We start from the raw sequence: 115,343 nt of genomic DNA, 5'->3' as shown, positions 1-115,343 counted from the left end.
TTCGAAAGCGACAGCCGCGCGCGTGCTCGGCGGATACGGCGTCGTCAGCAACATGATCCGCGCGGAAGTCATGGCCGCGGCCAAGGCCTTGGACTATCGTGCGAACGAGCTCGCCCGCAGCATGACGACCGGCCGCTCCGGCATCATCGGCGTGGTTGTCGGCGACATCGAGAACCCGTTCTTCAGCCTCGCGGTACGCGGCATCAGCGACGCGGCAAAGGCAGCCGGGTTCAACGTCATCCTGGCCAATTCCGGCGAGAAGATCGAGGCGGAAAAGGCGGCCGTGAAACTGCTCATCGGCAAGCGCGTCGACGGGCTGATCGTCACGCCGTCGGAATCGCGCGACATCGCGCACCTGCGCGATATCCACCGCTCGGGCCGACCGCTTGCCCTGCTGGATAGGGCGCTGGCAGATCTGGATGTCGATACGGTCACGACCGACGATCGCGGCATCGCCATGCTGGCGACCCGCTTTCTAGCCGATGCCGGCCACCGCAACATCGCCTATGTGACCGCGGTCGACGCCGAAGGGCACGAGTACCGCGATCTCGGGCAGATCTACACCTCGTCGGTCCGTGAGCGCATCGACGGTTTCCTCACCGTGTGCCGAGAGGCCGGACTTGATCGGCCAGAACGCTTTGTTCGCCTTGGCGCGACAAGCCCCACCGAAACGCGCAGGGTTGCCGGCGAGATGCTGTCGGCGCCGGATCGGCCGACGGCGATCCTCGCCTCCGACAGCGTCATTGCGCTGGAGATCTTCAAGGTGACCCGCGAGCGCGGCCTGCGGGTTCCCGACGACATTTCGCTCATCACTTTCCATGATGCGGACTGGACGAGCGTCACCACGCCGCCCATCACCGTTATCGACCAGCCCGTCTACGCGCTTGGCAAGAGCGTCGCGGAATTGCTCATCCGGCGATTGAAGGGAGATTCCCGCCCGGCGGAAAAGCTCGTTTTGCCGACCGCCATCATTGCACGCGGATCCGTTGGCCCGCCCTCGAATGGAAAGCCGCAAGTGCGCCAAGCATAGGTGTGACGGCGATACGGCCCACATGAATACGTTAGAACAAGGTCGACGCACTCCGCTTTAAGAATGTACGTCGATCAACCCAGCAAGCACCTGATCGCAATGCCGCGTCCACCGTCATCGGGACGGCACGTGCCGGCTCATGGTTTGAAGAGCGTGACGATGAGCCAGATGCCCGGCTACTTCTTGCGCCTGCCTGGCTTCAGGGCCGCCAGAAGATTGGTGATCCTGCCCGCCTTTCGGTTGCGGATCTCGGCCTCGTTCTTGCGGCGCACCGCGGCGCGGACAAGCTTGGCGCCGAGATAACGCAAAGGCTCGGGCGGCAGCGACATGCGCCGCTCGATGCCGACCAGACCACTTTCGCTCCAGCGATCCTTTCGCTCGAGCACCAGGCTCGCCAGAATGCGTCCGGCTATCGGCGTCTGCGCGATGCCGGTGCCGTTAAATCCCATGCCGTAGAAGATATTGGGATGATCGCGCAGGTGGTCGAAGACAGGAACGTGTTCAGGCACGCAGTCGATCGGCCCCGACCAGTCATATTCGATCGCCACACCGCGCAGCGAGGGGTAGACCCGATGCAGCTCTCGCATATTGTCGCGACCGTGCTCCGGGCTGCGGTTGAAGCTGGCGCCGAAATTTCCACTGAAGGCGACGTTGCCGCTGCCACGACCGAAGACCACCCTGCCCCCGATGGTGCGCTGGTAGTAGAGCACCTGGGCCTGGGAATCGCAGATCGAGGCACCGTCGCGCCAACCGATGCTGTCGAGCAGTTCGGGAACGGCGGCAGTGGCAATCACCTCGCTGCCGACGACATAAAGATGTCGCCGCAGTTCCGGCAGCGCGGAAAGCCAGGCGTTGGCGGCAAGCACGATTTTGTCAGCCCGTACCGCGCCATGCGCCGTGCGCACCGTGCATGTCATGCCGGGTTCGATGGCGAGGACCGGGCTGCGCTCATGGATGATGACGCCGCGTGCCAGTGCCAGCTTGCGCAATCCGATGGCAAGTTTGGCGGGATGGACCGTGCCGGCAGTGGTCTCGACGACGCCGACATAGGAGGCCGATGAACCGGTGCGGCGTTGAATGTCCTCGGCTGTCAGCGGGCTGAAACGGTTTTCTCCAACAGCTGCCGTCAAGGCCACGGCGGTCTCCCAGGCGCCTTCCTGCGCAATGGAGCTTGCTGTCCACAACCATCCGTCCAGCCTCAGGTCCATGTCTATGGTGCCGTTTTGCTGCAGCGTCTTCAGCTCCGCGATCGATGCCACCGTGTCGGCGCACAGCAGGCGCGCTTCCTCGAGACCGACGACCGCACTGATCTGGTCGATTTCGGCGAACCATGAATGGACCTGACCGCCGTTGCGCCCCGAGGCCCCCGATCCGCACAGATCGGCTTCAAGGATCACCACCCGCGTTTGCGGCGCAAGTTCAAGGATCCGCAGCGCCGTCCACAGACCGGTATAGCCGCCACCGACGATCACCACGTCGGCGCGCTCGTCGCCTCGCAATGGCTCGGTCGCAGGGGCGGCGGCAATGTCCTGCAGCCAAAACGACCGGTCAGATGCAAGCGCGACCGCAGGCTGCCGCAAACGAATTGTACTCACGCTTGGGCTCCCTGCGCATCGACAATGAAGCTGGCATATTTGGCTGGCAGCCAATCGGGTATCGGACGCGATTTCTGGGGAAACCCGCCAAGATGGGTGCAGGTCTGCGCCGCCGCGATCGACGCCCTGTGCAATGCCTCCAGGGCGCCGAGGCCGCCGAAATGGAAGCCGGCGAGGAAAGTGGCAATGAAACTGTCGCCGGCGCCACACGTATCCACGACATCGACAAGCGTCGCCGGCGCATGCACGACATTCGTGCCATCGTCGAAGTAGGAGCCGCGTCGACCACAGGTCAAAACTACCTGCCTTGCGCCGGCCGCCCTGAGCGCGCCCAGCGATGGCTCGATGGGAACATCGACATCGTCCGGTCCGGACGCAAACAAAAGCGGGACACCGTCGAGCGGCAGCGCCATATGGGCGGTCGATAGATCGATGCTGAACGGCACATGGTCCGCCACCAATCGTTGAACAAGGTGCTTGTTGGCGTTGGTGCCGAGATGCACCCAGTCGGCCGCGGCGATGACCGCATAATGCGCGGGCGCCGGCATGTAGTTTTCGCCCACACCGAAGGATTCGTGCAGGAACTTCCGGTCGCCGGATTCATCGCGCAGCAAGGTGACGGCCGTATCGCCGGGACGCCGTTCGACGTCGTCCGGAGATAGGCCGGCACCTTGCAGTTCGGCAAGCACCACGTCGCCTTCGGGATCGTTCCCGACGGCGCCGAAATAGCGCGCGGACCAGCCGTTGCGCCGCCATTGCGCCGCGACATTCAAGGCATTGCCGCCCACCGTCATCAAGTTGTTGGTCAAATAGGCATCAAGGCAATTGTCCCCGACCGCGATAAGCTTTTTCGACCTCATGCCGGCACCGTTGCGCGATCGATATACGGCGCGATGGCGCCAAGGCAGCGTGTCCAGGCTTTTACCGGATCGAGCGCGTAGGAGCCGTTGCCGAACGGCTCGAAGGTGAACTTACCGGCATAGCCGAGGCGCGCGAGTTCGCTGACATAGTGGTCGAGCGGCAGCGTGCCCTCCCCCCACACCAGATGCCCGCCTGGCGTGCCGTCGACCAGATGAACATGCGCCAGCCGCGAGCCGAACAGGTCGACATAGCCGGCCACGGTGTCGCCGGCCGTGGCCATGGCGACAGTGTCGAGCACGATATCGATATTGCCGGCGCCCACCTCATCCAGCATTTGGCGCAGGCCTGCCGCATTATTGACGAGGTTGCTCTCGAACCGCTGCAACGGCTCGAGCAGGCAGCGCACCCCGTTTGCGGCGGCGCGCCGGGCGATCTCGCCGATCGAACCGACCGCGCGGTCCCATGCCGGTTGCCGGGGTTCGCTCTCGTAGCCCCGGCCGGGCGTCAGGAAGAGATAGCGGGCGCCAAGCGCCGCGCAGATGTCGGCTGCACGCCAAAACCGCTCGATGCTGTCCTGGCGCAGTGCGGCGTCGCCGGAGGCAATGTTGATTGGATACAACACCTGCTCAGGCGTAAAGCACCAGGCCGACAGCTCGTTGTCGGCGAGTACCCGGCGAACGGATTCGACACGTGCGTCCGTGGCGTGGAACAGGTCCAGATGCTGGGCAATCCCCCACAGCTCGATCTCGCGCAGGCCAAAGCCTCGGATCGTCCTGGCGACCTCATCGAAGGGGAAGTGCTGGAAGCTGAAATTGGCTCCGATCAGCTGATGAGCAGCGAGCTGCGGCATGAAGGCTCCTTTCGGGAATTGTTATTTGCCGATGCCTTCGGCCAAGCCACGGATGAAGTAGCGTTGCGCGCCAAAGAACACGATCACGATAGGCAGCGCCGAGATCGTCATGGCCGCGAACACCACGGCATAGTTGGTCCCGTGGGTTGCCATGATCGACGTCAGTCCGACCGGCAGCGTCTGCACATCCGAGCCGCTCGTGAAGATCATGGCGAAGAGATATTCGTTCCAGGCGAACAGGACGTGCAGGATGACGCAGGAAATGATGATCGGCCGGCACAGCGGCAAGGTGATGCGCCAGAAGATCTGACCCTCGCTGGCGCCATCCATCGTCGCCGCCTCGTCGATGTCTTCAGGCAGATCCAGCATGTAGGCGCGGATGAGGAAGGTGGTGAACGGCACACGGAACGCCGTGTAGAGAATGATCAGCGCCCAGTAGGTGTTGTAGAGACCGAGCGCCTGCAACATCTTCACCAGTGGAATGATCGCCACCGTGGGGCTCAGCATCAAGCCGCCCAGAACGATGGCGATAACCAGCGGCTTTGCCGGCATCTTGGTGCGGGTCAGGCCGAAAGCCGTCCAGGCGCTGATCAGCACGGTGCATATGGCCGAAGCGACGGTCACCAGCACCGAGACTGTCACGTAGCCACGCACGCCCTGGTTCCACGCTTGCACGTAATTGTTCCACGACCAATGGGTGGGCAGGGCGAAGGGATCGCCGAAGATCTGCGCATTGTCCTTGAAGCCGCTCAGCGCCATCCAGATCAGCGGATAGATGACGACGACACCAAGGCAGACCAGGAATGAATAGAGCAACGTCCTGGCGATGACCGACCACACATTGACGTGCCGGCTGCGACCGGCTGCGACCATCGCACTCATAGCTGCACCCGGCGGCGCTTGGTGTACCAGAGCTGTGCCGCACCTGTGAGCATGGTCAACATGAAGATGACGGCGGCGATCGCCGCGCCATAGCCGAAATTGTCCTCGATGAAGGCCTTCTGGTAGAGCCACGTGCCCAGCACCTGGCTGCTGTTGTTGGGCCCGCCTGCGGTCATCACCATGACCTCGTTGAACACCTGGAACGCGCCCGTGATGGTGACGATGATCATCAACCCCGTCATTTCCCGGGTCAGCGGAAAGGTGATGCTCCACAGGCGGCGAAGAGGACCCGCGCCGTCGATCGTTGCGGCATCGTAGAGGTCGCGCGGGATCTTCTGGATGGCGATGGCGAACAGCAGCGTCGAATAGCCAAAACCCTGCCATTGGCTCATGGCGATGATGGCATAGATGGCGGTGTGCTCATTGCCGAGCCAAGGCATGACGAGCTGGCTCAGTCCAACACGGCTGAGCGCGGCATCCAGCAAGCCGATCTGCGGCTGGTAGATGAAATAAAACAGCAGGCCGGTCACCGTGATCGAGATTGCCGACGGCACGAAATAGACGGCGCGCCACAGCCGGCGCCAGCTTTCGCTTTTCAGGTCCTCGATAATGGCCGCCAGCAGGAACGCGCCGAAGACCTGGAAGATGACGGAGATGAGAGCGTAGAGGCAGTTGTTCCACAGCGCCAGCAGCACGACCGGGTCATGCAGCAGCCGGTCGTAGTTGGCGAGGCCGACATTGGTGACCTCGCCGGTGTAGATGTCCTGGTCGGTGGTGCTGACGATGAAATTGTCGACGATCGGATAATAGACGAACCAGCCGATGAGGATGAGCGCGATCGCCGCCCATCGCAACGACAACAGGTTGGCGAAGCAGGCCCGCCGGCTCTTTGGCCGTTGCGGCCTGGCGACGCCGATGTCGGCGCCGCTGTCCACTGTGTCCGAGGCCCTTGCCATGCTCGCCTGCTTTATTTGGCCGCGGATGCGGCTTTGCGCACCTCGTCCATCACTTGCTCGGGCGTCATCGAGCCGCCCGCCAGCGCCTGCAGGCTGGACAGCCAGACGGCGGCGACGCGCGGTGGGTTGGCCGTATCCAGCCAGGGCATGAGGTATGAGGCGGCGTTGATATCCTTGAGGCCATCGACCACAGCCGCGCTCATGTTCGATTCCGAGGCGCCGCCGATGGTGGCGCTCGGCTGGCCATAGGGTGGCGCAGACAAGACCTGCGCATTTTCCTTCGAGGTCACGAACTTCATGAAATCGATCGCCAGCGGGATGTTCTTCGATGCCGCATTGATCATGTAGCCCTCCGGCGCGCCCTCGATCGACTTGGCGTCACCCTTGGCGCCGGCGGGCACCGGCAGCCGGAAGAATCCGAAATCGGCGGGCTTTAACGCCGACTCCGGCGTGGCGGCCTGATCGAACTCGATGATTTCCTGGTAGTACATGGCCGACTGGGCGTTGGTGAAGGCCTGGAGAGCCGAGGCATAGGATGTGCCGTTGACGCCGGCGCCATCGGTGCAGCGCTCGACAAGCTGGCTGAACTGCTTGAGTGCTGCGACATAGCCTGGATCGCTGTATTGGGCGGTGGCCGGATCGAAGTCGCGTTCCAGCGTTCCCTGCGGCACGTTGTAGGCGAGCAGCTGGCCTGCAAAGTGGATCGCCGGCCAAGCCTCCTTGTTGCCGAAGGAGATCGGTGTCACGCCGGATTTGCGGATGGCGTCGCAGCTGGTCAGCAAGTCCTCGAAAGTGGCGGGTGCCTTGAGGCTGAGCTTGGCGAAGATCTGCTTGTTGTAGCCCATGAACTTGGCATCCTGGTAAAGCGGAATGCCATAGAACTTGCCGTTGTACTGGAACGCCTTGACGGCGGCTGGAGACAGCGACTTGCCCCACTCGGTATCGGCAGCAATGACGGGCGTGAGATCAACGGCGCGATTGCCGCGCACGAAATTGCCACCCCAGCTGCCTGTCCAGGAGAAATAGATATCGGGCAGCGAGTTGGAAGCGACCAGCGTCTTGGTCTTGCCCTTCACGCTGTCGTCGCTCTCCTGGATAAGTTCGACCTTCACATCCGGATGGAGCTTCTCATAGGCCTGTGCCAGGTTGACGAAATAGGGCGACAGCTGTTGCAGCCCGAACTTGGTCAGGACCGAAAGCGTGCCGGTGTATTCCACCTTGGCGTTTGGGTCGGCCGTGACAGCCGGCGAAGCGGCGGAACTGCCGCTTATCGACAACCCCAATGATGATACCGCGGCCACCGTGACCGCCACGACTTGCAGCGAACGTTTCATGGATAGCTCCTTCAGAGGTAAGAGGGGATCAATATTCCACGCGTTTGTAGTAGCGACGGGTGGTCAGCGGGTGGTTGCGCAGCACCTCGAGATGGGCGCTCAGCCGCTCGAGCAAGGTGGCGAGCAGAACCGGCGAGATCATGCCGCGGACCTTTGCGGAGATGCCCGGCAACTTGACCGAGGCCGCGTCCAGCGTGCGAACGCGGTCCGTGTAGCGCCTGGCGAAGTTCTCGACCCGGTCGGCCAGGGGCCGAAGGGCATCTTCGCCCTTGAACACGAAAACGCTGACGCCCGGCTCGACCAACTCGAGCGTACCGTGGAAGAAGTCGGCGGCGTGCACCGGGCGGGTGCGAATCCACTGCATCTCTTCGAGGATGCACATGCCGTAATAGTGTGCCTCCGGCCACACCGAGCCGGCGCCGGTGAAGATGTGATAGGTATCGTCCTTGATTGTATGGGCCAGTTCGGCCGCCCTATCCTCAAAGGCAGCCTTGGCGTCGGCAAGCAGATCCGGCAGCAGTTTGAGTTCGGCGACAGTGCCATCAAAATCATCATATTCGCCGCGCTCTTCCAGCAGGGCCAGGACGATCAGCAGCGTCTGCAGGTAGAAGGATTCCGACGAGGTGTCGTCTTCGGCGAAGTTCGTGAAATTGTGGTCAGCCTCCCGTGCGATTGGCGTATCCGAATGGCCGGTGAGCGAAATCGTGCGCACACCACGTTTTTTCAGAAAGGCCATGAGCTCGACGCCTTCCTTGGTCGTGCCCGACAAGGACGGGATGACCACCACGTCCTTGCTGTCGAGACCGGCGGGCGGATCGATCACGACCTGCGCCGGATAGGCACCGCTCACCGGGAAGGTAGAACAGCGCTGCGCCAACTCGATCGCGGGCAAGGTTAGAAGCTGCACGCCGCCGGTGCCCATGAAAAACAGCCGCTCGACGCCATCTGCCAGCAGTGTGCGCATGAGTGAGCGAACCTCACCTGCGACGGCGACGGCCCCGCTTTGGATCTTCACGAAGCGGTCCCTATCGAAGTTCAGCATGACGTTTTCCTTGTATTTCGCATGTGACAGGCCTCTAGCCCGCCTTAGGCGTCGGTGGGCCGTCTAGCTCGTTTTTCCGATGTGAGATCGATCTCACAAGCAATAATGGGCACGCAATTTCGCCAATGGCAAGTCCTTTAGACGAAATTCTCCGAAATCGAGGGGTTTGCTCTTTAGCGCACAGCGCGCCGGGCAACCGATCCGCGTACGATCAAGCGGGTCTGAAATCGGGTACGGCGCGGTGCAACCTTTTTGCCGGCAAGCCGCTCCAGCAGGTATCTGGCGGCGAGCGGTCCGATCTCGGAGATGGGTTGCGCCACGACCGTTATCTGCGGATCGGTGAACGTGGCGAGGTTGAAGTCATCGAAGCCAACCACCGACACATCATGCGGAATCGAGAGCCCCATTGAACGCAGGCCAAGAAGCGCGCCTTGCGTCATGAGGCTGTCCACCGTGAACAGTGCGGTCGGGCGATTGCGCCGGCTGAACAGGCGGATCGTGGCTTCGATGGCGTGCTCGACGGTCGAGCGCGATACGCCGATGAGCGCTTCATCGATTGCGATCCCATGCGAGTGGAGCGAGTTTTGGTAGCCAGCCAAGCGTTCCTGTGCCGTAAAGATGCGTGACTCGTCGCGCAAAAGACCGATCCGGTGGTGACCGTTGCCAACCAGATAGTCCACTGCCTCGCGTGCCCCGCCCTCGTTGTCGACGACGACGCTGTCGCATTGCAGGTCCTTTACCACGCGGTCGATGAGCACGATCGGCGCGCCTTCGCGGGCCAGTTGCACGATATGCTGGCTGTCGGTTGCAGACGTTGGGGCAAGGATGAAGCCGCGAATGCTGAGCGAGCGAAGGCTCTCAAGCAGTTCTTTCTCCTGTTCTACATTCTCCTCGCTGCTGGCAATCAGAAGATTGTGGCGGTGCTTGCGCAGTTCCACCTCTATGTCGTGCGCGATTCGGGCGAAGAACGGATTCTGGATATCGCCGGGCACGAAGCCTATGATCGGCAATTGTCCGCTGCGCAGCGCCTGCGCGACGAGGTTGGCCCGATAGCCCAGCCTTTCGGCTGCCTCAACCACGCGGAGCGCCGTCTCGTCGCCAACGTAACCATAGCTGTTGAGCGCCCGGGCGGCCGTGGCGCGCGACACCTTAGCCGCTGCGGCAACGTCCTTTAGTGTGATTCCTTTCTGGGTCACAGGTAACCGTCCTTCTTGGATCTGAACATTGCGTCAGATCATTCTCGGCTCGTCTTGCCGGCATCGTTGTGCGGCATATCGGACGATTCTCAAACTGCGAACATAGCTTTCGCAACTCCTTGTCACCTAATCGAGATACGCGCGCTGTTTGGCCATCTGGAAATTTGATCCACGAATGCACCTACATGTTGTGCAGTCAGTTCATTGCCTTGCACTGCCAGCATACGGCAATGAGTTCACGCCATGGTCCAGGCGGCCTCCCTGGCATCGATCATAACACCGATGGAGACGACTAGCCTTGCCGCCAAACTCGTCCAGCGATTGGAGGCGAGCTTTCAAAAAGGTCGAGCCAGACGCTCAAGGCCCGCTGCACGGAGAGCCACAGGCCGGGGGACTCTGTGCAAATCGGGAATCTGAGTCGCTTGCTCTGAACCGTCGGCATCATGCTGCTAACCGGTTTTGATCCTCCGGGGCTCCGCATTGGCAATAGCGACGAAAATGCTGTCGAGCAGACCCTTGTCGCGGAAGGAACTTGCCAAGCAAGGGCACCTCGGCCAAGTACGCAAACAACGCCCGGAGACGAAGGCGCATCCGGCAGCACCCTTTTGGGGCCAGATAGAGACTCAGAAACCCAAAGCTTTCATCTTCCCGCTATTGAAACGGAGGACTCGATCGTGACGCGTGCGCCCGACCATCGCCAACGGTAGGCTCCAAACTGATCGAAACTTCTCGTCGACCTTTGCAAGGTGATTGATCATCGGGGAGACCAAAGCCGAAACGCTGGGGTTGGTGTCTCCAGCGACGCTGAACGAAGCTTCAGGGAAAATCCCAAATCTGCCGATTTCCCTGGCGCTGTCATTGCAACGATCGAGACAATCAGGGAGACCGGACCGGAGGCACGAGAGGCCGCGTCCTTTCCGTGGGATCGCTCCTCCAAACCGTTTGTCGCAATTTAGAGATGTTGCCTTGACCCCGCACTAGCGTCTACTGCATCTGCTAGTGGGAGCGTCACGAATGGCGAGAAAGTCTGTCCGACGCAAGTCAACGATTTATGATATCGCGGTGGCGGCAAAGTTGTCCCCGACAGCGGTCAGTCTCGTCCTCAATGGCTCGTGGCAACAGCACCGGATCAAGGCGGAAACCGCAGCGACCATCCTCGATTGGGCTGAGCGGCTTGGCTATGCTGTCAACCTCAAGGCACGAGGATTGCGGCTTTCCCGATCCGGACTCGCTGGAATGATCTTGCCACATTACCGCAATCGCTTCTTCGCCGGATTGGCCGAAGCCTTTGAAGCGGAATCCCGCGTCCACCGCTTGTGCCCGATCGTCGTCAGCACCCATCGTAATCCTGATATCGAGTTGAGTGTGACGGAAACCCTGCTGGCTCAGCAGGTGGAATTTCTCTTCCTTGCAGGCGTTCGTGACCCCGATCCGCTGAATGATCTGTGCCGGGCAGCGGGCGTCCGGTGCATCAACATCGATCTGCCAGGCCGTCGGGCTCCCTCAGTTGTTTCTGACAACTTCGGAGGCGCCAAGGCGCTCACGGAGATCATTGTTCAGAAATTGAAAGAACGAGGGGGCTCCACCGAAGATCTCTTCTTCTTTGGCGGAGTCAGCGATGATGACGCAACACGTAGCCGTTTGCTGGGTTTTCACGATGCGCTGGCAGCGCATGGGATTGTTGCGGGCCCGGGCACGATTGACTGCTGCGGATACGCACCGACCAACGCTGCTCGGTCTCTCGCTGCACGATACGCTCAGCTTGGGCATCTGCCCTCAGGTATGTTCGTCAACGGCGTGACCGCTCTTGAAGGAACATTGCGGTTCACTTCGACACTAGCCTCAAGTGAGCTTGGACGGGTTGTTGTCGGAAGCTTCGACTGGGATCCATTCGCGGCGCATTTGCCCTTCGATGTGACCATGGTCCGACAGAATGTCGAGGTGATGATTGCTGAAGGATTTTCGCTTCTGGAGAATTATTCGATAGACCACTTTCCGCTGGTGACCGTACCGACCAGCTTTGGGCGAACCGGAGAGCATGACGGCGCCCAAGAAGATTGGGATTCGGCATCCAAATCGAGCATCGACCACTAGCAATTCTTTGTCACGAGACATCGTTGCAGAAGTTCAACTCCGTTCATCAGCACCTCGGATCTGGGTAGCACCGCCTCCACCCAAGGCTCGCGGGGGATCGCATGTCGTTTCTACGGGTGCAGCCTGAGTGCGAAAGAGCGGATCGTTTACATCAATCGAGAAATGTTTTTAGACGCTGGTGGCGTGACCGCCTTGCTAAATCTATTTAGCACCTTGACCGGCCGGCATTCAAAGTCTTTTATGGCGCGTTCTGGGAGGAATGCGGCGCCGAGTGCGTCAATGCCGTCGGGCACAAAGGGGTGGGCCAAACAAAGCCGACATGGGCAATAGGCAACTCAAAAACTCGTCAATCAGGGAGGAATTAAATGTTAGCAAAAACTATACTCGCGGCAGCGTTCGGCGCAGCCCTTTCGGTCGCCACAACGAATGCTGCGCTGGCAAAGGACGTCAAGGTTGGAGTCGTCGTGAAGATCGGCGGCATTCCCTGGTTCAATGCCATGGAAACGGGAATAAAGGAAAAGTCGAAAGAGCTTGGCGACGACGGCTTCATGGTCGGGCCGACCAGCGCCGACCCGGCACTTCAGGTCCGCGCGATCGAAGACCTGATAGCTCAGGGCGTCAGCGTAATTGGCGTCGTGCCGAATGATGCAAACGTTCTCGAGCCGGTTCTAAAAAAGGCGCGCGACACGGGCATCAAGGTCATAACCCATGAATCGCCAGACCAGGTGAACGCTGATTGGGACTTCGAAATGGTCTCGGCCGTTGGTTTCGGTGAGGCCCATGCCAAGCTATTTGCCGAGAAAATGGGCGGTAAAGGCAAGTACGTGGTGTACGTAGGTTCTCTTACTGTGCCCGCACACAATGCCTGGGCCGATGCTGCAATCGCCTACCTGAAGAAGAACTTTCCCGACATGCAGATGGTTGGCGACAGATATGGCGTCGCCGAGAGCGCCGATGACAGCCGAAAGACGGCTCTGGATGTGCTTGCCGCCAATCCTGACCTCGGCGGCTTCCTGACGTTCGGCAGTCAGGGACCGATCGGCGCCGGACGCGCGATCGAGGAGCAGAAGCTTGGTGACAAGGTGGTTCTTGTCGGTTCATTCTCGCCTAGCCAAGGCAGCGCAATGCTCAAATCCGGCATTATTGACGGCGGCTATATGTGGAATCCTCTGGAAGCGGGCAAAGTATTCGTAACTATGGCCGATTTTCTGGCGGGCGGCGGTGAAATCACCGACGGCATGACGATCGAAGGTCTGGGTGTCGTTCACCCTGACTTCAAAACCGGCACCATCATCGTGGACGCTGTGCAGCCTATCACGGTCGAAACGGTCGATGGTCTTGCAGCCCTAGGGCTTTAGATGGCGGACCATGGCTGGCGTGCCGGGGTGGCAAATCAATCCCGGCACGCCCCATCCTTGTCATTTCAGAAGGGCCCGCCGTGAACCTCGTCGCGTCTACGACGCAGGACCTCCCATCGGTTCTGTCGTTTAGCAACATAAGCGTCACATTTGGTGGCGTTAGAGCCCTCCAGGATGTCGCCTTCGAGGTTCTCCCGGGTGAAGTGCAATGCATCGCCGGTGAGAACGGCAGCGGCAAGAGCACCCTGATCAAGGTAATCACCGGCGTTTGTCAGCCGCTAGCCGGCGCAAACATGTCGATCGCCGGAAAGTCTGTCGACATCATGTCGCCGGCTGCGGCGCGCAGCGCCGGGGTGGAAGTCATCTGGCAGGACCTCGCACTGTTTCCTGAAATGACAGTCGCGGAAAATATCGGGATCAGAACTGTCCTCGGCAACATGCCTCGGCTCGTCGATCATTCGCGCATTCGCGAGGTGGCGCGAGGGCTGTTGGCGCGGCTTGGCGCCGACCTCGATGTCGACGCGCCTCTGCGTAGCTTTGCAATCGCCCAACGTCAGATCGTCGCCATCGCCCGGGCGCTCGCCGGCGATGCGAAGGTTATTTTCATGGACGAGCCCACATCGTCGCTTACTCACTCGGAAACAGACCGGTTGCTCGCGATCGTTCGAACACTCTCGAATGAAGGCATGGCCATCGTCTTCGTCAGCCATCGCCTTGCGGAAGTTCTGGAGATCTCAAGTCGCGTCACCGTTCTGCGCGACGGTAAGGTGGTTGGGGTGTTCCCGACCGCCGGAATGACCCAATCACGCCTCACCGAACTAATGACCGGCAAGACGTTCGACCAAACCGTGAGCACGAGAAACCTTAGTGGATCACCCGTCGTGTTGAAGATCGACCGATTGACCCGCGCAGGCGACTATGACGACGTTTCGCTGACAATACGGCGCGGTGAAACGCTTGGCCTGACCGGGCTACTCGGCGCCGGTCGCACAGAACTCGCGCTTTCGATTTTCGGCATGCTGCGCCCAGACCGCGGCAGCATCTCACTTAACGGGACGGTTCTTCATCTGAACTCCAACCGCGACGCAATCCGGGCAGGTATTGGCTACCTCTCCGAAGACCGCTTGTCCCTTGGTCTCATACAAGCTCAGTCCATCGCCGACAACGCCGTTATCCCGGTGCTCGACAAGATCCTTGATCGAGGGCTGATCTCCTCGGAGAAGAAGGACGCGCTCGTCAATCATTGGATCGAGGAATTGGCGATAAAAGTCGGGCGGCAGACCGATGCGATTTCCACGCTCTCAGGCGGCAACCAGCAAAGGGTGGCCATCGCCAAATGGCTGGCGGTCGGACTGAAACTGATCATTCTTGATTCGCCGACCGTGGGGGTGGACGTTGGCGCGCGGGCCGGCATCTTCGAGATTGTCGCCAAGCTCGCTGCCGAAGGCCTGGCGATTCTGCTGATATCCGATGAAGTGCCGGAGGTCTATTTCAACGCCGATCGCATCCTCCATATGGCCGCGGGCAAGATAGTCGCCGAATACGACCCGCACGCCATCCCGCTCGGCGACCTGGAAGCTGCCGTCTATGCATAACCGCGGCAAACTCTTCCGGGCTCATCCCACCGAGACATGGCTCGTTGTGGTTCTTCTCATCATGAGCGCAGGTCTCTCCATTGCGAGCGACAAATTCTTCACCATTGCCAATCTCTTCAATCTGCTCAACACAAGCTCGACAAATCTGATCTTCGCGGTTGGGCTGCTGGTGGTGTTGATCGCTGGGGGCATCGACATCTCCTTCGCTGTGGCCGCGTCAGTGGTTCAATACGTTGTGGCGCTGGCTCTAGCCCAAATGGGAGGTGGTGATTGGTTCATCGGCCTCGCCTTGGCGGCAATTGTCGGGATCGCCCTGGGTGCGGTGAACGCCGGCCTCATCTACTATTTCCAGATCATTTCAATCGTTGTCACCATCGCCACCTTCAATATTTTTTTCGGCCTGCTGATGTTCTTCACGCACGGTGTATCGATCTACAATCTGCCTGCATGGTGGACGCATCGCACTGTGCTTTTCGAGTTCCAACAGGCGAATGGCAATTGGGCCGAGCTAACACTGCCGGTTGCGATCATGGCGGTCTGCGTCGCCGCCACCTGGGGGCTTATCCGGTATACCACCACGGGACGGCAGCTATACGCTTTTGGCGACAACCCGGAGGGCGCCCGCCGCCTCGGTATCAACATTGCGGCGATGCACTTCATTGCCTTCGGCTGGCTTGGTTTGATGGCCGGGATCGCGGGACTTGTGCAGGTGCACTATTCCCAGGAAGTCGTGCCCAACGCATTGGTGGGGCGCGAGCTGGACGTGCTGGCAGCTGTTGTCCTTGGCGGTGCCAGGCTGGGTGGCGGGCGCGGCACCGTGCTCGGTTGCATCCTTGGCGTGTTTCTTGTGTCGGTGACGCAAAACGGGCTGAACCTCCTCGGCATCTCTCCCTATGCTTTCAAGATGATCGTCGGGGCGATCATCTTGATTGCCATCACGCTGTCCAACGCGCCGCTCGGGCATATCCTCGCGGGCTTGCGGCAGAGGATGGGTACATGACCCAGCGCGTGCTCGAAACTGGAGCGCTACGGCACGGATTCTTGCGCCGTCTTGCCGGCACGTTGGGCGCCGAGAATATCGGGATTTTGCTGGCATTGATTTTGGTGATTGCATTCTTCGGGTCCCTCTCGCCGCGGTTCCTGTCCAAAGCTACCTTTGAATCGGTGGCCTTCCAGTTGCCTGAACTTGGACTGCTTACGCTCGCGATGTTGATGCCGATCATCTCGGGCGGCATCAATCTCGCCGTGACGTTCACGGCCAATCTCTGTGGCCTCACGCTCGCCTGGGTTCTTCAGGCCAACGGAGGACCGGACGCAAGCATCTATGCCTTTCTACTCGGTTCCGTTCTTGCGGTCGGCGTTGGCACGGCAAGCGGCTTGGTCATGGGCCCGGTGATAGCCTATACCGGCGCGCACCCCATCCTCGTTTCGCTATCGGTGATGATTTTCCTGCGCGGCCTTGGCGAGTTTCTGACCCGCGGCGCCGACATTTCGGGCTTTCCCGAATTCATCCAGCCCCTGGGTCACGGCAGCATCGTCGGCATTCCTGTCCCGCTGCTGATACTGCTCGGCGCAGTCATCGTCTGGCATGTCTTGATGACCCGAACCAGGCTTGGCTTTTCAAACTATATGGTCGGCTCCAACATCGAGGCGACGCGCTATTCCGGCATCTCGACGCGACGCGTGATCATTCTGATCTACGCGCTGTCTGGCGCCATGTGTGCGTTGGCCGGCATTATCATGATGGCACGATTCAATTCCGTCCGTGTCGGCCATGGCGAGTCCTATGTGCTGATTACGGTGCTTGCCTGCTTCTTGGGCGGGGTGAATCCGTTTGGCGGCTTCGGCAGGGTCGTTTCGGTCTTCCTAGCCCTCATCGTTTTGCAGTTGCTTTCTTCGGGACTGAATCTCTTGGGCGCCAGCCAGCACCTGGCCACAGCCATTTGGGGCATCATGCTGATCGGCGTCATGATCTTGCGGTGGGCTGCCGGGCAGCTCAATTTCATGAGGATAACACGATGAAGGGTTTTGGCGTTCATACGAGCATGTGGACGAGTGGTTGGTCCGTAGAGGGCGCCGAGCACACTGTAGCGGCGGTGAAAAAATACGATCTCGATTTCATTGAAATTTCGCTGGCCGATCCATTTTCTTGCGATGCCGATCACACCCGCAAGCTGCTGGCGGCAAATGGCATGCAGGCGGTGTGCTCGCTAGGGTTGCCCGAATATGCGTGGGCATCGCGCCACCCACAGGAGGCGATTGACTTTCTCAAGGTGGCTATCGACAAGACGGCCGACATCGGAGCCCAGGCGCTATGCGGCGTAATCTATGGCGGCATCGGCGAGCGTACTGGCGTGCCACCTACGCAGGACGAACTTGATAACATTGCGAAAGTGATGACGTCCGCCGCCGCGCAAGCCAAGTCTCGCGGCATCGAACTCGGTGTTGAAGCCGTGAACCGCTACGAGAACCACATCATCAACACCGCGGCTCAGGCGGTGGCACTAATCGAGAGAGTCGGCGCCGACAATATGTTCGTGCACCTTGATACCTATCACATGAACATAGAGGAGAAAGGTATGGGCAACGGTATTATCGTCGCCCGCGATTACCTCAAATATATCCACCTCTCCGAGTCTGATCGCGGCACCCCAGGCGAGGGCAATTGCAATTGGGATGAGACGTTCGCAACGCTGGCCGCGATCCGCTTCAAGGGCGGGCTCGCGATGGAGAGCTTCATCAACATGGATCCGCGTCTGGCGTTTGGCCTCAGCGTGTGGCGTCCGGTGGCCGAGAGTGAAGCGGTTGTGATGGGCAACGGTCTGCCGTTCTTGCGCAACAAGGCACGGCAGTACGGGCTGATCGCATAAGTTACATCGCCATGCGAGATCGAAACTCGGCACATCATGAGCCGACTGCATCGACATTGCGGCGACTGCCTTCGAAGCAGGAGCCGCTTGAGAGGCAATATTGCGGCGTTTTAGATCCCGGCCTTCGGCTGCCCCCCGGGCGCAAGCAGCCAACCGGTCGGCGATCGCAACTGCCGTGAACAATCTATTTCACCGGCTCGGGCATCACAGCCTACCTTCGGCGGTTGCGAGCCGGCCCCGCATCAATTCGCGGCGCTTTCGAAACTCTGTGTATTCCTGGTCGGCCAGTACCCCGATCAGGATCACCGATCCACTCACGGCAAAGTTGAGTGAGGAGGGAATGCCTAGAAGATTGACAAGGTTCTGAAGCACCTGCAGCAAGATCGTTCCAAGCACCACACCAATGATTGAGCCTTCCCCGCCCCGCAACGAGAACCCTCCAAGGACGGCGGCGGCGATCGCGTAGAGCTCGTAGAAATTGCCGTGCGAGCTTGGCAGGATCGAGCGTGTGAGAAAGATGGATGACAGCGCCGTCAGCCCGGCGCAGATCACATAGGCGCAGATGATAACCCGGCCGGTACGGATTCCCGAAAACCGCGCGGCCTCTTCATTTTTGCCGACGGCGTAGAGGTATAGTCCGAAGGCGGTACGGTGCAGAACGACCAACATCACCGCCGCCAGGACAAGCAGGAAGACAAAAGAATGAGGAATGGGAATGGAGGTAGGCATTGTTGGTAAGAACCGAAACCAGATCGGTGCGACCGGTGGTGAGATATTCCAGATCCTCGAAGCGGGTTTCGTAGGGAAAGCCTGCCGTCGCATCTTGGTGTTGCCCTGCTGCTCGCCGGCATGAAGATCGCCCGCACCATCCTGCGTCAGCCGGCCCTGCAGGCGGTGATCGCCGAGGAGCTGTCGCTGGGCGGGGCCGCCGACCTTTCCGATCAGTCCATAACAGACCACATCCTCGAACACGCCAAAACGGTCTATCACCCCTGCGGCACCTGCCGGATGGGCAGCGATGACCAGGCGGTGGTCGACCCGCAATTGCGCGTGCGCGGCGTGCCGCGCCTACGCATCTGCGACGCCTCGATCATGCCGCGTCTCATCAGCGGCAAAACCAACGCGCCGGTGATCATGATCGCCGACCGCTGCGCCGATTTCATCCTCGGCAGCGCTTAGCGAAAAACGGGCAGCCGAGAGAAATCCAGGCTGTTTTGAGACGGTGTATCTGTCCAGCGCATGCAGCGACTTGTCGCGACCGAAACCGGACAGCTTGACTCCGCCGGGCGGCACGGTGATGTCGGCGCCGCCATACATTGCATAGGTCCTATCAAATCGAGACTGGGACAGCGATGCCAACGCGCTGCTGTTGGCCGCCAGAAAGCTGGTGCGGATACGCCTGGAGAAATTCAGGCGATGCAGGCAGCTTCACCAGACGCAGCAGTTCCAGCAGCATCCATGACGGCGCCGAAGTCGCGCCCGGCTTCCAGATCATCGCTGCGCCGGCCACACGCCCGGCCACTCGGTCTACCTCGCAAACTACGGCAAGGAACAGCGCATGATTTCGGCCGACACGATGTATGTGCCAGCGCTGCTGGCGCCGCATCCGGAGTGGCAAGGCAGCTACGACCAGGACGGGCCGATGGCGATCACCACGCGGCACAAGCTGATCGATCGCGTGATTGCCGACAACATCCGGATCTCGGGCGGGGGCTCTCAGAGAGGTTCCTGCTATTGCTGCTGCAGGCCGGTGATCATGGCAATGATCTCGTTCTTATCGGTCTTCGCGGTCTCGCGAATTCCAATCTGCTTGCCACGCCTGAGAACACAGATGCGGTCGGAGAGCTTGAAGACCTGGTCGAGGCTGTGGCTGATGATCAGGATGCCGACATTGCGCTGCTTCAGCGACTGGACGATAGCCTCCACCCGGGCGGTTTCGGCAACGCCCAGCGCCGCCGTCGGCTCATCCAGCAGGATCAGCTTGCTTGCCCAATGCGTGGCGCGCGCGATCGCAACGCCCTGGCGCTGGCCGCCGGAGAGATCGCGGATAGTGGCGTGGGCGGAGGGGATGCGCACGTCCAGTTCCTTCACCAGTTTCTCGGTCTCGTCGATCATGCGGCGGCGGTCGAGCAAACCGAGGCGGTTCAGCGGCTCGCGGCCGAGGAACATGTTCATGTAGACCGTCTGCTGGTCGGCCAGCGCCAGGTCCTGGTAGACGACCTCGATGCCGTGCGCGCGCCCCATGGTGGCATTCGACATCGTCACCGGTTTTCCTTCGATGACGATGGTGCCGGACGAGGGCGGGTGGACCCCCGAGACGATCTTGACCAGCGTCGACTTTCCGGCGCCGTTGTCGCCGACGAGTGCAACGATCTCGCCCGGGAAAACCTCGAGCGAAAAACTCTCGATCGCGGTGATGCCGCCGAAATTCTTGCGAATGTCGTGCAGCTGAAGGATGGGCGCGCTCACCGTCATGTGTTTCTCCTAGACTGGCCAGGCATAGGGTTCACCGAAGCCGTTCTCGATGGTTTCCACTTTCGGATTGTCCGTCGAAATGCCCGACACGCCGACAATATGGGCGCGGGTGACGAAGGCCTGGCCACGGAAGCCGAACACGGCGCTGTCGCCAGGCTTCGGCGCGTTCGCGCCGGCGGCATCGATCATGGCGTAATAGTCGATCGCCGAGGGCGGCGGCACCTCGACGCTGCGCAGTGCCGAGCCTGCCGTTGTCGGTTCAGCCGAGACGATCGCCTTGACGTCGTAGTCGGGGAAGATCGGATCGATGTAGAAGCCGCCGCCAAGGCAATAGGCCTTGCCGCCGGAGAGATGCGAGACCTCGGCGAGATAGAGCACCGCCGGCAGCTCCGGCAAATCTTCCATGACATGCAGCGCGGTGGTGCCATGTATTCCATTGCCGGGCTCGCACTGCGTCGCGCCGGCCTCGGCGAGTGCCGCCAGCATAACGCTCGACGTGGTGCCCGGCGCGTTGATCTCAATGTCCTTGCGGCCTGCCTTAGCCAGCGCTTCCGCAGCTTTCGCGAGCGTCGCCAGATTGGGGGTCGGCAGCACTTTTCGCGAAGCATGGTCGAACAGCAGAGCAGGGAAAGTGGTGATGCCGGCGAAACGGCCGCCTTCGACGGCATCCAGCCGGTCGGCGACATCGATAATGTCGGCGGCATTGAAACCGCCTTCATGGCCGCGATAGAAGATATCGCCTTCGGCGGCGATGCGGGCCAGCAGATGCTGCACATAGCCGGCCGCCTTGGCGCCTGTTGCCGCTTCCCCAGCCTTGGTATCATTGAACACGGTCCAGTAGTCCGGCTTGAAGGTTTTCGCCGCAGCCGCCGCTTCGAATTTTGCGACCTGCTGGAGATGGCCGAGATGGCCAAGCTTCATGCCTGCCTTGTGGGTGGCGCGGGCGCAACCCATGTCGACGGCGACCGCGCGGTCAATGCCGCCGCGCATCACAGCCCGGCAGAACGACGAGGAGCGGCCGACCTGCTTGGTCATGGCGAAGATCTTCAGGCCGTTGCGGTTGGCCTCGCTCTTGAGAACCCGCGCATTGGCCTCAACCATGTCGAGATCGAGCACATAAGCATTGGCCGGCAGCTTACCTTGCTGGTGCAACCGGATAGCTGATTCGATGAAGGCGGGGTTGCGGCGGCGCAAAATGTCGAGAAACATGGATGGCTTCCTTCAGCGGTTCTTTTCGCGCAGCGACACGGCGACTGCGGTCAGGATGATGAGGCCACGCACGATCATCTGGTCGGAGACCGACAGGCCCATCAGGATCAGGCCGTTGTTGAGCATGCCCATCATCAACGAGCCGACCAGCGCGCCGACCACGGAGCCCTTGCCGCCATTGAGCAGCGTGCCGCCGACGATGACGGCGGCGATGACCGTCATCAAGTCGGTTTCGCCGAGAGTATATTTCGCCGCCTGCAGGCGACCGGCATAGAGCAAGCCGGCAAGACCGGCGAGCCCGCCGCTGATGGTCAGCACGGCGAGCCTGATCCTGGGCACGCTGATGCCCGATACGCTTGCGGCGCGGGCATTGTCGCCGGTCGCCAGCACATGCGCGCCGAAACGGGTCTCGCGGAACACCAGGTGGCCGATGGCCACGGCAATCACCGACCACCAGACGAGTGAGGGGACACCGAGCAGCGAGCCGGAACCGAAGAAGCCGGTGAACGCTTCGTTGGTCACCGAGATCGAGCGAAGGTCTGTCATCGAACGCGAAACGCCGGCGAACAGGCCGAGCGTCGCCAGCGTCACCAGGAAGGAGGGCAGCCTGACATACGCCACCAGCACGCCGTTGATGACGCCGATCAGCAGGCCGGCGCCGAGGCCGGCGACTATCCCTGCCGGCATGCCGTACGCGTTGATGGTGACGGCGGCTGCAAGGGCCGCCACCGCCACGATCGAGCCGATCGACAAATCGATTTCTCCGGCCGACATGACGAAGACCAGGCCGATGGCCATGATCGTCACCGGCGTCGTCTGCAACACGATGTTCGATAAGTTTCGGACGGTGAGGAAGCCGCTGTCCCTCAGCACAATGGCGAAGAACAGGAAGATCGCCAGGAAACCGAGGTAGACGACGTATTGCTGCAGGTTGGAGCGGCTGGCGAAGCTGCCACCGGCACTGGTGTTGGCACTGGACATTTATCCCTCCGGTGGTGAGCGCTTCGCCTCGAGCCTATTTCATCGCGTCCGCGATGGCCGCCGGTACGTCCCTGTTGAGGGACTTCTTCCAACCGTCCTTCACCGTGTCCTTGGTGACGGCGATGGAATCTACGGCATAGAATGGTTCGGCCTTTTTGCCGACCAGCGAACCTGCCGAGGCGCGCGCCAGCGTCACGCCGATGCTGTAGGCCTCGTCGGCGACGAGGGCCGCGATGTTGCCGCCCTTGACCATGTCGAGCGCGGCAGGCTCGTTGAGGTCGAGCGTGACAATCTTGGTGTGCGTGTTGCCGGCGCCGCGCAAGGCCGAAAGCACGCTCAGCGCCGGTTCGGCCCAGGTGACATAGATGCCGTCCAGGTCCGGATGCTGGGTGATCATCGCCTGGGCGATGTCTTCGCTGCGCGCCGGGTCGGCCATGCCGGCGTCGTCCTCGATCTTCATATCGGGATAGTCCTGCTCGATGGTCTTCTTGAAGGCCTGGTCGCGCTGGTTGGTGACGTAGAAGTCGGCATCGTGGAAGATGTAGCCGACCTTGCCTTTCTTGCCGAGCGCCTCGGCCATGGCGATGCCGGCCTTGTTGCCCATCTGAAAGAGATCGTCGGAGACGATGGTGACATAGTCCCTGCCCTGCTTGTAGCCGGCCGGGGAATTGTCGACGAAGCCGAGCTTGACGCCGGCCTGGCGTGCCGGATCGTAGACCGAAGCTGCAGTCGCCGGATCGACGGGAAGCGACAGGATGATCGACGGCTTTTTGGCCATCACCGTCTCGATATCGGCCTTCTGTCGCGCGGCGTCGAAACCGGCATCGGTCTGCGCCACCACCTCGATGCCGAGGCGCTTGAATTCGTCATGGGCGCCGGCGTTGACGGCGTTGGTGTATTCGCTCATCTCGTGCCAGACGAGGGCGGCGGTGAACTTGCCGTCCTTGATCTGCTGCTCTTCGGCTGGCGTCAGCGTAAGACTGCTCGCCGGCACCGGCTTTTCACCATTCGGTCCTGTGGTGACGCCTTCAGCGGCGAAGGCGTGCATGGCTAGCAGGCTCGCCACTGTCGTTATGATTAAAGATGCTTTGCGCATGTCCCGGGTTCCCTTTTTGTTGTGTCGAAGAAAAGCTCCGGTGCGGCGGGCCGCGCCGGAGCGAGAGCCTACTTGGCCGCGTCGAGCACCGGCTGCGGCGCGTCGCGGTTGAGCGAGTCCTTCCAGCCCTGCGCGACGTTCTCCTTGGTGACGGTCAGGGCCGGGGCGACGACGAAGGCTGGTGTCGGCTGGCCAAGCAGCGACTTCATGCCGGAAGCAGCCATGGCGCGGCCGAGTTCATAGGCCTTGTCGGCGACGAGGGCTGCGACATTGCCGCCCTTGACCATGTCGAGCGCGACCGGCTCGGCGAGGTCGAGCGTGACGATCTTGGTCCTGGCGTTGCCGGCGCCGCGTAGCGCCGACAGCACGCCGTCGGCCGGCTCGGCCCAGGTCACGTAGATGCCGTCGAGATCGGGATGCTGCAAAAGCATCGCGTTGGCCAGTTCCTCGGCGCGGGCCGGGTCGGATATGCCCTGTTCGGCGACGATCTTGATGTCGGGATAGACCTTCTCGATGGTGGTCTTGAAGGCTTGGTCGCGCTGGTTGGTGACATAGTAGGCAGCGTCGTGGAAAATGTAGCCGACCTTGCCCTTGCCGCCGATCGCCTTGGCCATCGCGTCCGCAGCCTGCTTGCCCATCTGGAATAGATCGTCAGTCACGATCGAAGCGTAATCGGTGCCCTGCTTGTAGCCCTTGGGCAAGTTGGACAAGAACACCAGCTTGGTGCCGTCCTTGACCGCCTGGCGGAAGGCTTCTGCCGAGGTGACCGGGTCGAGCGGCAGCGCCAAGATGACGTTGGGCTTGGCGGCCAACGCCGTCTCGATGTCGCTGCGCTGGCGGGCGGAGTCGAACTGGGCATCCGTTTTGACCGCAATGGTGATGCCGGCGCGGGCGAATTCGTCGGTGGCGCCGGCGGTTACCGCATTGGTGAAATCGGACGAGGTGTGCCAGAGCAACGCTGCCTTGTAGCTCTTTTCCTTGAGGGCGGCGATGTCGGCATCGCTTAGGATCACGTCGGCGCTCGGCGTGGCGCTCTCGCCCTGCGGGCCGACCGTCTGTGCGGAAGCTGGGTTGGCGGCAAGCATCAATCCGCCGGCAAAGGCGGCGGCGATCAGTGTCTTCATCGGCATGTCAGTTCTCCCATTTTGCTTCGTTGGTGGTTCAGTCGGCCACGCCGCAGTAGCGGGCCATGAAGGCGGCGAAGCCGACTATGCCGGCGAAATATTCCTCGACATCGACGTGCTCCTCGAATGTGTGGCAATTCCTGATGTCGCCGGGCGCGCAATAGACGGCAGGAATACCGAGCTGATTGATGATGAAGGGGGACTCCGACCAGAACGGTGCGCCCTCGATGACGCCGCGTCCGCTCATTGCGCCGGCCATCGCGTCGGACAGCATGGCGACTTCCGCCCGCGTTTCGCCGATCTCGGCAGCGGTGCCGCCCAGCCTGTGGTCGCGGCCGGCGGGGTAGGCGAACTCTACCGAAATATCCGGATCGGTGATCGCGCCGCGCACGGCAGCCTCGATCTCGGCGGCGGCGGTGTCGAGGTCTTCGCCAGGCAACAGCTTACGGATCAGCGAGAGCGTGCAGCGCTCGGGAACGGCAATGTAGCCGCCGCCGGCAAGCCCGGTGATAAGCAGGAAGCCGCGCCCGACCAGTTTGTGCTCGGCGCGCGCGGCGACCTCATCCGAATGCTTCCAAAGCGCCGTCATCGCGGCATGGCTTGTACGGAGCGCATCCTTGCCGAGTTCTGGCACACCGAAATAGGCGGATTTGCCGGTAATCGAGATATCGGTGATGAAGAAGCCGATCTGCGCCGCATAAACGGCCAGGCGGGTCGGCTCGACATAGACGCTGAAATCGGGTGCTGTGACCTCGCCGGTCTCGATGCGTCCGACGAAGTGCTTGATCCCGGCGGAAATGCCGGTGCCGGGCTGGCCGCTCTCCTCGTCGCCGATGAAAGCGAAGGCGACGTCGCCCTTGAGGCGAACGCCTGCCTTGTCGAGCAGCGCGAGTGCCGCAAGCGAAGCAGTGATGCCGGCCTTGAGGTCGCCGGAGCCTCGGCCCCAGACAGCACCATCAATGATCGGGGCGGCGAACGGATCCTCACGCTCGGTGCCTGCCCAATGCTCGCGCCAGCCGTCGACATGGACGGTGTCGGTATGGCCGATGAACAGCAGGCGCTTTCCCTGGTCGGCCCCCTTGCGCTCGCCCCAGATGTTGGGCCGCCCAGGAAGGAATTCCGTCCTGGTCAGGCCGCTGAGGTCAAGGTCGCGCATCCTGGCTTCGAGGAAGTCGACGAAGTTGGCTTCGTTGCCGGTGATGCTCTCTCGGCCGATGGCGCGGCGAAACAGCGTTAGTGCGTCGTCACGGTCGAGCGCTGCCTGCAGGCGGGCGGTAATATTGCGAGTCATATCGCGGCCTCCTTCAGCGCGGCGGCCTGGGCAGGCGGCAGCGAAATCCGGCCATCAGGCGCGTCGACGCCGAACAGCGTGTTGTGCAACTGGCCAAGGCCGATTGCCGCCGCGCCGATGAGGGCTGCGCGTGCGCCGAGTTCGCTCGCCTCGACCCTGACCGGATAGGGGAAGCATAGCGGCAGAAGCGCCTGCACCCTGGACAGGATTTCGGGCCGCAACCCAATCGAGCCGCCGAGGATAAACTTTTCTGGATTGGCGATTGCCGCGATTGCCGCAACGCCTTGCGCCAGATGGCGGGCAGTTTCGTCGAGCACGGTGAGCGCGTCCTTGTCGCCAAGCGCGGCATTCTCGAATATTGCCGGCACCGAGACCTGCCTGCCGGTGAGAGCGTGGTAGCGATCGGTCATGGCGTGGGTGGCCACCGCGCGTTCGAATGCGCCGGTGCGCAGTGATTCCTCGGTGAAGGGATCGGCCCCGATCGGCATGAAACCGATCTCGCCGGCGGCGTGCCCAGCACCCCGCACCAGATGGCCGCCCAGCATCAGCCCGCTGCCGATGCCGGTGCCGAGCGCGATGTAGGCGAGATTGTCGATGCCCTGGCCTTGGCCGAGCCAGTTCTCGCCAAGCACCGCGAGATTGACGTCGTTCTCGATCATCACCGCGACGCCGAGCGCTTCTTCGAAGGCATCCAGCACATTCATTGTGTCGAAGCCGGCAATGTTCGGCGCCATTAAAATGCGGCCGGTGGCCGGGTCAGGAGCGCCAGGCGCGCCGATGACGGCCAGGCGTATCTTCTTGCGCGCGACGTGCTGTCTGGCCGCGGCATCGAAGGCCAGCGCTGCAATCTGATCGACGACGAACTGGCCGCCGCGCGGGTCGGTCGGTGTGGCGGCTTCGGCAAAGATCTGGCAGGCAAGGTCCGTCAGCGCGACCCGCACCTTGGTGCCGCCAAGGTCGACGGCGATGATATAGGCTGCGTCGTGGACCAGTTCGTAGGTGACGGCGGTGCGCCCGACATGGCCGCTGGTGCGGCCGGTTTCCTGGACCCAGCCCTCCTGCTCGAGCCCGCGCATGATTTCGGAGATGGTCTGCTTCGACAGGCCCGTCAGCTTGGCGATCGAGGCGCGGGAGATCGGCCCGCCCTGGACGATCGCTTCCATCACGGAGCGCTGTGAGAACTGACGGGATATGCGCGGCAGGTCAGTCACATTGAACTCCCGTTAATTCGTTCTATGACCGAACTTATTATTCGGAACTGGACCTGTCAATGTATGTTCGCGAGCGGCCGTTTTTGCACGCGAACATTGATCCGGAGGCAGGATTCAGGCGCGGTGCTGCCGTTCGGCAGAAGATAAATGCGGTCAGGGAGTGGCTGGATCAGCTTCTTGAATCAATTGGGCGAACAGCTTCGCAGCGCATTGACAAATAACGATCATGCTAGTCTCTGAGGGGCACTGTTTTCTACAGGAGATCAATACAGCGGATGGTTCGCCGGTCCATATCTCTCGTATTCTCTCGTATGGGTCTGTCGAACCATGGGACGATGAACGAGACCAACTATTGGCTTCGAGAATATCGGTGATGTACCGCGGGTCTGCGTCCCAGTGAATGGCTCAAATGGGGCCGGCAGCGGAACGTCCGTTTGCAGTTTGCAAACGTGGATAACTACCATACCGCCTTAACTCGCAAAGACCCGTTTGACGCCAACTGGGCTGGCCCGAAGCCGACCTCTCCGTCCAGCATAGTCCGATCATATTCGGCGCAAGCTGCTCGCTTGAACCGTGGGATAGAATTCCGCCAATCTCGACCCGCCTATGCCTGGGTGGCCCCTGCTCACAATCACGAGCGTAGCGCCATCTTTCCGAATGGCCGGGTGAGGCTGGAGAAATCGCCGCTGAACCTTCTCGACCAGCCATTCTCCGGCTTTGGCAAAAAGCCGGTTCGAAGGCTTTTCCGCCATGTGCCGTTGCCTTTCGCAACGAACGGTCAACCGACTGTGAATAGCACTTGCAGGCACGTGGTTGTCAGGCGCCCACCGAACTTGACAAGCAGTCTTGCAGGAACTGCGTCGAGCACTGAACGTTTGACCAAGCGCGGGCATCTCCGCCTTGGCTAAGGACCATCAATGTTCACGTTCATGTTTGCCACCGGCATCGAGAACAGCACCCCCACCATTCGACAAGGCCGGGAGCGCGTCGACGAAATGGAAAAATGCCGCTTCTACGAACGATGGCGCACCGACTTCGAACTGGTCCAGGATCTCGGGGTGCATTTCCTCCGCTACGGACCTCCCATCCACAAAACATGGCTGGGTGACGGACGTTATGATTGGGCATTCGCCGATGAGACCTTCGCGGACCTGAAGGCGAAAGACATTCTTCCGATCGTCGACCTTTGCCATTTTGGCGTGCCGGACTGGATTGGCAACTTCCAGAACCCGGACTTTCCGACACTATTCGAGCACTACGCCAGGGATTTCGCGATGCGCTATCCGTGGATCCAGCTCTTCACCCCAATAAATGAGATGTTCATCTGCGCCACCTTTTCGGCCCGCTGGGGATGGTGGAACGAACAACTGAGCAGCGACACTGCTTTCGTCACCGCCCTCAAGCACATCGTGAAGGCGAACGTGCTTGCCATGCGGGCGATTCTCGAGGTGCGGCCGGACGCCATCTTCATTCAGAGCGAATCCTCGGAATACTTCCACGCCGATTCTCCCGAGGCGGTCGGCAGAGCGGAACGGTTCAACAGCGAGCGTTTCCTGTCGCTTGACCTCAACTACGGTCATGACGTCGACGCGCACACCTATCGCTATCTTCTCGAAAACGGGATGACGGCCGAAGAATACAGTTTCTTCCTGGAAAGCCATCTGCGCAGGCATTGCGTGATGGGCACCGACTATTACCAGACCAACGAACATCGGGTTTGGGCAGACGGAACGACGTCCGGGTCCGGCGAGGTGTTTGGCTATGACGAGATCACGCGGCAGTACTTCAACCGCTACCGGCTTCCCGTAATGCATACGGAGACCAACATCAGCGAAGGCCCCAATGGAGACGAGGCCGTCTATTGGCTGTGGAAAGAGTGGGCCAACGTGCTGCGGATCCGCAACGATGGCATCCCCATCGTAGGCTTCACCTGGTACTCGCTGACGGATCAGGTGGACTGGGACAGTGCGCTTCGGGAGAACAACGGACGGATCAATCCGCTCGGCCTCTATGACCTCGACCGAAATCCGAGGGCGGTGGGGCGCGCTTTCAAGGCGCTGATCGCGAACTGGAACAAGCTGTTGGCCACACAAAGTGTCTGCCTTGCTTTGCCGGTCTTTCTTCCCTCACAGCAAGACGATGCCATTGTTCGCGCGCAACAGGATTATGCGCGCAGCCTGCTGAGCGTGGATCGGGTCGCTGAAGGCTGGACTGAACCACTTGCTGCTCCCCAGAAAGAGGTCGAACCCGATGCGCCTGGATAACAAGACTGCATTGTAACCGGTGCTGCAAGCGGCATTGGACTGGCCATCGCCATGCGGTTGGGCACCGAAGGTGCACGGGTGAGCCGACGTGGGTGGAGGCAAGGTCGAGAAGGCGCGCATCGGTTCGACAAGGGGCGCGCCGGGGAGGCCGCTATCACGGTGCTGTCGACTTGCGCTCACGCGTTCGGCAGGTTGGTAATAATCGTCAACAACGCGCCGGCCTGATAATCTTTAACCATTGAGGCATTCACTAGCGCGGTCTGGCTGAAGGTGCTGAGCGTCGACCTGCTGGGCGCAATTTATTTCGCCCGAAAGGCATTCGCTCATATGACATCTGGCGGCGTCATCGTAAACGTATTGAGTGTGCGCGGTCGAGACGAGCTCCGCATGTCAAGCTATACGCTGCGGCAAAGGCCACCCTCCTGTCTCTAACCGAGACGCGACGGATATTGCACCTTGGCCGACTGGGCATGACTCCGGACGATTACCGAACCAAATGGAACCTGCCTCGCAATTACCCGATGGTGGCACCCAACCATTCGGGAAGCGCTCTGCATATCGCCTATAACACCCCAGTGGGCGGACAGCTCTCGCCTGAGGCGTCAGTCGTCCTTGAGGCGCTCCGGCATCGCATTGGAGACCCAAGGCTGGTGCACAAGGATCATGACATTGAATTCCACTCTTTACAGGAACAAGTGCCTTTCCTCGGGATTAGGATTCGACGCCGCAACGGCGTCGAACCCCAAAGGAGACTCACATGAAACGTAAGATTTTGACAGCTACAGCGATCTCTCTCTGTCTCGCCACCGCGGCCTTGGCGCAGTCGTCGGGAACATCCAGCGGCACGAACGGAACGTCCGGCTCATCGGCCGGGTCGGGTATGAGCTCTACGTCCGGCTCCGGCCAAAGCGGTATCCCGAGCGGCTGGGACAGCAAGCTCTCCGGCTCATTCTTCAGCGACGCCAATTCGGGAAGACTTCTGTCGCAGGATGAGATCCGCAAGAACTGGTCGTCCCTGAGCTCTGAACAGCAGGCACAGGTTCGCTCCGACTGCTCGAGGATGACGGCCAGTAACGGCACTGGCTCTGGCACAATGACCGGCACGTCAGGTAGCTCGGCTTCGACCGGCAGTGATACAACGGCGAGTATCGGCACCGGCTCTGGCACAGCCACCGGCACTTCAGGCAGCTCTGGTTCGACCGGCAGTAACACCACGGCCAGCAACAGCACTGGTTCGGGTACAACCACCGGCACGTCGGGATCCTCGAATACAGCTGGCGATACGACCGCCAGCACCAGCACGGGTTCGGGCGCGAACTCGGCTGCTCAAATGGCTTCGATGCGGCAACTCTGCACTCAGGTTCAAGGGATGTGAGTGAATGCGGCGCTCCGGGCCGGCTTGGCCGGAATAAGAAGAGGCCTTGAAGGCCCGGGCATCGCTTTGGTTTGGTAGCCATTTCGGCGCTGAAGTCGGCCGGAGACCGGGGTGACAACTCGGCGCTTGTCGCGCTGCTTTTCTATCGCCGGCGACCGTCACTCGCCAATAGCGCGCTTCGCGTCGAGACACTTCTCCCGGCTGAGGCAAGCGAGATTCCGTCCCGTCCATACCTGCCAAGATAGACCGTCTCGCGGCCTGTAATCCAGCCGAAAGGAGATCGCGCCACTAGGCATGACGCGAACATACATGCCGTCACGGTCCGCAATCTTGTAGATTTCTCTTTTGGTTCAGGGCTTTAAGGGCGACGTCCGTCAGCATTCCCCGGTACCTCCTGAAAAGTACCGTCAGTACAATTTCGAGGCTCTTCGGCAGAACATTCGTTTTATCTCCAGTGCCTTAAGGCATCAAAAAACACCGTCAGAGCCTCATTGGATCTGACGGTACTTCGAAAAATCTGAGCTAGCAATTTGCGGAAGGTCCGTCAGCCGGTCCGTCAAATCCAATCTCCGCACCGATTGTCGCTGATTGTCTCCGAATGGATTTATACGTGTTATCAAATGGTTGTGGCGTACAATGGCGTGTTTTCGGCGGCGTTTGAGTGGGCCTGAATCACTCCCACTCGATGGTGCCTGGCGGCTTTGACGTCACGTCGTAGACGACGCGGTTGATGCCGCGGACTTCGTTGATGATGCGGGTGGCCGCCGCGCCGAGGAAAGCCATGTCGTAGTGGTAGAAGTCGGCGGTCATGCCGTCGACGGACGTCACGGCGCGCAGGGCGCAGACGAATTCGTAGGTGCGGCCGTCGCCCATCACACCGACGGTCTGCACCGGAAGCAGCACGGCGAAAGCCTGCCAGATGGCGTCGTAGAGGCCGGCCTTGCGGATCTCGTCGAGATAGATGGCGTCGGCCTCGCGCAGGATTTCGAGCTTTTCGCGGGTGATACCGCCGGGGCAGCGGATGGCAAGGCCTGGTCCGGGGAACGGATGGCGGCCAATAAAACTTTCGGGCAGGCCGAGTTCCTTGCCCAGTGCCCTCACCTCGTCCTTGAACAGTTCGCGCAGCGGCTCGACCAGTTGCATGTTCATGCGCGCAGGCAGGCCGCCGACATTGTGGTGCGACTTGATGGTCACCGACGGGCCGCCGGTGAAGGAGACGCTTTCGATGACGTCGGGATAGAGCGTACCCTGGGCCAGGAAATCGGCGCCGCCGAGTTTCTTGGCCTCTTCCTCGAACACCTCGATGAACAGCCGGCCGATGGTCTTGCGCTTCGTCTCGGGGTCGGACTCGCCTTCCAGCGCGGAGATGAATTTTTCCGACGCGTCGACAAGGACCAGCGGCAGATTATAGTGCTGGCGGAACATCGCCACCACGCCGGCGGCCTCGTCCTTGCGCATAAGGCCATGGTCGACAAGAATGCAGGTCAGCTGGTCGCCTACCGCTTCGTGGATCAGCAAGGCAGCGACCGATGAATCCACGCCGCCCGACAGCGCGCAGATCACCTTGCCCTTGCCGACCTGTTTGCGAATTGTCTCGACCGCATGCTCGCGATAGGCGCGCATCGTCCAGTCGCCTTCGAGGCCGGCGATGTTGTGCACGAAGTTTCTCAGCAGCCTGGCGCCATCCGGCGTATGCACAACTTCCGGGTGGAACATGATGCCGTACATCTTGCGCGCGACGTTGCCGAAGATGGCGAAAGGCGAGCCTTCCGACTTGCCGAAGACTTCGAACCCCTTGGGCAGCGAGATGACGCGGTCGCCATGGCTCATCCACACCTGGTGACGCTGGCCGGGCGCCCACAGGCCTTCGAACAGCGGGCTGTCCTTTTGGATCTCGACGAAGGCGCGGCCGAATTCGCGATGGTTAGAGCTTTCGGCGACGCCGCCCATCTGCACGCACATGGCCATCTGGCCGTAGCAGATACCGAGCACCGGCACGCCGGCATCGAAGACGATCTGCGGCGCGCGCGGGCTGCCGATGTCCGATGTCGAGGCGGGACCGCCCGACAGGATCACGGCTTTCGGATTGATGCGCTTGAAGGCAGCTTCGGCCGATTGGAACGGCACGATCTCGGAAAACACGCCGGCCTCGCGGATGCGGCGGGCGATGAGCTGCGTAAACTGGCTGCCGAAATCGATGATGAGAACGGTGTCGGCCAGGACTGTATCGGGATGATTGGCTGTCGTCATGGCGAGCCTTTAGAGAAAGAAACGAGTCGGCGCAATGGGGTGCGTAGCCCGACTTTCAGAGCGCTGCCGGCTCTTGCCCAGGCTGCTCCTTGTGTAGCGTGCCGGAGCCGATGGCCTGTTCGAGGCGCATGACCGCATCGGCCAGCTTCTCGTCGATGACATGGAGGTATTCGGTCCAGTCGCCGACATGCCTGAGGTCGGCAGCGCCGTCGGATATGCCGCGCAGGCCGATCAGAGGGACGGCGAACAGTTGGCAGGCGCGCAGGCAGGCGAAGGTTTCCATGTCGACCATATCGGCGGCGATGGCGTCGTAGGCGGCGCCGGTGATGATGGCGCCGCCGGTCGACAGGCTGGCTTCTTTAATGCCCGGTATCCTGAATGATAGCGGGACGGTCACCGGCAGGTCGAGGAACGGCGTCGCGCCTTTTTCGAAGCCTAGTGGCGAAGCGTCGATGTCGCGATAGCTGACCGAGACCGCCTGGTAGATTTCCGTCTGCTCCAGTGTGCGGCTGCCGGCGGAGCCAAGCGAGACGACGAGATCGGGCAACGCCTTCTCGGATTTCAGCCATGACAGTTCGGCGCCGAGCCGCACACCTGCCTCTACCGGGCCGACGCCCGTCATCAGCGGCGTGAACAGTTTTTGCAGATGCGGACCGTACTCGGCCTGCGCCGCCATGACGAAGAGGACGTCCTTGCCACCAATTCGCGTAATTTTGGCCATCAGCCTGCTATCCCGTCACGGCCAACCACCGTCATCATCGTGCCGGTCATGGTCGCGATCAGCTTGGCCTCGCCATCGGCGGCAAAGGCGTAGGCCTGGCCGTCGGCGACGATGATGGTGCGGCCGGGCTTGGTCACCGAGCCGCGGAACAGGAAGCGTTCGCCCCGGCCGGGCGCCAGGAGGTTGACCTTGAACTCAATGGTCAGCACACCGGAATTTTTCGGCATCAGCGAAAATGCGGCATAGCCGCAGGCCGAATCCAGCGCCGTCGAAATCACCCCGGCATGAAGGAAACCGTGCTGCTGGGTCAGTGCCTGGGAATAGGGCATTTCGATCTCGATGATGCCCGGCGTCACAAGGGTCAGCTCGGCGCCAATGGTCGCCATCGCCTGCTGGCGCGCGAACGACGCCCTGACGCGGTCCTCATAATCGGGTGCGGGTACGATCTTTGCTGCCATGGCCATCGCCCTGATTTATCTGCAAAGCTTATCGCAGACGCCTGAACGCCACGCAAATGCTTTTGCTGCACTGCAGCAAAGCACTCAGTTCAACAGGAGCAGCGACGCGTTGAGCAAGGTGGCGAAGGCTACCCACGCGGCATAGGGCGCAAACAGCCAGCCGGAAACCCGGTCGCGGTTCCACACCGTGGCTATGAACAGCGCAATGCTGGCGAGAAGAGCCAGGATCACTACCAGTGCCGGCCCCATCTGTTTGGCGCCGAAGAAAGTCGGCGACCACGCGAAGTTCAGAACAAGCTGGAGGGCCCAGATCTTCATCGCGGCGCCTGCTCGTTCCCGCTCCCATGTCCGCCAGCCGGCTACGGCGATCAGGACATAAAGGAGCGTCCAGGCCGGCGCGAAGACCCAGTTGGGCGGGTTGAAGGGCGGCTTGGCGAGCGAGGCATACCATTCACCCGGCAACGTCGCATAGCCGATCAACAGGCCGCCGCCGAGCACCAGAAGGAGGAAAAGCAGAAGCGACACATATCTTTGCAAGAATTCTACCCCGTCTGGCGGGCGACGCCGCGCATCTGCAACTGGAGCGCTATGTCAGTCTGTCAATCGCAGCGTCAATTCGCCCGACGCAGCGCACAGAAATAGAAGCCGTCGGTGCCGCTCAGAGCCGGCGACAGCGAGATATCGCTTGTCTTGCCGATCCGGGCGGCCGCTGCGTGACCGGGGAAGCTGGCATCCCAAAGCGCGCGATGATCGACCGGAACGAAGCCCTTGTGCCGTTCGCGAAAGGCGGCGACCTGCTCGCCATTCTCCTCGTCGAACACCGAACAGGTGATGTAAACTAGCAGGCCGCCCGGTTTGACATAGGCCTTCGCCGCATCGAGGATCGCCGACTGCTCGCCCTTGCGGGCATCGAGCTGTCTTTGCATCAGCCGCCATTTGGCGTCTGGACGGCGCCGCCAGGTGCCGCTGCCGGTGCAGGGCGCATCGACCAGCACGATGTCCATGTGGCCTGCGAGGGGGCTGAGCTCAGCCGGCTTGGTGACAACCTGGACGTTGCGGTTTTCCGAACGGCGGAGGCGGTCGAAGATCGGCGCCAGCCGTGCTTTTTCGGCATCATGGGCGAAGACCTGGCCTTTGTTGGCCATCGCCGCCGACAACGCCAGCGTCTTGCCGCCGGCGCCGGCGCAGAAATCGAGCACCTGCATCCCGGCTTGCGCGCCGGCAAGGGCGGCAACGATCTGCGAGCCTTCGTCCTGGACCTCGAACCAGCCTTTCTGGAAGGCCGGCTCGGCCTGTACGTTCGGGTGCCTGCCGTCGCCGTCGATGGGCGGGATGCGAATGCCTTGTGGCGCGATAGCGGCTGCCTTGGCGCCGGTTTCGGCGAGTTCCGCCAGCACTTTGGCGCGGTCGGACTGCAGCGTATTGACCCTGATGTCGAGCGGCGGGCGGGTCGCCAAAGCCGCCCCTTCCGCAACCCAGTCTGCGCCAAAGGATCGTTCGAAGAGCGGCGCGCACCAGTCGGGTATGTCCGCCCGCACCGCCTCCGGCGCGTCTTCAGGCCGGCGCTCGGCCAGCGCCTGCAACTCGGCGGCGCTGAGCAGCGGCGGCGCGAACTTGTCACCCTGGAGCGCATCGTTAAGCGATTGCGGCGTCTGGCCCCATTCGATGAGCAGCGCGCCGAAGCCGATGGCGCGGGGCGTGTCTTCACCCAAAAGCCAGCCGGCGGAACGTTTGTGGCGCAGCGCGTCGTAGACGATGTTGCCGATCGCCGCGCGGTCGCCGCCGCCCGCAAAGCGATGCGACAGGCCCCAATCTTTCAGCGCATCGGCCACCGGCCGGTGGCGCCGGCCAATGTCGTCCAGCACTTCAATGGCTGCCGCCAGCCGTCCGCCCAGTCGCATTCGTCATTCCATCTATCGAGCACAGTATCTTTCGGCCTGCTCTTAGAGCGTTTCGCGTCGAGATTGAACCCCGCTTGAATTTCGCGGCGACGAGGCCTTCCGCTCGCGGCCGACGATTTTCCCCGCAGGCAAATGTCCGCCCGCCGGCGATAACAAATCTCAAATATATGCAAGGTCTCTAATGTTGGTAACTGGCCGCCGTAAGCACGATCTGTGGCGCAATTGCTCAGCTTTCCAAGCTTTTGCGTTGGGAATACTCTTTGCGCCATGATTCGCGGCGCGGAAAAGCGGACCGACGGATCGATACGAGGAGAGGGCAATGAAAACGTATCTTGCGGAAGTTCTAGGGACATTTCTATTGGTGTTTATCGGCACGGCGTCGGTGGCGACGGGTGGCTTTCTCGCCGACTTGCCGCTGGGCCAGGAAGCCATCGGCCTGGCGTTCGGCATCGGCCTGATTGCGGCGGCTTACGCGGTGGGTCCCATCTCAGGCGCACATCTCAACCCAGCCGTCACGCTCGGCGTCTTCCTTGCCGGCCGGCTGCCGGCCAAGGATGTCATTCCTTACTGGATCGCGCACATCATCGGCGCCATTCTGGCCTCGCTGGCGCTGTGGATCATCGTCTCCGGCCAGACCGGCGGGCACACCACCGGTTTCGGCGCCAATGGCTGGGACGTGGCGAAATGGGGGACGAGTTCGGCCTTCCTGTGGGAGCTGATCGGCACCTTCACCTTCGTCACCGTCATCCTCGGCGTCACCGCCGAGAAGCACTCGACGGCGTTCGCCGGCCTGGTCATCGGCCTGACGCTGGCCGGACTGCACTTCGCAATGATCCCGGTGACCGGCACCTCGCTCAATCCGGCGCGTTCGATCGGCCCGGCGCTGTTTACCGGCGGCGCAGCCCTCAGCCAGCTCTGGCTGTTCATCGTTGCGCCGCTGATCGGCGGCGCAATCGCTGGCGTCGTCGCCAAGGCACGCATCTTCGAAAAGGACTGATTTCGAAGCCTGCGAAAACGAAGGGCGCGGGCCTCGGCCCGCGCCCTTCGTTTGGGAGGTTGTATCAGGCAGCGATGTCGAAACGGTCGGCGTTCATCACCTTGGTCCACGCCTTGACGAAATCGCCAACGAATTTCTGCCCGGCATCCGCCGACCCGTAGACCTCGGCCAGCGCGCGCAGCTGCGCATGCGAGCCGAAGATCAGGTCGGCGCGTGTGGCGGTCCACCTGACTGCCCTGGTCTTGCGGTCGCGTGCTTCATAGACCTCATGCGAGCCCGGCTCGGAGGCCGGATCCCAGATGGTGCTCATCGAGAGCAGGTTGACGAAGAAGTCGTTCGTCAGCGTGCCCGGCCTGTCGGTCAACACACCATGCTTCGAGCCGCCGGTGTTGGCGCCGAGCACGCGCAGGCCACCAACCAGCACCGTCATCTCCGGCGCCGTCAGGTTGAGCAGTTGCGCCCGGTCGACCAGCATGGCTTCGACCGACATCGGCGGTTTGCCCCTGACAAAGTTGCGGAAGCCGTCAATTTTCGGCTCGAGCGCCGCAAAGGAATGGACGTCGGTCTGCGCCTGCGAGGCGTCGGTGCGGCCGGGCGTGAAGGGAACCTTCACCGCATTGCCGCCATCCGTTGCGGCTTTCTCGACCGCGGCGACGCCGCCGAGCACGATGAGGTCGGCCAGCGAGACCTTCTTGCCGCTTGCGTTGAACTCGTTCTGGATGGCTTCGAGCTTCGCCAGCACGCTAGCCAGTTCGACAGGCTGGTTGACCTCCCAGTCCTTCTGCGGCGCCAGGCGAATGCGCGCGCCATTGGCGCCGCCGCGCTTGTCGGAGTTGCGGAAGGTCGAGGCCGAGGCCCAGGCGGTCGAGACCAATTGCGAAACGCTGAGGCCCGAAGCCAGGATCTTGGCCTTCAGCAATGCGATATCCTGGTCGCTGACCAGCTCATGGTCGACGGCCGGAACCGGATCCTGCCAGATCAGCTCTTCCTTCGGCACCAACGGGCCGAGATAGCGCGCGACCGGCCCCATGTCGCGATGGGTGAGCTTGTACCAGGCACGGGCGAAGGCATCGGCGAACTGCTCCGGATGCTCATGGAAGCGGCGCGAGATCTTCTCATAGGCCGGGTCGGCCCGCAGCGCGAGGTCGGTGGTCAGCATTGCCGGCGCATGACGCTTCGAGGGATTGTGCGCGTCCGGCACCGTAACCGCGCCAGAGCCGCCCTTCGGCGTCCACTGATGGGCCCCGGCCGGGCTCTTGGTCAGCTCCCATTCGAAGTTGAACAGATTATCGAAGAAATTATTGCTCCATTGGGTCGGCGTCGTCGTCCAGGTAACTTCGAGGCCGGACGTGATCGCATCGCCGGCAATGCCGGTGGCATGCTTGCTCGACCAGCCGAGGCCCTGCGCCTCGATGCCCGCGCCTTCCGGCTCGGCGCCGACCAGTGTTGCATCACCGGCGCCATGGGTCTTGCCGAATGTGTGGCCGCCGGCGATCAGCGCCACGGTTTCCTCATCGTTCATTGCCATGCGCGCGAAGGTCTCGCGGATGTCGCGGGCCGAGGCCAGCGGATCCGGCTTGCCGTTCGGCCCTTCCGGGTTGACGTAGATCAGGCCCATCTGCACCGCGCCGAGATGGCCGTGCAACTCACAGTCGCCGGAATAGCGCTTGTCGTCGAGCCACTTGGTTTCCGAACCCCAGTCGACATCCTGCTCGGGCTCCCAGACATCGGCGCGGCCACCGGCGAAGCCAAAGGTCTTGAAGCCCATCGATTCCAGCGCGACGTTGCCGGTGAGAATCAACAGGTCGGCCCAGGAGATCTTGCGGCCGTATTTCTGCTTGACCGGCCACAAAAGCCGGCGCGCCTTGTCGAGATTGGCGTTGTCCGGCCAGCTGTTCAGCGGCGCGAAACGCTGCTGGCCCGCACCGGCGCCACCCCGGCCGTCGCCGATGCGATAGGTGCCGGCGCTGTGCCAGGCCATGCGGATGAACAGCGGCCCGTAATGGCCGAAATCGGCCGGCCACCAATCCTGCGAATCCGTCATCACCTTGTGCAAATCCTCGATCACCGCGTCGAGGTCGAGCGTCTTGAACTCCGCGGCGTAGTCGAAAGCTTCGCCCATCGGGTCCGAAAGGCTCGACTGCTGGTGGAGAACGCCGATGTCGAGCTGGTTCGGCCACCAGTCGCGGTTGGTCCTGGCGGAGGTTCCATGCGCGACCGGGCATTTGCCGGCGCTGTTGTCGTCGGTCATCGCGTCCATCTTGGCCTCCGAATTGCTGATTTATGTGTTGTTTTTTCCGGGCCGGCCGGGAGCCGCGCCACTCTGGAATGGTTCCAGACTAAGCCGTCTCTTCGATAAAAACAAATTGCCTTTCCTGTTTGTTGCGATAGGTTTTCCTTATGATTGGCTTGACCGTGCGGCAGATGCAATATTTCGAGGCTTTGGCGCAAACGCTGCATTTCGGCCGCGCCGCAAAACTCGCCGGCGTCAGCCAGCCGGCGCTGTCCGCGCAGATCGCCGAGATGGAGCAAAGGCTGAACTGCCGGCTGTTCGAGCGCGGCGGCAAGACGGTGCGGATGACGGAAGAGGCGCAAGCGCTGCTGCCACGCATCGAGCGCATCCTGCGCGATATCAGCGACGTCGAGACGACGGCCCGGCGCGGCCGCCCGGCCATGGAAGGCCGCTTCCGGCTAGGCATCATCCCGACCGTGGCGCCGTATCTTTTGCCGCATGTGCTCCCGGAACTGAAACGGCATTTTCCGTCCCTGCAGCTCGAACTGCGCGAAGCAGTCACCGCATCACTGGTCGAGGACACGGCAAGCGGACGGCTCGACGCCTTCATTGCCGCGCTGCCGCTCGAGCAGCCGGGCCTGGTCACCGAGGAACTGTTCGCCGACCGCTTCTTCATCGCCGTGCCATCCGGAGATCCAGCCTTCGCCTCGCCACCGGTGCCGCCGGAAAGCCTGGCGCTGGAGCGGTTGATGCTTTTGGAGGAAGGCCACTGCCTGCGCGAACAGGCGCTCGCGCTCTGCGGCAGCGTGCGTCCCGTAGCGATGGCAAGCTACGGCGCCACCAGCCTGACGACGCTGCTGCAGATGGTGGCGCATGGTCTCGGCGTCACGCTTATCCCGGAAATGGCGGCGAAGCCGGCCAGCGCCATGCCGGACCTCAAGATCGTGCCGTTCCAGGAGCCAATGCCGCAACGCACGATCTGCCTCGCCTGGCGCCGCAACAAGGTGCGGCATGATGAATGCGTGGAACTGGCGAAGATCATTCGGGGGTTGGATGCGGCGGTGCTGGGGGTGTGAGTCGTTCGGGTCTTGGATGGCGCCTTGGGAACCCCGAAAAGAAACTCAAATCAGGCGCGTTCGAGAATACCCGCCTTGACGGCTGGTCGCCAGATCGCACCAAAAAAAGCCTCAAGGGATAAATACCAGAAATACATACGCGAAAAATACCACGGCATGGACGATTCCGGTCAGGAAGGTCGTCCTTTCGTTGCTAAAGCTTACGCCGCATATGAAAAGCGCTAAAACCAAAAGTACTGCGTCAGCTTCCGGGAGCCCCAGGGTCAACCCTCGTCCCGTAAGCAGGCTGGCTGCTGCGACCGCAGGTATCGTCAAACCAATCGTGGCGCAAGCCGAACCCATTGCGACATTCAGGCCGCGCTGCAGCTCATTGTTGAGTGAAGCGCGAACCGCCGAAATGGCTTCCGGCATCAAAACCAGACCCGCGATCATTGCCCCCACAATGCTGTCAGCCTGGGTCGCCTGGTAAGCAACGAGCGCATCTTCAACACTTGCGGCGACCTGCTCGGCGAGCATGACAATTCCGATCAGTCCGATTACCAGGAGCAGAGCGCTGGAAGAGATGCTTTTGTGAGGGGCGGTTCGCGCCGAAAGGTCGTGTGCCAGTCCTTCGATGAAATCGTCCCGATGCCGGACTGTCTGGGCGAACACAAAGCTTGCATAGAGCAGCACGGAAAGAACGCTTACCAGGCCAAGCTGAGCTGCCGAAAATGTGCCAGGATCGGTGGTGCGCGTGTAGGTCGGCAGGATAAGCGTCATGACGGTCAGTGCGGCCAGAACCGCCAGATATGCGCTGGTCCCTTGCCGGACAATTGCCTGCTTGCGATGCCGCCAGCCGCCAAACGTGAGACACATTCCGACAACGCCGGTGGAGGCAATCATCACTGTCGAGAAGACGGATTCACGTGCAAGCGTGGGGTTGTTCTCTCCATGCAGCATCATGGAGACGATGATCGACACTTCGATTGCCGTCACGGCAAAAGTCAGCACCAATGTGCCGTAAGGCTCCCCCACACGGTGGGCCACCGCCTCGGCGTGATCGAGCACCACGAAAATAGTGATGAACATGATCGCACTCGAGAGCGCTCCGACGAGAATCCTGACGCTCGGCGAACCTTCGTCCACCGATAGCCCGCTGACTCTGACCGCAACGGCCAGTGCCAGCGCGGCCAAAGGCATCGCATAGGAAGTCGCTGATCGTGCGAAACCAGTCATTCAAGCCCCAATGCGTTCGGCGAACCTTGCGGAAGCCTGTCGAGCACCCCAATGTCGTTTAGAAGCCGGGCAGTCCCGTCCCCCGGCCCTCACCCCTCAAGCCGTCTTCTGCACCACCAGCCCTAGCTCCTCCACCATCGCCTCGCGCATCAGAAACTTCTGCGGTTTTCCCGTCACCGTCATCGGCAGTTCGGTGCGGAAGCGGATGTAGCGGGGGATTTTGTAGTGGGCGATCTGGCCGGCGCAGAAGTTCCTAATCTCCTGCTCGGTCGCGATCTGGTTGGGCTTCAGCACGATCCAGGCGCACAGCTCCTCGCCATATTTGGCGTCGGGGATACCGAACACCTGCACCTCCTTGACCTTGGGATGGCGATAGAGAAATTCCTCGACCTCTCTGGGATAGACGTTTTCGCCGCCGCGGATGACCATGTCCTTGACCCGGCCGACAATGTTGCAATAGCCCTCGGAGTCGATCGTGGCGAGATCACCGGTGTGCATCCAGCCATCGCTGTCGATCGCCTCGCGGGTTTTTTCCGCGTCGTCCCAATAACCCTTCATCACGGAATAGCCGCGTGTGCAAAGCTCCCCGGGCGTGCCGATTGCGACGGTGGCGCCACTGGCATCGATGGCCTTGACCTCGACATGCGGGTGGATGCGGCCGACGGTGGAGACGCGTTTTTCCAGCGGGTCGTCGACGCTGCTCTGGAACGACACCGGGCTGGTCTCGGTCATGCCATAGGCGATGGTCACCTCTTCCATATGCATCAGCGACACCACCTTCTTCATCACCTCGATCGGGCATGGTGAGCCCGCCATGATGCCGGTGCGCAGGCTGGAGAGATCGAAGCTGGCGAAATCCGCATGGTCGAGCATGGCGACGAACATGGTCGGTACGCCGTAGAGGCCGGTGCAGCGTTCCTGCGCCACCGCTTTCAGCGTCGCGCCGGCGTCAAAACCCTCGCCCGGGAAAACCATGGTCGCGCCCTTGGTGACGCAGCCCATCGTGCCCATCGACATGCCGAAGCAGTGATAGAGCGGCACCGGGATGCAGAGCCGGTCGTCGACGGTGAGCCTGATTGCCACGGTGACGAAATTGCCGTTGTTCACGATGTTGGTGTGGGTCAGGGTCGCGCCCTTGGGCGCGCCCGTCGTGCCCGAAGTGAACTGGATGTTGATGGCTTCGCCCGGCTTCAACCCTTCGGAGATGCGGTCGAGGCTGTCATGCTCGTCACGGCCGGCCATCGACAGCACGTCGGCGAAATTGAACATGCCGGGCGAGTTGTCATCGCCCATGCGAATGACGATCTTCAGCGCCGGCAATTTCTGCGCCCTGAGCTTGCCGGGGGTGGCCCTGGCCAGCTCCGGCGCCAGCGTCTCGAGCATGCCGAGATAGTCAGAGGTCTTGAAGCTGGCGGCGGTGACCAGCGCCTTGCAGCCGACCTTGTTGAGGGCATATTCCAGCTCCGTCAGCCGGTAGGCCGGGTTGATGTTGACCAGGATCAGGCCGATCCGAGCGGTGGCGAACTGGGTGACCAGCCATTCCCAGCGGTTAGGCGACCAGATGCCGACACGGTCGCCTTTTTCGAGGCCAAGCGCCAGGAAGCCGGCGGCGAGCGTATCGACCGTGTCCGACAGTTCGCTCCAGGTGAAGCGCTTGTCCTGGCCGACGAAGACGGCAGCATCCTGCGTGGCGTATTTGCTGACCGTGCCGGAGAAAAGCTGAGGGATCGTCTTGTCGAGCAGCGACGGGGTGCGCTCGCCGGAGACATGCGCCCTGCCATCGATCGGCGCGATGAACGCCCTGCCGCGCCCGCGCAGATTGGTGGCGTTCTTGAGCTCGTCGAGATTGATCGCCATCGCCGTCTCCTCCCGATGAGTGAGCCTAGCAGCCTGATGGGGTGGTGGAAAGTACAGGCGGTTTCCCTCCCCTCGAGGGGAGGGTGCCTCGCGAAGCGAGGCGGGTGGGGTCCTCGGCGAAGTGCTCGACTTCCTTGGTCACGGTCGACCCGGCTTGGGTCGTCTCGCGTCGAGCACTGCCGGAGCGACCCCACCCGTCCATCCGCCTTTGGCGGCTGTCCACCCTCCCCTCAAGGGGGAGGGAGCGCGCTCATCTTCGCGGCGATTTCCCGCACTAGCGCCTCATCCGCCGGCGCACGATCTTTCCGGGCAGCCACCAGGCAAGCCTGCGACTCCAGCACAACCCCATCGGCCAGCACCTTGAGATGGTTGGCGCGTAGGGTCGAGCCGGTGGTGGTGATGTCGACGATGACATCGGCGAGGCCGGCGGCCGGTGCGCCTTCGGTGGCGCCGAGGCTTTCGACGATGCGGTAGACCTGGATGCCGTGCTTTTGCGAGAAGAACTGCTGCGTGAGCCGCCAGTATTTGGTTGCGATCCTCAGTCGCCTGCCGTGGCGCTGGCGGAAATCGGCGGCGACATCGTCGAGATCGGCCATAGTATCGACGTCGAGCCAGATGCCGGGCACCGCGACCACGACATCGGCATGGCCGAAGCCGAGGCGAGCGACGATTTCGGCGCGCGCTTCCCAGTCGGCGAGGTTTTCGCGCAGCAGATCCTCGCCGGTAATGCCGAGGTCGACCGAACCTTGCCCAATCTCGCCGGCGATTTCGGACGCCGACAGGAACGCCACCTCGATGCCCTCAGTGCCGTCGATGCGGGCGCGGTACTGGCGCTCATCGCCGGGCAGGCTGACGGCAAGCCCGGCCCTGGCCAGTACCTCCAAGGCCTGCTCCTTGAGCCGGCCTTTCGATGGGATCGCCAGCGTGATCATTGCGGCTCTCCCCGCAGCGCTTCGATGCGGTCGAGCCAGACGGAGAAGCCGACGCCGGGGATCGGCGTCTTGGCGCCGAGCAGGGTCAGCAGCCGGTCGTAGCGACCGCCGCCGGCCAGCGGCCGCTCGCCACCAAGTGCTGCGATCTCGAAGACGATGCCGGTGTAGTAATCCAGCGGACGGCCGAAGGCAGCGTCGTAGCGGATCGTCTTTGCAGGCAGGCCATGTGCCTCGATGGCTTTGGCGCGGGCGGCGAATTTTTCCAGCGCCGCGCCCAGCGAAAGCCCGGCAGAGGCCGCAAAACTTTCGAGCGCAGCACTCGCGCCGTCGAGCGGCACGTCGATGGCGAGAAAATCCCTGAGCGCCGCAAACGCTTCGTTCGACAACCGCACGCTGCGCAGTTCGGCCTTTTCGATCAGCCGCCGGGCAATGTCCGCCGGCGCGCGCCCGCCGGAGCCCGACAGGCCGGCCCCTTCCATGCCGCCGGCGATGTGGGCGGAAAGCGCTTCGAGATCGCCATCGAGCACAAGGGCCGCGACATCGCCGTCAAGCTGACCGTTGCGCGGCGGGTTGGCGAGATCGGCGAGTGCTGCCTGCAGCATCGGCGCCGAGCCGAAGGCGCGCGCAAGCCGCATGCGCCAGCCGCGCGGCAAGCCGAGTGCTGCCAGCACCGCCTCGAAGATGGTCTGGTCGCCGAGCGTGATCGCAAGAGGTTGCGCCGGCAGCACCAGCTGCAGCAGCGCGTGCGCATCGGCCAGCGAACGCGCATCGGCCTCGGCTGTATCGCGGTCGCCGAGATCCTCGATGCCGGCCTGAAAGAACTCGTTGCCGCCCTCGCGGCGCTGGCGGAACACTTCGCCGAGATAGGAATAGCGGCGCGGCGTGCCGGCCTGCGAGGCGATGTGGTCGAGGCAGACGGGGATGGTGAATTCGGGCCGCAGACACAGCGTCTTGCCGGTCTCGCTTTCCGTGAGAAAGATGCGGCGGCGCAGATCCTCGCCGGCCATATCGAGGAATGGGTCGGCCGGCTGCAGCACCGCGACCTCGACCGCATGGGTGTTGCGGGTGGCGAAGAGCTTGGTGATTTCCGTCGCGATTGCGGGGCGGGAGGTCATGGGCGGCGCGAGGCACCCCCCTCTGGCCTGCCGGCCATCTCCCCCTCAAGGGGGGAGATTGGCAGCTTACGGCGCAGCGCCTCTTCTTCACCGGCGGAGATTGGCGAAAGCCTACGCAACATCCAATCTCCCCCCTTGAGGGGGAGATGGCCGGCAGGCCAGAGGGGGGCGTTCAAGCGCCACCCTTCGCACGGTCAGCGGCCTGCGCAGCCAAAATCTTCTTCACCTCGGCGACCAGCTCAGCCTCCGGCACCGTGACCTGTGCCGGTCTTGCGGCGCGCCATTCGGCGTTGTCGGTGATCTCAGCCGACATCCGCGCGCCTTCGATCAGATCCTTGATCTGCAGCTCGCCCTTGGCGCGCTCGTCGCCGCCCTGGATAACGGCGACCGGGCTGCCGCGGCGGTCGGCATATTTCAGCTGCGCCTTCATGCCGGCGCCGCCGAGATACATTTCGGAGCGGATGCCGGCCGCGCGCAGATCGGCCACCATCTTCTGGTAGCGACCGAGGCTTTCCGTATCCTTGTCCATCACCAGCACGACGACCGGCGCGATGACATCGGTGGTGTCCAGCTTGCCGAGGTTCTTCAGCGCCGTCATCAGGCGGGAGACGCCGATCGAAAAGCCGGTCGCCGGCACCGGCTCGCCACGGAAGCGCGAGACCAGCCCGTCATAGCGGCCGCCACCACCGACCGAACCGAAGCGCACGATCTGGCCGTCTTCGTTGGGGATTTCGGCGAGCAATTCGGCTTCGAAGACCGGGCCGGTGTAGTATTCGAGGCCGCGCACGACGGAGCGGTCCATGGCGATGCGATCTTCGCCATATCCGGCCGCCCTGACCAGGGCTTCAATCGTCGCGAGCTCGCCGACGCCTTCTTGGTAAGTCGGGTTCGAGCTCACTATGGAAACCTGGTCGACCTGTGCGTTCCTTGCCGTGGCGAGGAGGACTGCTTCAGCTTGCCCGTCGTCCAAACCAGCGCCCTTGGCGAAGTCGCCCTCGCCTTCCTTGCCGCCATCCCATCGGCCCGGCCCAAGCAGAAGCTTCACGCCTTCCGGCCCGAGCTTGTCCAGCTTGTCGATGGCGCGCAGCACGGTCAGCCGGCGGCCGGCATTGTTGTCACCGCCAAGGCCGATCGCCTCCAGCACGCCATCCAGCACCTTGCGGTTGTTGACCCGGATGACGTAGTCGCCACGCTTGATGCCAAGCGCTTCCATCACGTCGGCCATCATCATGGCCATCTCGGCGTCGGCTGCGACGCCCGGCGTACCGATCGTGTCGGCGTCGAACTGCATGAACTGGCGGAAGCGGCCCGGGCCGGGCTTTTCGTTGCGGAACACCCAGCCGGAGCGGTAGCTGCGATAGGGTTTCGGCAGCTTCTCAAAATTCTCGGCGACGAAACGCGCCGTCGGCGCAGTCAAATCATAGCGCAGCGACAGCCACTGCTCATCATCGTCCTGGAACGAGAAAACGCCTTCGTTCGGCCGGTCCTGGTCGGGCAGGAATTTGCCGAGCGCATCGGTGTACTCGATCAGCGGCTGGTCGGCCGGCTCGAAACCGTAGAGCTCATAGACCGAACGGATCGTGGCCATCATCTTCTCGACGGCACGGATGTCGTCCGCACTGCGGTCGGCAAAGCCGCGCGGCAGCCGTGCTTTCGTCTTTTCCGATTTGTCGGCCATGGGATGGGTCTTTTCGCTAAGTAATCGATGACTTATTTGGAGTCGGCGTGTCCTAACCGAAGCGGCTTGGTGCGGCAAGGGTTTGCGCTCTTTCCTTCTCCTTCGAAACAAAACGCACCAAAAGGAAACAATTCCGCCATCGGCGCGGCATCGTGCCGACACAATCAGAGCCGATAAGCGCGCCGAAACAAAGGGTTGGGGCCATGACTGCGGCACGCAAATTCGATATCAGAGACGACGGCTTGCATGAAGTCCGGCTGCGGCCGGCCGAGAGCCGTGCGCAGGTGACGGCGAGCCCCGGTCCGTTTGAGGTCACTGCCGACGAGCGCAAGCGTTCCACCATGCGCGAGGCGCTGATGACTGGATTGCTGGTGATTTATCCGGCCTTTGCGGCACTGGCGGCGATTGTCGCCGGGCTTTTTCTGACGGGCGCCAGCGGGACGTGAGTTCCTTACCCTCCCCCTTGTGGGGAGGGTCGACGCGTAGCGTCGGGGTGGGGGTGCGGCGCCAAGATACCCCCACCCGCGCCTTCGGCGCGACCTCCCCACAAGGGGGAGGTAGGGGGACAGCGCCCTACTTCGGCCTCTTAAAGGCCTTGCGTTCCTTCTCCACCTGCTCCCGGCAAACACACCCCTCGATATGGTCGTTGACCAGACCCATCGCTTGCATGAAGGCATAGACCGTCGTCGGTCCGACAAAGCTCCAGCCGCGCTTTTTCAACTCCTTCGAAATCCTGATCGAGACCGCTGTCGTCGGGTTGGCCCTCAGGTGGGCGAGGTCGACGATCTCCGGCCGCTCCTCCGGCCCCGGCTCGAACTTCCAGAACCAGGCGGCCAGCGAGCCGAATTCATCCACCATTTCGCGCGCGCGTTTGGCGTTGTTGATGGTCGAGACGATCTTGCCGCGGTGGCGGATGATGCCGACATTGGCGACCAGGCGCTCGACATCCTCGTCGGTGAAGGCAGCGACCTTGTCGAAGTCGAAACCGGCGAAGGCCTCGCGGAAATTCTCGCGCTTGCGCAGAATGGTCAGCCAGGACAGGCCGGACTGAAAGCCTTCGAGGCAGATCTTTTCGAACAGCCTGCGGTCGTCGGCGACCGGCCGGCCCCATTCATGGTCGTGGTAGTGCAGATAGTCCGGCAGATTGCCGTGCCAGAAGCAGCGCGTGATCCCGTCGGAGCCGGTAAGCAGTCCGGTGTTGTCTTGCGCCATGGCCAATCCATCCGTTAACGCGCTTTTGCGCTGCATTTACCGCGGCTTTACCAGATTCCTGAACCCGGCGGTAACCACACCAAAAGGTTTACTGACAAAGCGGCATTTTACGCATTCCGATTCATGTTTCGGTTGCCGCTTCGCGCCAAGGATCGCGCAACCGGGGGCAAGTTCCGCCTCCGTCCGTTCGACGATCAAGGTGCGTTCCGATGAAGATCTTTTTGCGTTCCGTGCTCGGCGCCGTGGCCATTCTGGCCGCCGGCGTCACCTCGTCTGCCGCCAACGACCGCTATGCCGACAGGCCGCCGGTGATGGTGAGCCCCGACCTTTCCGCGCCCTGGGTGCTGCAGCTTGGCCGCGCGCCCGGCATCGTGCGGCAGAGCCGCCAGTTCGTGCAGCAGCAGCCACGCCTTCGCTATGCGCAGCCAGCGCGACCCGATCGGGTGCGCACTGCTTCCGTGCAGGCGCCGGCCAAGCGCGTGGTGATGCGGCCGCAGATCAATCCGCTCTATCTGCCGCAGGAAGTCGCCTATGACGGCCCGCAGAAGCCGGGCACGATCGTCATCGATACGACGCAGAACTTCCTGTTCCTGGTCGAGAAGAACGGCAAGGCGCGGCGCTATGGCGTCGGCACCGGCAAGCCTGGGTTCGAATGGTCTGGCACGCACAAGATCACCAACAAGCGCGTCTGGCCGGACTGGCGCCCGCCAGCGGAGATGATCAAGCGCGAGGCTGCCAAGGGCCGCTACCTCCCGACCTATCTGGCCGGTGGCGAAGAGAATCCGCTAGGCGCCCGCGCGCTCTATCTCGGCACGACGGAATACCGCATCCACGGCACCAACCAGCCATGGACCATCGGCGGCTCGGTATCTTCCGGCTGTATCCGCATGCGCAACGAGGACGTGGTTGACCTTTACGAGAGGGTCAATGTTGGAACGACCGTGGTCGTGATATAGTCGGCTACCGAATCATCTGGTTCAGAAGGCTAGACCTTCAGGGATCGGGAAGAGTTTACGGGGGACGGGCCGTGTGGGGATGCGGCCAGTCAGGAAAGGGCAGCCCGGGAAGCCGCGCTGCCCTTTCTCTTTGCGGCTATAGCTGAGCCAGGCTGCGCCAGAACGTCGCGCCAGGGGGATGACGGTTCGCTTTCACGCTGCCTTGCCGCATTTCCCCTGCTATAGGGACGGCCAAACTCCCCTGCGCCAAACTCGCTGCAAAGGTTCAGCCATGTCTCCGCCAGACGATAGCCGCTATCTCCGGGGCGGCCCGGTCGCCCAGCGCATCATGGCATCCGTGCGCGAGGATGCCGCCATCGCCACCGCCGAAGGTTTTCCGCCCAAGCTGGTGTCGATCACCGTCGGCGATACCGCTGCCGTCGATGTCTATGTGCGCAACCAGCGCGCCAAGGCCGCGCTTGCCGGCATCGGTTTCGAGGAGCGGCGGTTCCCCGCCGACATCAGCGCCGGCGAACTCGAGGCGGCGATCCACGGCCTGAACGCCGACCCGCGTGTCACCGGCATCATCATCCAGCGGCCGGTGCCGGCGCATATCCCGATCAAGACGCTGCAAGCGGCGGTGCATCCACTGAAGGACGTCGAGGGCATGCATCCGGCGTCGATCGGCAATATCGTCTACAATCAGCTCGACCTCGCGCCTTGCACGGCTGCGGCCTCGGTCGAGCTGCTCAAGGAAACCGGCCTCGACCTCAAGGGGCTCGAAGTCGTCGTCGTCGGCCATTCCGAGATCGTCGGCAAGCCGATTGCCTTCCTGCTGATGAGCGAAGGCGCAACGGTGACGGTGTGCCATCACATGACGCGCTCGGTGGCGGCACATGCGCGCCGCGCCGATGCGCTGTTCGTCGCCGTCGGCAAGCCGCGGCTGATCAAGGCCGACATGGTGAAGCCCGGTGCGGCCGTCATCGACATCGGCATCAATTCCGAGATCGGCCCGGACGGCACGAGCCGCATCGTCGGCGACGTCGACACCGAGAGCGTGAAGGAAGTCGCGTCCTGGATCACGCCGGTGCCGGGCGGCGTCGGCCCGATCACTGTGGCGATCCTCTTGCGCAACACAATGGTCGCGCTCAGCCGCCAGCGCGCGCGCTACCAGGCGACGTATGGCGTGGTGGACCGGCTGGCAGCGGAATAGCTGCTTACTCGGCGGCGACCAGGTTTCCTTCGGAGACGCCCTCCGGCTTCGGACCACCATAGGCCCAGTCGAGCAGCTTGATCGTGTGCACCACCGGCAGCTTCGCGGCGGAAGCGATCTGGGTGATGCAGCCGATGTTGCCGGTGGCGACGATTTCGGCGTCGGTCGCCTCGATGTTCTTCACCTTGCGGTCACGCAACCTTGCGGAAATCTCCGGCTGCAGGATGTTGTAGGTGCCGGCGGAGCCGCAGCACAGATGCCCCTCGCGCGGTTCGCGCACGACGAAGCCCGCCTTGGACAGCAATTCCTTCGGCTGGCGGATGATCTTCTGACCGTGCTGCATCGAGCAGGCGGAGTGATAGGCGACGACGGTGCCGGGTTTGCGCACCGGCTCGGGCAGGTCGAGGCTTGCGAGATATTCGGTAATGTCCCTGGCCAGCGCCGAGACCCGCGCGGCCTTGTCGGCATAGGCCGGATCGAGGCGCAGCATGAAGCCGTAGTCCTTGATCGTTGTGCCGCAGCCGGACGCGGTGATGACGATGGCATCGAGCCCGCCCTGGTCGATGGCACGCGTCCACGCATCGACATTCTGCCGGGCCGAGGCAAGGGCTGCTGCCTCGCGGCCCATATGATGGACAACCGCGCCACAGCAGGCTTCGCCCTGCGGCACCACGACCTCGACGCCAAGCCTGGTCAGCAATGCAATCGTCGTCTCGTTGATGGCGGGGTCGAGTACCGATTGGGCGCAGCCGGTGAGGATGGCGACGCGGCCTCTCTTCGTCCCCTGCCCGGCATGAATGCCGGAAGAGGCCATTGGCGAGACCGTCGGGATCGAGGCCGGTGCCAGCTTCAGCATCGCGCTGAGCGGCTTCAGGGCCGACACCTTTTCGAACAGACGAATGAATGGCTTGCCGAGTCTCGCCAATTTCAGCGCGGCGCGAAAGCGCGCGGGATAGGGCAGCACGAAGGCCAGCATGGCGCGGGTGAGCCGGTCGAGCAGCGGCCGCTTGTAAGTTTCCTCGATATGGGCGCGGGCATGGTCGACCAAGTGCATGTAATTGACGCCCGACGGGCAGGTCGTCATGCAGGCGAGGCAGGACAGGCAGCGGTCGATATGGGTGACGATCTCCTTGTCGGCCGGGCGGCCGTTCTCCAGCATGTCCTTGATGAGATAGATCCGCCCGCGTGGCGAATCCAGCTCGTTGCCCAATGTCACATAGGTCGGGCAAGTGGCGGTGCAGAAGCCGCAATGCACGCATTTGCGCAGGATCTTCTCCGATTCCGCGACATGCGGATCAGCAAGCTGGGCAAGGGAGAAGTTGGTTTGCATTATCTTAGCCTTGGGCCATGCGGCCGGGATTGAGGATGGACTTGGGATCGAACTCGGCCTTGAGCCGCGCCGACAGTGCGGCCAGATGCGGCGCCTGCGGCTCGAACACCGGAACGGCGGCGCGATACGAAGGGGTGGCGCGCACCAGCGTCGCGTGGCCGCCGCGATGCTTTCTGATCAGCCCGCGCAGCAGGGCGGCCTCGGGATCGCCCTCCTCCATGCGCAGCCAGACCAGCCCGCCCTGCCAGTCGTAGAAGGCGCTGACACCGATCTGCATGCGCAGCGTCAGCACCATCTGATGGGCCTGAGACGGCGCCATGGAGACGCGCCAGACCGGCTTTTCGCTACGGTCGGCGAATGGCGTGCAGTCCCTTATGTCACGCCAGAGGGTATGCGATGTCTCACCTGCGATCTCCTGCAGCGGGCCGGCATTTTTCAGCAGGGTCTTCAGCGCCTCAATGCGATAGGCGACCGATGGGCCAAACCCTTCGACGCGCAGCAGCGTTGCAGCGTCAGTGCCTAGACTGCCCCCGGCAATGCGCGCGGCGATGCGTTCGGGCAGATGGGCCGCGCTCGACACTTCGGCGCTGGAGCCGAGCGCCAGCGCCATGGCGGCAGAGGCGGCATCGTCGAGTAGGCCGCGCATGGCAAGCGTCACCTCGGTCTCGGCCGCCGGCAGCACCTTGAAGGTGACATCGGTGAACACGGCCAGCGTGCCCCAGCTGTTGGCCATCAGCTTCGACAGATCGTAGCCGGTGACATTCTTGACGACGCGGCCGCCGGACTTGAAGGCCTCGCCGCGTCCGGCAACCGCATTGATTCCCAGAATATGGTCTCGTGCAGCCCCCGCCTTCAGCCGGCGCGGGCCGGACAGGTTCGCGGCGAGCACGCTGCCGATCGTGCCCTTGCCGGGCTCGCCGCCGAGTAAAGGACCGTAATCCATCGGTTCGAAGGCGAGTTGCTGGCCGCTTTCGGCGAGCAGGTTTTCGATCTCGGAAAGCGGCGTGCCGGCCTTGGCCGACAGTACCAACTCGGCCGGCTCGTAGAGGGTGACGCCGGTGAGCTTCGAAAGATCGAGCGTGTGTTCGCTCTGCTGTGGCCGGCCGATGCCGCGCTTGGAGCCGTGGCCGATGATTTCCAAAGGTGACTCTTCCGCCGCCGCCCATTGGACGGTGGAGAGGATCTCGGCCGATGTGGTGGGGGTGAAGGTCGTCATGGCGAAGATGGGTCGAGTTCCTTCGCGCCCCCNGAGAGGATCTCGGCCGATGTGGTGGGGGTGAAGGTCGTCATGGCGAAGATGGGTCGAGTTCCTTCGCGCCCCCCTCTGTCCTGCCGGACATCTCCCCCACTTGGGGGGAGATTAGCAGCTTTGGCGACCGCGCCTCTCTAGCAACGTCGAAGGTTGGCGAAGGCAGAGATGACTGGTGATCTCCCCCCTTGTGGGTGAGATGTCCGGCAGGACAGAGGGGGGCGCGAAGGATCGCCGACGTGAGACATTCCGCCCCCATCAAAACCTCGGAATATCCGGAAATGCCAGCTGCCCCCGATGCACGTGCATGCGCCCAAGCTCCGCACAGCGGCGCAGTTGTGGAAACACTTTTCCCGGGTTAAGCAGATGGTTGGGATCGAAGGCGCATTTGACGCGCATTTGTTGGTCGAGGTCGATCTGGTTGAACATCTCCGGCATCAAATCGCGCTTCTCGACGCCGACGCCGTGCTCGCCGGTCAAGACGCCGCCGACCTTGACGCAGAGCCGCAAGATGTCGGCGCCAAAACTTTCCGCCTTGTCGAGTTCGCCCGGCACGTTGGCGTCGTAGAGGATCAGCGGATGCAGATTGCCGTCGCCGGCGTGGAAGACGTTGGCGACGCCGAGGCCGTATTTCTCCGACAGTTCGCGCATGCCGGCGAGCACACCCGGCAATTCCTTGCGCGGGATGGTGCCATCCATGCAGTAATAGTCGGGCGAGATGCGGCCGACCGCCGGGAAGGCCGCCTTGCGGCCAGCCCAGAAACTCAGCCGCTCCTGTTCGGATTGCGAGATGCGACAGGTGGTGGAGCTGTTCCTATAGGCGATCGCTTCGACGAGACCGATCAGGTGATCGACCTCGACGCCCGGCCCGTCGAGTTCGACGATCAGCAGCGCCTCGACATCAAGGGGGTAGCCAGCATTAACGAAATCCTCCGCGGCATGGATTGCCGGCCGGTCCATCATCTCCATGCCGCCGGGGATAATGCCGGCGCCGATGATGTCGGCGACGCACTGGCCGCCCTGCTCGCTGGTCGGAAAGCCGATCAGCAGAGCGCGGGCCGTCTCCGGCTTTTTCAGGATGCGCACGGTGACCTCGGTGACGACGCCGAGCAGGCCTTCGGACCCCGTCATGACGCCGAGGAGATCATAGCCTTCCGAGTCCAGATGATTGCCGCCAAGCCGCACCACCTCGCCGTTCATCAGCACCATCTCGATGCCGAGCACATTGTTGGCGGTCAGGCCGTATTTCAGGCAGTGCACGCCGCCGGAATTTTCCGCGACATTGCCGCCGATCGAGCAGGCGATCTGCGAGGATGGATCGGGCGCATAGTAGAAGCCCTCCTGCTCGACGGCGGTGGTGATGCCGAGATTGGTGACGCCGGGCTGAGCGACGACGACGCGATCGGGATAGTCGATGGCAAGGATGCGGTTGAAGCGGCTCATGACCAGCAGCACGGCATCCTCGAGCGGCAACGCGCCGCCCGACAATGAGGTTCCGGAGCCGCGCGGCACGACACGGATGTTGCGGTCGTTGCAGTATTTCAGCACCCGCGACACCTGCGCCACCGTTTCCGGCAGCACCACGACCAGCGGCAATTGCCGGTAGGCGGTGAGGCCGTCGCTTTCGAAGGCGCGCATCTCATTGGTGGCGTCGACGACGCCCTCGCCCGGCACGATGATGCGCATGTCGGCGACGATCTCCGCCCGCCTTCGCATAGTGGCGTCGTCTGGCTTGGGCATGACAAGGCCGGACATCGGCGGCGTTCTCCGCTTGGCTGGTAAAAATCTTTTACCAATTACATTCGGATGTTGCAAACACCGCGTCGGGCAAAGAGCGTACTGCCCGCCTTCCGCAGCGGCAATCTGCCGCTATTCACCCTCCCCCTTGTGGGGAGGGTCGCGAACGCAGTGAGCGGGGTGGGGGTCCGCGCGACGAAAGCTCTTTACGAGCACCCCCACCCCGATCCGCTATGCGGATCGACCCTCCCCACAAGGGGGAGGGTAAAGTGCGCTCCTACTCCCCCGGATGTTTCGCCGGCTCGGAGTGCATCCGCCTCACTCGCCGCACCCCCCACCAGACCAGCACGATGGCGACCGGCACCGAGGCGGCGGTGACGACTTCGGGCGCAATGGCATGGCCGAAGATCGAGGCGCCCTTGGCAAGGTAGGAGATCAGACCGACGACATAGTAGGACACTGCTGCCACCGACAGGCCCTCGACCGTCTGCTGCAACCGCAGTTGCAGCCGGGCGCGGTTGTTCATCGACGCCAGCAGATCGCGGTTCTGCTTCTCGACCTCGACATCAACCCACGTGCGCAGCAGCGTCGTGGCGCGGGTTAGTTTGCGCGACAGGTTGGCCTGGCGCTCCTCGACCGAACGGCAGGTGCGCATGGCAGGCGCCACCCGCCGCTGCAGGAAGCCGCCCCAAGTGTCGTAGCCGGGCACGGCTTCTTCGTCCAGCGCCTCCAGCCGCTCGACAACGATGCCGTCATAGGCGCGGCTGGCGCCGAAGCGATAGAGGCTGGAGGCGGCATCGGCTTCCAGCTCGGCGGCAAGCTCGGTCAGGTCGGCGAGCAGCGTCTGGCTGTCGCGGGTTTCAGTGACCTTCATTTCCAGCGTGGTCTGCGCCAACCGGTCTTCGATGCGGCGGGCGCGGCTCGACAGGGTCAGCGCCAGCGGCAGGCCGAGCATGGCAAGCGTGCGGTAGGTCTCGACGTCGATCAGCCGCTGCGACAGCGCCCCGGTCCGCGCCGGCGTCAGGCCGCGATCAAGCACCAGGATGCGGGTCAGGCCGTCGCCGTCCTGGCGGAAATCGGTGACGATGGCCGCATTGCCGCGCTCGACCAGCGAATAGCAGAGGCTCGTCGGGTCGAAGGCCGCAATCAGCTTCTCGCTTGCCGGCGTCCATTTGCGGATCTCCAGCCTTATGCCTGAGATCACCGTTCCCGGCGGCGAGAACCCGTTGCCGAAAGGAGAATCCTCCTGCGCCCTGCCGCTTTCGGCAAGCGGCCCTTCCCAAAGATAGGTCGAGAATTCCGTATGCCGCTCCCAGCGCAGCGTGCCCTTGCCCCACTTCATGGCGTGGTGGCGGGCATGACGGTCGGGCGCCGCGATGCCGAGGCGCCGCGACAGTTCGGAGAGCACGGCCATGTCGACGCCGGAGCCGCCCTCGGTCATGAAGGCGAGTTGCACAAGCACGCGCGGCTTCTCGATCAGCGGATGCGGCCGGGCATGGACCTCGCCGATCGCGCCGGGCCGTCCCTCATGCGCGGGAAAGCCCATCACGCTGCCCTGGGCGCGCGGCTGGAATTCGAGGTTGGACGTCTCGTCCGACACGGTGGTCCCCCTGTTCTCGACCCTTCGTGTGATGGCGTCCTCTAAAGGCAATCCATGAGGCGCGTAAACACCAAAGTCTAGCATCGTAGGTCCTGCCGGCGCGACGCGCAGACCGACCCGATTGGGCAAATTGGATAAATAATTTGACCAGTTGGCGACGCTGGCTTTATCTTGCGCGACGCCGGTTCAATTTCCCAGGCCCCCGTTGAGCGATATTTTCTCCAGGATCGAGCATTCGCGCACCGCCGACGAGGTGGTGCAGCAGATCGAAAGCCTGATCCTTGAAGGCGTGCTGCGCACCGGCGACCGGCTGCCGGGCGAGCGCGAGCTGGCGCGCCAGTTCGACGTGTCGCGGCCGATCCTGCGCGATGCGCTGAAGGCGCTGGAAGGGCGCGGGCTGCTGATCACCAAGGCCGGCGGCGGCACCCATGTCGCCGACGTCATCGGCCAGTTGTTCACCAAGCCGGTGACCGACCTCATCTCGATGCACCGCAAGGCGGTGACCGACTATCTGGAATACCGCCGCGAGATCGAAGGTGTTGCGGCCGAATATGCGGCGCGGCGCGCGACAGCGGACGACATTGCGCTGCTCGACCGCATCGTGGCGCGCATGGACGAGGCGCACCGCACCGGCGATTTCGACGACGAGGCGGAAATCGACGTCGAGTTCCACCATGCTGTGTGCGAATGCGCGCACAACATCATCCTCTTGCACACGCTGCGCTCCTGCTACCGGCTGCTGTCTGAAGGCGTGTTCCAGAACCGGCTTCTGGTGTTCAGCGTGCCCGGAGCGCGCGAGGCGCTGCTGGCCCAGCACGGCGCGATCTACAAAGCCGTGAAGGCCGGCGATCCCTCAGCTGCCCGCCAAGCGGCGATGGACCATATCTCCTATGTCGAGCGCTCGATGCTCGAGGCCGAACGCAGCGGCGACTGGCAGCGCGTGTCGCGGCTCAGGCTTAAGCAGCGCTCCGACGCCGACGACGGCTTCAAGACGACTGGCTAACGAGGAACCACCATGAGCGACATCCTCACCATTGCCGATCTCAAGGACCTGGCGCGCCGGCGGGTGCCGAAGATGTTCTTCGACTATGCCGATTCCGGCGCCTGGACCGAAAGCACCTACCGCGCCAACGAAGAGGACTTCCAGAAGATAAAATTCCGTCAGCGCGTACTGGTCGACATGAGCAACCGCTCGCTGGAATCGACCATGATCGGCGAGAAAGTGGCGATGCCGGTGGCGCTTGCCCCAACTGGAATGACCGGCATGCAGCATGCCGATGGCGAGATGCTGGCCGCGCAGGCGGCAGAGGAATTCGGCGTGCCGTTCACGCTGTCGACGATGAGCATCTGCTCGATCGAGGATGTCGCGTCGGTGACCAAGAAGCCGTTCTGGTTCCAGCTCTACGTGCTTCGCGACAAGGATTTCGTGCTCGACCTGATCGACAGGGCGAAGGCTGCAAAATGCTCGGCGCTGGTGTTGACGCTCGACCTGCAGATCTTGGGGCAGCGCCACAAGGATGTCCGCAACGGGCTGTCGGCGCCGCCCAAGATGACGCTGGCCAACATTGCCAACATCGCCATGCGGCCACGCTGGCTGATGGGCATTGCCGGCACCAAGCGCCGCACCTTCCGCAACATTGTCGGCCATGCCAAGGGCGTCGGCGACGTCGCTTCGCTGGCATCGTGGACGACGGAGCAGTTCGACCCGCATCTGTCGTGGAAGGATGTCGCCTGGATCAAGGAACGTTGGGGCGGCAAGCTGATCCTGAAAGGCATTCTCGACAAGGAGGACGCGCTGATGGCGGTCGAGACCGGCGCCGACGCCATCATCGTTTCCAACCATGGCGGGCGCCAGCTCGACGGCGCATCGTCGTCAATCATGGCGCTGGAAGAGATCGCCGATGCCGTCGGCGACAGGATCGAGGTGCATATGGACGGCGGCATCCGCTCGGGCCAGGACGTGCTGAAGGCGCTTTGCCTCGGCGCCAAGGGCACCTATATCGGCCGCCCGTTCCTGTACGGATTGGGCGCCATGGGCAAGCAAGGCGTGACCCTGGCGCTGGACATCATCCGCAAGGAGATGGACATCACGCTGGCACTGTGCGGCAAGCGGCTGGTGACCGACATGGGCAAGGACCAGTTGCGGCGCTAGGGTCTTGTTCACCGATTAGACCCTAGCCTCGCTGGATCACGGAGACGAAGCCGCCTTGACCGAGACCGGCATCCACTACCTCGACGCGCGCGCACCCGATGGCATGCGCCTCTATGCGATCGGCGACGTGCATGGCCGGCTCGATCTGCTCGCCGCCATGCATCGCCGCATCGAGAGCGAACTCGAATACAAGCCGACCAGCGATTGGCGCGTCATCCACCTCGGCGACTATGTCGACCGCGGACCAGAGTCCAAGGGCGTCATAGACTTCCTGATCGAGGCACAGAAACGCGATCCGCGGCATCTGATGCTCGCCGGCAACCACGATATCGGCTTCCTCGACTTTCTCGACGAGCCTGACCCGGAAGGGCTGTTCATCCGTTATGGCGGCGTGCAGACGGCACAATCCTATGGTGTCGACTTAGCGGGACACGCAAGCTGGTTCGGCAAGGCCGAGGCGTTACGGCGGGGACACCAGGCACTGGTCAATGCTGTACCGCAAGCCCATGTCGACTTCCTGCGGTCGCTGCAATTGTCACTGATATCAGGTGATTTCTTCTTATGCCATGCCGGCGTCAGGCCTGACGTGCCGCTGGCGAGCCAGAGCCCGCAGGATCTGGTCTGGATCCGCGACGTCTTCCACAACCATCCAGGGCTTTACCCGAAGGTGATCGTGCACGGCCACACACCGGTGCCGCAGGCGGAGGTGATGCCGAACCGCGTCAATGTCGACACACTCGCCTGGCAGTCAGGCATGCTCAGCGCGCTCGCCGTGGACGGCGCGGACAAGCGTATCCTGACTGTGCAGGGAAAAGCGTTTTAGCGAAGCGCGGCGGTGACGCCGTAGCCGTCGACGGCCTGATGGTTGTTGGCTGCATCGGCGGAATAAATGCCGAGACCGCACAAAACGATGGCAGACAGCATGACAAAGGACAGAAGCGCTGCTTTCACGGACGTCATCTCTAGTTGAGCTTCCTGCATCTGGGCACGAGGCGGTTACCAATGGGTTGAAACCGAGAATTCGTCTCAAAGTTTCGACGATTTCGCGTTTGTAGGTCGATTCTGTATCGGCGGTGTGTCGCGCGGATCACACAGAAGGTTCATCGCGGTTGCATTGCCGTTGCATAGCGCGCGCCTTGTAGGATAGCGTTCGGCCACAAACCAAGGACGAAAGAAGTTGTCCCCGGCAGATTCCCCGCCGCGTGCCAATTATGCAACGGATAGAGCGGTTCGCCGCTACGGCGAACNAAGTTGTCCCCGGCAGATTCCCCGCCGCGTGCCAATTATGCAACGGATAGAGCGGTTCGCCGCTACGGCGAACCGCTCTATCTTTTTATCTGACGCAATTCCGGACGGAAAACCGCTTCACACTTTTCCTGGAATTGCTGACTGCGCGCGGCCAGTCTCAGATCGTCGCCACCCAGGCGCGGGCAATGGCCAAGCCCGCGGCGTCGGCCTCGGGGCCGTTGCGTGCCATTTCGCTGTCGAGGCGATCCTGCCAGTCGGGATGGCGATCGGCAATCAGCGGCGCGAAGGATGTGCTCCAGTCCCTCACCATCGGCTGGTCGGCCTCGAAATGGAACTGGAAGCCGTAGACGGCGCGGCCGATACGGAACGCCTGGTTCTCGGCAATTTCGCTGCCGGCAAGCCGCACCGCATTTGACGGCAGCGCGAAAGTGTCGTCGTGCCATTCGAAGATGGGGAAATCCTGGGGAAGTGCGCCAAGCACCGGATCGGTTCTGGCGTCCGGCGTCAGCGATACCTTGTGCCAGCCGAATTCCGAGGCGCCGCCGATCTGGTTCTCACCGCCGAAAGAGCGGGCAACCAACTGGCTGCCCAGGCAGATACCGAGAACCGAGCGATCCTTGGCGGCGAAATCGCGGGTCAGTTCGAGCAGCACCGGGAAATACGGGTAGTCATCGTCGGCCAGCGCATTCTGGCCGCCGCCCAGCATCACCATGGCATCGTGTCCGGTCGCGTCGTCCGGCAGCGCATCGCCCTTGTAGGGCCGGCGCAGGTCGAGATCGGCGCCGGCTTCGGCGAGCGCGGCACCAACCTGGCCAAGGCCGGTGTTGTCGTAGTTCTGGACCACCAGCACCCGCATCGCAAAACCCTGCTGACATGAAATGACGCGACGAGCGATATCATGTCGCCAGCATTGCAGCCAAGATGCGTATTCGGGAGAGAGCTATGCCACTGCAGAACCGGGTCGATCCGTTCGGCGCCATCCATGCCATATCCGAGCGCGGCCTGTTCACCGGCAATCGCGGCATCATCCACGATCCTGAGACCAAGACGCTGCTGAAAAAGCGTTGGGCCTTGCCGGCCTGGATCATCTGCGTCCGCCAATTCCGCAATGTGCGGCGCGAGCCGATGGGCAGGAATCGGCCGGGCGGCAGGGCCGGCTGGACCGAGTTGTTCTTCCTCGACGAGGTGACGGCGCTGGCCGCCGGGCACCGTCCCTGTTTCTATTGCCGGCGTGAGCGAGCCACGGATTTTGTCGGGCGTTTCGGCAAAGTCTTCGGTGTAAACGAACCGCGCGCGCCAATGGTGGACAAGCGGCTGCACAAGGAGCGGCTGGCTTCCGGCGGCAAGCCACCTGATGTCACCATGGGAGAGCTTGCCGAATTGCCGGACGGAGCGATGATCGCGGATGGCGGCTCGGCCTATGCGCTGCGCGGCGGCAACGCGCTGCCCTGGTCGTTCGCAGGCTATGGCGATGCGGCGGCCTTCGACAGCCTTGCCGGCCGTTCGCTGCGCCTGCTCACACCGGCCACGACCGTTTCGGTGCTGCGGCACGGTTTTGAACCGGTGTGGCATCGTTCCGCCGAGACTTGACGCCAGGCACCGCCTCGCCCATTCCTCGGCGATGCGCGCCAATTACAAGATGCAGCGGCTGTTCTTGGCCGACGATCTCGCAGCCGACATCGAATTCGATGCCGGCCAGCAGCAAAGCCATTACCTCATGCATGTGCTGCGGCTCGGCGAAGGCGCCGAGATTCTGGTCTTCAACGGCCGCGACGGCGAGTGGTCGGCGGCGATCGCTTCGAAGTCGAAGAAGGCGGTGCGGCTGAGAGTGCTCAGCCAACAGCGGCCGCAACCGCCTTTGCCCGATCTAGTTTATTGCTTCGCGCCGCTGAAGCAGGGGCGGCTCGACTATCTCGTGCAGAAGGCGGTGGAGATGGGCGCCGGCATCCTGCAGCCGGTGATCACCCAGCACACGCAATTGGCAAAACCCTCCATCGACCGGCTGCGCGCCAATGTCGTCGAGGCGGCCGAGCAATGCGGCATACTGGCGGTGCCGGAAGTGCGAGAAGCCGAGAAATTCGAGCGCCTGCTCTCCGGCTGGGACAAGGAACGCCGGCTTATCTTCTGCGACGAGGATGCCTCGACCAACAACCCGCTGCCGGCATTGCAGGCGGTGCCGGAGAGGAAGCTGGCGCTGCTGGTCGGGCCGGAAGGCGGCTTTTCCGGCGACGAACGCAAGATGCTGCGGGCGCTCCCCTTCGTCACTGCCATCCCGCTCGGACCGCGCATCCTGCGCGCTGACACAGCAGCTGTAGCGGCGCTTGCGGTGATGCAGGCGACGGTCGGAGACTGGTAAGAGGCGTAAAGATCAATTCCTGTTGACCTGTGGCTCAGGATTTTTCGCTTGATCGGCTGCTGACATTTCGTCCATTTAGCGCCGGCGGGCTCCGAGAGCCGCAGAGGGGGCCCCATGGCGCGCGACACAACCGATTTCCGGCCAATCGAAGGCATCGACGAACTGGTCGAGCATCTGGCCGAAGGCAACAAGCCGCGCGACAAGTGGCGCATCGGGACCGAGCACGAGAAGTTCCCCTTCTATGTCGACGGCAACGCGCCGGTGCCTTATGGCGGCGAGCGCGGCATCCGCGCCATCCTCGAAGGCATGCAGCAAAAGCTCGGCTGGGACCCGATCATCGATGACGGCCGCATCATCGGCCTGGTCGAGCCGACCGGACAGGGCGCGATCTCGCTGGAGCCTGGCGGCCAGTTCGAGCTGTCGGGCGCGCCGCTTGAAACGATCCACCAGACCTGCCGGGAGGGCAATGCGCATCTGGCGCAGGTACGCGAGATCGCCGAGCCGATGGGCATCCGCTTTCTCGGCCTCGGCGGCAGTCCGAAATGGTCGCTCGCCGAGACGCCGAAAATGCCGAAATCGCGCTACGAAATCATGACCCGCTACATGCCCAAGGTCGGCACCAAGGGTCTCGACATGATGTATCGCACCTGCACCATCCAGGTGAACCTCGACTTCGAAAGCGAAGCCGACATGCGCCGCAAGATGCAGGTGTCGCTGAAGCTGCAGCCACTGTCGACGGCGCTGTTTGCCAACTCGCCCTTCACCGACAGCCGGCCGAACGGGCTGCAGAGCTGGCGCGGCGACATCTGGCGCGACACCGACAACCAGCGCTCGGGCCTGCTCGAATTCTGCTTCTCGCCCCAGTTCGGCTTTGCCGACTATGTCGAATGGGCGCTCGACGTGCCGATGTATTTCGTCATCCGCGACGGCCACTATCACGACATGACGCACATCACCTTCCGCCAGTTCATGGCCGGCGCTGCCCGCAATGAAGTACCGGACGGACTGCCCACCATGGGCGACTGGGCGAACCATCTGTCGACGCTGTTCCCCGACGTCAGGCTGAAGCGCTTCCTCGAAATGCGCGGCGCCGATGGCGGGCCGTGGCGCCGCATCTGCGCACTGCCGGCCTTCTGGGTCGGGCTGCTCTATGACGAGGCCGCGCTCGACGCCGCCGAGGCGCTGACTTCGAGCTGGACCTATGAAGAAACGCTGGCGATGCGCAATGCGGTGCCGGAACAAGGCATTTCCGCGCCGTTCCGCAACACGACGCTGCGTGAGATCGGCCGCGATGTAATGACCATTTCGCGCCTTGGGCTGAAAAATCGCGGCAGGAAGAACCGCGACGGCTATGACGAGACCTCGTTCCTCAACACGCTGGACGAAGTCGTGGCGCGCGGTACCACCAGTGCCGAGGAAATGCTGTCGGCCTACCACACGCGCTGGGGCGGCTCGATCGAGCCGGTGTTCATGGAATATGCGTATTAGCGTCGCGCCTTGAGCAGCGGCAAAAGCCGCTTCAATCGAACATCGAAACGAACTAGGTTCTCCCTCGAGGATTTCCCGGAGGAGAAACCGATGCCTACCTTGTTCGACATATTGGCGCAGGCGCAGAACGGCAACGGCATGCAGGCGCTTGCCCAGCAGTACGGGCTTTCCATGCAGCAGACGCAGGCGGCTGTCGCCGCTCTGCTGCCGGCCTTCTCGCAAGGGCTGCAACGCAACACCGCCGATCCCTATGGGCTAGGCGCCTTCATGACGGCGATGGCGAGCGGCCAGCACGCGAAATATTTCGAGGACGCGACCAGGGCTTTCTCACCGCAAGGCGTCAATGAGGGCAATGGCATTCTGGGTCATCTGTTCGGCTCGAAGGAGCTGTCGCGCGCGGTGGCCAGCCAGGCCGCGCAGGCGACCGGCGTCAGCCAGCAGATCCTGCAGCAGATGCTGCCGGCCATCGCTTCGATGGTGATGGGCGGATTGTTCAAGCAGACGACAAACCAGTTGACCGGGGGTCAGATGCAGGCCGCCGGTGGCTTCGGCGGCGGCAGCAATCCGCTCGGCGAGATCATCGAACAGATGATGCGGCAGGCGGGCGGCGGGGCACAGCCTGCGCCGCCAGCACCCAATCCTTACGGTGAGAACCCGCTGGGCAAAGTGCTGCAGGACATGTTCGGCGGCGGCGCCCAACAGCCGCAAAGCCAGCCGCAACAGGCGCCCAACCCCTATGGCGACAATCCGCTCGGCAAAGTGCTGCAGGACATGTTCGGCGGTGGCGCGGCACAGCAACCGCCGGGCCGGCCGCAGCAACCAGCACAGCCGCAACAGACGCAGAGCCCTTACGGCGACAACCCGCTGGGCAAGATTTTTGAAGAGATGATGCGGCAAGGCGGTGGTGGCGGCTTCGGCCTGCCCGGTGGGCAGCCGGCGCCGCAGCAGCCGCAAGCACCCCAGCCGCGACAGGCACCGCAGGAGCGCCAGGCGCCGCAACCGCAGGCCAATCCGAGCGGCAGGCCACGCAATCCGTTCGACGATATTTTCGGCAAGATGTTCGAGACCGGCGCCCAGCAGCGCGACGACTATCAGAAGGGCGTGGAAACGATCTTCGACCAGTTCAAGCGGGACATGGACCGGCGGTAGTTGGCGGTAGTTGGGCGCTGACCTTCGCGGCTTCGGAGCAAGGAACGAAGCGACGCGGCGCAGACCGCACGATGACGACGGAGCTTTAAAAGAAAAAGCCCGGTCCTGGAGGAGGACCGGGCCAGTGTGCAGGCTGGCCGGCGGGGAACCGGCAGGGAGTGGGGAGCCTGCTATACTCGTTGGTCGCGGCGAGCCTGAGAAAGGTTCACGGCAACCGAAACAATGCGCCCGATATCACGCTATCTGGCGGGCGAGATCTTCGATCGTATCGGCACGATCGCTCGCAATCGCACGCAGCTTCACGGTCGGATCGGCGCCGAACGGCACATCGATGGCGACATGGAGGTCCGCGCGCGTCAGGCCGATATCGGCGAGTTCGGCGTCCGACATCTCGCCGAGGCGATAGAAGGCCCGGCGATTTTTCCAGGCCTGGTAGGCATTGAGAAGGGTGTTGGCCACGCGCGTCGCAACGGCCGGACGCGAGGTGATGCGCGAGGTCTCGGTGGCGAAATCAAACGTGGTCATGTCGGTCTCCTTCAGACTCGAACTGGACAAGACCAGGCGATCGGCGCTGGGGACAGCGGCCGTTCCGGTCTCGATTCACATGCTTTCATGTGGACAATGTGAATTTGCCACGCACCGATTGATTAATCCAACGAATGTTTCTAATCTTTAGCATCAACGCTAGTGATGGATTGGACCGATGAAAGCGCCACTCGATCTCGACCAGTTGCAGACCTTCATCTCGATTGCCGATACCGGCAGCTTTACCCGCGCGGCCGAGGAAGTGCTGCGCACGCAATCGGCGGTGTCGATGCAGATGCGCCGGCTGGAAGAGCGGATCGGCAAGCCGCTGTTCGAAAAGGACGGCCGCACCAACAGGCTGACCGAGGAAGGCGACAAGCTGCTCTCCTACGCGCGCCGCCTGCTCTATCTCAACCGCGAAACGCTGGCCGCCTTCGATGACCAGCGGCTCGAAGGCACCATCCGCATCGGCACCCCCGACGACTATGCCGACCGGTTCCTGCCCGAAATCATGGCACGCTTCACACGGTCAAACCCGCGCGTCGAACTGACCGTCATCTGCGAGCCTACGCCAGGCTTGGTCGAGCATATCAAGCGCGGCAATCTCGATCTTGCGCTGGTGACGCACAACGATACGCGCGGCCAGTCGGAAGTGGTGCGGCGCGAGCCGCTGCTATGGGTGACCTCGGCCAACCATGCCACGCACGAACAGGAAGTGCTGCCGATGGCCTTCGGCCGGCCGAACTGCATCTGGCGGCGCGCCGCCGTCGATGTGCTCGACCGGCAAAGCCGCGACTATCGCATCCTCTTCACCAGCTTCTCGGCGACCGTCATCACCGCCGCGGTGCTGTCGGGGCTGGCGATCTCGGTGCTGCCGGAATGCGCGCTGCGGCCCGGCATGCGAGTGCTGGGCGAAGCCGACGGTTTTGGCGCGCTGCCCGACTGCCGCATCGGCATCATGCGCGGCCAGACCTCGCGGCCCGAAATCGTCGACGCGCTGGCCCGGCACATCTCGGAAAGCCTCGACAATATTTCCGTGCCGCTCGGCGAAGAAACGGGAAGCTTCGATTTCGCCTCGCTCGCCTTCGCCAAGATGAAGCGGAGCAAGCCGAACCAGATCCTGCCTGGCTGGTAGGAACGATCAGGCCGACGCTGCCGCCTCCGTCGTTGCGTTGGCCGACGACAGGCCGGGCAGCGCCACCAATTGCGCCGGCTCCAGCGGCGGCGACAAGAGGTAGCCCTGCAGCTGCTGGCAGCCCATGGCGACCAGCAGCGCCTTTTGCACCTCGGTCTCTACGCCCTCGGCGGTGACCTCGACCTTGAGCGCGCCGGCGAGATCGATCAGCGCCTTGACGATGGCGCCCGAATTGCCGTCGCCGTCGAGAAGCCGCACGAAGGAGCGGTCGATCTTGAGCTTGTCGATGGCATGGCGGCGCAGATAGCTCAGCGACGAATAGCCGGTGCCGAAATCGTCGAGCACAATGCCGACGCCCGACTGGCGCAAGGCTGCCAGAGCCGCTCTGGTGGTGTCGTTGTTTTCCAGGAGAACGTTTTCGGTGATCTCGAGCTGCAGGCGCTTCGGCGCCAGTCCCGTTTCGGCGAGGATCGAGGCAACCTCTTCGGCAAAGCCGGCGTCGCGCAATTGCAGCGGCGAGACATTGACGGCGAGCCACGGCAGTTTGGTCTTCACGGCGAAGCGGCAGGCTTCCAGCAGGGCCCATGCGCCGAGCTGCCCGATCATGCCGCGTTCCTCGGCGATGGCGATGAACTGCGCTGCCGGCAATGCGCCATGGACCTCATGCGCCCAGCGGATCAGCGCCTCGGCGCCGACAATGGTCTTGCCGTCGCTGGCAAAGACCGGCTGGTAGGCGAGCTTGATACCGGTGCCGCCGTTCAGCGCGCTGCGCAGCTCGCTCTCGACCTTGCGCTTGCGCAGCAAAAGGTCGTCCATGTCGCCGGCGAAGACCTGGTAGCGGCCACGGCCGTTCTTCTTGGCTTCGTAGAGCGCGATGTCGGCCTTGCGCAGCAGATCGTCTGCATCGGCATCAGAGCCTGTCGACAAGGCTATGCCGATGCTGGCGCTGATAAAGACCTGATCGTCCATCAGCTTGAACGGCTCCTGCAGTTTCTGCAGCACCCTCTCCGAAATATCCTCTGCGTTCCTGACGTCGCGGACATCGATCAGAATCACCGCGAATTCGTCGCCACCCAGCCTTGCCACCGTGTCCACGTCGCGAACCGTATGCTGAAGCCTGGCCGCCGTCTGGCGCACGAGTTCGTCGCCTGCCGGGTGACCAAGCGTGTCGTTGACATGCTTGAAGCGATCGAGATCGAGATAAAGCAGCGCCACCTTGCTTTCATTGCCGGAGGTAAGCAAGGCACGCCGCAGCCTGTCCTCGAACAGTGCCCGGTTGGGCAGGCCGGTGAGCGTGTCGTGAAAGGCGAGATATTGCGCCTGGGCCTGGCTGGTCTGCAGCGCCGATGATGCTCGGCGCAGACGCCGGAGCAGAAAGGCCAGCACGCTCGCCGCGAGCAGCGTGGCCAGAGCCAGGGCCGGGCTGGCCTTGCCCACCAGCGTCAGGCCGGGCCGTTCCTGGTCCCAGGCAATATAGCCGAGGATGACACCCTGTTTGTCGATAAGCGGAATGGCAGCCGAGCCAAGCTGCTGAGCCATCGGCAGGAGATGCGCCCCCGCCAGCAGATATTTCTGCGCGATCTTGCCGATCACCGCGTCGTTGATGAACTCTATGGAGACATGCAGATATTCGCTGCCGGATGCTTGGGTGACGCGATCCGAACTCGGCACCAGAGGCATGACGCTGAGTATGGCAGGCTGACCGCCAAGCGAGACCAGATCGTCGGCAACGAACTTTGCGCCGGCCTGGCTTGCGTCCTTGCTCATCATCTGGCGCAACCTGGCGATTGTCGGCCGCAAAGCGGGTTCGTCCTCGCCAAAGACGGCAGGCGACACGACCTTCCCTTCGCGCATGGCGTGGACCGGCCGGTTGGCGTCGTCCAGCACATAGACCCGGTTGTGGCCGTAATACGAGTACATCCAGACGCTGAGATTCTCTGCCATCCAGGTCTGGTTGCCGGCCTTGGCGTTGATAACGGAATCATCCCAGACGGCGACGCTTTCCTGCTCGCGCTTTACCGCGGCGATCTGGTCCTGCAGGCCGTTGGCCAGGAAAACCTTCTGCCGCTCGAGCGAGACCCGGTCGGCCTGCATGGTGGCGTAAAGGCCGAAGCCGACAACGATGGCCAGTGCAAAAACGGCAAGCGTCAGCACCGTCAGGGTGACCTGGAACGTCAACGGGCTGCGTTGTCTGCGGGCGCTCATGCGTCCTCCTTGGCCCAGAGTCAATCAGGACAGGCTTAAGATCAAGTTATGGAATCTTGACGCGGAGCGACAACAGCCGCTCAATCGGCCGATGAGCGACGCAGAATCCGAATCACGAACCAATGCCACCGAATACACGGTGAGCGAGATTTCCGGCGCGCTGAAGCGTACGGTCGAGGATGTCTTCGGCCATGTGCGGGTGCGCGGCGAAATTTCCGGCTATCGCGGGCCCCACTCTTCCGGCCATGCCTATTTCACGCTGAAGGACGACCGCGCGCGGCTTGACGCGGTGGTCTGGAAAGGCACGATGGGCCGGCTGAAATTCCGCCCCGAAGAGGGGATGGAGGTGATCGCCACCGGCAAACTCACCACCTATCCCGGCAAATCCAACTACCAGATCGTCATCGACAATCTCGAGCCGGCGGGCGCCGGGGCGCTGATGGCGCTTTTGGAAGAGCGCAAGCGGCGACTGCAGGCCGAAGGGCTGTTCGACGCCGGCCGCAAGCGGCGGCTGCCGTTCATGCCGCGCACCATCGGCGTCGTCACCTCGCCGACCGGATCGGTGATCCGTGACATTATTCACCGCATCAAGGACCGCTTTCCGCTGCATGTGCTGGTCTGGCCGGTAAGAGTCCAGGGCGAGACGGCGGGGGCGGAAGTGACGGCCGCCGTCAACGGCTTCAACGCGCTGGCCTGGGATGGCGCGATTGCCCAGCCCGACCTTCTGATCGTGGCGCGCGGCGGCGGCAGCCTTGAGGACCTCTGGGGGTTCAACGATGAAGGGCTGGCGCGCGCCGTCGCCGCCTCGCGCATCCCGGTGATTTCGGCCGTCGGCCACGAGACCGACTGGACCTTGATCGATCTCGTCGCCGACATGCGCGCACCCACGCCGACAGGTGCGGCGGAGATCGCGGTGCCGGTGAAAGCGGACCTCGAAGCGACACTAGCCAGTCTTGGCGCACGTCTCAAAGCAGCCACCTTGCGCAATTTCGAACGCAAGCGGCAGGCCTCGCGTGCGGCGGCCCGGGCACTGCCCTCGCCCGACCAGTTGCTGGCGCTGCCGCGACGGCGGCTGGACGAGGCGGCCAGCCGGCTTAGCCGGGGGCTGATGGTCTCCACCGAAAGAAAGAAAGCTCGGTTCTTCGCCGTGAAGCTCACTCCGGCAACGCTGTCGCGGCGGATTGCCGAGGCGCGACGCACCAACGACCGCAACCTTTTGCGCGCCCAAGGGGCGCTGCGCGCATTGGCGAGAGCCCGGCGCGCGGAGTTGAATCGTGCGGCGGATCAGTTGCCAAAATGTGCGAAAGCATCCCTGCAACGGCACAGGCAGCAACTGGCTTTGCTGCAAGGCCGCATTACGATCGAGCCAACGGCACGGCGGCAAACCGTGCAGAGGGATCTTCTGACAGCTTTGACGAGACGCGGCACGCAAGCGGTACTGCTCAGGCTGGAGCGACTGCGCGGCCGCATCGTCCAATCCGAGAGGCTGATGGCAACGCTGTCGCACAAGGCTGTGCTGGCCCGCGGCTTCGCGCTGGTCAAGGATGCCGACGGCGCGGTGATCAAACTGGCAGTTGATGTGGCGCCGGGCGCTGGCCTGCAGCTGGAGTTCGCCGACGGCATCGTAAATGCAGTCGCGACCGGCGACGCCGAGCGGGTGCAGGCCGTTGCCAAACCAGCGGCCAGCAAACCCGCCGCAAAGCCGACGGCCAGCAAACCGAAAGAGCCGGGCAATCAGGGCTCGCTTTTTTAGAGGACCGCATGACCGAACATGACCCGCATCTTCAAACGCCGGCGGGCAAGCCGCGCGCGCGTGCTTTCGGCATTGCCTTCGAGGGCACGCCGGGCGGCTTCAACGCCATCACCGATGTGCCCGGCGTATCGGTCGGCTATGCGACGCTGATTTCCGGCGAGGGTCTGCTCGAGGTTGGCACGGGGCCGGTGCGCACCGGCGTCACCGCCATCCTGCCGCGGCCGTTGGCTGAGCTCGCCACGCCGGTGTTTGCCGGTGTCTTCAGCCAGAACGGCAATGGCGAGTTGACGGGGTCGCACATTATCGAGGAAGTCGGCGCCTTCAACCTGCCGGTCACGATCACCAACACGCATTCCTGCGGCGTTACCCGCGACGGCACGCTGCGCTGGATGCAACGCGTGCTGCCGGCGGCGCTCGACAGCGGCTGGGGCCTGCCGGTTGCGGCGGAGACCTATGATGGTTTCCTCAACGACATCAACGGTCATCACGTCGGCTTCGAAGATGTCGAAGCCGCGCTCGACGGTGCCGCCGGTGGAGCGATCGAGGAAGGCAGTGTCGGCGGCGGCACCGGCATGATTGCCTTTGGCTTCAAGGCCGGCTCGGGCACGGCATCGCGCATCGTCGAGTGGCAGGGCATCAGGCATACGGTCGGCGTATTCTTGCAGGCGAATTTCGGCAAGCGGCGCAATTTCACACTGCGCGGCGCCCGCGTCGGGCCCGATCTGGTAGAGCCGGCGATGCGCGAAGGCACGCCGCGTGCCGAAAAGGGCTCGATCATCGCCATCGTCGCCACCGATGCGCCATTTCTGCCGCACCAGATGAAGCGGCTGGCAAAGCGCGTGCCGCTCGGCATCGCCATGACAGGCGGCTTCGGCTACCACAGTTCGGGCGACATTTTTCTGGCCTTCACCATCGCCAATCCGCAAGCAGCACTTGCACCGTCGGGACGAACCGCAAACGCCGCTTACATCCCGGACGTCGATATCGATCCGTTCTTCGATGCGGTGGCGCAAGGCGTAGAGGAGGCGATCCTCAATGCAATGGTCGCCAATGAGGATATGAGCGGACGCGACGGCAATTTCGTGCCGGCGCTGCCGAAGGCCTGGCTGAAAGATCGATTTGGATAGAGGACAAGGCCTGGCGGCGCCAGGCCTGTTGCGTCACGGCTTGGCCGCGTTGCTCTGGTCGGCCTCGGCCGCCTCTTCGAGCCGCGATGCGATCAGTTCCTGGATGTCGCCGACTTCTTCCTGGATATCTTCCAGCGGAATGCCGACCTCAGCGGCCTTGGCCGCGCACTCCTTGGCGAGGGTCTCGGCCTGCTTCTCGATCTTTACCGGCGAGTGCTGGCAGTGAACCTTTTCACCGATCCATCCGCGCAAGAACTCGATCGCATGTTCACTCATACTGCTTTTCCCTGGCGGCTATGCCGGTTGGTAACCGTAAACGTCCGCACCCGGTAAAGGATGCATGCTGCCATTCGAACCGAGTCGGCTTCGCCCGGCAAGTTGATCTTGTCGGAGGTCCGAAGAGCCGAATGAAGGGAAGGGTTCAATGAGCACGTTCTGATTGTTTGATAGAGTGGTACGTTGGCCGGGATCGGCTTCGGCTCTATGCTATTGTTCTTACGATCTTTTCCTGCTGTCGACGGCCGATTTGTATCACAATAGGGATCACAACGCGTAACACATTTTCTGCTGCTTCGTGGTACACCGCCACAGCTACACGGTCGAAGCCGCCGCTATATAGTGACATCATCATGCGATGTCGACTCTATCAGCCATCCTGCTTCTTTCCGCCGCGCTGTGTCAAACGTCATCCCCGTCCAGTATGGAGATCGGATGGCCCCGGAGGGCGTATGAAGATGTTGATTTTATTGCGTTTCGTGGGCCAAAATCAGAAAGCTCTCGTCAGCGTCACCCCGCTCGACTGCCTCCGCCACACTCAGCGCCTCCGACGTCGATTCCTTGCACGTAAGGCGCGGGCCGGATGAACGACAACATTGGCGCGTTGGCAGCGCGCTCCTGCTAAGGACGATGTCTCGATGCAACAAGCTCTGCCTTTCGCTGCGCCGTCTCCAGACCGATTGAGATGAAGGCGCGCGCATGCCGGGCCAATTCCATATTGTCGGACCACAGATTGCGCCAGATCGCCGTCTTCCGTGACAGGTTCTCGTCGACGATCTTCGACGAGAAGGATTCAAAGCTGAGGTCGTCCCTATAGCCGATCGCGGTCAGCGCATCGAAGATGGCGGCAAAGTCGATATTGCCGGTGCCGAGGAAACCGCGATGGCTCTCGCCGATATGGACATAACCGATCTTGTCAGCGGCATGGCGGATAGCCAGTCCGACATCGGCCTCCTCGATGTTCATGTGGAAGGTATCGAGATGCAGGAAGATGTTGTCGGAGCCGGTGTCCGCGATGAAGGCCAGGCCTTGTGAAGCGGTGTTGAGAAGATTGCTTTCGAAGCGATTGACGATCTCCAGATTGAGCGTGACGCCGGCGGCCTTGGCCGTCTCCGCAACCTTCGCAAGTGTACCCGCGCTGCGGTTCCACTGATCGCGCGTCGGCGCCTGCGTCTGCAAGCCGTGGCTGGTACTGAGGATGCCGCCAATCTTCTGGCCGCCGAGATCGCGGGTGAGCGCGATCGTCTCGTTGAGGATCTCGACGCCGCGCGCGGCAACCGCCTTGTCGGCACTCGAAATGTCGCCGTCGGCCGGCAGGCCGATGCTGATCGCCACGCCAAGCTTGAGGTCGGCGATGCGCCTGGCCAGCCCGCCAACGTCGACATTGGCGGGGTCAAGATAGGAGAACTCGATCAGGTCGAAACCGGCCTCCTTGGTGTTGGCCAGCGTCCGTTCGAGGTCGCCTTGCGCCGAACTCGCCGACCAGACGAAGGAATGAATACCGATGCGCGACATGATCGTCTCCCGTTTCTGGAATTGAGTTGCGGCCGGGTTGCCCCGGCCGCATCGGCCTTGGGAGGCTTAGCGGGCTGCGGTCCAGCCCTTGTAGTCTTTCAGGTTCTCGGCCGTGATCAGCTTCGGGTCGAGCAGCACGGTCGGCTCCGCCGGCTTCTTGCCGGCAAGCAGCTCAGCCGCCATCGTCAGCGACTGGCCAGCCATCACGTAGGGATCCTGCGAAGCCGAGGCCTTGATCATCGAGGTGCCGGAAGCGAGTTCCTTCTCGATATCGGGAGCGCCATCCACTGCGGTGAAGATGAACTCCGAGCGATTGAGCTGCTTGGCCGCAAGCTGGGCGCCGATCGCCGTCGGATCGTTGATGGCAAACACCGCATCGATCTTGTCGAAGCGGGTGAGCAGCGACTGGAAGACCTTCAGGCCGCCGTCGCGCGAGCCTTCGGCATTCTGGTCGTCGGAGAGGATCTTGATGTCGGGGTGTTTTGCAAGGACGTCCTTGCAGCCCTTCACCCGCTCCAGGATCGACGACGACGCCGGGCCGTTGAGGATAACGTAGTCGCCCTTGCCGCCGGTGTGGTCGACCAGATACTGGCAGGCCTCTTCGCCGGCCTTGACGTTGTTGGTCATCACGGTGACGTCGGCGCCTGGCGCCGAGACGTCGAAGGCGGCAACGACGATGCCCGCTGCTTGCGCCTTCTTCACCGCCGGGCCGATCGCCTTGGCATCGACCGCATTGAGCATGATCACGTCGACCCCGGCGGCGATGAAGGAATCGACCTGAGAGACCTGCTTGTTGAGGTCGTAGTCGGCCGACACTGAGGTTACCTCGACCTTCGGGTTGATCTTCTTGGCTGCGTCCTCGATGCCCTTGATGGTGGCGACGAAGAAGGGGTTGCCGAGCAGGCCGACCGAGATGCCGACCTTGTTGAGGTCCTTGGCCGATGCGGGCGCGATGGCGGCGGCCGCGAGTGCGACGCCGCAGAGCAGTTTAGCGATGGTCTTCATTGCTTTCCTCCAATTGCCCCGCGCCTCTCACGGTGCGTTACACAAACCGGTCGTTTACGCCGGCGACCAAGGTCAATCACGTTCTCGCTCCTGCCTGGAGCCTGTAGCGGTCGAGGGCGACTGCCACGATGATGACCAATCCCTTGATGATGTACTGCCAGATGTCCGAGACACCGGCCAAGATGAGCCCGTTGGATAGCACCGCTATGATCAGGCCACCGATCAGCGTACCCCAGATCGAGCCGACGCCGCCGACGAAGCTGGTGCCGCCGAGAATGACCGCGGCAATGGCGTCGAGTTCGTAAGACTGCCCAAGCTGCAGCCCGTTGGCCGCATAGAGCCGGGCCGCTGACATGGCGCCGCCAAGGCCGGCCAGCAGGCCGGAAACGCCATAGACAAAGAGCAGCACCAGCGGCACCTTGATGCCGGTCAGCCGCGCCGCTTCGGCATTGCCGCCAACGGCATAGATCCAGGTGCCGAGCACGGTGCGCTTGAGCACCAGCCAGGACAGCACCACGATCGACAAGGCGATGATGACCAGCCACGGAATGCCGAACAGCGAACCGTTGCCGATGAAGTCGAACGGCAGGTCCGAGTTGAACACCGTGGTGTCCTGGCCGAGCAGGCGGGCGACGCCGCGCACAGCGGTCAGCGACCCCAGCGTGACGATGAAGGGCGGCAGTCTGATATAGGCGATCAGCAGCCCGTTGATGACGCCGAAGCCGAGGCCGACGAGAATGGCCGCCGGCACGCCCAGCAGTCCCCAATCGGGCACCAGCGACACCATCACCGCCACCATCGCCGAGGCGGCAAGTATCGAGCCGACGGACAGGTCGATCCCGCCGGTCAGGATGACGAAGGTCATGCCCGCTGCCAGCACGATGTTGATCGACGATTGCTGCATGACGATCAGCAAATTGGTCTGGGTGAAGAAGCGCGCGTTCATCAACTGGAAGCCGACCGCCAGCAGGATCAGGATCGGCAGCATGCCAAGGGCGGCGAAGGCGGTGCGCAACCGCCGGCTCCTGCCGACAACCTGGCCACTGATCTCGGTCGCCTTGTCGGTCATCCCTTGGCCGCTCCCGTTGCAAGTTCCATGATTGCTTCCTGGCGCAGCGGCTGGTCTTTGGACGCCGTAACCTCGCCGGCAATCGTGCCGTCGCGCATTACCAGCACGCGGTCGGCAACGCCGATCACCTCCGGCAGTTCGCTGGAGATCATCAGGATGGCGATGCCCTTTTTGGCGAGATTGTCGATCAGCCGGTAGATTTCCGACTTCGCTCCGACATCGACGCCGCGCGTCGGTTCATCCAGGATGACCACTTGCGGCTCGGTCTCGAGCAGGCGGGCAAGCAACACTTTCTGCTGGTTGCCGCCCGACAGCGAACCGGCATTGGCCTGTACCGACCTGGTGCGGATGGAGAGATCCGAAACGGCAGTGGCAGCACGTCTCTCGGCGGCTTTGAAATCGCGCAAGCCGCCGGGCCGCGCATCCCTGGCCAGCACGCCCATGCTGATGTTGTCGGAGATCGACATGTCGAGAAAGAGGCCGAGCTCCTTGCGGTCTTCGGTGAGATAGGCGATGCCGGCATTCAGTGCCTCGCTTGGCGAGCCGATGGTTACGGGCTTGCCGTCGAGTTCCAGCGTGCCGGCGATGCGTCTGTCGGCACCGAAGATCAGTCGCGCGAGTTCGGTGCGGCCCGAGCCGACAAGGCCAGCCAGAGCCAGCACCTCGCCCTTGTACAGTTCGAAGGAGCAGTTCTTCAGGAGATTGCCGTCCGCCATGCCGCGCACCGACAAGGCGACCGCGCGCTTGTTGTCCGGCGGGCGATGATCCTTCCTGTAAAAAGCGGACAGGTCGCGGCCAACCATCATCGAGACGAGGCGCGAGGCGTTCAGCTCGGCACGCTCGAGTGTGCCGACATAGCCGCTGTCGCGCAGCACGCTGACACGGTCGGCCAACTGGTAGACCTCTTCCATGCGGTGGCTGATGTAGATGATGGCGATGCCTTGCGACTTCAGCGTCGCGATGACCTCGAAGAGACGGTCGGTCTCGCGCGAGGTCAGCGAGGTGGTTGGCTCGTCCATGACGATGATGCGCGCGCTGGTCGAAAGCGCGCGGGCGATTTCGACCAGCTGACGCTCGCCGAGCGACAGGCTGGAAACCTGAGCCCGTGCGGAGAAGGACACGCCGAGACGCTTGATGATCTCATTGCTGCGCCGGTAGCATTGGTCGCGGTCGACGATGCCGAAACGCCTCGGCTCATTGCCGAGGAAGATGTTCTGCGCGACCGTCAGGTTGGGCGCCAGCGACAGTTCCTGATAGATAACCGCAATGCCGTGAGCCCGCGCCTTGATCGGGTCGCCGGTGGCGACCGGCACGCCGTCGATCAGTATCTCGCCGCCGGCATCAGGCCGATAGGCGCCGGACAGCACCTTCATCAAAGTCGACTTGCCAGCACCGTTTTCACCCATCAGCGCATGGACTTCGCCGGCATGGACGGTCAGCGACACGTCCTGCAAGGCGCGGACTGGCCCGAACGTCTTCGAGATGTGCCGCATTTCCAGCACTGGCTGGCGCGTGACTTCGGCCTGAGCAGCGACAATCACCGTGCGCCTCCCGCTGCCGCGCGGGGGATGCCCTGCTCGCCGATGAGGCCACGCCATGTGTCGCGATATCGGGCAAGTCCGGTGAAGCTTGCGGCACGCACGGGCTCCGGCACTTCCGCGGCAAATTCGCGGCCGACGGTCTCGAAGGCCAGCGCCGCCGCCCCGGTGGCGCTGCCCTCCAGTGTGGCCCCTTGCAGGAAGGCCTGGCTGGGACGCAGTTGCGCCACTAGCCCGGCGAGCAGGCCGCCAGCGTTCAGTCCGCCATCGACGATCACGGTGTTGTCCGAATGGATCTGGTCGAGGCAGAGGTCGACCATCAGCGCGACGTAGAGCAGCGCCACGGCTGCGCGTTCCTCGGCGCTTGGCATGCGGCCGACCAATTTGCCGGCGCGGCCGGGCATTGGTCCGCCCGGCGCGAAGCTCGGCAGCGCCATGCTGCCGGCGTTGATCACCCGCTGCACTGCCGCCGGCGCGATCGCGCCTTGCCAGCCGTCGCTGATCGTGGCGAATTCGCGCCCGCCCATGAAGCGGATGGTCGGCACAGGGCCGCCGTCGATATCGACATTGACCAGCATGTCGCGCTGGCCATCGAGCGCGTCGAGCAGGCAATCCGGATTAAGCACGACGACCCAGGTGCCGGTCGAGACGACGGTGACCGGGCCAAGCTCCTGCCGGCGATAGGCATGGAGCGCGGCATTGCTGTCATGGACACCATTGTGGATGGCGATCCGCCGCTTCGTGTCGCCGAGGCGTTGCTCGCCGACAACCGAGCCCGCCCGCTCGAAAGCGGGCATCCTGTCGCGCCAGCCCTCAATATCGACCAGCGAACTGAAGTCGCGCTTGCGCGGCGCCCATAAATGCGAGTGGCAGCCGAGATAGGACACTTCCGAGACCGCCCGGCCGCCAAACCGCCAGCTCCAGTATTGTGGATAGCCGAGGATCGATTTCGCGGCCGTGAATGCACCGGGTTGCACCGCCTGTAGCCACAGCATGTGGCGACCGTAGTTGAAGCCGAGCGGCAATCGCGGCGAGAAGGTCTCGGTGAAATCCGGAACGAGGCGATCAATTTGCGCGGCAATATCAGCCGGCGGCTCTTGCTCATAATCGAGTATCGGATGCGTCAGCGCCGCCTCGTCGACCAGGGCAAAGGTGCAGCCATGGCCCGACACCATCACGCCCTGTACGCCATGGACGTCGGAGGCCTCGCTTACGGCGCGAACCGCCCAACTGTGAAGTGCTGCCTCATCAAGCACGCTGAAGCCATCTTTGCGCATCCAGTTCGGCCGGGTCCGGCGCTCGTCGACGATGCGCCCGTCCTGAGCGAAGACGAACAGCTTCGAATTGGTCTTGCCGAAATCGAGGACGGCCATCTTCACTGGATGGCTCCCGAAGCCGAAGCGATGCGCACCATGACGCCCGCGTCTTCCAGCATGCGCGCGTCGACGTCGGACAGGCCGTCATCGGTCACCAGCGTGCCGATGCGCGACAAGGGCAGCGCGATGTTACGGGCGTGGATCGACAGTTTGCGGCTGTCGGCCAGCACCACGATCTGGTCGGCACACAGGCTGAGATCGGCGATGGAGCGGACCAGCAGCGGGTGCGATTCCAGCACGCCCTCCTGGCCAAGGCCTTGCGCGCCGAGAAAGAACTTCGATGCGTAGAACGGCTCCGCCTGGGTCGGTGAATGGATGATGCCCGGCTCACGATGCAGATCGCCGCCGGCAACGGTCAGGCTGCAATGGCCGTGGTCGCTCAGATAGGCCGCGAGCGGCATCGAATTGGTATAGAGACGGATGCTGCGCTCAGCCAGCTTGACCCCAAGGTGGAAGCAGGTCGAACCGCCATGCACGATGACCGCATCGCCGTCGCGCACCATCGTGGCCGCGAGAGCGGCGATCTGCCGCTTGGCCTCGACCGCGAGGTCGCGGTTCTCGTCATAGGGCCTGGCATAGGCAACACCCGCCTGTGAAGCGCCGTCGAGCGCCGAGATGCCACCATAGACCTTCCGTGCTTCACCGGCCTCGTCGATCTTGTCGATGTCGCGCCGCACCGTCGCCGCCGACACGCCGAGCTGCTCCTGCAGTTCGCGCACCGACGCGAAGGGGCGATCCCGCAGCAACTCGACGATCTGACGCTGGCGGCCGGAGTCGCTCAATCGTTTTCCTCCCAGGAGCCGTTTTTGCCACGGCATTTGACGTAACTTACTCAACATCTTTCCGATTGCAAGAACCTTTGATGACATTAGATCACTATTGACGTAAGTCGCTCGCATCTGCGATACACATCAACATCCCACGACGGGTATCCGAAGCTGCGAGGCTGACGGAGCTGATAGAGGAAATGCGCCATGGCGAGCTATGCGGATGCGCAGGAAATGGCTGCTTTGCGGGCGCTTTCGGCCAGCATCGGGCGCAGCCCAAACCTGACCCAGGCCGCCGGCGGCAACACCTCGCTGAAAGCCGGCGACACGCTGTGGATCAAGGCTTCCGGCACATGGCTGAAGGATGCGCTCTCCGAAGACATCATGGTCCCGGTGGCGATGGCGCCGCTGCTCAGGGCTGTCGAACAGCGCGACAGCGCCGCCGACCAGCCGCAGATCTTCGCCATCGAGACGCTCAACGCCCGGCGCCTGCGCCCTTCGATTGAAACCACCGTTCACGCGCTGATGCCGCAGCGCGTCGTCCTGCATGTCCATTGCGTCGAAACCATTTCGCTGGCGGTACAGGCCAATTGCGAGGTGGAAGCCGCCAGACGCCTTGATGGTCTCAAATGGGCGTATGTTCCTTATTTCCGGCCAGGCCTGCCGCTTGCCCAGGGTATTGCCGAGCGGCTTCAGGCTGGGGTCGACGTGCTGATCCTTGCCAATCACGGGCTGGTCGTCGCGGCCGATACCGTCGCCGAGGCCGAAGTGCTGCTGCGCCGCGTCACGCTGCTTCTGGCGCGGCCGGCGCGCCAAGTGGCGGAACCGGATGTTGCGGGATTGGCGGCGCTGGCCGGGAAAACCGGTTACAGGCTGCCGGCGGAAATCGAGGCGCACGCGGTCGCCATCGATCCCGAAAGCCGCCGCATGGCGTCCGGGGGCAGCCTCTACCCCGATCACGTCATCTTTCTGGGTCGGGGGTCGGTGGTGGCAAAGCCCGGTGAGGATGTGCCGCGCGTCATCGAGCGGTGCGGTACAAACCCCGTGGCGATCCTGTTTCCCGGGCTGGGCGTGCTGATGCGCGGCGATGCCAGTGCGGGCGCCGACGCCATGCAACGCTGCCTTGCCGACGTGACGGCACGCATCGACATTGCAGCGCGGCTGAACTACCTCACCGCCGCCGAGAACGATGAACTGGTCAACTGGGACGCCGAGAAGTATCGCCAGAAACTCAATGCCGCCAGCCGCTGACACGCCGCTTGCCATAGGCATCGACATCGGCACGTCCGGCGCGCGCGCGGTCGCCATGCGTCCGGATTTTTCCATTGCCGCGCGTTCCGCCGTTTCGCTCGAGTTGTTTGGCCGGAATGCCCGCGACCCTGCAGTGTGGTGGTCAGCGGTCGGCGCAGCGCTGGCGGAACTGCTTTCGGGCATCGACCGAACAGCGGTCCGGTCGATCGCTGTTGACGGCACTTCAGGTACGTTGCTGCCGGTCGACGGCGCCGGGCGGCCGCTGGCCGAGCCGCTGATGTACAACGATACGGTCGCCGACAACGCCATTCTGGTCGCGATCGCTCGCGAAGCCCCAGCGACCAGTGCCGCACTTGGGGCGACGTCCGGTCTCGCCAAGGCGCTCTGGTTCCAGCGCACGCCCGGTGTTGCCGCGGTGCTGCATCAGGCGGACTGGATCGCGGGACAATTCTCCGGTCGCTTCGATGTCAGCGACGAGAACAATGCCTTGAAAACCGGTTACGACATCACGGCCCGCTGCTGGCCGGACTGGATTGCGGCCACCGAAATGCGCATGGAGTTGCTGCCCGGTATCGCCAGGCCGGGCGATGTCGTCGGCAAGCTCACCGCGGATGCCGCGGATATGTTCGGCTTACCGCGCGAAATCGCCGTCGTCGCCGGAACGACCGATGGCTGCGCCTCGTTCCTGGCGACAGGTGCCGCGGCAATAGGCGACGGCGTCACCGCGCTGGGGTCGTCGTTGACCGTCAAGATCCTGTCCGACCGGCCTATCTCGGCGCCACGCTTCGGCATCTACAGCCATCGGCTTGGAGATGTCTGGCTGGCGGGCGGCGCATCGAACTCCGGCGGCAAGGTGCTGACACAGCATTTCCCTCTGGCGCGCATCGTCGAGCTGAGCATGGCGATCGACCCGATGACCGAGACCGGCCTCGACTACTATCCTCTTGCCACTGCAGGCGAACGCTTTCCGATCGCCGATCCGGCACTGCCGCCGCGTCTTGTGCCGCGACCGGTGGAGGACGCCGACTATCTGAAAGCCATGTTGGAGGGTATCGCCGCGATCGAGGCGCTCGGCTATGACAGGCTCGCCGAGCTCGGCGCTCCGCAGCTGACGTCGGTCAGAAGCGTCGGCGGCGGTGCGGCGAATGCCGCCTGGACGGCGATCCGGCAGCGCAGACTTGGTGTTGATTTCCTGCCGGCACTTTCGGACGAAGCCGCCGCCGGCACAGCGCGGCTGGCGCTGACGGGCGCAAGCGCGGCGGGGCTTCTATGAGCGCGAAAACAGTCGAACACCTCAACGGCGTCAACCAGCTGGCCGAGCGCTATGATGTTTTCCTGCTCGATCAGTTCGGCGTGCTGCATGACGGCACCAGCCCCTATCCAGGGGCGGTGGAAGCACTGTCGGCGCTGAAGCGCGCCGGCAAGACCATTGTGCTGATCTCGAACTCCGGCAAGCGGGCGGGGCCCAACGAGAGCCGGCTGCTAAAGCTCGGCTTCGAACCGGGAAGCTGGGACCATTTTGTTTCTTCCGGCGAGGTCGCGTGGGAGTTCTTCCACGACATGGCGGTATCCGGAAAGCTACTGCCAAACACGAAATGCCTGTTGATAAGCCGCGACGATGACCGCTCGGCGATCGAAGGTCTGCCGTTCGCATTGACCAAGGACGGTGACGATGCCGGGCTGGTGCTGATTTCGGCCAGCGAGGGCGACCGCTACGATCTTGAGCACTATCGCCGGCTTCTTGCGCCGGCTGCGGTGCGGCAGGTGCCATGCTTTTGCACCAACCCTGACAAGATCATGCTAACGGCAGTGGGGCCGCGCTTCGGCGCCGGCCGGCTGGCGGATCTCTACGAGGACCTCGGTGGTAGCGTCACGCGTATCGGCAAGCCTTACCCCACTATATTCGGCGCTGCGCTAGCGGTGGCAGGCAATCCAGACCGCAGCACTGTGGTCTGCGTCGGCGACAGCGTCGAACACGACATCGCCGGCGGACTTGCTGCCGGCGTGGCCACGGTGCTGGTTCTGTCAGGAATATTGGCGGACACACCTGACCTGTTCGACCTATTAGACACGATGGACGCCTACCCGGATTACACCATGGATGGCTTCAGGTTTCGCTGATTTGATTAACCCGGCAGCGCTCGCGCCCGAATCCGGCCTCAACGCCTCGTGGCCACGAGCATTGGCCGGCTGGCTCAAGACTGCCGAACAGCGCGGATCCAGTCGAGCCGCGCGGCTGGAATGAGGCCGTAATTGTAGAAATTGACGCCGTCCACACCGGGCGCCAGCGCCGGCTTCACCTTGGCCGCGAGGATGTCGGGGCGGGCCATTTCCGGATAGAACAGCCGGTAGCCGGCGCCGAGGAATTTGTCCGCGCCCAGTGCCACACGGCCGGCCGCCATCAGACTGGCGACATCGCCGGCCTGCATGTCGTAGGCGCACAGGATCGCCCCGTCGCAGACCTTGCCCAGCGCTGCCAGATCGCAACCGCCAAGCCAGCCGTCTTTCAGATCGATAATGACGACCCGCGTCGTGGGATCGGCTACCTCGCGCAGTTCGGCGACCAGGCTGGTCACTGGCTCGAATCGCCACAAGAGATAGGCATGGAGCTCCGGCCACGGCGCAAAGGCGTCGAGGCCGCAGGCGGGGAAATCGGGAAAGCGCCGCTCAGGCACCGCACGCTCGCAGGTCTCGACGATCCATTGCCTGGTGAGCTTACGCGCCGCCTCGGCATCGATGCCGGCTTTTGCCGCACGGGCGACGCAGGACGGACAGAAGCACAGAGACAAAAGAAAATCGTCTTCCGGCGTCAGCCCGACACCGTCCTTCTCGTGATGGTATTCATGGGCAAAGCCCATGAAGGACGGGCTTTCAAGTTCTATCCGGTCCGGCCGATAGCTGTGCGAGATGTCGGCGATCAGCGCGCGGACATAGGCGCGCGCATCGGGATGGGACGGGCAGAGATTGTAGTAGTTGGCGTCGCCGAAGGCGTTGCGGGTGACGGCCTGCGGATGCAGCATGCCCAGGCGGGTGTTGTGCAGGCAGACCGTCCAGCACGAAACGCCTAGCCCGCCCGCGTCGCGACGGCGGATGAGCTGACCGAGCACATCGCCGCCCTCGGTGATCACGTCAGCCACCTTGGGTTGGATGGCTAGACTTCCCCAGCGCGCAGCGGTCGGCTTGAAATAGATGGTGCCGTCCTCAGGGAAATAGGCCTTGCGGCGCGGACTGCGCGGCTGCAGGAAGCGCCCGGCATGATAGGATGTCGCCAGGCTGATCATGTTGAGCCCGGCGCGCCCGACAAGATCACGTTCGACCGTCTCCAGGCCGAGATCCTGGATGTCCCAGGGATAGGTCCACATGGACAGTTGCTGCATGGAATATCCTCTGCCTTTGGCTCAGCCGTCGACCGGCTCTGCGACCTGCATTAGGCAGTCGCCCGCCTCACACATCGTGTGCAGCCGGCGCGACAGCACCAAGCCGCTTTCGGCGAAATGCAGGGCCTCCTCGGCAACATCGAGCCGCTCGAGATCGTGGTACCAGCCGGCCAATTGTCCTGAAGTGACACTGTCGCCGAGCCTGGCGGCGGGCTCGAACCAGCCGCGGCGGGTGGCATAGAGGCCCTGGCTGTGCCTGGACAGGGACAGCAGCCTTGTCGGCGCTGAAGGCTTTTCGCCAGCGCCAAGAACCGGCGCGCCGACCACACCCATTGCTATCATCAGACGGTCGAGTGCGCGGGCCGTGATCGCCATCGAATCGACCGTTGCGGTGCCACCGCCGCCGAACTCACCGCTGACGCCGACGGCGCCGGCGCGGCGCGCTGCGCCCATCGAGGTTGGCGAGGCCTGGCCGTTGTCAGCGATAAAGCCGTAGGGCATGCCGAGCTTGCGCATCAGCTCGACGCCACGCCGGTGGCGCTCGGGATCGGCGTTGCGTTCGACCAGCGCGGTCGGCAGATGCTCCATCGACGTGCCGCCCGAATGGATATCGAAGACGACGTCGTGACGGGGGAACAGCTCCGTCTCAAGGAAATTGGCGAGCCGGCTTGTCGGCGTTCCCGAGGGATCGCCGGGAAAGGCTCGGTTGAGATTGCCGCCGTCGAGCGGCGAGCAGCGCTTGGCGGCCATCACCGCAGGGGCGTTGGCCATCGGCATGATGGTGATGCGGCCCTTGATGCGCTTCGGATCGAGCCGGCGCACCAGTTTTGCCAGCGACAGCTCGCCCTCATATTCGTCGCCGTGATTGCCGGCCATCAAAAGCAGTGTGGGGCCGTCGCCGTTGCGGATTAGGCAGATCGGCACCTTGACCTGAAAGTAGGGCGAGCGATCGATCGAGAACGGAATGCTTAGATGGCTGAGCGTCTTGCCGTCGCGGTCGAAATCGAGCGTGTGGGCGAGGCCGGTGTGCATGGTCAGACCGCCGCGACCGCGGTGATTTCGATGCGCAGATCAGGGTCGGCAAGGCGCGCCTCGACGCAGGCCCGCGCCGGCAGGCGGGCAGGATCGATCCAGGCATCGTAGATGCTGTTCATGGCCTCGAAATCACCGATCTGCGGCAGGAAGATGCTGACCGCCACCAGCTTCGACTTGCTGCTGCCGGCCTCGACCAGCAGCGCCTCGACTTTGGCCAGCACGTCGCTGGTCTGGCCTTCGATGCCGGCCTTGCGATCGTTGGCCACCTGGCCGGCTATGTGAACGAGGCCGCCATAGACGACTGCCTGCGACATGCGCGAGCCGGACTGAAAATACTTGATCATATCGGATCCTTTCGAGGTTCTCTTTTTGGGGGATCTGGTCAGCCGAACCAGGTGGGGAAAGCGTGGCGGACGTGGCCGGTCGCGTCGACGCCGAAGATCACGCGATAACGGTCGAGGCAGGTGCAGGGATGCGAGATGCCGAATTCGACGACGTCGCCGACGGCCACGTCGTCGCTCGGTGCAATCGACAGGAAGGAATGCTGGTCGTTGAGCTTGACCACCTCGGCGCGCGCCGCCGGCATCGGCAGCGGCTTGCAGGCACGAAAGACGGTGAGCGGCGTTGGAAAGCCCTGGTCGAACGACACGTCGCGCATGCCCATGCCGCAGATGACAAGGCCCGGCTCCGGACGCGACAGCACTTCGGCCCAAAGGCGTAGCGCAGGGCGAAAGGAATGCCGCGCCGAAGCGCTGATGCCGCCTATGGCAAAACCCTTGCGGGTATCGAGGGCGCCGAGCGAACGGTCATAGGTGCCGTGGTCGTGGAAGAAGATGGCGCCGCTGCGCAGCACCAGCGTTGCGTTGCCGTCGCTGGAAACGAGGGGTGCAAGCGCCGCGGCCACCTGGTCGAAGAAGGCGGAGCCGCCGGCTGTGACGATCAGCGGTGCGTCGCCGCCGACGCGGGCACGCAGCCGCAGGAACATGTCGGCGGTCATTGCCAGCAGGCCGGATATCACCTCATCGGTGCGACCGGGCTCGGGTTGCGCCGCCGCCCCTTCATAGGTCGCAACGCCGGCGATCAGCAGCCGCCCGCCGGCAGCCGTGATCGCATCGGCGATGGCCTCGGCTTGCGCGGTGGTGCGGGCGCCCGCCCTGCCCGCACCAAGTTCGACCAGCACATGCAAAGGCGGCAGTGCCGCATTGGCGCGCCAAGCCTCGGAAAGCGCGTTCACGGCGTCGACCGAGTCGGCAAAGACATAGAGCTCGGCATCCGGCCAGGCACCAGCAAGCACGGCCAGCCGGTTGGCGCCGCCGGCTCCGCCAACCTCATTGGCGATGATCAGCCGTGTCAAGCCGGCCTTCAGCATCACTGTCGCTTGCCTGATGTCGGCGACCGTCGTGCCCCATGCGCCGGCCTCGACCAGCGACCGGGCAAGGTCGGGCGCCATCGGCGTCTTGGCATGCGGAGCGATCTCAACATTGTGTTCGCGCGCATAGCGCAGGAACAGGTCGCGATTGGCGGAGAAGGCCGCCTCGTCGAGGGTCAGCACCGGAAGCGCCATGCGTCCATCCGCGGGATGCCAGCGCTCGGCCGCGACAAGGCTGCTGTCAAGCCCGGTTGTGCCGGGAGGCACGCCGCGGATGCGGTTGTCGAGCCGAAAATTTTCGTGCACCGAAAGGGCTGGAACCGGTGAGTTTTCAGTCATCCGATGCTAACCCTTTCACCGTCGCAACGAAGCCAGATCGATCGCCGGTCACAGCCTGAGAGAGATACGTGCCAGAACCTTACGCCGGACCGATCATCGACGCCCATCATCATCTTTGGGATCTCAGCCTGGGACGGCATCCCTGGCTCGCCGCCACGGCCGGCGAGCGCGGCGGCCTGGGCGAGCTTGGCCCCTTGCGGCGGAACTATCTGCCTGGGGATTATGCGCGCGATGCCATAGGGCATAAAGTCCTCGCCACCATCCATGTCGAAGCCGGCTGGGCGAGTGGCGACTGCATCGGAGAAACGCGCTGGCTTGAAACACTCGACAAATCGCGCGGCGTCGCCGCTCGCTATGTCGTTCACGTGCCGCTCGCCGATCGCCAGGCGCCGGCGCTGATCGAAGCGCAAGCCGCGTTCGAGCGTGTCGTCGGCGTGCGCGACATATTGAGCTGGGATCCCGACCCTGCCCGCCGTTTTGCGACCCGTGACGGCATCATGGAGGAGCCGGCCTGGCGTGCCGGGCTTGCCTTGCTTGGCCAGCATCGGCTGGCCTTCGACCTGATGGTGTTTCCGCGCCAGCTCGCCGGCGCGGCTCGCCTTGCGGCTGCCTTCCCCGATCAGCAATTCGTGCTCAACCATTGCGGCAGTCCGATCGACCGCGACGCCGACGGCATGCAGAGATGGCGCGACGGGCTGCGGCTTCTGTCGCAATGCGACAACGTCGCCATCAAAATATCGGATCTGGTCGCCTACGATCATGACTGGACGCTCGACAGCCTGAAGCCCGTCGTCCTGCATTGCATCGATTGTTTCGGCACCGGTCGCGCCATGTTCGGCAGCGACTTTCCGGTCGCCGGCCTGCATGCCTCGTTCGATGACATATATGACGGCTTCAAAACCATCACAGCGGACTTTTCCGCCGACGAGCAGACGGCGCTGTTCTTCGGCAACGCAAGGCGCATCTATCGGCTCGACGATGTGTCATCGGCGCGCCTGCTCCCGGCCTGAGAGCAGCAGCAGGCCGAGGATCAGCGAGCCGAACAGGATGCTGCGCCAGCCGGGCGATGCGTTGACGACGGTGATCAGCGCGGTGATGGTGACCAGCAGGATGGCGCCGGGGATGGTGCCGGCATAGGTGCCAAGCCCGCCGAGGATCGAGGTGCCTCCGAGGACCACAGCGGCAATCGAGGCGAGCAGATAGGGATCGCCGATGCCGACATAGCCCTGTCCGTTCATGCCCAACACGAGCACGCCGGCAAGTCCCGAGCAGAAGCCGCTGATGCCGTAGACCGCAAGCGTCGTGGACGTGACCGGAACACCGGACAATGCCGCGGCAAGTGGGTTGGCGCCCATGGCGAAAATCCGGGCGCCAAGCGATGTCGCATGCATCGTGGTCAGCACGATCACCGAGACGACCACCCACAACAATACGCCAGCGGGAATGCCGGCCGGCCGGCCATTGCCGAGCCAGTGGACCAGCGGGTTCTCGGCGGTCACGGCGCTGCCGCCGGCGATGATGATCAACAGACCCTGCAAGAATGTCGCCATGGCCAATGTCATGATCATCGGGTGGACGCGCAGCAAAGCGACGCCGAGCCCGTTGACCAGGCCGATTGCCGTGGTCAGCACCAGAACGGCAAGAATGGCGGTGATGCCGGTCGGATCCACCTGCCACGACAGCAGCGGCAGGCTGACGGCGCTGACCGTGACGATGGCCGCGACGGAAAGGTCGATGCCGCCGGCGATCACCACAAAAGTCTGGCCCGCGGCAACCAGGCCGATGACGGCGCCGAGCTCCACCAGATAGCGCAGATGGCCATAAGCGCCGAAGCCGCGCGAAACGAAGCTCGCCACGATCCAGACCGCGGCAACGATGGCAACGGTGAGAAACGGCCGGCTGCGCAGGACCGTCAGGGCGCGTTTGCCGCCCGCGCTGTCATTCCATGCTGTCATTGCTGTGCCTTGCGGAATTGCGGGATGGCGACCGCGCCGATGATGATCAGGCCCTGGGCCACATATTGTGCGACCGGCGTGAAGCCGAGGAAGAACATGACGCTGATCATCAGGCTGAGCAGCAGGCTGCCGGCAAGCGCGCCGCGCATCGTGCCCTGGCCGCCGAGGAAGCCGATGCCGCCGAGCACCGCAGCGGCAATCGAGTTCAGGGTAAAGGCGGCGCCGATGACCGGGTCGCCCGAACCGGTCTGTGCGGCGACGAACAAGCCGCCGCCAGTGGAGAGCAGACCGCTGATCGCATAGGCCGCAATGCGCGCGCCGTCGACCGGCACGCCGGAGCGATAGGCGCCGACCGGATTCTCGCCGGCGGCATAGAGGCTCAAGCCAAGCGGCGTGGCGAGATAGAGCTTCCACAGGAGAATGATGACCACCAGCAGCACGAATGCCGCCGGTGTGTTGCCGGCAAGCAGGTCGGACAGCCACGCCGGGATTGCGCCGCCGGGCCGCGGCAGGGTCAGCAGTGCGGCGCCGCCGATGATGAACGACCCGGCAAGCGTCACCACGATCGCCGGCAGGCGAAGCCGTACCACGATGAAGCCGGTCGCCGCCCCGATGCCGAGGCCCGTCAGCGCCACTGCGGCAGTGCCCCCGGCGACGCCCAGCGGCCCGGCCATCGTCGTCGCGGCGATGACCGCGCCCAAGCTGACCGTCGCGCCGATGGCTAGGCTGATGCCGCCGGTGAGCATCAGGATCGCCTGCGCCATGGCGACCAGCGCCAATGGAAACCAGCTCTGCGTGAATTTGGCGAAGCCGGACGCCGTGAACAGGCCCGGAAAGAGGACGCCATAGGCGATGAGAAACACCAGGACGACGGCAAACAGGCTGCGCACGCCGACATTGCGACGCATCTGCACCGGCCAGTAGAGCGCATCGGTCTGCCGGGCGGAGGAAGATCCTTTCATGCCGCAACCTTCCGCTGTTCGGCGCCCATCGCCGCGGAGACGATGGCTTCCTCGCTCAGCGCTCCACGCGCCAGCATGGCGACGATGCGGCCTTCGCGGACGATGGCTACACGGTCGCAAAGGTGCACGAGTTCGGGCGTGTCGGAACTGAGCAGCACGACCGCCTTGCCGGCGGCGGCGAAATTGCGAAGCATCATGTAGATCTCACGTTTTGTTTCGACGTCGACGCCGCGCGTCGGATCGTTGAGCAGAAGCACCAGCGGGTCGTGCGGCATCCATTTCGCCAGCGCCACCTTCTGCTGGTTGCCGCCCGATAGAGCCTGCGCCGCCCGCCCGAGGTGACCCTTGATGCCGAGTTGGGCGGCAAGGCTTTTGGCCGTCTCGCGCTCTGCGCGGCGGCTGCGCAGCTTCAGCGCCGGCAGCCTGGCAAAGGCGGGCAGCATCATGTTGGTGATGATGGGATGGATCAGGTGCAGGCCCTCGCGCTTGCGATCCGCGGGCACATAGGCCAGCCCCAGCGCGTTGGCTTTCGGCACGCCGCCGGGCAGGCCGGAGGCGCCGTTGACGGTCGCCGACGCCGTCCGTGCCGGAATGGCGCCGTAGAGACCGAGCAGCAGATCTTCCTGCCCTTGCCCGACCAGGCCGCCAATGCCAAGCACTTCGCCCGTTTTGATATCCAGATCGACGTCGCGCATCAGGCCGGCCGAAAGATTTCGGACAGAGATAGCGTCGGCAGGCAAACTGGAAGGCTGCCATTGCGGAAAAAGATCACCGGGATCGCGGCCGACCATCAGCCGAACCAACCCGGCGGCGTCGGTGCCTTCCAGGGTGCGGTCGGCCGTGCAGGTGCCGTCCTTCAGAACGGTGACGTGCTGGCACAGCGCCATGACTTCGTTCAGTCGGTGCGAGATGTAGAGAATGGCGATGCCTTCGCCGCGCAACCGCTGCAGCAGATCGGTGAGGATTTTGGTTTCGGTTGCCGATAGCGACGATGTCGGTTCGTCGAGAATGAGCACGCGCGGCCGGCGGTAGAGCGCCTTGGCGATCTCCACCATTTGGCGGCGGCCGAGCGACAGATGCCCGACCGGCGTCGACAGCGGCTCGTGCAGCCCGACAAGTTCGCATGCGGTCCTCGCCCGCGCAGCGAGTTCGCGGTAGTCAATCAGGCCGAACCGTTTGGGATAGGCGCCGAGACCAATATTTTCGGCGATGGAAAGACTGGCCGTCAGGCTGAGTTCCTGCTGGACGACGGCGATGCCGGCCTGCCGCGCAACAGCCGGCGTCATGCGTGAGACCGCGCGTCCATCGACCTCGATCGTCCCGCCATCCGGTCTCAAGGCGCCGGACAAAAGGTTGATCAAGGTCGACTTTCCGGCGCCGTTCTCGCCGAGCAGCGCATGCACGCGGCCCGGCTGGAGAGCGATTGAAACGTCGCGCAGGACGGGGTTGCCGAAGAAGGACTTCGACACACCCCGCGCCGCGAGCAGCGGAGCCATGGTTGTCAACGCTACAACCCTTCAGGCTTATTTCTGAGCCAGCAGCTTCTTGAACAGCTCCTCATCGTAAGGAGAAAAGATGTAGCCGTCAGCCGGGAAGTCCTTGGCCCGGGCGAGGTATTCGTCGATGTTGGAATTGTCGATTACCGGCAGCGGAATCTTGACGAAAGCCGGCACATCCTTGCCTTCCAGCGCCTGGACGGCAGTGTAGGTGGCGAAGGCGCCGAGCCAGTTCGGCTGCATCGTCGCCCAGCTCTTCAAGCCCTTTTCTTTCCAGAGTTCCAAAAACTGCCGGGCGTTCTCACCGGTGATCGGCACCTGTTCACGGCCCTGCTTGTCGAGGGCCAGCACGGCGCCTGCCGACAGAGCGCCGCCGAGCGACAGGATGCCGTCGATCTCGGGGTTGGCGAAGAGGAGGCTGGTGACGGCTTCCTGTGCCGGCGCGACGTTGTAGGGCGTGTTGGTCTCGGCAAGCACCGTCACGTCGGGATGGGCCTTGAGCTCAGCGTCGGCGCCTTTGCGCCTGTCATCGCTGACCGAAACCCCGGCCGGGCCGTTGAGGATGAGAATCTTGCCCTTGCCGCCGATAGCGTCGATCAGGAACTTGGCCGCCTGGTCGCCCCACTGCGAAGAATCGGTATTGACCTTGGCGGTGACCTTGTCGGTATCGACGAGGCTGTCGAAGTTGATGATGGCGATGCCCTTGGCGCAGGCATCGGCCAGAACGCGTGCAGGTGCGGTCGACGAACCGGCGATCAGGATGATGGCGTCGACATCGGAATCGATCATCGACTGGATCTGCTGGATCTGGACGTTGGCATCGCCCTGAGCGTCGGTGACGACGAGCTTGTCGACCAGTCCCTGCTTCTTCAGGGTCTCGACTTCGGCTTCGATCGTGCCTTGGGTCTGCTTCATCCAGGTCGGCACGGAATAGATGTTGGCCCAGCCGATCGTGTACGGCGCCTTGCGGTCGCCCTTGATGCAGTTGGCGGCGGCATTGGCTGCCGAGCCGGCGCCAAAGCTCAGCACGAGACCGAGGCAAAGCGCGCTGGCGGATGCGAAAAACGGTGATTTCATCATGACTGTTCCCTTCAGAGGTTGTGGCCTCGACGTGCAGAACAAGGGCGAGGAAACCCGTCGGTCGCCGGATCTTGGAAACCGTGTGTCGCCTCGGGATTTGTCTGCGTCAGGCTCGTTAGTTTGTCTGGTATTTCAGACAATGTGTCTGTATATCGGACAAACTGGATGCTAGTCCGAGCCTTGACATCTTTCAAGCGCCCTGAGACGAGAACCGAAATGATTTTGGCGGAGGGTCATGAGCGAGGGCACTAACGATGCGATCGGGAAGGAAGCCGGCGCGGAGCCGCGCAACGGCGAACGACGACGCGGCATTGACCGCGTCATCATGCTGCTCGAGGCGTTGCTGCGGCACCGCGCGCCAATGCGCGTCGGCGACATCGCCAAAATGATCGGCGCGCCGCGTTCGACCACCTACGAGATCGTCAACAGCCTGCTCGACGCCGAAATGCTCGAAAACGTCGGCGGTGAAGGTTACGTCTATTTCGGACGCGCCATGCATCTGTTCGGCTGGGCCTACTCACATCACAATGCCCATTACCGTCGCATCATCGAGACCTTGGATAAGTTGGCCGCCGAGACAGGCGAGACGGTCCAGCTATGCGGCCTGCGTGGCAACAAATACGTCGTTCTTGACTGCCGAGATTCCCCAGGCCCGTTCCGGATCTCAAGCGATGTTGGGGTTGAGGTGCCGATCCCATGGACGGCATCCGGACGGCTGCTCCTCGGCCATATGAACGAGCAAGAGTTGAGGGATTTCATCCCATCTGGCGACTACAGGCTTCCCGACGGCCGCATCATTGCACCAGCCGAATTCTTTGCCGATGTTGCCTTGGCCCACCGGCAGGGTTTCAGCGAGACCACAGCCTTGGCCGACCGTTTCACCTGGTGCATGGCGGCCCCCATCCGTGACGGCCACGGCGCCATCAAAAGGACCTTGTGTTTGGTGTTACCCGTCGACACGCCGGAGCCACGGCGCGACGAACTGCTTGCGTTGCTGCGCGAGCGCGCCCGTGGACTGTCTCTGGCGGGAGGCTGACGATCAGCCGTCGTGCCCTCAGGTTGAAGCCTCTTAAAGGCACATGGATTCCGCTCTTCCCCATGGGTTCCATTTAGGTTCCGGACCTTAGTCCCACAGTCGGTGGATAAGGTCCGAACCAGGGAACACGCAACCGGAAGCCACATTAGGAGAAGACCGTCGATCAAAGTCCCTTCATCGCCGGTTGAGGATCCCGCCGCTCTTACTGTCGAGAGCGCGGCGGGATCCTTACGCGCGGAGCGAGCACATGAGATTTGTCGAAATTTTCACAGATGTGCTTACTGCCCTGCTTCTCGCTTTATTCGTGTGCGGGATATTCGCTGTTTTCGGAGGCCATCTGGTTCCTCCACGCTACGCAAAGATGGTGTTGCTGCCGGACCTCGATAAGATGACGACTGCATCATCTACACCCAGCTTGCCTGATTCCATCGACTTGCAAGTTCAAAAGCGCCCAGAGGTGCAAAGGTCTGCCGGCGTGACACAGCGCGCAGTCGGTCTGGAGCCGCCAGTGCCATCCAGCAAGCGGTAAGAATCAGCGGAGGTTTTGTGGCTCCCCAGCTATCAGAGAGCGCCGGCGATTATTGACAGACCCGGCTCTTGAAATTGGCTGAAATCGCCGCTCCACATTTCCGCATCTGTTTGAATTGTGTTTATCAACTAGTGCGAACGCTATGGCGAAGCAGGTTGAGTTGGCGGCGTTCCTGGCTGATCCCCGCCAGTGCTTGATCGCGGCGTGGGATCCTTGTCGAGCTTGGGATTTCGGTCCACCGGTTCGCCATTCACATCATCGGCCTTGGAGTTTGCAGGGTCCGTTTGGCCAGGATTTGGGCTGTAAGTATCTGGCGATGGAACCCGGCTGTTTTGTTGTGTCGCCGGTGTCTTAGCCTGCTCGCCATAGATTTCAGCGATCCCCCAGGCAACGAGCGCCAAGACAAGGCCTGCCAAGAGCACGCCAAGGACCGGTCGCCCCAAGCCACCCTGCCTGGCCCGCTTTTCCGGAATGTTTCTGCTCATGATCGCAACCTTGGGCTAAGAGGAGTGGCCCGCGCTCCAGGAGCGAAGACGCGGGCAGTCAAGAGCTCCGGATGTTGGCCATGCGGCGAACAGGGAACTCGCTGCACATACCGAACTCGCTGGCGCTGTTGATGTTCCCACGGAATACAAACAGCGCGCCGCCGCGATCCGGACGGGCAATTTGGTTTGGAGTGGCTGGAACGAGCCAGTTCAAGGTCAACCAGCGGCGGTGTGCGTAAGCGAGCATTGCGAGCCAGACTGGAACTTTGCCGAATTTGCCGCGTCGCCGACCATGGCCGGCTACAACGAGACCACCAATCCGGTGCTGACCGGTTGCAAGGCCCGCGTTGCCACCAGGGACATCTGTTTGAAGGCTATCTGAATTTGCTCCTCGTTGTCGGCGATTCCGCCCGATGGAACATCCTGATCCGCTCGCGGTTGGGGAAGCCCGGGCCAGCGGCAGGAGCATCATCATGAACGTCGAACGTAACCCGGCCGAAGACAGAGGCGATATCCAGTCTGGGGTGACAGAGGACAAGACGCCGGGATTCGACCCGGCGGCGGCGCCTATGGAAACCGATGCCGAAGCAGCAGACACCTGCGCCGTGCCGGTTCCCGCAGCGACGGGCACGCCGGCTTTCGCTAATCAAGCAAGCTTCGCCAATGCGATGCGGCGGCCGGACGACGAGCGAGCCCCGGCCCCGAGTAAAAACGGCCCGGTGCTGGCCATTGTCGCGCTTGTCGTCGTTGCCGCCGTCGTGTTCGTTGTCGCCGCGATGCTGGCGCGATAGCAGATCCTGCGCTTGCGCCAAACCTCTGCCCTGCGAAGCGATCAGGGATGCGGTCGTGGCAGCAGGCGATCAGCGGCTGGAAAAACAAGCTGCAGGTTGCAGCGGCGCATGGCACGCCGGCCGGCACCCTGGCCGAGCAGCATTGCGGCATGGCCGAACCCGGCTCGGCCGCCAAGGGTTGAGGCCGGATGCTCGTTGGAAGCGGGAACATTTCACATCAAGCCAAGTTCGGGCTCGCAGGGCTTGTCGTCAAGGAACAGCACATGAAGGCCCTCACATGGCACGGCAAAGGCGACATACGTTGCGAACAGGTGGCCGATCCGACGATCCAGGATGAACGCGACATCGCTGCAGAAAGTTCAGAACGGCGATATCGACCCGTCATTCCATCGCGCTGGCCTCAAGGCCGGGCCCGAACTTACAAAACCTTCCGCGACAAGGAGGACGGCTGCATCAAAGTCGTGATGCGCCCGCACGGCTGACCGTTCTGTCCAATGGCCCGACTTTGTTGTCCGGCCGTCTGCATGCTGAAAAGGCGAGAGTTGAAAATGGCCAAGGACAAACCCGTATCGACAAACCCGGCCGCGACACCTCCGGTCAGATCGCCTGAGGCCGCCGGTTTGCCACATCCCCGTCGCGATGCTGAAGACAGCGATTCCGGCGCCAAGCCGACGGCACCCAAGACCGCTGGCGCCCAGCAAGCGTCCAGATCGCCACTCGACAGCCGCATTGCAAATCGCAATGCCGGCCGTCCTCGTCAGGCAGGCACGACGCCTCGGCCGACCGACGAACCGCTGGAGTAAAATGAAACCTAAGCTGCGGCGCGGGTATCCGCACCGCGGTGTGTGTGCGCAGTCAGGGTCTTCCTGCCCTGCCGACAGGGCCATACAGGTCTTGATCTCTCGTGGATCGTCGGGATCGGCAATCAATACTTTAGCGGGAAATTCGGTGGTACCGTTGGCTGGGATCGAACCAGCGACCTCCGGATCCACAATCCGGCGCTCTAACCATCTGAGCTACAACGGCACGTTCGCCTGAGCCAGATCGTGGTGAAAATTCATTCTCCGAGATCCGCTCTGTCGTTCGGCGATGCGTCCAATACGGTCTATCAGAGACTAATTCAAGGCCTTTGATAAGGCAAAGCCGGTCTCCCAACGGACGCCCGTTTCTTCGGCAAAAGAAAAAGGCCGGCGGGAGGAGGTGCCGGCCTTTTCCTGTTACGAGCCAGCGGGAGGAGGTGCTGGCTGGTCACCCCGGAGAGCAGAGGGAGGAGGTTCCACTCGCCGGGTATTCATTTGGACAACTCTATCGCACACCTATTTGTCTGACGAAATGCGACGTTTTGATGCATCGCAGAGTTGTGCGCAATTATTAGGCGGCCTTGATGTCCTTCAGGGCCTTCTCGAAAGCGGTCTTGACCGGCTTGGAGACGTCTTCGGCAGCCTTCGAAGCAACAGCCTGGAAGTCCTTGGCCTGCTCGACGGTGGTCTCGACGCGCTTGCGCAGGAAGGCGGTCTGCAGTTCGACCACTTCCGACAGCGACTTGGCGCCGATGAGGGCCTCGAGATGCGAGAAGCCGGCTTCGGCATTGGCGCGCAGAGCGGCGATGGTCTTGAGCGACAGGTCGCTGGAAACGGTCTTGGCAGTCTCGAAGGTCGATTCCAGGACTTTCTGGGTCTCTTCGGCGCCGGTCTTCAGCTTGGAGTAGGCTTCCTTCGACTGCTCGACGCCCTTTTCGGCGAAAGCGCGGATCTGGTCGGTTGCCTTGGAAGCGTCGAAGCTCGGGAATTCGACGTTTTCGATGGTCTCAGCGGTCTTGGCCTTGGTCATTTTCCATCCTTTCGGGGTAGCGGCTTTGACAAAAAGCCGTCTCGTTCATGTATGATGGCAATATAGCGGTTTTTTTGTGCGATGCAATATCTTTGTTGCAGTGCACCATAAATTTCTTCCCATGCGTCACCCAAGAAGTTATCCAGGGACATTCCGAGAGCTGTTAACCAAGTGGCCAGAGATTCCACCTGCTTCCCGCCATGGCTTGTGGACCTTCGCCGCGCGGGCTTTTATTAACAAAGCGTTAACTGCAAATTGCCCGCCTTGTAGGTTCGCCAAGAGGGGTTCGCCAAGAGGTTTCACCGAAAGGGTCCGCCAAGCGCATGCCTTCCGAGAACTACTCTTTCCTCGATGTCGCCGTGCTTGATGCGGTTCGCCAGCGCTTCGCCGCCGGCGACGCGATCGCGATTCTGTCGGCCGACCTCGAACAGGTGATCTGGGCCAACGGCCCGGGCGCTGCGGTGTTCGGCTATCCCGATATCGAGGCCATCATCGGCGCCTCGGCTCAGCTGCCGCTGATCGCCAGGCGCCAGATCATGGCGACCGCGGGCTTCCCGCAGATCGGCAGCGACCGCGCCATTACGGTACGGCTGGCGACCGGCATCACCAGCCGCGCCGTCGGCTTCCTGGCCAGTGCGGTGACTATGCCGGACGGCGAAAGCGCCATCATGCTGGTGGTGCCGGCAGCGCAGGCCGGCTCGCGCAGTGCTGCCGACATTGCGGCCCGCGCCATCAGCGGCTTTACCGAAGACGGCCATTTCATCGCCTTTGTCGACGCCGCCGGCACTGTCGAGGCGGCTTCCGATGGCTTTGGCGCGCTCGCCATCCGGCCTGAGACGCTGGCCGCGCTTGTCGCCGACGTGGCGAGCCAGGACGACCGCATCGTCAAGCGGCTGGTCCCCGGCGGCGCCACGTCCTATCCGGCCGGCTTCGCGCGCCTGACCGAGTCCAGGCATCTGCTGGTGGTCATCGACGAGGATCAGCTCGGTGAGGAAAATCCTGTCGGCGAGCTGGATGCCGAACCTGCTGCAGCGCAGGTCGACGATGGCCCGGCGCAAGCCGCCGCGGAGAACGCGGTAACGGTGGATGCGGTGGCTGACCACCCCACCGCAAGCGGGAATCAGGGCGCCCCACTCGCGGCCGCACCTGATGTCGGGGAGACAGGTCCGGCTGCCACCAAGCATGATGCTTCGGCGTCAACCGATACAAAGGCGGACCATCGCGAGCAGACGACCTGCCGCGAGCAGGCGGCGAATGACAGCGCGCCGGCGCAACATGATCATTGGTACTTCCATGCCGGCGAAGAGCCGCAGGCGGGCGAGCCGGACAGTCCGGCGCAGGCCGAGCCGGATTCTGTTTCCCCGGCCGAGAGTGCGCAGTTGGACAGCAGTGCCGCTGCGCCCGCCCTGCCGTCTGACGCAGCCCCACCGGCTGCGCCTCCCGCCAAACGTGAGGTCGACCGCTCGGCGCCGCCGCTGCGCTTCGTCTGGCGCACCGACGCCGAGGGCAAGTTCAGCGCGCTGTCGCCGGAATTCGGCGACATTGTCGGCAAAGCCGCCGCCGACGTGATCGGCCGCCGCTTCAAGGACGTCGCGACAATTTTCGGCCTCGACGCCTCGGGCGAGATCGCGGGCCTGCTTGAACGGCGCGACACCTGGTCGGGCCGCTCGGTACTGTGGCCGGTTGCCGGCTCCGACCTGAAGATACCGGTCGATCTGGCAGCACTGCCTGTCTATGGCCGCAGCCGCGCCTTCGAAGGTTTTCGTGGTTTCGGCGTCGCCCGCGCCGGCGATGCGGTGGTCGATCCGGAAGCAATCGGCATGGCGCTGGTCCCCAATGGCGCGCCACCGGCAGCAGCCGAGCCGGCCCCGGAACAGCCCGTGGCGGAAGCTCCCAAGGCGGCCGATCCGTTCGAGGGCGAAGTGCCGGCACTGACCATCGTGCCGAAGCAGGAACGTCGTTTTGCCGATAAGGTCATCCGGCTGGCCGAGCATCGGCAGCCCGCCAACGACAAGCAGCCGACAAGCGAGAGGGGCCTGTCGACGCTGGAGCGCAGCGCTTTCCGCGAAATCGGCGAGCGGCTGAAGAAGGACAATCCCCCGCCGGAGCAGCCGGAGACTGCCAAGCAGGCCGAACCGGCCAATCCGGATCAGGTAACGCCAGACCAGGCCAAGGCAGATGAGCCCAAGCCGGATCATGTCGAGGCGGACCAGCCTGAAACAGCCGCGCCAGCCCGACAACCCGCCGAGGTCTCGAGTCCGGGCGAAGCCGGCCCGGCTGCCGTGGCTGAACCATCGGCAGCCGCACCCGAAAGCGAAACGGCTGAGGCCGAACCGCCGGAAAGCGATGCCGAGGACGAAAAGGACCTGACGCAGCTTGACGGCGAGCAGCCGGACGACGGCCTTGCGGACAGCGAAGCAGGCGAGGCGAAGGCGCCGACAGTGTCGCGCTCCCTGCTCGACTATGCCGATCCCGAACCAGGCTCCGTCACCGGAGACAGTACGGAAGCAACGTCGTCCAACGACGAACTTGCGCCGGCTTCCGAACCGGATGATACGCAAGCCCAAGAGATCGTCGAGGCCGCAGAGCCACAGCCGGTTGTTGCCGAGACGCCGGCCAATGCCGGTGAAGACGACAGCATGACGTCGGCCGACTTCCGCGATGCCGAGGACAATGAGGATTGGGCGCCGTCCGACGAGGCGACCGATTCCGCCGTGGAAGACGGGGACAAGGCCGGCGATGCGGACACAGTGCCGGCAGAACCACAGCGCCTGAAAGTGCCGCCGCTCAAGCTTGAGGGGTTCATGCCTTCGGCATTCTCGGCCGGAGATGAACACAAGGCCCCTGACACGTCGATCCTCGGCAAGCTGCCGGTGCCGCTGCTCATCCATTCGGGCGACGAGCTTCATTACGCCAATGAGGAATTCCTCGGCCTGACCGGCTATGACACGCTTGAGGACCTGAGCGACGCCGGCGGGCTCGACGCGCTGTTTGCCGATCCCTATTCAGAAACGGCCGGCGAAAGCGACCACACACTCAAACTGAAGACGCGCGAGGGCCAGGAATTTCCGATCGAAGCCATTTTGCGTTCGGTGCCGTGGCGCGCCGGCAAGGCGCTGATGCTGGTGGTGCGACGTACCGGCGATAACGAGCCGCCGATGGTTGCGCATCTCGCAGCCGAGGAGCAGACGCAGCCCGATGTCTCCGAACTCAAAGCGCGCATTGCCGAGATGCGCACCATCATCGACACCGCGACCGATGGTGTGGTGTTGATCGGCCGCGACGGCGACATCCGCTCGATCAGCCGGCCGGCCGAGGCGCTGTTCGGCTTCGACAGCGACGACGTCACCGGTAAACCGTTCGCCTCGCTGTTTGCCATCGAAAGCCAGCGCGCGGCGCGCGACTATCTGAACGGCCTGTCCGAGCCCGGCGTGGCGAGTGTGATGAACGATGGCCGCGAGGTGATCGGGCGCGAGGCGCAAGGGCGCTTCATCCCGCTGTTCATGACCATCGGCAGGCTACCCAATGACAGCGGCTTCTGCGCCGTGGTGCGCGACATCACGCAGTGGAAGCGGGCCGAAGAGGATCTGACCCAGGCGCGCGCGGTGGCCGAGCGCGCCTCCTCGCAGAAGACCGATTTCCTCGCCCGCATCAGCCACGAGATCCGCACGCCGCTCAACGCCATTATCGGCTTTTCCGAGCTGATGGTGGACGAGAAGTTCGGCCCGGTAGCCAATGACCGCTACCGCGACTATCTCAGAGACATCAACCGCTCGGGCAACCATGTGCTCGATCTCGTCAATGACCTCCTCGACATTTCGAAGATCGAGGCCGGCCAGCAGGAAATGGACTACGAGGCGGTGTCGCTCAACGATACGCTGGCCGAGACTGTGGCGATGATGCAGCCGCAGGCCAACCGCGAGCGTGTCATCATCCGCTCCAGCTTCGCCTCGCGACTGCCGGAAGTCGTCGCCGACCTCAGAAGCGTGCGCCAGATCGCGCTCAACATCCTGTCCAATGCCATTCGCTATACGCAAGCCGGCGGACAGGTGATCGTGTCGACCGCCTATGAAACCTCCGGCGACGTTGTCATGCGGGTGCGCGATACCGGCATTGGCATGAGCCATGCCGAGATCGAGCAGGCGCTTAAGCCATTCAAGCAGATCAATGCGCTGAAGCGCGGGCGTGGCGACGGCACCGGTCTCGGCCTGCCGCTGACCAAGGCGATGGTGGAAGCCAACCGCGCCCGCTTCACCATCACCTCGACGCCGGGCGAAGGGACGCTGGTCGAGGTCGCCTTCCCGTCGACGCGGGTGCTGGCCGAATAGGGCCGGCCATTCCCGGGCGAGAATCCCGGACAAAGAAAAGGCGTCCAACAGGACGCCTTAAATGGGATTTGCTGTCACAACGGGGGCTTGAGCGAATCTGATCCTCAGGGGACGAGGAGCGGGATTTCTCCCTCAAGTTACGTGCGACTATCGACGCCGGGCCTTAACAACTCCTTACCGGCCGTCCAAAGAATTTACGAATGTGTACCACTCATGAAATCTAGGTAAATTCGACCGACATATCTGGTTAACCATCCCGGCCGCGTCACTCAGCCAGCTGCGGCAGGTTCCTGAACAGCTCCAGCGCCTCTGGATTGGCCAACGCTTCCTTGTTCTTGATGGCGCGGCCATGCACCACGTCGCGCACTGCAAGCTCGGTGATCTTGCCCGATTTGGTGCGCGGAATGTCGCTGACGGCGACGATCCTTGCCGGCACGTGGCGCGGGCTGGCGCCGCTGCGGATCTTGGAACGAATGCGCTTTTCCAGATCCTCGTCCAGCGTCACGCCGGCGGCCAGCCGCACGAACAGCACGACGCGCACGTCATTGTCGAAATCCTGGCCGATGCACAGCGCCTCAAGGATTTCCGGCATCTGTTCGACCTGATTGTAGATCTCCGCCGTGCCGATGCGCACACCGCCCGGATTGAGCGTCGCGTCGGAACGGCCGTGGATGATCATGCCGCCATGCGCGGTCCATTCGGCGAAGTCGCCGTGGCACCAGACATTGTCGAAGCGCTCGAAATAGGCCGCATGGTATTTCTTGCCCTCAGGATCGTTCCAGAAGCCGATCGGCATCGACGGAAACGCCTTGGTGCAAACCAGCTCACCCTTTTGCTCGCGGATCGGCTTGCCGTCATCGTCCCATACATCGACAGCAAGGCCGAGGCCGGGACCCTGGATCTCGCCGGTCCAGACCGGTTGCGTCGGTACGCCGAGCACGAAACAGGAGACGATGTCGGTGCCGCCGGAAACCGAGGCCAGATGTACGTCCTTCTTGATGCCGTCAAAGACGAAGCGGAAATCCTCCGGCGACAACGGTGAGCCGGTCGAGGAAATCGCCCGCACACTCGACAGATCATGGCTGCGGATCGGCTTGAGCCCGGCCTTGCGCACGGAATCGATGAATTTGGCTGAGGTGCCGAAAAAGGTCATCTTCTCGGCATCGGCGAAGCTGAACAGCACATTGCCGTCGGGGTGGAAGGGTGAGCCGTCATAGAGCAGCAGCGTGGCGCCCGAGGCCAGGCCCGACACCAGCCAGTTCCACATCATCCAGCCGCAGGTGGTGAAGTAGAAGAAGCGGTCGCCTTCGATGAGTCCGGCATGCAGCCGGTGTTCCTTGACATGCTGGACCAGCGTGCCGCCGGCCGAATGGACGATGCATTTGGGAATGCCGGTGGTACCTGACGAGAACAGGATGTAGAGCGGGTGCGCGAACGGCAGCCGCTTGAACGTGACCGCTTTGGCGGTAAAGGGTAACAGCGCCTCTTCGAGCGCCACGGCCTTGTCGATGATCGCTGCGATATCGCGCGAGGTACCGAGATAGTCGACGATCAGGACCTTGCGGACGGTTTCGAGCTTCGCCGCAACGGCAGCGATCTTGTCGGCTACCTCGATTGCCTTGCCATTGTACCAATAGCCGTCCGGCGCAATGAATATGACCGGCTCGATCTGGCCGAAACGGTCGAGCACGCCCTGCTCGCCGAAATCGGGGGAACAGGACGACCAGACCGCGCCGATGGAGGCGGCCGCCAGCATGGCGGCGACGGTTTCCGGCATGTTGGGCATCATCGCCGCGATGCGGTCGCCCTTTTTAACCTTGAGCGACAGGAAAAGCTGCTGAAAGCGCGAGGTCAGCTGGTGCAGTTCGCTCCACGACAGCCGCCGCTCGATCTTGTCCTCGCCGCGAAAGACGATCGCGTCACCGGAACCGGTCTTCTTCAGCAGGTTCTCGGCGAAGTTCAGCGTCGCTTCGGGAAAGAACGATGCGCCGGGCATCTTGTCGCCATCGACGAGCACGGGCTCGCCCGCATCGGTCCCTTTGTCGCCGACAATGCCGCAAAAGTCCCACAGCAGGCTCCAGAAGCCCTCGCGATCCTCGACCGACCAGCGGTGCAGTTCGGCGTAGGAGGCGAAGGATGTGCCGCTTTTGGCCGCTGCTGCCTTCATGAACGCGGTCAGTGGTGCTGCGTCGATCTGGTCTTGCGTCGGAGTCCAGAGCGGTGCTTCGGCAGCCATGATCGATCCTCCTTGAAGCCCGTCGCGTCGCAAGATAGATATGCTTTTGTTTGATGCACGTCGTTGTCCCGGAACCGCTGCTCTTCCGGGCGACATGCACTAGCCTCAGCTTTACAGGCGCCGCTGTCCCAAAAACGCCGCGCCTCGTAACAGGCTGAAGCTGCATCGCTTATGCCTACCACCGTGCGGCAGAGCAAGATTTTGTTCCGCTAAACTCGGCCATATGTGCGCAATTGCCATCGCCGGGCCATAAAGACTTGAAATGCCTCAGCCCTAAGTCGTAGTGACGGCTGGAAGGCGTGGTGACGACTGGCGGTTACACCCGTCAGGCGTTTATCGGAATGAAAGCAACCGGGGCAATATGCCATCACCTTTGATCCGGCGCGGAATATGGGCGATCGGCGTTGCCGTGCTCGTCATCGCGCTGGTCGTCGCCGCTCTGCCGCTGTTTGCCTCGACCCGGATCGTGCGCGATCGCATCGCCTGGGAGATGAGCGCGTGGAGCGGTTTCAGGGTCACCATCGCCGGTTCGCCGCGCATCGAGGTGTGGCCGAAGTTCCGCGCCATATTGAGCGACGTCACGCTGTCCCAGTGGACCGAGACCGACGCGCCGCCGGTGATCGAGGCCGAACGGGTCGAGGTCGACCTTTCGGCCATGGCGGCGCTGCAGGGCGATGTGGTGTTTTCGACGGCGCGGCTGGTGCGGCCGACGATCCGGGTCCAGCGCGCCGCAAACGGCATATTCCTGCCCGCCATACCAACGGGCGGACGCATCACCCGCTCCATCGACACGGCGCGCGGCGTGGTCAACGCCGATCCGACGAAGCCGGATCTGAGCAAGCTGCCCGCCGATCCGTTCGGCACCGTGGAATTCAGGGACGGCCGTATGGTCGCCTCCGTCGGCGGCAAGGACGTCGAATTGCTGACCAGCCTGTCCGGCCAGGCGAGCTGGGCAGCGATGAACAGCAACGCGACCTTGTCGGCGACCGGAATCTGGCGCGGCGAGAGCGTCACCGTCGATGCCGCCTCGCCCAAGCCGCTGGTGCTGTTTGCCGGCGGCGCCGCACCGGTCACGTTTTCGTTCAAGGCAGCGCCGGCCAGCTTCTCGTTCGACGGCACGGCCAGCATGTCGCAAAACGCCTATTTCGATGGCCAGGCGAAATTCGCCGCGCCCTCGCTGCGGCGCGTGCTGGAATGGTCGCAGGCCGGCATTGCCCCTGGTACGGCGATCGGTTCGGTCTCGATTTCGAGCAAGATCACGGCGACCGCCGGCCGCGTCAAATTCGAAAACACCGCGGTGACGCTCGACNTCGGTCTCGATTTCGAGCAAGATCACGGCGACCGCCGGCCGCGTCAAATTCGAAAACACCGCGGTGACGCTCGACAGCAACCCGGGAATGGGGGCCCTGGATTTTTCGTTCGGCGACGCCTTGCCGGTGATATCAGGCACACTCGCCTTCGATACGCTCGACCTCAGGTCGCTGTTTTCGGCCTTCACGCCGCTGGCGCCGACCGGCGAGACCGGTCCCGGCGAAATCGACACCAGCTTCGCCGACCGGATCAATCTCGATCTGAGGCTGTCAGCGGCACATGCCTCGGCCGGCGCAATCCAGCTTGCCGACGTCGCCGCTACGGCGCAGGTGAAGAACGGGCTTGCCGTCTTCGATATCTCCGATGCGTCGGCCTTTGGCGGCAACGTGCAAAGTAGCCTGCGTTTCGACCGCAAACCGGAGGGCTCGCAGGTCGAGATCCGGCTGCTCGCCTCCGACATTGACGGCGCCGCTTTCGGCACCGCGGCCGGAATGACGCGGCTGGTGCCGGCCAGCACCGGCACTGTCTCGGTCATTCTCAAAGGGCCGGGCAAATCCTGGGACTCGATCTTCGAGAACGCGGACGGCTCGGTCTCTGCGACGTTCGGGCCGGGCGCGCTGAGCGGGCTCAATTTGCCGGCATTTCTGAAGCACACGGAACAGGGCGGCTTCTTCGCGCTCGACGACGTCTCGGACGGGACACTGCCGATGGACGGCGCCGAGCTCAAGGCCACCATCTCGAAGGGTGTGGCAAGGCTGGACAAGGCCGAGGCCAATTCGGCGAAATACAAGGTCTGGCTGTCCGGCATCGCCTCTTACGGCGGACGCGGGCTGGCGCTTTCGGGGGGTGTCACCCAGGCCGACCCGGCAGCGGCACCGGTCAATGGCCAGCAGGGATCCAACCAGTCGTCATTCTTCGTCGGCGGCACCTGGAGCACGCCGTTCATCTCGCCGATCAGCCGCGGCGTCTCAGGCGAATAGGCGGTCCCTTACCGGAACCGCCCTATCCCTCGTTTGACGCAATCAACCGCGCTGCGCGGCCTGTTCGTCGAGCTGGCGCTGCACCTCACGCCGCTTGTTGGCGACCGAAGCGATGATGACGCCTACCGCCACGACGGCGATCAGGATGGTGCAGGCGGCGTTGATTTCCGGCGTCACGCCGAGCCGCACCTGGCTGTAGATCTTCATCGGCAGCGTGGTGGCGCCAGGCCCGGAGGTGAAGGAGGCGATGACCAGATCGTCAAGCGACAGGGTGAAGGCCAGCATCCAGCCGGAGACGATGGCCGGCATGATGACCGGCAGCGTGATCTGAAAGAAGGTCTTTACCGGCGTTGCGCCGAGGTCCAAGGCAGCTTCTTCCAGCGAACGATCGAACGACACCAGGCGCGACTGCACGACGACGGCCACGAAGCACATGGTCAAGGTGATGTGAGCAAGCGTCACGGTCAGGAAGCCACGGTCGAGACCGACGGCAACGAACAGCAGCAGCAGCGACAGGCCGGTGATGACTTCCGGCATGACCAGCGGCGCAAACACCATGCCGGAAAACAGGATGCGGCCGCGGAAGCGGGTGTAGCGGGTCAAGGTCAGTGCCGCCAGCGTGCCGAGCACGGTTGCCACAGTGGCGGAGATGACACCCACACGCGCGGTCACCCAGGTGGCGTCCATCAGCCCCTGATTGTGGAACAGCGAGGCATACCATTTGGTCGAGAAGCCGCCCCAGACGGTGACCAGCTTCGACTCGTTGAAGGAGAAGACGATGAGCAGCACGATCGGCAGATAGAGAAAGGCAAAGCCCAGCACGACCGAGGTGACGTTGAAGCGGCTCCAGGTGGCGTTCATTTGTCCTGCTCCTGGGCGCGTGCCTGGGCCTGCTGGAAGAGCATGATCGGCACGATCAGGAGCAGCAGCAGGATGACGGCGACGGCCGACGACACCGGCCAGTCACGGTTGGCGAAGAATTCATTCCACAAGGTCTTGCCGATCATCAGCGTCTGCGAGCCGCCGAGCAGATCGGGAATGACGAACTCGCCAACCGCTGGAATGAACACCAGCAGGCAGCCGGCGATGACCCCGGGCAGCGACAGCGGGAAGGTGATCTTCCAGAAGGCTGATGTCGGCGGGCAGCCGAGATCCTTTGCCGCCTCGATCAGCGAATAATCCATCTTTTCCAGCGAGGAATAGAGCGGCAGCACCATGAATGGCAGGTAGGAATAGACGATGCCGATGAAGATCGCCGTGTAAGTGTTGAGGATGATCAGTGGCTGATTGATGATGTGCAGCGACAACAGCAGCTGATTGAGCAGACCCTCGGGCTTGAGGATGCCGATCCAGGCATAGACGCGGATCAGGAACGACGTCCAGAACGGCAGGATCACCAGCATCAGCAAGGTCGGACGGATCGTCGCCGGCGCGCGGGCCATGCCGTAGGCGATCGGGAAGCCGACGAGCAAGGTCAGGATCGTCGAGACTGCAGCGATGATAACGCTGGTCACGTAGGCTTTGAAGTAGAGCGCGTCCTGCGTTAGCCAGACATAATTGTCGAAGCTGAGTTCGCGGAAGCGGACAAAGAACCCGGACATGCCGTCCCTGAAATCGAGCGCCGGCGTGTAGGGCGGCATGGCGATCGCCGACTGCGACAGCGAAATCTTGAAGACGATGATGAACGGGATGAAGAAGAAGAACAGCAGCCAGAGATAAGGCACGATGATGACGAGCCGGCTGACGAAGCCGGCGCCGAGCCGTGTCAGAAACGGTTTGGCCGCTGTCGATGGGCCGGTGCCGGTGATGGCGATGTTGGACATGGCCGCCCCCTACCGTGTCAGCACGACGCCGGCATCCGGCCGGAAGGAGACCCAGGCGCGGTCGTTCCAGGTCAGCGGGTCCTCGGTGACTCGCGCCGCGTTGAGCGCGCTTGCCCTGATGATCTGGCCGTCATCCAGCCGGATGTGGTAGACGGTCATGTCGCCGAGATAGGCAACGTCGTAGACCTCGCCCTCAAGCGCATTGACTGCGTCGGCCGGTTTCTTCGACGACACCTTGATCTTCTCCGGCCTGATGGCGAAGACGATGTCGGAACCGGCCTTTGTATCGGTGCTGTTTTCGACGACGATCTGGGCCCCTGTCGCGCCGGTAATGCGCGTGGTGTTTGCCGCACGCTCGGCGACCTTGCCTTCGAACATGTTCACATTGCCGACGAAGTGGGCAACGAAGCGTGAGCTCGGCGCCTCATAGACTTCCGCCGGCGTCGCCACCTGCATCACCTCGCCCTTGTCGATGATGGCGATGCGGTCGGCCATGGTCATCGCCTCTTCCTGGTCGTGGGTGACGACGACGAAGGTAAGGCCGAGATTTTGCTGCAGGTCCATCAGCTCGAACTGCGTTTCCTCGCGCAGCTTCTTGTCGAGCGCGCCGAGCGGCTCATCGAGCAGCAAGACTTTTGGCCGCTTGGCAACCGAGCGGGCGAGCGCGACGCGCTGGCGCTGGCCGCCCGACAATTGGTGCGGCTTGCGCTTGGCGAACTGCTCTAGCTTCACCAGCTTCAGCATCTCGGCGACGCGCTTTTCGATATCCGGTCCCGGCATGCCTTCCTGCTTGAGGCCGAAGGCAATGTTCTTTTCCACGCTCATATGCGGGAACAGCGCATAGGACTGGAACATCATGTTGACCGGGCGGCGGTAGGGCGGGATGCCGCGCAAGTCCTGGCCGTCGAGAAGGATACGGCCGGCGGTGGGCTCCTCGAAGCCGGCAAGCATCCGCAGCAACGTCGACTTTCCGCAGCCCGACGCGCCGAGCAGGGCGAAGAACTCGCGCTCGAAAATGGTCAGCGACAGATTGTTGACGGCGGTGAAGTCACCGAACTTCTTGGTGACGTTCTCGAATTGGATATATGGCTTGGCGTTCGGGTCGTTCCATGGCGCGAAATCCCTGCGGATGCTGCCAAGCGATTTCATGTCCCACTCCGTCCTATTTTTTTGCTTCTTGCCCCAGAGAAGAATGGTCCCGGCAGGTGGCTGCCGGGACCATGTTGCATTGCTTACTGGCCGGTGACGATCTTGGTCCAGCTGCGCGTGATCAGGCGCTGGGTCTTGGGATCGTAGGGCTGGACCGTATAGAGCTTTTTCAAGGTCTCGGCGTCCGGATAGACCGCCGGATCATCCAGCAGCGCCTTGTCGACGAACTGCTGCGAAGCCTTGTTGCCGTTGGCATACAGCACATAGTTGGACGACTTGGCGATCACTTCCGGCTTCATCATGTAGTTGAGAAATTCGAGTGCCTCGGCGGCATGCGGCGCATCGGCGGGAATCGCCATCTGGTCGAACCACATCTGGGCGCCTTCCTTGGGCACGGAATAGCCGATCTCGACGCCTTGCTTGGCCTCGACCCCGCGGTTGCGTGCCTGGAAGACGTCACCCGACCAGCCGACCGCCAGGCAGATGTCGCCGTTGGCGAGCGCGTTGATGTATTCGGACGAATGGAATTTGCGGATATACGGCCGCACCTTCAGCAACGTCTCCTCGGCCTTTGCGATGTCGTCAGGTGAGGTGCTGTTCGGATCGAGGCCGAGATATTTGAGCGCCGCTGGGATGATGTCGGCCGGCGAGTCCAGCACATAGACGCCGCAATCCTTCAGCTTGGCCAGGCTGTCGGGATTGAAGAAAATATCCCAGCTGTCGATCTTGTCGGTGCCGAGTGCAGCCTGCACCTTCTTGATGTTGTAGCCGATGCCGACCGTGCCCCACATGTAGTTGATCGAATATTCGTTGCCCGGATCGTATTTGGCGGTGCGCTCCGAAACCGTGTCCCACATGTTGGAAATGTTGGGCAGCTTCGACTTGTCGAGCTTCTGGAACACGCCGGCCTGGATCTGGCGGGCCAGGAAGTTGCCGCTGGGCACGACGACGTCATAGCCGCTGCCGCCGGCAAGCAGCTTGGTTTCGAGGATTTCATTGGAATCGAAGGTGTCGTAGACGACCTTGATGCTGGTCTCCTTAGTGAAGTCGTCGATGATCGAACTGTCGATGTAATCCGACCAGTTGAAGACGTTGACGACGCGATCCTCGGCATGGCCGCCAACGGCGAAAAGCGTCAGAAATGCCGAGGTTGCCGAAAGCCAGAGCGCTTTGCGGATCATGCTGTTCTCCTTTGATGAGTGTTCCTTCGCCAAGTCGTCGCTGTTCGAGCGCGATTGGGCATTTGCTTCAGAGTATTGAGCTTTCCGGGCAGCCACAAGCATGAACTGCCAGCGCCGTCCGGGCGGTTCGACGAGCGGCAGATGATGGCTCTGTGTGCCCGCATGGCGGGCGCGCTGACGCCGTCAGAGGCTTTCGCCGCGGCGCTGGCAGGGATACGACGCTGTGGTCCGGTCTTGGTCCGACCGGCGGGGACACTTGGCAAGATAAGCCTGTCTTGTTGTTGCCGTGCCCCAGCCTGCCCGTGCCGCAGCAAGGTTGTCAATGGCCCGCGCGGGGAAGCTCGGTCAATAGGGCGTGCGGCTTCGCTAATTGGGGAAAGACGGGCGTAATTAGGGAAGACGGGCTCAACCAAGGGAAAGGCGGGTCAATTAGGGGATGGCAGGCCAGTGGTCCCCGGCCGTGCAGGCCTCGCCTGGCGCTTGAATTCAAGCGCGATATGGACGAGCAGCGCGGCGACCACCACCGCGCCGCCGATGATGGTGCGCACCGAGGGCACCTCGCCATGAACGAGCCAGACCCAGATCGGTCCGAGGATCGGCTCGAACGTGCCGAGGAGTGCTGCGATCGCCGCCGGAACCAGCCTCGCGCCGGTGGCGAAGAAGGCAAGGCCCAGGCCGAGATTGATGACGCCGAAGGCAAACAGGAAAGCCATGTCGTGGGTCGACGTGGCAAACTGCGTGGCTTGCGATGCGGCGAAAGCCGCTGCCAGCATCGTGCCGAGGCACGTCGCCGGCGTCATGCGCACATGGGCGAAGCGCCGGGTGATGACGGTGGCGATCGAGAACATGACGGCGATCAGCAGCGACAGCCCGTCGCCGATGGGCGATACGGCGCCGTCGAGCGATTCCGACACCATGATGGCGACGCCGGCGATGACGGCGGCGATCGCCACCCAGGTCGCGACGGCGACGCGTTCGCGAAACAGCACCCAGGCAAGCAATGCCGCCAGCAGCGGCACACCGGCCTGCATCAACAGGATATTGGCAACGGTGGTGTAGGCGAGCGCGACAACGAAGCACGTCGACGCCGTGGCGAAACAGACGGCCACGGCAAGGCCGGGCAGGCCCATGTCGCGAAACAGCCGCAACATGCCGCGCCAGCCGTCGCGCCAGGCCATGAAGCAAATCAGGAACACAGCCGCCCACAGCGAGCGCCAGAACACCACCGTCCAACTGTCAGCGGTGTCGATGAAGCGGGCGATGGTGCCGCCAAAGCTCCACATCAGCGCCGACAGGAACACCAGCAGCAAGCCGACCCGCTCTTCGCGCGGCGAGACGATCGGCGGTGCGGCGATTGGAGAAGATGCGGTATCGGTCATGGGGTGCGACTGTCGGCTATCTCGGGGTGGCATGATGCACAATGGACGACAGAAACGTGCCGTATTCGCCTAGCGCATAGGCTACCGCCGGACGTGACCCAGCCCGGCATTCCCTTTGGCGCACCGCCAACCGGCAGCCATACGGGCAAACACCGCCGTTTCTAGGACATGCCCTTGTTGCCGCGGATAAAGCGCCAGAGACCGGCCAACGGTACCAGCAGCAGAATGCCGAACTTTTTCAGGGCGATGAGCGCGACTGCAATCAGGCCGGCCTTTGCCGCGAGTTTTCCGGCGATGAGGCCGCCAATGCCAACCGCGGCGACCGTGTCGGTGCCTGGCAGAAAATCGGTGTATTTCTTGCCGGTGTTGAAGTCCGCCACGCCCAGCACTTCGTCCAGGCTCTGCTTGATCTCCGGCAATTGTTCGACCGTAGCGATGTAGCTCATCACGAAGACGCCTTCCCGGCCGAGGAAACGGACGTCGTAATTGAGCGTGTGGACGGTATCGTCTCCGAACTGCAGTTCCTTGGCCCAGTGCAGCCGCTTGTGGACGAAATCATAGACCGGCGGCGAGGCCCAGCCGATCAGCTTGATCGGGGGAAAGCCGTCCTTCACCCGCTGATCGTTGGCCGACAATGTGTCCGCCTGCATGCTGCTCAGCAATTCGGTGTAGTCGATGGATGCGGCGTCGGCGTCATCGACATGGCCGATCTTTTCATAGCGCAATTCGATGCCCCAACCGTTGCCGGCGATGGGCTCGTACTTGGCCGGGAAGATCATGCCGATTGCTTCGGACGCGGTATCAGGCGGATTGCCCCAGGCCTCGGTCAGGACGGACGTCGCGTCCTTCTTGCCCAGAAAATAGAACTTGTCCTTGAGATCGAGATGGATGCCTTCGGGAAGGTCGACCGCGCCGGTCTTTGGATCGATTTTGTCCAGGAATGCCTTGCCGTCGTCACTATACTGTTGATAGTCCTTGAAGAATTCCGAGGATTTTTCTGCCAGAACAGGCCCCGCCAAAAGGGCAAGCGCCACGCCAAGCCATAAAGCTTTCCTGTTCATAAGCCGTCCCCCCTTGGCTGCCCTGCAGCTCACCTTCGATAGCGCAGCGCCGATGCTTAATCAATATTTGGTTCGGCGATGGTTCGGGCCGCGCTCTATTGCTTAGCGCAAACAGCTGCGGTCTTCCGCGACCTCCTGCCCGAGAAGCATCACTGGAAATCGAAGGCGCTCAGGCCCGTCGCCATCTCGTCCAGGCCCAGCGGACGGGTCACCGGCGGCTCGGCGCGGGCGAGGCAGCCGATGCGTTCGCACAGCCGGCAAGCGGGACCGACCGGCGTGGCGGCGCCCTGTCCGGCCTTTGCCAGCAGCCCGGCGCCATAGACGATCTCGTCGCGAAAGCCGATATCGCAGCCCAACAGCAGCGCGGTGCGGCGCGGACGCTCGGAGAACGAACCCTGCGGCCCTTCGAGCGTGCGTGCGATGCAGAGGAACTCGGCGCCGTCGGGCATTTCCACCGCCTCCACCAGGATTTGGCCAGGCGAAGCGAAAGCGGCATGGACCGGCAGTTTCGGGCAGCCGCCGCCAAAGCGGCTTTGCGGAAAGCCCTGGCCGCCGGCCTTGCGGAAGCGGTTGCCGGCATTGTCGACCTCGAGCATGAAGAACGGGACCCCGGACAAGCCAGGACGCTGCAGCATGGTCAGGCGGTTCGCCGCCTGTTCGAAGGAGACGCCGAAACGCGAGCGCAGCACATCGATATCGTAACGAGCCCGCACGGCGGCGGCATGAAAGGCCTGATAGGGCATCATCAAGGCATTGGCGGCGTAGCGGCCGAACTCGAAGCGGGCGAGCCGGCGGGCTTCGTCCGTACCGAGCTTCAGCGCCTGAATTTCGCCGGCGATCGCGACCGTCATGCGGATCAGGCAGGCCTCCATGGCGACTTCGCGCAACTGGTCGAACGGCGACAGCCGCTCCGATAGAAAAAGACGCTGCGAATGACGGTCATAACGGCGGCGCCAGTTCGGCATGGTGGCGACCGGCAGCACCTTGACGACGATGCCATACTCGCGCTTCAGCCACGCCTTCAGCGCGCCGAACAGATCGTCGCCGGGGTCGAGCACCGAGGTGAAGGCCTCGGCCTCTTCCTCCAGTGCTGCAAAATGGTTCGGCCGGCGCTCGAAAATCTCGTGCACTTCGTCGATCGGCAGCCGCGCACCGGACAGCGCCGTGGCGCGGCCCTCGCGCGCCAGAAGCTCGTTGAGATCGGACAGCCGCTCGGCCTGCTCGCGGTAAGCGCGAAACAGTTTTATCATCGCAGCCGATGCGTTGGGGGCTGCCTCGGCCAGTTCGATCAGTTCCTGGTCGCCCGGCAGCTCACCGGCAAGCAGCGGGTCGCCGAACACTTCCTTCAAGGCCGAGATCGACCCTCTCGCCTCACCCTGCAATTCATGCGGGTCGACCTTGTAGACAGAGGCCAGCTTCAGGATCAGTTGCACCGTCAGCGGCCGCTGGTTGCGCTCGATCAGGTTGAGATAGGACGGCGAGATGCCGAGCCCCTCGGCCATCGCCGTCTGGGTCAGGCCTCTGGCGATGCGGATGCGGCGGATGCGCGGCCCGGCGAATATCTTCTGGTCGGCCATCGGCTTTCCTTGACAGGAATTTACACGACTTGCGAGCGATGAACGGCGCACCATCTTTTACAATCATGACAGATTTACCGCGATAAGCAGTCAAACACAACACAGGTTTTCTCTTATTTTCTACCAGAAATAGCGGTTTTCCTCGCTCTCGTCGCGGCGCAGTGTAAATGATGTCACACACAGACGACGCACACTGTCCCAGGGCGCGGCGTTTCAAGACACTGACATCGATTGATCTGGAGTGACCAATGACTGATTTTTACAATCTTGTCCCATCCGCGCCCGAAGGCCGCTTCGACGGCATCGAACGAGCCTATTCGCCGGACGATGTGAAGCGGCTGCGCGGGTCGGTCCAGATACGCCAGAGTCTTGCCGAAATGGGCGCCAACCGGCTGTGGAAGCTCATCCACGAGGAAGACTTCGTCAATGCACTCGGCGCCATGTCGGGCAACCAGGCGATGCAGCAGGTGCGTGCCGGGCTGAAGGCAATCTATCTCTCGGGCTGGCAGGTCGCCGCCGACGCCAACACCGCGTCGGCCATGTATCCGGACCAGTCGCTCTATCCCGCCAATGCGGCGCCCGAACTGGTCAAGCGCATCAACCGCACGCTGCAGCGCGCCGATCAGATCGAGACCTCGGAAGGCAACGGCCTGTCGGTCGAAACCTGGTTCGCGCCGATCGTCGCCGATGCCGAGGCCGGCTTCGGCGGACCGCTCAACGCCTTCGAGATCATGAAGGCGTTCATCGAGGCGGGCGCTGCCGGCGTCCACTATGAGGACCAGCTGGCCTCTGAGAAGAAGTGCGGCCATCTCGGCGGCAAAGTGCTGATCCCGACCGCCGCGCATATCCGCAACCTCAACGCGGCGCGTCTGGCGGCCGACGTGATGGGCACGCCGACGCTAGTCGTGGCACGCACCGATGCGGAAGCGGCAAAGCTTCTGACCTCCGACATTGACGAGCGCGACCAGCCTTTCGTCGACTACGATGCCGGCCGCACGGTTGAAGGCTTCTACCAGGTCAGGAACGGCATCGAACCGTGCATCGCGCGCGCCATTGCCTATGCGCCGCATGCCGACCTGATCTGGTGCGAAACATCCAAGCCCGATCTGGCGCAGGCCAAGAAATTCGCCGAAGGCGTGCGCAGGCATCATCCGGGCAAGCTGCTCGCCTATAATTGCTCGCCGTCGTTCAACTGGAAGAAGAACCTCGACGACGCGACGATCGCCAAGTTCCAGCGCGAGCTCGGCGCCATGGGCTACAAGTTCCAGTTCATCACATTGGCCGGGTTCCACCAGCTCAATTTCGGCATGTTCGAGCTGGCCCGCGGCTACAAGGCGCGGCAGATGGCCGCCTATTCCGAGCTGCAGGAAGCCGAGTTCGCGGCCGAAGTCCACGGCTACACCGCGACCAAGCACCAGCGCGAGGTCGGCACCGGTTATTTCGACGCCGTGTCGATGGCGATCAGCGGCGGCCAGTCCTCGACCACCGCCATGCATGAATCGACCGAGCACGCGCAGTTCAAACCGGCGGCGGAATAACAGAAAACAACCAGAGGAAACGCCCAACAGGGCAAAGGGACATAGGAGAAGAAAAATGGCATCGATAAGCCGCGTCAAGGAACGTGCAGAAGAGCAGTCGACCACGATGAGCGTCGACCAGCAGGCGACGATCCGCATGCTGGCCAACGACCTGCACAGGCTC

Annotated in this window: 95 protein-coding genes, 1 tRNA gene and 7 pseudogenes (2 of these 103 cut by a window edge); 39 read left to right on the top strand and 64 right to left on the bottom strand. The window is 63.0% G+C overall.

Annotation, left to right across the window (positions count from 1 at the left end; genetic code table 11):
- Positions 1–1,030: the 3' portion of a LacI family DNA-binding transcriptional regulator gene (locus X730_RS156450; RefSeq protein WP_023820868.1), read on the top strand. It extends 65 nt beyond the left edge of the window; only the last 1,030 of its 1,095 coding nucleotides appear in the window; its start codon lies off the left edge, out of view; its stop codon occupies positions 1,028–1,030.
- A 176-nt stretch (positions 1,031–1,206) separates the two neighbouring features.
- On the opposite strand, the gene X730_RS156455 is transcribed toward X730_RS156450, so the two are convergent.
- The 8 genes from X730_RS156455 to X730_RS156490 all read right to left on the bottom strand — a co-directional run bounded on the left by X730_RS156455 (position 1,207) and on the right by X730_RS156490 (position 9,746).
- Positions 1,207–2,625 carry an FAD-binding oxidoreductase gene (locus tag X730_RS156455; protein WP_023825903.1) on the bottom strand — a complete coding sequence of 473 codons (1,419 nt, stop codon included), beginning with the start codon at positions 2,623–2,625 and terminating at the stop codon, positions 1,207–1,209.
- Positions 2,622–3,485, bottom strand: coding sequence for a PfkB family carbohydrate kinase (locus X730_RS156460; RefSeq protein WP_023825902.1), 864 nt, complete (start codon positions 3,483–3,485; stop codon positions 2,622–2,624). The genes X730_RS156455 and X730_RS156460 overlap by 4 nt, the downstream gene beginning before the upstream one ends.
- Positions 3,482–4,336, bottom strand: coding sequence for a sugar phosphate isomerase/epimerase family protein (locus X730_RS156465; protein ID WP_023686872.1), 855 nt, complete (start codon positions 4,334–4,336; stop codon positions 3,482–3,484). The genes X730_RS156460 and X730_RS156465 overlap by 4 nt, the downstream gene beginning before the upstream one ends.
- A 21-nt stretch (positions 4,337–4,357) precedes the next feature.
- Entirely contained in the window at positions 4,358–5,218 is an 861-nt protein-coding gene (locus X730_RS156470) for a carbohydrate ABC transporter permease (protein WP_023686871.1), read from the bottom strand.
- A complete protein-coding gene (locus X730_RS156475; protein WP_023682778.1) occupies positions 5,215–6,174 on the bottom strand; it encodes a sugar ABC transporter permease in 960 nt (319 codons plus the stop codon). Before X730_RS156475 ends, X730_RS156470 begins: the two co-directional genes overlap by 4 nt.
- Positions 6,175–6,185: 11 nt before the next feature.
- Positions 6,186–7,508, bottom strand: a complete 1,323-nt coding sequence (locus X730_RS156480) for an extracellular solute-binding protein (protein WP_023825901.1) — start codon at positions 7,506–7,508, stop codon at positions 6,186–6,188.
- A gap of 28 nt (positions 7,509–7,536) precedes the next feature.
- The gene (locus X730_RS156485; protein ID WP_023753932.1) at positions 7,537–8,550 is read right to left on the bottom strand and encodes an SIS domain-containing protein; all 1,014 of its coding nucleotides are present in this window, start codon (positions 8,548–8,550) and stop codon (positions 7,537–7,539) included.
- Positions 8,551–8,723: 173 nt separating this feature from the next.
- Positions 8,724–9,746, bottom strand: coding sequence for a LacI family DNA-binding transcriptional regulator (locus X730_RS156490; protein ID WP_023825900.1), 1,023 nt, complete (start codon positions 9,744–9,746; stop codon positions 8,724–8,726).
- A 1,014-nt stretch (positions 9,747–10,760) separates the two neighbouring features.
- Between X730_RS156490 and X730_RS156495 the strand changes: the two genes are divergently transcribed.
- From X730_RS156495 to X730_RS156520, 6 genes are all read left to right on the top strand, one after another.
- The gene (locus X730_RS156495) at positions 10,761–11,840 is read left to right on the top strand and encodes a LacI family DNA-binding transcriptional regulator (protein WP_023825899.1); all 1,080 of its coding nucleotides are present in this window, start codon (positions 10,761–10,763) and stop codon (positions 11,838–11,840) included.
- A gap of 365 nt (positions 11,841–12,205) precedes the next feature.
- Positions 12,206–13,198, top strand: a complete 993-nt coding sequence (locus tag X730_RS156500) for a substrate-binding domain-containing protein (RefSeq protein WP_023825898.1) — start codon at positions 12,206–12,208, stop codon at positions 13,196–13,198.
- A gap of 80 nt (positions 13,199–13,278) precedes the next feature.
- Positions 13,279–14,793, top strand: coding sequence for a sugar ABC transporter ATP-binding protein (locus X730_RS156505; protein WP_023825897.1), 1,515 nt, complete (start codon positions 13,279–13,281; stop codon positions 14,791–14,793).
- The gene (locus tag X730_RS156510) at positions 14,786–15,793 is read left to right on the top strand and encodes an ABC transporter permease (RefSeq protein WP_023825896.1); all 1,008 of its coding nucleotides are present in this window, start codon (positions 14,786–14,788) and stop codon (positions 15,791–15,793) included. The genes X730_RS156505 and X730_RS156510 overlap by 8 nt, the downstream gene beginning before the upstream one ends.
- Entirely contained in the window at positions 15,790–16,815 is a 1,026-nt protein-coding gene (locus X730_RS156515) for an ABC transporter permease (protein ID WP_081731528.1), read from the top strand. The genes X730_RS156510 and X730_RS156515 overlap by 4 nt, the downstream gene beginning before the upstream one ends.
- Positions 16,812–17,663 (top strand): sugar phosphate isomerase/epimerase family protein, encoded by an 852-nt coding sequence (locus tag X730_RS156520; protein ID WP_023667739.1) that lies wholly within the window; start codon positions 16,812–16,814, stop codon positions 17,661–17,663. The genes X730_RS156515 and X730_RS156520 overlap by 4 nt, the downstream gene beginning before the upstream one ends.
- Before the next feature lie 204 nt (positions 17,664–17,867).
- Here X730_RS156520 and X730_RS01000000164255 read toward each other — a convergent pair.
- Positions 17,868–18,374, bottom strand: a pseudogene (locus X730_RS01000000164255) (ABC transporter permease); the annotation flags it as partial.
- Positions 18,375–18,512: 138 nt separating this feature from the next.
- Between X730_RS01000000164255 and X730_RS156525 the strand changes: the two are divergent.
- Entirely contained in the window at positions 18,513–18,842 is a 330-nt protein-coding gene (locus X730_RS156525; RefSeq protein WP_023740511.1) for a GMC oxidoreductase, read from the top strand.
- A gap of 157 nt (positions 18,843–18,999) precedes the next feature.
- Here X730_RS156525 and X730_RS1000000169070 read toward each other — a convergent pair.
- Positions 19,000–19,113 (bottom strand): annotated as a pseudogene (locus X730_RS1000000169070) (peptide ABC transporter ATP-binding protein); the annotation flags it as partial.
- Positions 19,114–19,117: 4 nt separating this feature from the next.
- Here X730_RS1000000169070 and X730_RS1000000168550 point away from each other — a divergent pair.
- Positions 19,118–19,371, top strand: a pseudogene (locus X730_RS1000000168550) (MBL fold metallo-hydrolase); the annotation flags it as partial.
- Positions 19,372–19,394: 23 nt separating this feature from the next.
- Here the strand turns inward: X730_RS1000000168550 and X730_RS156535 are convergent.
- The 7 genes from X730_RS156535 to X730_RS156565 all read right to left on the bottom strand — a co-directional run bounded on the left by X730_RS156535 (position 19,395) and on the right by X730_RS156565 (position 27,050).
- Positions 19,395–20,138 (bottom strand): ATP-binding cassette domain-containing protein, encoded by a 744-nt coding sequence (locus X730_RS156535; RefSeq protein WP_023686849.1) that lies wholly within the window; start codon positions 20,136–20,138, stop codon positions 19,395–19,397.
- Between the two features lie 9 nt (positions 20,139–20,147).
- Positions 20,148–21,347, bottom strand: a complete 1,200-nt coding sequence (locus X730_RS156540; RefSeq protein WP_023825894.1) for an alanine racemase — start codon at positions 21,345–21,347, stop codon at positions 20,148–20,150.
- Positions 21,348–21,359: 12 nt separating this feature from the next.
- Complete coding sequence (locus tag X730_RS156545; protein ID WP_023825893.1) at positions 21,360–22,328, bottom strand: ABC transporter permease; 969 nt, start codon at positions 22,326–22,328, stop codon at positions 21,360–21,362.
- A gap of 34 nt (positions 22,329–22,362) precedes the next feature.
- A complete protein-coding gene (locus X730_RS156550) occupies positions 22,363–23,424 on the bottom strand; it encodes a substrate-binding domain-containing protein (protein WP_023825892.1) in 1,062 nt (353 codons plus the stop codon).
- A 68-nt stretch (positions 23,425–23,492) separates the two neighbouring features.
- The gene (locus X730_RS156555; RefSeq protein WP_023726198.1) at positions 23,493–24,554 is read right to left on the bottom strand and encodes a substrate-binding domain-containing protein; all 1,062 of its coding nucleotides are present in this window, start codon (positions 24,552–24,554) and stop codon (positions 23,493–23,495) included.
- A gap of 31 nt (positions 24,555–24,585) precedes the next feature.
- Positions 24,586–25,839 carry a M20/M25/M40 family metallo-hydrolase gene (locus X730_RS156560; RefSeq protein WP_023825890.1) on the bottom strand — a complete coding sequence of 418 codons (1,254 nt, stop codon included), beginning with the start codon at positions 25,837–25,839 and terminating at the stop codon, positions 24,586–24,588.
- Positions 25,836–27,050 (bottom strand): ROK family transcriptional regulator, encoded by a 1,215-nt coding sequence (locus tag X730_RS156565; RefSeq protein ID WP_023681814.1) that lies wholly within the window; start codon positions 27,048–27,050, stop codon positions 25,836–25,838. The genes X730_RS156560 and X730_RS156565 overlap by 4 nt, the downstream gene beginning before the upstream one ends.
- A 917-nt stretch (positions 27,051–27,967) precedes the next feature.
- Between X730_RS156565 and X730_RS156570 the strand changes: the two genes are divergently transcribed.
- The gene (locus X730_RS156570) at positions 27,968–29,314 is read left to right on the top strand and encodes a family 1 glycosylhydrolase (protein ID WP_023667728.1); all 1,347 of its coding nucleotides are present in this window, start codon (positions 27,968–27,970) and stop codon (positions 29,312–29,314) included.
- Positions 29,315–29,763: 449 nt separating this feature from the next.
- Positions 29,764–30,075 carry a MucR family transcriptional regulator gene (locus tag X730_RS1000000169210; protein WP_348633122.1) on the top strand — a complete coding sequence of 104 codons (312 nt, stop codon included), beginning with the start codon at positions 29,764–29,766 and terminating at the stop codon, positions 30,073–30,075.
- Here the strand turns inward: X730_RS1000000169210 and X730_RS156575 are convergent.
- The 7 genes and pseudogenes from X730_RS156575 to X730_RS156600 form a co-directional block, all read right to left on the bottom strand.
- Entirely contained in the window at positions 30,068–30,616 is a 549-nt protein-coding gene (locus X730_RS156575) for a hypothetical protein (RefSeq protein ID WP_023728077.1), read from the bottom strand. The genes X730_RS1000000169210 and X730_RS156575 overlap by 8 nt on opposite strands.
- Before the next feature lie 234 nt (positions 30,617–30,850).
- A pseudogene (locus X730_RS1000000168545) lies at positions 30,851–31,070 on the bottom strand (Arm DNA-binding domain-containing protein); the annotation flags it as partial.
- A 291-nt stretch (positions 31,071–31,361) separates the two neighbouring features.
- Entirely contained in the window at positions 31,362–32,939 is a 1,578-nt protein-coding gene (gene guaA / locus X730_RS156580; RefSeq protein WP_023681817.1) for a glutamine-hydrolyzing GMP synthase, read from the bottom strand.
- 55 nt (positions 32,940–32,994) lie between these two features.
- Positions 32,995–33,660 (bottom strand): 5'-methylthioadenosine/S-adenosylhomocysteine nucleosidase, encoded by a 666-nt coding sequence (locus X730_RS156585; RefSeq protein WP_031193243.1) that lies wholly within the window; start codon positions 33,658–33,660, stop codon positions 32,995–32,997.
- Positions 33,660–34,118, bottom strand: a complete 459-nt coding sequence (locus X730_RS156590; protein WP_023681819.1) for a PaaI family thioesterase — start codon at positions 34,116–34,118, stop codon at positions 33,660–33,662. Before X730_RS156590 ends, X730_RS156585 begins: the two co-directional genes overlap by 1 nt.
- Before the next feature lie 84 nt (positions 34,119–34,202).
- Positions 34,203–34,655 carry a TspO/MBR family protein gene (locus X730_RS156595; RefSeq protein WP_023818642.1) on the bottom strand — a complete coding sequence of 151 codons (453 nt, stop codon included), beginning with the start codon at positions 34,653–34,655 and terminating at the stop codon, positions 34,203–34,205.
- Between the two features lie 74 nt (positions 34,656–34,729).
- On the bottom strand, positions 34,730–36,019 hold the full coding sequence (locus tag X730_RS156600; RefSeq protein ID WP_023681821.1) for an RsmB/NOP family class I SAM-dependent RNA methyltransferase: 1,290 nt from the start codon (positions 36,017–36,019) through the stop codon (positions 34,730–34,732).
- A 319-nt stretch (positions 36,020–36,338) separates the two neighbouring features.
- Here X730_RS156600 and X730_RS156605 point away from each other — a divergent pair, with 319 nt between their 5' ends.
- Entirely contained in the window at positions 36,339–37,016 is a 678-nt protein-coding gene (locus X730_RS156605) for an MIP family channel protein (RefSeq protein ID WP_023825889.1), read from the top strand.
- Positions 37,017–37,080: 64 nt separating this feature from the next.
- On the opposite strand, the gene katG is transcribed toward X730_RS156605, so the two are convergent.
- A complete protein-coding gene (gene katG, locus X730_RS156610) occupies positions 37,081–39,276 on the bottom strand; it encodes a catalase/peroxidase HPI (RefSeq protein ID WP_023825888.1) in 2,196 nt (731 codons plus the stop codon).
- A 140-nt stretch (positions 39,277–39,416) separates the two neighbouring features.
- On the opposite strand from katG, the gene X730_RS156615 reads away from it, so the two are divergent.
- Positions 39,417–40,325: a hydrogen peroxide-inducible genes activator gene (locus X730_RS156615; RefSeq protein ID WP_023681824.1), complete on the top strand. Its 909-nt coding sequence runs from the start codon at positions 39,417–39,419 to the stop codon at positions 40,323–40,325.
- A gap of 111 nt (positions 40,326–40,436) precedes the next feature.
- Here X730_RS156615 and X730_RS156620 read toward each other — a convergent pair whose 3' ends face one another.
- From X730_RS156620 to hisS, 5 genes are all read right to left on the bottom strand, one after another.
- Positions 40,437–41,540: a calcium:proton antiporter gene (locus X730_RS156620; RefSeq protein WP_023681825.1), complete on the bottom strand. Its 1,104-nt coding sequence runs from the start codon at positions 41,538–41,540 to the stop codon at positions 40,437–40,439.
- 96 nt (positions 41,541–41,636) lie between these two features.
- Positions 41,637–43,397: an AMP-binding protein gene (locus X730_RS156625; RefSeq protein ID WP_023681826.1), complete on the bottom strand. Its 1,761-nt coding sequence runs from the start codon at positions 43,395–43,397 to the stop codon at positions 41,637–41,639.
- A 230-nt stretch (positions 43,398–43,627) separates the two neighbouring features.
- Positions 43,628–44,329: an ATP phosphoribosyltransferase gene (gene hisG, locus X730_RS156630; protein ID WP_023825887.1), complete on the bottom strand. Its 702-nt coding sequence runs from the start codon at positions 44,327–44,329 to the stop codon at positions 43,628–43,630.
- Positions 44,326–45,444: an ATP phosphoribosyltransferase regulatory subunit gene (locus X730_RS156635; RefSeq protein WP_023825886.1), complete on the bottom strand. Its 1,119-nt coding sequence runs from the start codon at positions 45,442–45,444 to the stop codon at positions 44,326–44,328. The genes hisG and X730_RS156635 overlap by 4 nt, the downstream gene beginning before the upstream one ends.
- A 172-nt stretch (positions 45,445–45,616) precedes the next feature.
- Complete coding sequence (gene hisS / locus X730_RS156640) at positions 45,617–47,122, bottom strand: histidine--tRNA ligase (protein WP_023825885.1); 1,506 nt, start codon at positions 47,120–47,122, stop codon at positions 45,617–45,619.
- Between the two features lie 203 nt (positions 47,123–47,325).
- On the opposite strand from hisS, the gene X730_RS156645 reads away from it, so the two are divergent.
- Positions 47,326–47,568, top strand: coding sequence for a hypothetical protein (locus tag X730_RS156645; RefSeq protein ID WP_023825884.1), 243 nt, complete (start codon positions 47,326–47,328; stop codon positions 47,566–47,568).
- 127 nt (positions 47,569–47,695) lie between these two features.
- On the opposite strand, the gene X730_RS156650 is transcribed toward X730_RS156645, so the two are convergent.
- Positions 47,696–48,334, bottom strand: a complete 639-nt coding sequence (locus tag X730_RS156650; RefSeq protein ID WP_023750651.1) for a DNA-3-methyladenine glycosylase I — start codon at positions 48,332–48,334, stop codon at positions 47,696–47,698.
- Between the two features lie 209 nt (positions 48,335–48,543).
- On the opposite strand from X730_RS156650, the gene X730_RS156655 reads away from it, so the two are divergent.
- Positions 48,544–49,290 carry a L,D-transpeptidase gene (locus tag X730_RS156655; RefSeq protein ID WP_023750650.1) on the top strand — a complete coding sequence of 249 codons (747 nt, stop codon included), beginning with the start codon at positions 48,544–48,546 and terminating at the stop codon, positions 49,288–49,290.
- Between the two features lie 271 nt (positions 49,291–49,561).
- Positions 49,562–50,482 (top strand): bifunctional 5,10-methylenetetrahydrofolate dehydrogenase/5,10-methenyltetrahydrofolate cyclohydrolase, encoded by a 921-nt coding sequence (locus tag X730_RS156660; RefSeq protein WP_023670547.1) that lies wholly within the window; start codon positions 49,562–49,564, stop codon positions 50,480–50,482.
- Positions 50,483–50,486: 4 nt separating this feature from the next.
- On the opposite strand, the gene glcF is transcribed toward X730_RS156660, so the two are convergent.
- The 4 genes from glcF to X730_RS156680 all read right to left on the bottom strand — a co-directional run bounded on the left by glcF (position 50,487) and on the right by X730_RS156680 (position 56,398).
- Complete coding sequence (gene glcF / locus X730_RS156665; protein ID WP_023681832.1) at positions 50,487–51,812, bottom strand: glycolate oxidase subunit GlcF; 1,326 nt, start codon at positions 51,810–51,812, stop codon at positions 50,487–50,489.
- A gap of 4 nt (positions 51,813–51,816) precedes the next feature.
- Complete coding sequence (locus X730_RS156670; RefSeq protein WP_023681833.1) at positions 51,817–53,028, bottom strand: FAD-binding protein; 1,212 nt, start codon at positions 53,026–53,028, stop codon at positions 51,817–51,819.
- 291 nt (positions 53,029–53,319) lie between these two features.
- The gene (locus X730_RS156675; RefSeq protein WP_023701295.1) at positions 53,320–54,816 is read right to left on the bottom strand and encodes an FAD-linked oxidase C-terminal domain-containing protein; all 1,497 of its coding nucleotides are present in this window, start codon (positions 54,814–54,816) and stop codon (positions 53,320–53,322) included.
- Between the two features lie 259 nt (positions 54,817–55,075).
- Positions 55,076–56,398 (bottom strand): DUF3422 family protein, encoded by a 1,323-nt coding sequence (locus X730_RS156680; RefSeq protein WP_023686827.1) that lies wholly within the window; start codon positions 56,396–56,398, stop codon positions 55,076–55,078.
- Between the two features lie 205 nt (positions 56,399–56,603).
- Here X730_RS156680 and X730_RS156685 point away from each other — a divergent pair, with 205 nt between their 5' ends.
- From X730_RS156685 to X730_RS156695, 3 genes are read left to right on the top strand one after another with little or no spacing between them, the layout of a single operon-like run.
- Positions 56,604–57,401 (top strand): FCD domain-containing protein, encoded by a 798-nt coding sequence (locus X730_RS156685; RefSeq protein WP_023692349.1) that lies wholly within the window; start codon positions 56,604–56,606, stop codon positions 57,399–57,401.
- Between the two features lie 12 nt (positions 57,402–57,413).
- Entirely contained in the window at positions 57,414–58,550 is a 1,137-nt protein-coding gene (locus tag X730_RS156690) for an alpha-hydroxy acid oxidase (RefSeq protein ID WP_023681836.1), read from the top strand.
- 55 nt (positions 58,551–58,605) lie between these two features.
- A complete protein-coding gene (locus X730_RS156695; RefSeq protein WP_023681837.1) occupies positions 58,606–59,373 on the top strand; it encodes a metallophosphoesterase family protein in 768 nt (255 codons plus the stop codon).
- Here X730_RS156695 and X730_RS1000000165915 read toward each other — a convergent pair.
- Both X730_RS1000000165915 and X730_RS156700 read right to left on the bottom strand, forming a co-directional pair.
- Positions 59,370–59,510, bottom strand: coding sequence for a hypothetical protein (locus tag X730_RS1000000165915; RefSeq protein ID WP_006206855.1), 141 nt, complete (start codon positions 59,508–59,510; stop codon positions 59,370–59,372). The two genes, X730_RS156695 and X730_RS1000000165915, sit on opposite strands and share 4 nt — an antisense overlap.
- Before the next feature lie 445 nt (positions 59,511–59,955).
- Positions 59,956–60,654 (bottom strand): type 1 glutamine amidotransferase, encoded by a 699-nt coding sequence (locus X730_RS156700; protein WP_023681838.1) that lies wholly within the window; start codon positions 60,652–60,654, stop codon positions 59,956–59,958.
- An 86-nt stretch (positions 60,655–60,740) separates the two neighbouring features.
- On the opposite strand from X730_RS156700, the gene X730_RS156705 reads away from it, so the two are divergent.
- The 4 genes from X730_RS156705 to X730_RS156720 all read left to right on the top strand — a co-directional run bounded on the left by X730_RS156705 (position 60,741) and on the right by X730_RS156720 (position 64,791).
- Positions 60,741–61,388 (top strand): hypothetical protein, encoded by a 648-nt coding sequence (locus tag X730_RS156705; protein ID WP_023681839.1) that lies wholly within the window; start codon positions 60,741–60,743, stop codon positions 61,386–61,388.
- Positions 61,389–61,419: 31 nt separating this feature from the next.
- Positions 61,420–62,154, top strand: coding sequence for a 16S rRNA (uracil(1498)-N(3))-methyltransferase (locus X730_RS156710; protein WP_023825883.1), 735 nt, complete (start codon positions 61,420–61,422; stop codon positions 62,152–62,154).
- Positions 62,155–62,268: 114 nt separating this feature from the next.
- On the top strand, positions 62,269–63,642 hold the full coding sequence (locus X730_RS156715; protein WP_023825882.1) for a glutamate--cysteine ligase: 1,374 nt from the start codon (positions 62,269–62,271) through the stop codon (positions 63,640–63,642).
- Positions 63,643–63,732: 90 nt separating this feature from the next.
- Entirely contained in the window at positions 63,733–64,791 is a 1,059-nt protein-coding gene (locus X730_RS156720) for a DUF937 domain-containing protein (RefSeq protein ID WP_023727720.1), read from the top strand.
- A 234-nt stretch (positions 64,792–65,025) separates the two neighbouring features.
- Here X730_RS156720 and X730_RS156725 read toward each other — a convergent pair whose 3' ends face one another.
- Complete coding sequence (locus X730_RS156725; RefSeq protein ID WP_023670560.1) at positions 65,026–65,316, bottom strand: DUF1127 domain-containing protein; 291 nt, start codon at positions 65,314–65,316, stop codon at positions 65,026–65,028.
- A 178-nt stretch (positions 65,317–65,494) separates the two neighbouring features.
- Here X730_RS156725 and X730_RS156730 point away from each other — a divergent pair, with 178 nt between their 5' ends.
- A complete protein-coding gene (locus X730_RS156730; protein ID WP_023670561.1) occupies positions 65,495–66,451 on the top strand; it encodes a LysR substrate-binding domain-containing protein in 957 nt (318 codons plus the stop codon).
- A 6-nt stretch (positions 66,452–66,457) separates the two neighbouring features.
- On the opposite strand, the gene X730_RS156735 is transcribed toward X730_RS156730, so the two are convergent.
- Positions 66,458–68,656 (bottom strand): EAL domain-containing protein, encoded by a 2,199-nt coding sequence (locus tag X730_RS156735; protein ID WP_023825881.1) that lies wholly within the window; start codon positions 68,654–68,656, stop codon positions 66,458–66,460.
- Positions 68,657–68,747: 91 nt separating this feature from the next.
- Between X730_RS156735 and xseA the strand changes: the two genes are divergently transcribed.
- Both xseA and X730_RS156745 read left to right on the top strand, forming a co-directional pair.
- A complete protein-coding gene (xseA, locus tag X730_RS156740) occupies positions 68,748–70,409 on the top strand; it encodes an exodeoxyribonuclease VII large subunit (protein WP_023825880.1) in 1,662 nt (553 codons plus the stop codon).
- 8 nt (positions 70,410–70,417) lie between these two features.
- Positions 70,418–71,536, top strand: coding sequence for a P1 family peptidase (locus X730_RS156745; protein WP_023825879.1), 1,119 nt, complete (start codon positions 70,418–70,420; stop codon positions 71,534–71,536).
- A 33-nt stretch (positions 71,537–71,569) separates the two neighbouring features.
- Here the strand turns inward: X730_RS156745 and X730_RS156750 are convergent, their stop codons facing one another.
- The 7 genes from X730_RS156750 to X730_RS156780 form a co-directional block, all read right to left on the bottom strand.
- Complete coding sequence (locus tag X730_RS156750; protein WP_023670565.1) at positions 71,570–71,812, bottom strand: DUF768 domain-containing protein; 243 nt, start codon at positions 71,810–71,812, stop codon at positions 71,570–71,572.
- A 621-nt stretch (positions 71,813–72,433) separates the two neighbouring features.
- Positions 72,434–73,327 carry a sugar phosphate isomerase/epimerase gene (locus X730_RS156755; protein WP_023707957.1) on the bottom strand — a complete coding sequence of 298 codons (894 nt, stop codon included), beginning with the start codon at positions 73,325–73,327 and terminating at the stop codon, positions 72,434–72,436.
- Positions 73,328–73,393: 66 nt separating this feature from the next.
- On the bottom strand, positions 73,394–74,332 hold the full coding sequence (locus X730_RS156760; RefSeq protein ID WP_023670567.1) for an ABC transporter substrate-binding protein: 939 nt from the start codon (positions 74,330–74,332) through the stop codon (positions 73,394–73,396).
- Between the two features lie 76 nt (positions 74,333–74,408).
- Positions 74,409–75,401 carry a ribose ABC transporter permease gene (locus X730_RS156765; protein ID WP_023701287.1) on the bottom strand — a complete coding sequence of 331 codons (993 nt, stop codon included), beginning with the start codon at positions 75,399–75,401 and terminating at the stop codon, positions 74,409–74,411.
- Positions 75,398–76,894, bottom strand: a complete 1,497-nt coding sequence (locus X730_RS156770; protein WP_050588083.1) for a sugar ABC transporter ATP-binding protein — start codon at positions 76,892–76,894, stop codon at positions 75,398–75,400. Before X730_RS156770 ends, X730_RS156765 begins: the two co-directional genes overlap by 4 nt.
- A 44-nt stretch (positions 76,895–76,938) precedes the next feature.
- A complete protein-coding gene (locus tag X730_RS156775; protein WP_023701286.1) occupies positions 76,939–78,318 on the bottom strand; it encodes an FGGY-family carbohydrate kinase in 1,380 nt (459 codons plus the stop codon).
- Entirely contained in the window at positions 78,315–79,097 is a 783-nt protein-coding gene (locus tag X730_RS156780) for a DeoR/GlpR family DNA-binding transcription regulator (protein WP_023701285.1), read from the bottom strand. Before X730_RS156780 ends, X730_RS156775 begins: the two co-directional genes overlap by 4 nt.
- Before the next feature lie 192 nt (positions 79,098–79,289).
- On the opposite strand from X730_RS156780, the gene X730_RS156785 reads away from it, so the two are divergent.
- The 3 genes from X730_RS156785 to X730_RS156795 are packed head-to-tail and all read left to right on the top strand — an operon-like array spanning position 79,290 to position 82,454.
- Positions 79,290–80,333 (top strand): class II aldolase/adducin family protein, encoded by a 1,044-nt coding sequence (locus tag X730_RS156785; protein ID WP_023825878.1) that lies wholly within the window; start codon positions 79,290–79,292, stop codon positions 80,331–80,333.
- Entirely contained in the window at positions 80,317–81,606 is a 1,290-nt protein-coding gene (locus tag X730_RS156790; RefSeq protein WP_031196702.1) for an FGGY-family carbohydrate kinase, read from the top strand. Before X730_RS156785 ends, X730_RS156790 begins: the two co-directional genes overlap by 17 nt.
- Positions 81,603–82,454 carry a TIGR01459 family HAD-type hydrolase gene (locus X730_RS156795; RefSeq protein WP_023753903.1) on the top strand — a complete coding sequence of 284 codons (852 nt, stop codon included), beginning with the start codon at positions 81,603–81,605 and terminating at the stop codon, positions 82,452–82,454. Before X730_RS156790 ends, X730_RS156795 begins: the two co-directional genes overlap by 4 nt.
- 74 nt (positions 82,455–82,528) lie before the next feature.
- On the opposite strand, the gene X730_RS156800 is transcribed toward X730_RS156795, so the two are convergent.
- From X730_RS156800 to X730_RS156815, 4 genes are read right to left on the bottom strand one after another with little or no spacing between them, the layout of a single operon-like run.
- Positions 82,529–83,710, bottom strand: a complete 1,182-nt coding sequence (locus tag X730_RS156800; protein WP_031196700.1) for a hypothetical protein — start codon at positions 83,708–83,710, stop codon at positions 82,529–82,531.
- Between the two features lie 21 nt (positions 83,711–83,731).
- Positions 83,732–84,742, bottom strand: a complete 1,011-nt coding sequence (locus X730_RS156805) for a succinylglutamate desuccinylase/aspartoacylase family protein (protein ID WP_023753901.1) — start codon at positions 84,740–84,742, stop codon at positions 83,732–83,734.
- A 2-nt stretch (positions 84,743–84,744) separates the two neighbouring features.
- The gene (locus X730_RS156810) at positions 84,745–85,089 is read right to left on the bottom strand and encodes a RidA family protein (protein ID WP_023753900.1); all 345 of its coding nucleotides are present in this window, start codon (positions 85,087–85,089) and stop codon (positions 84,745–84,747) included.
- 38 nt (positions 85,090–85,127) lie between these two features.
- Positions 85,128–86,453, bottom strand: coding sequence for an alanine racemase (locus X730_RS156815; RefSeq protein WP_031196699.1), 1,326 nt, complete (start codon positions 86,451–86,453; stop codon positions 85,128–85,130).
- Between the two features lie 68 nt (positions 86,454–86,521).
- Between X730_RS156815 and X730_RS156820 the strand changes: the two genes are divergently transcribed.
- Positions 86,522–87,463: an amidohydrolase family protein gene (locus X730_RS156820; protein ID WP_023753898.1), complete on the top strand. Its 942-nt coding sequence runs from the start codon at positions 86,522–86,524 to the stop codon at positions 87,461–87,463.
- On the opposite strand, the gene X730_RS156825 is transcribed toward X730_RS156820, so the two are convergent.
- Genes X730_RS156825 through X730_RS156840 form a run of 4 tightly spaced genes read right to left on the bottom strand, consistent with a single transcriptional unit; the run spans position 87,437 to position 91,946 of the window.
- Complete coding sequence (locus X730_RS156825; protein WP_023748645.1) at positions 87,437–88,408, bottom strand: ABC transporter permease; 972 nt, start codon at positions 88,406–88,408, stop codon at positions 87,437–87,439. The two genes, X730_RS156820 and X730_RS156825, sit on opposite strands and share 27 nt — an antisense overlap.
- The gene (locus X730_RS156830) at positions 88,405–89,370 is read right to left on the bottom strand and encodes an ABC transporter permease (protein WP_023753897.1); all 966 of its coding nucleotides are present in this window, start codon (positions 89,368–89,370) and stop codon (positions 88,405–88,407) included. Before X730_RS156830 ends, X730_RS156825 begins: the two co-directional genes overlap by 4 nt.
- Positions 89,367–90,866, bottom strand: a complete 1,500-nt coding sequence (locus tag X730_RS156835; protein ID WP_196813807.1) for a sugar ABC transporter ATP-binding protein — start codon at positions 90,864–90,866, stop codon at positions 89,367–89,369. The genes X730_RS156830 and X730_RS156835 overlap by 4 nt, the downstream gene beginning before the upstream one ends.
- A 27-nt stretch (positions 90,867–90,893) precedes the next feature.
- Complete coding sequence (locus X730_RS156840) at positions 90,894–91,946, bottom strand: ABC transporter substrate-binding protein (RefSeq protein ID WP_023723360.1); 1,053 nt, start codon at positions 91,944–91,946, stop codon at positions 90,894–90,896.
- Between the two features lie 235 nt (positions 91,947–92,181).
- On the opposite strand from X730_RS156840, the gene X730_RS156845 reads away from it, so the two are divergent.
- The 5 genes and pseudogenes from X730_RS156845 to X730_RS1000000169205 form a co-directional block, all read left to right on the top strand.
- Positions 92,182–92,982 carry an IclR family transcriptional regulator gene (locus X730_RS156845; RefSeq protein WP_023753895.1) on the top strand — a complete coding sequence of 267 codons (801 nt, stop codon included), beginning with the start codon at positions 92,182–92,184 and terminating at the stop codon, positions 92,980–92,982.
- A gap of 247 nt (positions 92,983–93,229) precedes the next feature.
- On the top strand, positions 93,230–93,511 hold the full coding sequence (locus X730_RS1000000167425) for a hypothetical protein (RefSeq protein ID WP_023686798.1): 282 nt from the start codon (positions 93,230–93,232) through the stop codon (positions 93,509–93,511).
- 958 nt (positions 93,512–94,469) lie between these two features.
- Complete coding sequence (locus tag X730_RS156850) at positions 94,470–94,787, top strand: hypothetical protein (RefSeq protein ID WP_031196696.1); 318 nt, start codon at positions 94,470–94,472, stop codon at positions 94,785–94,787.
- Between the two features lie 68 nt (positions 94,788–94,855).
- Positions 94,856–94,969: pseudogene (locus X730_RS1000000167420) on the top strand (oxidoreductase); the annotation flags it as partial.
- An 81-nt stretch (positions 94,970–95,050) separates the two neighbouring features.
- Positions 95,051–95,131 (top strand): annotated as a pseudogene (locus tag X730_RS1000000169205) (oxidoreductase); the annotation flags it as partial.
- 605 nt (positions 95,132–95,736) lie between these two features.
- Here X730_RS1000000169205 and X730_RS156860 read toward each other — a convergent pair.
- A tRNA-His gene (locus X730_RS156860) sits at positions 95,737–95,813 on the bottom strand.
- 345 nt (positions 95,814–96,158) lie between these two features.
- Positions 96,159–96,617 carry a phasin gene (locus X730_RS156865; RefSeq protein WP_023669330.1) on the bottom strand — a complete coding sequence of 153 codons (459 nt, stop codon included), beginning with the start codon at positions 96,615–96,617 and terminating at the stop codon, positions 96,159–96,161.
- A 323-nt stretch (positions 96,618–96,940) separates the two neighbouring features.
- Between X730_RS156865 and X730_RS156870 the strand changes: the two genes are divergently transcribed.
- Entirely contained in the window at positions 96,941–100,945 is a 4,005-nt protein-coding gene (locus tag X730_RS156870) for a PAS domain S-box protein (protein WP_023825876.1), read from the top strand.
- Between the two features lie 265 nt (positions 100,946–101,210).
- Here X730_RS156870 and X730_RS156875 read toward each other — a convergent pair whose 3' ends face one another.
- Positions 101,211–103,181, bottom strand: a complete 1,971-nt coding sequence (locus X730_RS156875) for an acetoacetate--CoA ligase (protein WP_023825875.1) — start codon at positions 103,179–103,181, stop codon at positions 101,211–101,213.
- 361 nt (positions 103,182–103,542) lie between these two features.
- Between X730_RS156875 and X730_RS1000000169200 the strand changes: the two are divergent.
- Positions 103,543–105,472, top strand: a pseudogene (locus tag X730_RS1000000169200) (AsmA family protein).
- Between the two features lie 42 nt (positions 105,473–105,514).
- On the opposite strand, the gene X730_RS156880 reads toward X730_RS1000000169200, so the two are convergent.
- The 7 genes from X730_RS156880 to X730_RS156905 all read right to left on the bottom strand — a co-directional run bounded on the left by X730_RS156880 (position 105,515) and on the right by X730_RS156905 (position 113,642).
- Positions 105,515–106,333, bottom strand: coding sequence for an ABC transporter permease subunit (locus X730_RS156880; protein ID WP_023669326.1), 819 nt, complete (start codon positions 106,331–106,333; stop codon positions 105,515–105,517).
- Positions 106,330–107,295 carry an ABC transporter permease subunit gene (locus X730_RS156885; RefSeq protein ID WP_031196135.1) on the bottom strand — a complete coding sequence of 322 codons (966 nt, stop codon included), beginning with the start codon at positions 107,293–107,295 and terminating at the stop codon, positions 106,330–106,332. The genes X730_RS156880 and X730_RS156885 overlap by 4 nt, the downstream gene beginning before the upstream one ends.
- 9 nt (positions 107,296–107,304) lie before the next feature.
- On the bottom strand, positions 107,305–108,444 hold the full coding sequence (locus X730_RS156890; protein ID WP_023697298.1) for an ABC transporter ATP-binding protein: 1,140 nt from the start codon (positions 108,442–108,444) through the stop codon (positions 107,305–107,307).
- An 83-nt stretch (positions 108,445–108,527) separates the two neighbouring features.
- The gene (locus X730_RS156895) at positions 108,528–109,625 is read right to left on the bottom strand and encodes a polyamine ABC transporter substrate-binding protein (RefSeq protein WP_023825874.1); all 1,098 of its coding nucleotides are present in this window, start codon (positions 109,623–109,625) and stop codon (positions 108,528–108,530) included.
- A gap of 425 nt (positions 109,626–110,050) precedes the next feature.
- Positions 110,051–111,004, bottom strand: a complete 954-nt coding sequence (locus X730_RS156900) for a DMT family transporter (protein WP_023729069.1) — start codon at positions 111,002–111,004, stop codon at positions 110,051–110,053.
- 161 nt (positions 111,005–111,165) lie between these two features.
- On the bottom strand, positions 111,166–112,065 hold the full coding sequence (locus X730_RS0133380; protein WP_031244436.1) for a DUF2167 domain-containing protein: 900 nt from the start codon (positions 112,063–112,065) through the stop codon (positions 111,166–111,168).
- A gap of 149 nt (positions 112,066–112,214) precedes the next feature.
- Positions 112,215–113,642 carry a short-chain fatty acyl-CoA regulator family protein gene (locus X730_RS156905; protein WP_023753888.1) on the bottom strand — a complete coding sequence of 476 codons (1,428 nt, stop codon included), beginning with the start codon at positions 113,640–113,642 and terminating at the stop codon, positions 112,215–112,217.
- A 248-nt stretch (positions 113,643–113,890) separates the two neighbouring features.
- On the opposite strand from X730_RS156905, the gene aceA reads away from it, so the two are divergent.
- Together aceA and X730_RS156915 are read left to right on the top strand one after the other, a co-directional pair.
- Positions 113,891–115,180: an isocitrate lyase gene (gene aceA / locus X730_RS156910; protein WP_023701808.1), complete on the top strand. Its 1,290-nt coding sequence runs from the start codon at positions 113,891–113,893 to the stop codon at positions 115,178–115,180.
- A gap of 55 nt (positions 115,181–115,235) precedes the next feature.
- Positions 115,236–115,343 carry the 5' portion of a hypothetical protein gene (locus X730_RS156915; protein WP_023669318.1) on the top strand. Its footprint extends 135 nt past the window's final position, so 108 of the gene's 243 nt are visible here — the first part of the coding sequence; the start codon lies at positions 115,236–115,238; the stop codon falls past the right edge of the window.

This window comes from Mesorhizobium sp. L103C131B0 (assembly GCF_000502275.1).
Lineage (GTDB): Bacteria > Pseudomonadota > Alphaproteobacteria > Rhizobiales > Rhizobiaceae > Mesorhizobium.
The sequence above is the reverse complement of the archived record's forward strand: the minus strand, read 5'-3'. Positions and strand labels throughout refer to the sequence as shown.

Bases quoted from the DNA above. Each gene is read 5' to 3' on its own strand.
- X730_RS156460 (WP_023825902.1), bottom strand. From the start codon at position 3,485: ATGAGGTCGAAAAAGCTTATCGCGGTCGGGGACAATTGCCTTGATGCC.
- X730_RS156465 (WP_023686872.1), bottom strand. From the start codon at position 4,336: ATGCCGCAGCTCGCTGCTCATCAGCTGATCGGAGCCAATTTCAGCTTC.
- X730_RS156470 (WP_023686871.1), bottom strand. From the start codon at position 5,218: ATGAGTGCGATGGTCGCAGCCGGTCGCAGCCGGCACGTCAATGTGTGG.
- X730_RS156475 (WP_023682778.1), bottom strand. From the start codon at position 6,174: ATGGCAAGGGCCTCGGACACAGTGGACAGCGGCGCCGACATCGGCGTC.
- X730_RS156480 (WP_023825901.1), bottom strand. From the start codon at position 7,508: ATGAAACGTTCGCTGCAAGTCGTGGCGGTCACGGTGGCCGCGGTATCA.
- X730_RS156485 (WP_023753932.1), bottom strand. From the start codon at position 8,550: ATGCTGAACTTCGATAGGGACCGCTTCGTGAAGATCCAAAGCGGGGCC.
- X730_RS156495 (WP_023825899.1), top strand. From the start codon at position 10,761: ATGGCGAGAAAGTCTGTCCGACGCAAGTCAACGATTTATGATATCGCG.
- X730_RS156500 (WP_023825898.1), top strand. From the start codon at position 12,206: ATGTTAGCAAAAACTATACTCGCGGCAGCGTTCGGCGCAGCCCTTTCG.
- X730_RS156510 (WP_023825896.1), top strand. From the start codon at position 14,786: ATGCATAACCGCGGCAAACTCTTCCGGGCTCATCCCACCGAGACATGG.
- X730_RS156515 (WP_081731528.1), top strand. From the start codon at position 15,790: ATGACCCAGCGCGTGCTCGAAACTGGAGCGCTACGGCACGGATTCTTG.
- X730_RS156520 (WP_023667739.1), top strand. From the start codon at position 16,812: ATGAAGGGTTTTGGCGTTCATACGAGCATGTGGACGAGTGGTTGGTCC.
- X730_RS156525 (WP_023740511.1), top strand. From the start codon at position 18,513: ATGAAGATCGCCCGCACCATCCTGCGTCAGCCGGCCCTGCAGGCGGTG.
- X730_RS156535 (WP_023686849.1), bottom strand. From the start codon at position 20,138: ATGACGGTGAGCGCGCCCATCCTTCAGCTGCACGACATTCGCAAGAAT.
- X730_RS156540 (WP_023825894.1), bottom strand. From the start codon at position 21,347: ATGTTTCTCGACATTTTGCGCCGCCGCAACCCCGCCTTCATCGAATCA.
- X730_RS156545 (WP_023825893.1), bottom strand. From the start codon at position 22,328: ATGTCCAGTGCCAACACCAGTGCCGGTGGCAGCTTCGCCAGCCGCTCC.
- X730_RS156550 (WP_023825892.1), bottom strand. From the start codon at position 23,424: ATGCGCAAAGCATCTTTAATCATAACGACAGTGGCGAGCCTGCTAGCC.
- X730_RS156555 (WP_023726198.1), bottom strand. From the start codon at position 24,554: ATGCCGATGAAGACACTGATCGCCGCCGCCTTTGCCGGCGGATTGATG.
- X730_RS156560 (WP_023825890.1), bottom strand. From the start codon at position 25,839: ATGACTCGCAATATTACCGCCCGCCTGCAGGCAGCGCTCGACCGTGAC.
- X730_RS156570 (WP_023667728.1), top strand. From the start codon at position 27,968: ATGTTCACGTTCATGTTTGCCACCGGCATCGAGAACAGCACCCCCACC.
- guaA (WP_023681817.1), bottom strand. From the start codon at position 32,939: ATGACGACAGCCAATCATCCCGATACAGTCCTGGCCGACACCGTTCTC.
- X730_RS156585 (WP_031193243.1), bottom strand. From the start codon at position 33,660: ATGGCCAAAATTACGCGAATTGGTGGCAAGGACGTCCTCTTCGTCATG.
- X730_RS156590 (WP_023681819.1), bottom strand. From the start codon at position 34,118: ATGGCAGCAAAGATCGTACCCGCACCCGATTATGAGGACCGCGTCAGG.
- X730_RS156600 (WP_023681821.1), bottom strand. From the start codon at position 36,019: ATGCGACTGGGCGGACGGCTGGCGGCAGCCATTGAAGTGCTGGACGAC.
- X730_RS156605 (WP_023825889.1), top strand. From the start codon at position 36,339: ATGAAAACGTATCTTGCGGAAGTTCTAGGGACATTTCTATTGGTGTTT.
- katG (WP_023825888.1), bottom strand. From the start codon at position 39,276: ATGGACGCGATGACCGACGACAACAGCGCCGGCAAATGCCCGGTCGCG.
- X730_RS156615 (WP_023681824.1), top strand. From the start codon at position 39,417: ATGATTGGCTTGACCGTGCGGCAGATGCAATATTTCGAGGCTTTGGCG.
- X730_RS156620 (WP_023681825.1), bottom strand. From the start codon at position 41,540: ATGACTGGTTTCGCACGATCAGCGACTTCCTATGCGATGCCTTTGGCC.
- X730_RS156625 (WP_023681826.1), bottom strand. From the start codon at position 43,397: ATGGCGATCAATCTCGACGAGCTCAAGAACGCCACCAATCTGCGCGGG.
- hisG (WP_023825887.1), bottom strand. From the start codon at position 44,329: ATGATCACGCTGGCGATCCCATCGAAAGGCCGGCTCAAGGAGCAGGCC.
- X730_RS156635 (WP_023825886.1), bottom strand. From the start codon at position 45,444: ATGACCTCCCGCCCCGCAATCGCGACGGAAATCACCAAGCTCTTCGCC.
- hisS (WP_023825885.1), bottom strand. From the start codon at position 47,122: ATGGCCGACAAATCGGAAAAGACGAAAGCACGGCTGCCGCGCGGCTTT.
- X730_RS156645 (WP_023825884.1), top strand. From the start codon at position 47,326: ATGACTGCGGCACGCAAATTCGATATCAGAGACGACGGCTTGCATGAA.
- X730_RS156650 (WP_023750651.1), bottom strand. From the start codon at position 48,334: ATGGCGCAAGACAACACCGGACTGCTTACCGGCTCCGACGGGATCACG.
- X730_RS156655 (WP_023750650.1), top strand. From the start codon at position 48,544: ATGAAGATCTTTTTGCGTTCCGTGCTCGGCGCCGTGGCCATTCTGGCC.
- X730_RS156660 (WP_023670547.1), top strand. From the start codon at position 49,562: ATGTCTCCGCCAGACGATAGCCGCTATCTCCGGGGCGGCCCGGTCGCC.
- glcF (WP_023681832.1), bottom strand. From the start codon at position 51,812: ATGCAAACCAACTTCTCCCTTGCCCAGCTTGCTGATCCGCATGTCGCG.
- X730_RS156670 (WP_023681833.1), bottom strand. From the start codon at position 53,028: ATGACGACCTTCACCCCCACCACATCGGCCGAGATCCTCTCCACCGTC.
- X730_RS156675 (WP_023701295.1), bottom strand. From the start codon at position 54,816: ATGTCCGGCCTTGTCATGCCCAAGCCAGACGACGCCACTATGCGAAGG.
- X730_RS156690 (WP_023681836.1), top strand. From the start codon at position 57,414: ATGAGCGACATCCTCACCATTGCCGATCTCAAGGACCTGGCGCGCCGG.
- X730_RS1000000165915 (WP_006206855.1), bottom strand. From the start codon at position 59,510: ATGACGTCCGTGAAAGCAGCGCTTCTGTCCTTTGTCATGCTGTCTGCC.
- X730_RS156700 (WP_023681838.1), bottom strand. From the start codon at position 60,654: ATGCGGGTGCTGGTGGTCCAGAACTACGACAACACCGGCCTTGGCCAG.
- X730_RS156705 (WP_023681839.1), top strand. From the start codon at position 60,741: ATGCCACTGCAGAACCGGGTCGATCCGTTCGGCGCCATCCATGCCATA.
- X730_RS156710 (WP_023825883.1), top strand. From the start codon at position 61,420: ATGCGCGCCAATTACAAGATGCAGCGGCTGTTCTTGGCCGACGATCTC.
- X730_RS156715 (WP_023825882.1), top strand. From the start codon at position 62,269: ATGGCGCGCGACACAACCGATTTCCGGCCAATCGAAGGCATCGACGAA.
- X730_RS156720 (WP_023727720.1), top strand. From the start codon at position 63,733: ATGCCTACCTTGTTCGACATATTGGCGCAGGCGCAGAACGGCAACGGC.
- X730_RS156725 (WP_023670560.1), bottom strand. From the start codon at position 65,316: ATGACCACGTTTGATTTCGCCACCGAGACCTCGCGCATCACCTCGCGT.
- X730_RS156730 (WP_023670561.1), top strand. From the start codon at position 65,495: ATGAAAGCGCCACTCGATCTCGACCAGTTGCAGACCTTCATCTCGATT.
- X730_RS156735 (WP_023825881.1), bottom strand. From the start codon at position 68,656: ATGAGCGCCCGCAGACAACGCAGCCCGTTGACGTTCCAGGTCACCCTG.
- xseA (WP_023825880.1), top strand. From the start codon at position 68,748: ATGAGCGACGCAGAATCCGAATCACGAACCAATGCCACCGAATACACG.
- X730_RS156745 (WP_023825879.1), top strand. From the start codon at position 70,418: ATGACCGAACATGACCCGCATCTTCAAACGCCGGCGGGCAAGCCGCGC.
- X730_RS156750 (WP_023670565.1), bottom strand. From the start codon at position 71,812: ATGAGTGAACATGCGATCGAGTTCTTGCGCGGATGGATCGGTGAAAAG.
- X730_RS156755 (WP_023707957.1), bottom strand. From the start codon at position 73,327: ATGTCGCGCATCGGTATTCATTCCTTCGTCTGGTCGGCGAGTTCGGCG.
- X730_RS156760 (WP_023670567.1), bottom strand. From the start codon at position 74,332: ATGAAGACCATCGCTAAACTGCTCTGCGGCGTCGCACTCGCGGCCGCC.
- X730_RS156765 (WP_023701287.1), bottom strand. From the start codon at position 75,401: ATGACCGACAAGGCGACCGAGATCAGTGGCCAGGTTGTCGGCAGGAGC.
- X730_RS156770 (WP_050588083.1), bottom strand. From the start codon at position 76,894: ATGCGGCACATCTCGAAGACGTTCGGGCCAGTCCGCGCCTTGCAGGAC.
- X730_RS156785 (WP_023825878.1), top strand. From the start codon at position 79,290: ATGGCGAGCTATGCGGATGCGCAGGAAATGGCTGCTTTGCGGGCGCTT.
- X730_RS156790 (WP_031196702.1), top strand. From the start codon at position 80,317: ATGCCGCCAGCCGCTGACACGCCGCTTGCCATAGGCATCGACATCGGC.
- X730_RS156795 (WP_023753903.1), top strand. From the start codon at position 81,603: ATGAGCGCGAAAACAGTCGAACACCTCAACGGCGTCAACCAGCTGGCC.
- X730_RS156800 (WP_031196700.1), bottom strand. From the start codon at position 83,710: ATGCAGCAACTGTCCATGTGGACCTATCCCTGGGACATCCAGGATCTC.
- X730_RS156805 (WP_023753901.1), bottom strand. From the start codon at position 84,742: ATGCACACCGGCCTCGCCCACACGCTCGATTTCGACCGCGACGGCAAG.
- X730_RS156810 (WP_023753900.1), bottom strand. From the start codon at position 85,089: ATGATCAAGTATTTTCAGTCCGGCTCGCGCATGTCGCAGGCAGTCGTC.
- X730_RS156815 (WP_031196699.1), bottom strand. From the start codon at position 86,453: ATGACTGAAAACTCACCGGTTCCAGCCCTTTCGGTGCACGAAAATTTT.
- X730_RS156825 (WP_023748645.1), bottom strand. From the start codon at position 88,408: ATGACAGCATGGAATGACAGCGCGGGCGGCAAACGCGCCCTGACGGTC.
- X730_RS156830 (WP_023753897.1), bottom strand. From the start codon at position 89,370: ATGAAAGGATCTTCCTCCGCCCGGCAGACCGATGCGCTCTACTGGCCG.
- X730_RS156835 (WP_196813807.1), bottom strand. From the start codon at position 90,866: ATGGCTCCGCTGCTCGCGGCGCGGGGTGTGTCGAAGTCCTTCTTCGGC.
- X730_RS156840 (WP_023723360.1), bottom strand. From the start codon at position 91,946: ATGATGAAATCACCGTTTTTCGCATCCGCCAGCGCGCTTTGCCTCGGT.
- X730_RS156845 (WP_023753895.1), top strand. From the start codon at position 92,182: ATGAGCGAGGGCACTAACGATGCGATCGGGAAGGAAGCCGGCGCGGAG.
- X730_RS1000000167425 (WP_023686798.1), top strand. From the start codon at position 93,230: ATGAGATTTGTCGAAATTTTCACAGATGTGCTTACTGCCCTGCTTCTC.
- X730_RS156850 (WP_031196696.1), top strand. From the start codon at position 94,470: ATGAACGTCGAACGTAACCCGGCCGAAGACAGAGGCGATATCCAGTCT.
- X730_RS156865 (WP_023669330.1), bottom strand. From the start codon at position 96,617: ATGACCAAGGCCAAGACCGCTGAGACCATCGAAAACGTCGAATTCCCG.
- X730_RS156870 (WP_023825876.1), top strand. From the start codon at position 96,941: ATGCCTTCCGAGAACTACTCTTTCCTCGATGTCGCCGTGCTTGATGCG.
- X730_RS156875 (WP_023825875.1), bottom strand. From the start codon at position 103,181: ATGGCTGCCGAAGCACCGCTCTGGACTCCGACGCAAGACCAGATCGAC.
- X730_RS156880 (WP_023669326.1), bottom strand. From the start codon at position 106,333: ATGAACGCCACCTGGAGCCGCTTCAACGTCACCTCGGTCGTGCTGGGC.
- X730_RS156885 (WP_031196135.1), bottom strand. From the start codon at position 107,295: ATGTCCAACATCGCCATCACCGGCACCGGCCCATCGACAGCGGCCAAA.
- X730_RS156890 (WP_023697298.1), bottom strand. From the start codon at position 108,444: ATGAAATCGCTTGGCAGCATCCGCAGGGATTTCGCGCCATGGAACGAC.
- X730_RS156895 (WP_023825874.1), bottom strand. From the start codon at position 109,625: ATGATCCGCAAAGCGCTCTGGCTTTCGGCAACCTCGGCATTTCTGACG.
- X730_RS156900 (WP_023729069.1), bottom strand. From the start codon at position 111,004: ATGACCGATACCGCATCTTCTCCAATCGCCGCACCGCCGATCGTCTCG.
- X730_RS0133380 (WP_031244436.1), bottom strand. From the start codon at position 112,065: ATGAACAGGAAAGCTTTATGGCTTGGCGTGGCGCTTGCCCTTTTGGCG.
- X730_RS156905 (WP_023753888.1), bottom strand. From the start codon at position 113,642: ATGGCCGACCAGAAGATATTCGCCGGGCCGCGCATCCGCCGCATCCGC.
- aceA (WP_023701808.1), top strand. From the start codon at position 113,891: ATGACTGATTTTTACAATCTTGTCCCATCCGCGCCCGAAGGCCGCTTC.